We start from the raw sequence: 113940 nt of genomic DNA, 5'->3' as shown, positions 1-113940 counted from the left end.
ACTGAATGCGGTTGGTTTAAGAGAATGTCAGGCTTTGGCCATCATTCTCCCGCAGAGACTGATTTGTAAACGAGTTATGCCGGGGTCTGTTGTGGTTCCTCCCCGGCGGCGTGAGGGATGAAGGTCAAAAGCTTCCGGCCCGCGCATGATGAGCTACTATAAGGAGACGGAGCGGAGGCTCCGGATTAGGTTATGGCAAGGCAAGAACAAGCCAATGACGTTTTCGCCCTTACCTCGTTTCTCTATGGCGGCAATGCCGACTATATTGAGGAGCTCTATGCCAAATACGAGGATGATCCCACATCGGTTGATCAGGAATGGCGCGATTTCTTTGCAGAGCTGAAAGACGATGCCGACGATGTGCGTAAGAACGCACAGGGCGCATCCTGGACGCGCAAGAATTGGCCAATTCCTGCCAATGGCGAGCTGATTTCCGCACTTGACGGCAACTGGGCCGAAGTCGAAAAGCATGTCACGGACAAGCTTAAGGGCAAGGCTGCAAAGGGCGATGCCAAGGCTTCTGCTGCAACATTGACATCAGAAGAGATTGCACAGGCTGCACGCGATAGCGTTCGCGCCATCATGATGATCCGCGCCTATCGTATGCGTGGTCATCTGCATGCTAATCTCGATCCGCTTGGTCTTGCTGAAAAGCCAAATGATTTTAGCGAACTCGATGCATCGACCTATGGCTTCACGCCTGCCGATTATGATCGCAAGATCTTCATCGACAATGTTCTGGGTCTTGAATACGCGACTGTTCCGCAGATGCTTGAAATTCTCAAGCGCACTTATTGCGGCAATGTTGGCGTTGAATTCATGCATATTTCCGATCCGATCGAAAAGGCATGGATTCAGGAACGCATCGAAGGCCCAGATAAAGCCTATGCTTTCACTGCTGAAGGCAAGAAAGCTATTCTATCGAAGCTGATCGAAGCCGAAGGCTTTGAGCAGTTCATCGATGTGAAGTACAAGGGCACCAAGCGTTTCGGTCTTGATGGCGGTGAATCGCTGATCCCGGCGCTGGAGCAGATCGTCAAGCGTGGCGGTCAGATGGGCCTCAAGGAAGTCGTGCTCGGCATGGCGCACCGTGGTCGTCTGAACGTGCTTTCACAGGTTATGGGCAAGCCGCATCGCGCGATCTTCCACGAGTTCAAGGGCGGCTCTTATGCGCCTGACGATGTGGAAGGTTCGGGCGACGTGAAGTACCATCTTGGTGCATCGTCGGACCGCGAGTTCGATGGCAACAAGGTTCACCTTTCGCTGACCGCAAACCCGTCGCATCTTGAAATCGTCAATCCGGTTGTCATGGGCAAGGCACGCGCCAAGCAGGATCTGCTTGTGGGCCGTACCCGCGACGACATGGTGCCACTGACTGAACGCGCGAAAGTTCTGCCGCTGTTGTTGCACGGCGATGCAGCTTTCGCAGGTCAGGGTGTTGTTGCCGAGTGTCTTGGTCTCTCGGGTCTGAAAGGCCACCGGGTCGGCGGTACCCTGCACTTCATCATCAACAACCAGATCGGTTTCACCACCAATCCGGCCTTCTCACGTTCATCGCCTTATCCATCGGATGTGGCGAAGATGATCGAAGCGCCGATCTTCCACGTCAATGGTGACGATCCGGAAGCGGTTGTTTTTGCGGCTAAGGTTGCGATGGAATTCCGTATGATCTTCCACAAGCCTGTGGTGATCGACATGTTCTGCTATCGCCGCTTCGGCCATAATGAAGGTGACGAACCTTCATTTACACAGCCATTGATGTACAAGGAAATCCGCGCGCACAAGACCACTGTTCAGCTCTACAGCGACAAGCTGATGGCTGAAGGTCTGCTTGCACAGGCTGACATCGACAAGATGAAGGCTGACTGGCGCGAAAAGCTTGAGCAGGAATTTGAAGCTGGTCAGAGCTACAAGCCGAACAAGGCTGACTGGTTTGACGGTGCGTGGAGCGGTTTGCGTACGGCGGACAATGCCGACGAACAGCGTCGCGGCAAGACCGGCGTTCCGATCAAGACGCTCAAGGAAATCGGCAAGAAGCTTGTTGAAGTGCCGAAGGATTTCAACGTCCATCGCACGATCCAGCGCTTCCTCGATAACCGCGCCAAGATGATGGAGACTGGCGAAGGCATCGATTGGGCAACTGCTGAATCGCTGGCATTCGGATCGCTGGTTTCCGAAGGCAGCCCGATCCGTCTGTCCGGTCAAGACGTGGAACGCGGCACCTTCTCGCAGCGCCACACGGTTCTCTATGATCAGGAAACCCAGAACCGCTATATCCCGCTGAACAATATTCAGAAGGGGCAGGCAATCTACGAAGCTATCAACTCGATGCTTTCGGAAGAAGCTGTGCTCGGCTACGAATATGGGTATTCGCTGTCCGATCCACGCGCTCTGGTTCTCTGGGAAGCCCAGTTCGGCGATTTCGCCAACGGTGCGCAGGTCGTATTCGATCAGTTCATCTCTTCGGGTGAACGCAAGTGGCTGCGTATGTCGGGTCTCGTCTGCCTTCTGCCGCATGGCTATGAAGGCCAGGGTCCTGAGCATTCGTCTGCTCGTCTGGAACGCTGGTTGCAGATGTGTGCTGAAGATAACATGCAGGTCGCAAACGTTACCACGCCGGCTAACTACTTCCACATTCTACGCCGTCAGATGAAGCGTGACTTCCGTAAGCCGCTGATCATGATGACGCCAAAGTCGCTGCTGCGCCACAAGCGTGCTGTGTCGAGCCTCAACGAACTGTCGGGCGATTCATCGTTCCACCGTCTGCTTTGGGATGACGCACAGTACAACAAGGGCGAAGCTGGCATTAAGCTTCAGAAGGATGGCAAGATCCGTCGCGTGGTTCTTTGCTCGGGTAAGGTCTATTACGATCTTTACGAAGAGCGCGAAAAGCGTGGCATCGACGATGTCTACCTTCTGCGTGTCGAACAGCTTTATCCGTTCCCGGCAAAGGCGCTCATCAATGAGCTGTCGCGCTTCCGTCAGGCAGAAATTGTCTGGTGTCAGGAAGAGCCGAAGAACATGGGTGCGTGGTCGTTCATCGATCCGTATCTCGAATGGGTACTTGCACATATCGACGCCAAGCATCAGCGCGTTCGCTACACCGGTCGTCCGGCAGCGGCGTCGCCTGCAACAGGTCTGATGTCGAAGCACCTTGCGCAGCTTGAGGCTTTCCTCGAGGATGCACTCGGAAACTAATTGAATTGTCAGTAAGAAGCGGTTTGGAAAAGCCGCTTCTTACTGAATTGAACATAAATCTAAAGATCGAAGATCACGGAAGAAGAAACCATGGCCACCGAAATTCGCGTTCCCACGCTTGGGGAGTCCGTTACTGAGGCAACCATCGGAAAGTGGTTCAAGAAGGTTGGCGACACAATCGCTGCTGACGAACCGCTGGTGGAACTGGAAACCGACAAGGTGACAATTGAAGTTCCGGCTGCGGCTGCGGGCGTTCTCGCTGAAATCGTGGCGCAGGAAGGCGACACTGTTGAAGTGAACGCACTGCTCGGCCAGATTTCCGGCGCGGGTTCTGCACCTGCTCCGAAAAAGGAAGAAGCCAAGCCAGCAGCAGCTGCTGCTCCGGCGGCGGCGCCTGCTGCTTCGACATCCGGTCCGGCAATGCAGCCAGCACCGGCTGCTTCCAAGCTTCTCGCTGAAAAAGGCCTGTCAGCTGATCAGGTTGATGGTTCGGGCAAGCGCGGTCAGGTTCTCAAGGGCGACGTTCTCGACGCAATCGCTAAGGGTGTGTCGGCTGCTCCGGTCGCTCAGGCTCCTGCGGCCGCGGCACGTCCTGCTTCATCGGCTGATGATGCACCACGCGAAGAACGCGTGAAGATGACCCGTCTGCGTCAGACCATTGCACGTCGTCTGAAAGACGCGCAGAACACCGCTGCAATGCTCACGACTTACAACGAAGTCGATATGTCTGCTGTGATGGAGCTTCGCGCTCGTTACAAGGACATTTTTGAAAAGAAGCACGGCGTTAAGCTCGGCTTCATGGGCTTCTTCACGAAGGCTGTGACACATGCGCTGAAGGAAATCCCGGCTGTTAACGCCGAGATTGACGGCAACGACATCATCTACAAGAACTTTGCCCATGTCGGCATGGCTGTTGGCACCGATAAGGGTCTTGTTGTTCCAGTTATCCGCGATGCCGATCAGCGTTCAATCGCTGGCGTTGAAAAGGAACTTGGTCGTCTTGCGAAAGCTGCGCGCGATGGTTCGCTTTCGATGGCTGACATGCAGGGCGGCACCTTCACCATCACCAATGGTGGCGTGTACGGCTCGCTGATGTCTTCGCCGATCCTCAACTCGCCGCAGTCGGGTATTCTCGGCATGCACAAGATTCAGGATCGTCCGGTTGTTGTTGGCGGCCAGATCGTCATCCGTCCGATGATGTATCTCGCGCTCTCCTACGATCACCGTATCGTTGACGGCAAGGAAGCAGTGACCTTCCTCGTTCGCGTTAAGGAAAGCCTGGAAGATCCAGAACGTCTGGTTCTCGATCTTTAATCGCAACGCATTATCCTACGCAAAACCGCTTCGCGCTTTTGCTGGAAATGCTCTGAGGTAAAAAATAATGGAGCCGGGTATCCTTTCCGCGTCGTCTTTTCTTCCGCTGATTGGCTGGAGTGTCGTTCTGCTGGTGGTTCATATCCTCCTGCAGGGCTGGACGGTGACGAGGGAGCTCGGCTCCAAATGGAATGCGGGTCCGCGCGATAATGGCTTGAAAGCCTCTGGTCATCTGGCCGGTCGTGCGGAACGCGCTTCCAATAATTTCCGCGAGACTTATCCTGCATTTGTTGCGCTCGCTTTGGGCCTTGTGTTTAAAGGCGATGCGGCAACTCTCGGGCTTTATGGTGCATGGATATGGTTTATCTGCCGCATCGTCTATGTGCCGCTTTATCTGGCGGGTATCCCGTATATCCGCTCGCTGGTCTGGGTTGGTTCGCTGGCCGGGCTTGCACTCATGTTTTTCAATCTGGTTTTTTGATGCTTGCCTGCATCGTGACGATGCGGGGCGAAGGATAAGTGATGCATCCCTATCTGTTTGAACTTGCATCCCTGATGGCGATCTTTGTTTTCGCTATCGTTTCGCCGGGCGCTGATCTGGCGATGGTTATTCGTCAGTCGCTGATGCATGGCCGTCGCGAGGCAATCATTACCAGCTTTGGTATTGGTGCAGCACTCATGATGCATGTCACTTATACGGTGCTTGGTCTGGGGCTGATCATTTCGCAGTCGATCTATTTGTTCAACATCGTCAAATGGTGTGGTGTGGCCTATCTGGTCTATATCGGCATTAAAGCGTTGCGCGCAGGCACAACCAAGATCGATGTGGATATGAGCAAACAGGAACCACGCGCCGCGCAGAGCGCAGTTCGGGCGTTCAGCCTTGGTTTCGCTGCCAATGCGCTGAACCCAAAAGCCGTGTTCTTCTTCCTTTCGATTTTCTCGACCGTTGTCAGCCTTCACACCCCCAATGAAGTGAAGCTAGGCTATGGTGTTGTGATGGCCTCGGCATTGATTTCGTGGTTCATCGGTGTCAGCCTTTTCATGACGACGCCAAAAATGCGTGCCGTGTTCTCGCGTGCTTCAAAATGGATCGACAGAACAAGCGGCGTGGTTTTCATTGCGCTTGGTCTCAAACTTGCCATCGCTAAAGCGCAGTAATCGCTGCCGGACGATTGAGGAGAACCGACAGATGCATGACGTTAAGAAGCTTTTCAAAGTGGTGGCTGCATCAGCGCTTGCTGTGACGGTTTTCTCGAGCGCCGTTCAGGCCGCCTGTACACAGAACCGCGCGACTTATCGCGATCAGGGCGATGCTTACACCCTCACCTTCCATGAGGCGCAGTCGAATGCGCTCAAGATGAGCCCAGCACCCACCAATGAATTCACAATCACTGCTGATGACAAGCCGGAGTTTAAGCTGACGGGTCTTGTGATCTGGCCGGAAGAGGGGATTGCGCGCCCGTATGCGCTGATCACCTATAATTGCAAGAATGGCGGCACGGAGCCGGAAGATCTCGATGATTGCAGTCTCTGGCAGAGCGTTGTTTATGCGCTGAAAGAAGGTGCGGAAGCCGATGTGTTGCCCAAGGCCGACGAGCCAGCAGCGCAGGCAATTCTGTTTCCTGATCTTGTGACAGCGCTTGATGGATATGATTTTGGTGCAGCGAAGCCGGAAAAGCCGCTTCAGTTTGAAAGCTTCCGCTTTAAATCCTGCACACCTGAGGAATGACCGGATTTCCGGTTGAAAATAATTGACGAGCCGGGAGTGGCTCAGACGTAAGAAGGATAGTTCAATGTCTTATGATGTGGTTGTCATTGGTACCGGCCCCGGCGGCTATGTTGCTGCAATCAAGGCCGCACAGCTCGGCCTATCGGTCGCTGTGGTGGAAAAGCGCAAGACCTTTGGCGGCACCTGTCTCAATGTTGGCTGCATTCCTTCCAAGGCGCTGTTGCATGCGTCTGAAGTCTTTGCCGAAGCCGGTCATTCATTCGACACGCTCGGCGTTGAAATCAGCAAGCCGAAGCTCAATCTTGAAAAGATGATGGCGCATAAGGATGCGACCGTTAAGTCGAATACCTCGGGCGTCGAATTCTTGTTCAAGAAGAACAAGATCACCGCTTTCATAGGCACCGGCAAGGTCATTGCCAAGGGCAAGGTTTCTGTGACTGCCGAAGACGGCAGTGTTCAGGAAATTGAAGCCAAGAACATCATCATTGCAACCGGTTCGGACGTCGCTGGCATTCCGGGCGTTAAGGTCGATATTGACGAGAAGGTCATTCTGTCTTCGACGGGCGCAATTGCGCTCGACAAGGTTCCAGAGCATCTCGTTGTTGTTGGCGGTGGCGTGATTGGTCTTGAGCTTGGTTCGGTCTGGGCGCGTCTCGGCGCGAAAGTGACTGTCGTTGAATATCTCGACAAGGTGCTTGGTGCGATGGATGGCGAAGTGTCGAAGCAGTTCCAGCGTCTGCTGGAGAAGCAGGGCATTGCTTTCAAGCTTAGCGCGAAAGTAACTGGCGTTGAAAAGTCGGCTAAGGGTGCAAAAGTGACCTTTGAGCCGGTTAAGGGTGGCGATGCAGAAACCATCGAAGCCGATGCAGTTCTGATTTCGACTGGCCGTCGTCCTTACACGGATGGTCTGGGTCTTCAGGAAGCTGGCGTGAATGTCGATGATCGCGGTCGCGTTGCGATTGACGGTCACTGGCGCACCAATGTCGAAGGCATTTATGCCATCGGTGACGTGGTTCAGGGCCCGATGCTGGCGCACAAGGCTGAGGATGAAGGCATTGCAGTTGCCGAAATCATCGCTGGTCAGGCTGGACATGTAAACTTCGACGTTATTCCAAGCGTTGTTTACACGCAGCCGGAAGTCGCTTCTGTCGGCAAAACCGAAGAAGAACTGAAAGCCGCTGGCGTTGAATACAAAATTGGCAAGTTCCCGTTCACTGCCAACGGTCGCGCACGCGCTATGCAGCACACGGATGGCTTTGTGAAGATCCTTGCTGACAAGTCAACAGATCGCGTTCTTGGCGCGCATATCCTCGGCTATAATGCCGGTGAAATGATCCACGAACTGGCGGTTCTGATGGAATTTGGTGGTTCGTCCGAAGATCTGGCACGCACTTGCCACGCTCACCCAACCATGTCGGAAGCCGTTCGTGAATCGGCGCTGGCGACTTTCGCCAAGCCAATTCATATGTAATTGCTGGTTTCAGTTCCATAATAAAAGGCCCGCGCAAGCGGGCCTTTTTCGTATGATTAGTTCTGTGCCGGTGGTGCAGGCGGCGGCGGTGTTGTTGGTTCAACTGGTGCCGGTGCTGCTGCAGGTGGCGTTGCTGGCGGTGCCGCAGGTGGCATCGTGGTTTCGCCCTGCGCCGCTGGCGGCGGTGGCGCTGCCGTATCTGTTGTCCCGCTTCTGTAGAAGAAAAAGCCCAGAATGAGGATTGCGGCGAGCAGAATAACTGCAAGCATCATACCGCTGCCACCTTTCGGCTGCGGTGGCCGTCCGACCGGGTTTGCAAGCGGGTCCGTCTGACGCGGATTGTTTAAAGGATCATTACGGGGATCGAGTGGGTCAACCATTTGCTCTCCTCCGGTTGGTTGCAACCATTGGAAGACTTAACGCGAGCGCGCCGCAATTGTTCCAGTTTACTGTGCGGTGATGGTGTAGCCCTGCGCACGCAGGAGTTCTATCAGTCCTTCTTGTCCGGGAAGGTGCAATGCGCCAACGGCAACAAAAGCCCCGCCGTTCCTCAAAATAGGTGCTGCACGCTTTGCCATGATATGATTGCGGTCTGTCAGCAACACTTTTTGGAAAAGCTCGTAATCGTCTTCTGAAAGCCCATCGGGCACAATCTTGCGCAATGCTGGCATGACCATTCCGGTTTCGCCTTGAAGATAAAGCGCAATCGTGGTTTCCATGGCGTCTTCAATCGTATCGCCAAATTGGGCGCTAGAAATCAGATTGCGGATGTGAAAATCAAGCGGAAGCCTGTTCATCGCCTCAAGCTGCTCGACCGCGTTTTCAAGGCCGAGGACCGTCCGGCCCTGATCCTGAGCTTCTGTGATCAGGTATCCGTCGAGGAAGTCCGCGCCTTCGAGTTTTCTCTGTCTTTCGCATTTGGGAAGTGCAAGCAGGCTTGTGATGATCCATGGTTTCATCTTGCCAACGGCACCAAGAATGATGCCGCGCGCTTCCAGTTTCTTATCGATTTCTTCGAGCTGGTCCTGTGGCAGATGCGATTGTAGCGTTGAGCCATCTGTGAACTGGATCAGTTCCGGCTGCTCAAGTTTAACCCGCAGAAAGGCTTTTGGGTCGGTAATATCGGTTGCTTCGACGACAATCGCATCTGCATCATCATAGGCCTTTGCTACCGCATCGGGCAGGGCCATCACGCGCGGATCGCTTAGGTGAATGGTTCCGAACAAATAGGATGGCTTGAGTCCATCCTTCTCGATTTTCCAGAAGATGCCCTTGTGATTGGGCATTTCGCTCGCTTCTTTCTGAAGCTCGGCCCAGAGTTTTGGGTCTTTTTTGTCCAGACCGTCAATAAGATTGACGCCGTGTGGAGTACAGGTGGCTTGCCTGCTTTCAGCGCTGGCATGTGCGGAACTGACGACAAGAGCACAGGCAAAAACAAAGAACAGCTTTTTCATAAGGTGAATATAGGATGGTGAGCGCAAGATGGCACCCTAGATTAAGCGCGGGGATGCGCTTTGTCATAAACATCAAGAAGCCTTGCGCTATCGACGCCGGTATAGACCTGCGTGGTTGAGAGACTCGCATGTCCGAGCAGTTCCTGAATGGTGCGAAGATCGCCGCCACGGCCCAGCAGATGCGTGGCAAAGGAATGACGCAGCGCATGGGGCGTTGCGGTGTCAGGAAGGCCGAGACCTGCGCGCAGCTTTTGCATTTCGCGCTGGATGATGGCTGCATGAAGCTCGCCGCCTTTGGCTCCCCGAAACAAAGGCTTGTCAGCAGACAGATCAAACGGACAGAGTTCGCGATATTGCGCTATAGCGCGATGGACTGCGGGAAGCAGTGGCACCATGCGGGATTTGCCGCCTTTACCCGTGATCGTGATGGATAGCGCAGACGCGTCGCTCAATGCATCACCTGCAAGGCCCAGTGCTTCGGAAATGCGAAGGCCGCAGCCGTAAAGCAATGTCAGAACGGCAGCATTGCGGGCGGCAATCCAAGGCTCTTCTGCCATCTGACCATCGGCGGCGACAACCTTGCGGGCATCCTCTGCGGTCAGCGGTTTTGGCAGTGATTTTGGCTGGCGCGGTGCGCGTATGGCGGTGGCACCAGCGGCATTCACCAGACCGCGCTTTTCCAGGTGCTTAAGCAGGGAGCGGACACCAGCAAGGCCACGCCCCAATGTGCGCGCACCAGCCCCATCGCTGCGGCGGTTTGCGAGATAGGAGCGCAGATCAGCGACGCGCAGACTGCCGATGTCCTTAATCGAAGGCGGTTCACCGAGGTGTCCGGTCATGAATTGCAGAAACTGGCGCGTGTCGCGCTCATAGGCTTCCAGCGTATTTTCCGAAAGACGACGCATATCTTTGAGCGTTTTCAGCCATTCCTCGCGTGCAGCTGCAAGATCTGCGCGGGCAGGGATAAGGAATTCGCTTTTGCGCGTCATGGTCGGGATTCGCTACTTGAGTTGGGCTGCGTACACTTTGCCAGCGATAGGTTGCCGGGCGGTAAACTTACCGCTTTTCGTTTTTCTTGGCGTTTTCATGGGAAATTGAGTAAGCGATGGAAAATAGTCCTTCAATTACGGAAATATTCATGTCGCGCCTAGAAAACCCGATCCAGCTTGCCGTCATCGGAGCCGCTCATGGCATACGTGGCGAAGTTCGGGTCAAGACATTTACCGATGACCCGCTTTCCATTGCTGATTATGGCCATCTTTATGATGCGCAGGGCAAGGCCTATGAAGTGCTTGAAGCACGTTCGGCCAAGACTGTGGTTGTGGTTCGCTTCAAAGGCGTTAATGACCGCAACGCTGCCGAAGCATTGAACGGCACCGAGCTTTTCATCGACCGTTCGCAGCTCCATGATGAAGAACTTGATGAAGACGAGTTTTTCCAGACTGATCTGATTGGTCTTGAAGCCTTTGATGCTGAAGGCAAGTCTTATGGCATTGTCAGTGCCCTTTTTGATTTTGGTGCTGGCGATCTGATCGAGCTGAGTCTCAAGGGAAAGCGCCCGATGCTAATTCCTTTTACGGAAGCCGCAGTGCCGGAAATCGATTTCGATAAGGGTACTATTCGTGTCGATCCGTATGCTGCGGGGCTTATTGCCGACGACGATGACAATCCGGATAATGAGCGCGATAGACCTGAAAAAGAACAGAAGCGGCCAAAGAAGTCATGAACGATCTGCCTGACACAGATAAGCAGGGATTTCATGCCTCGGTGCTAACCCTTTATCCCGAAATGTTTCCGGGACCGCTGGGTGTATCGCTGGCAGGCAAGGCGCTTACTGATAATACATGGTCGCTTGATACGGTGCAGATCCGCGATTTTGCCGAAGGCAAGCATCGCATGGTCGATGACACGCCATCGGGTGGCGGCGCTGGCATGGTTATGAAGGCGGACGTGGTGGCGCGTGCACTCGATTCGGTTGCTGATGACCGCCCTATGCTGCTGATGAGCCCGCGCGGGGCGCCATTGACGCAAAAGCGCGTGCGTGAACTGGCTGACGGTCCGGGAGCCATCATTCTCTGTGGTCGTTTTGAAGGCGTCGATGAGCGAGTGATCGAAGGCCGCCAACTCGAAGAGATTTCGATTGGTGATTATATTCTCTCAGGTGGAGAGACAGCGGCTATTGTATTGCTTGATGCCATTGTGCGGCTTTTGCCTGGTGTGATGGGCAATCAGGAATCGGGTGAGACGGAAAGTTTTGAGACCGGGCTTCTTGAGCATCCGCATTATACACGCCCGCAAGTCTGGGAAGACCGTGCAATCCCGGATGTGCTGACATCCGGCAATCATGGTGCCATTGCGAAATGGCGTCATGCGCAGGCAGAACGCATTACAAAGGAACGGCGTCCGGACCTTTGGGACACTTATCGCGAGGGCAAACGCAAATGAATCTGATCCAGCGGCTCGAAAGTCTTTCACTCGCGCTGCTGGCGCTGGGTGCTTATTGGGTAAGTGGCGTGAGCTGGTGGCTATTTGCGATTCTCATCCTCGCACCGGATCTGTCGTTCTTTGCCTATCTCAAAGGTCCGCGCACGGGTGCGATCATTTATAACATCGCGCATAGCTGGATCGGTGTTGTGCTCGTGGCAGTGCTTGGCTGGGTGATGAGCTGGCCGCTTTGCTTCGCTGTTGCGCTTATCTGGGCGGTTCATATTGGTATTGATCGTGCCCTCGGTTTCGGTCTCAAGTATGGAACCAGTTTTCAGGATACGCATCTCGGACGCATTGGCGGGAAATAGCGAAATCTGAGCCGTGATATTGATTCAATGCGCGCAATGGTGTATTGCCGCGCCAGTTCGGGAAAACCCGACGTCTTTTAACTAATAAATGGTGCACCGCTCCTGCCTGATTTTTCAGGCATAACCACAAGGCCAAAGATGCTTGGTGGTAAGTGCAGAGCGCTCTGGCTGTTTGAGAATAATTCGTAGAGGAATCAGACGATGGTCGATATTATTCGTCAGCTTGAAGCCGAACAGGCAGCAAAGATTGAAGAAAAGCGCAAGCTTCCAGATTTTAAGCCAGGCGACAACGTTCGCGTTCAGGTTCGCGTTACCGAAGGTACGCGTACTCGTGTCCAGGCCTATGAAGGCGTTTGCATTGCGCGTTCCGGCGCTGGCATCAATGAAAGCTTCACGGTTCGTAAGATTTCTTACGGCGAAGGCGTAGAGCGCGTATTCCCAGTTTACTCGCCAATCGTAGAAGGTGTTGAACTCGTTCGCCGCGGTAAGGTCCGTCGCGCGAAGCTTTACTACCTTCGTGGCCTCACCGGTAAGGCTGCACGTATTGCTGAGAAAAAAGACAACCGCACCAAGGCAGAACGCGAAGCCGATAAGGCCGCTGCTGCTAAGGCAGAAGCTGCAAAGACTGCTGCTGAATAAGCCAGTTTTCGCATGAATCTGAAAAAGGCGGTCTTTGGACCGCCTTTTTTATTTGCAAAATTCAAAAGCCTGCGTAACATATTGCATAATTCCGCCAATATTGCGCAAGATTGTTACTGCGACACCCTGTTGCGGTTGCGCTTTCTTGACGAAATGCTGCGGCGGGTGCATATGACAGCCAATTAAGAACTATTCAAAGGAACTCTCGCAATGAGCGCGCCGCGTACACTTTATGACAAGATCTGGGACGACCATGTAGTGGATCAGCAGGACGATGGTACCTGCCTCCTTTATATTGATCGCCATCTTGTGCACGAAGTGACAAGCCCGCAGGCTTTTGAAGGTCTGCGCATGGCTGGACGTCAGGTGCGTCATCCTGAGAGAACACTGGCCGTTGTCGATCATAACGTTCCAACGTCGCCTGACCGCGTAAACGGCATCAAGAACGAAGAAAGCCGTATTCAGGTTGAAGCGCTTGCTAAAAATGCAGCCGACTTCGGCGTTGAATATTATTCTGAACGCGATAAGCGTCAGGGTGTTGTGCACATCGTTGGTCCGGAACAGGGCTTTACGCTGCCCGGCATGACGATTGTTTGCGGTGATAGCCACACATCGACCCACGGCGCTTTCGGATCGCTTGCGCACGGTATCGGCACATCGGAAGTCGAGCACGTTTTGGCAACCCAGACGCTGATTCAGAAAAAAGCCAAGAACATGCTGGTGCGTGTTGAGGGTGAACTGGCCGCAGGCGTTACCGCCAAGGACATCACACTTGCGATCATCGGTGAAATCGGTACCGCAGGCGGAACCGGTTACGTGATTGAATATGCAGGCAGCGCCATTCGTTCGCTGTCGATGGAAGGTCGCATGACCGTCTGCAACATGTCGATTGAAGGCGGCGCGCGCGCTGGTCTTATCGCGCCGGACGAAACAACTTTTGCTTATGTCGCTGACAAGCCACGCGCGCCAAAGGGCGAAGCGCTGGAACAGGCCATTGGTTATTGGAAGACGTTGCATTCGGATGAAGGCGCGCATTTCGACAACATCGTTGAACTGGATGCCGCCAAGATTTCGCCGGTTGTATCCTGGGGTTCTTCGCCGGAAGACGTGGTCTTTGTAACTGACATCGTTCCGAACCCGGACGAGATCAAGGACGAAACCAAGCGTGCATCGAAGTGGCGTGCGCTTGATTACATGGGTTTGAAGCCGGGCACCAAGATGACCGACATCAAGATCGACCGTGTTTTCATCGGTTCTTGCACCAATGGTCGTATTGAAGATCTGCGCGATGCGGCACGTATGGCTGCTGGCAAGACAGTTGCCGCGGGCGTCAGTGCCATGATCGTTCCAGGTTCCGGTCTTGTGAAGGAGCAGGCGGAAGCTGAAGGTCTCGACAAGATTTTCATCGAAGCAGGCTTTGATTGGCGTGAGCCGGGCTGCTCGATGTGTCTTGCTATGAATGACGATCGTTTGAAGCCGGGCGAACGTTGCGCTTCGACCTCAAACCGTAACTTCGAAGGCCGTCAGGGCTTCAAAGGTCGCACGCATCTCGTGTCGCCAGCTATGGCAGCTGCTGCGGCAATTGCCGGTCATTTTGTCGATATTCGCGACTGGAACTAATTTTTCTATTCCATGAATACCAAAGCCGTCGGAGTAATCCGGCGGCTTTTTTGTTTATGGTATTGCTGGTGAGACTCTAAATTAGCTCCTTTTTCATGCTTTCAGTGTATTATGTTTTATTGCAATGGGCTTATATTGTGATGTGCTGGCAGGCATATATGCGGGAAAATATGAATGGACGGCGCTGAGTTCATACTGCTGATAAACATGACGGTTTCCGGCCTGTTTGCGCTTACCTTTTTCGGTATTGCGGCCTATGCGCGTGACAACAGTGCGGCGCCGGTTTTTGGCATCGGCTTCATTTTCGCGATGCTTTATTTTCTCACCGAACTGCTGATGCCTTCAATTCCAAGTCAGAAACTTGGCTATATGCTGGCATTTATTGTGTACTTCGTGACGATGTCATTTCTCGTTGTCGGCGTTGCACGCATGTATTCTGTGCCTGTTCCCTGGTGGCCGCTGGGGATTCTTACAATAGGTTCAGTGGTACTAATCTACGGTATTTACGATATTGCCCGCAGTGAAATGCTGGGTCGTATTCTCTATCAATTGCCGTATTTTTTGATTCTTATGCTTGCAGCCTGGATTGTGATCCATAGCCGAACAAGCAGTCGAACCCGTACAAGACCTTTTGGCCGCGCCTGGGGGGCTCTTGATGGCCTGATGGCGGGCTTGTTTACGGTGAGCGCAATTCATTTTCTGATTAAGCCTGTGCTGGCTAATCTGGTTGGTGGTGTTGGTGCATCGCCGGATGATTACATTCGCACGGACTATGCGCTTTTGGTCCAGTCGATTGGTGCCGGACTTTCGGTCGCTGGTGGTTTACTTTTGCTTTTGAGCCTCATGGGTGAGCTGATTTCCGACGTGACGCTGCGTTCGGAGACCGATCAGCTTTCCGGACTTCTTAACCGGCGCGGCTTTGAGTTCAGAGCGGAAGCTGCGATTGAAAAGTCCAAGCGTATGCGGCAGGCACTGTCTCTGATCGTCTGCGACATTGATTACTTTAAACTCATTAACGACACCCATGGACATGCTTTGGGTGATCGTGTGATTGCTGTATTTGCCGATGAATTGCGTCGCTCGGCAGCGGCGAAGGGTGGCATTGCAGCCCGTATGGGGGGAGAAGAATTTGCAGTTCTGTTGCCCGGTCATACGATCCAGTCAGCATGGCGTTTTGCGGAGCGCGCGCGGCTGGCTTGTGCCGATATTTCTCTGCCAGCTTCTGTTGGTGAAGTTAACTTCACGGTTAGTTTCGGTGTGACGGAGATGGAGTTTGATGACTTTTTCTCTGATGTCTACAAGCGCGCTGACGCAGCACTTTATGAAGCCAAGAAAAATGGTCGCAATTGCGTTCGCACGGCCTTGCCGATGATGCTTGATGACAATGTCGTCGAAATGCGTGGTGCAAACAGAGCCCGATAAAACACGTTGAATTATGCTGACATGCTTTACCTTTGGACGAGCTGTTGTCTACAATCGCCCCACTCCCTTCTTGGGGATGTACTTGGAGGAAAAGACCGAAATGACCACAGATCATGCCGTCGATATTGCGCTGCTGCATTTGCGAGATGCGCATGAGTTCTCGCCTTTGCTTGCAAGCTATGCGCAGGCATTGAAGCGTGGTGCTCCACGCCGCCCAGATGATTTTTATGCCGAGCATCTGTTGCAGGATCGTGCGACCGAAATTCTTGGTGCGCGTGTTGACGGCGATCTCGTTGGCTTTGTCATTTTCTTCGATCTGCCAGAACCGGTCTCTGGTTCGCGTGCAGGACAGGTGGATCACATTTACGTCCATCATGATCATCGCGGCAAAGGCATAGCAAAGGCGTTGATTGACGTGCTGGCTGACAAAGCCGAAGAGCGCAGTTGGTCGAAGCTTGTGCTCAATGCGCCGCGCGTGCCGGAAGATGGCCGCAAGCTCTACGAACAAGTCGCCACGGCTGCTGACTGGTCCAGCTATGTGATTCGCTTCGGGAACTGAGTTTCATCTGTAAAAGTGGATGAAATTACACATGTTTTGCCAAACACGGGACTTCAATCGTTTGAATTCCTAAATCACGCGAAAGTGTCGTCCGGGTGCGACCAATTGTTAGTCTTTTCGTGAAAAAGCTTCTTTGACGTGGTGGTGAAAGCGCAGTAGAAAGCGCCACATAGGGTCGTGCGACACGATCTAGACACATTTTCTGGGTCGTGCTGGCGCAGGATCGAACAGTTCCGTTTCCTTGCGCTGTGAACGACATCGAACCGGGCTCCGAATGAGCCCGCATCTGCTTCATCATGCCAGACAAAACCGGCACATGGAGAAGCGGGTGGAAACGTCAGGGAAGCCCACGAAAGCCATGACACAACCGACCGTTACGCGTCAGCGTCCTTTGTCGCCACATCTGTCGATTTATCGACCGAAGATCACGATGACGATGTCGATCATCCATCGTATCACGGGTGTTGCGCTTTATTTCGGAACCATTCTTCTCGCTGCTTGGCTGATTGCCGCTGCAATCGGTGAAGACGCTTTCAATACTGTGAGCTGGGTCTACAATTCGTGGATCGGCTATATTGTACTGTTTGGCTATACGTGGGCGCTGTTGCACCATCTGGCTGGCGGCGTGCGCCATTTCATCTGGGACATGGGTGCCGGACTGGAAAAGCACACAGCCAGTAAGATCGCTTGGCTGACACTGGCCTTCTCACTGCCTGCAACGATCCTTGTCTGGGTTGTTGCTTTCGTAGTGCGCTGAAAGGAGTTCTGACATGAGCGATATGCGTACACCTCTCGGCAAAGTTCGCGGTTTGGGGTCTGCCAAGGAAGGCACCGGCCATTTCTGGTTTCAGCGTATGAGTGCCGTAGCGCTCGTTCCGCTGGTTTTGTTTTTCGTCGGTCTGGTCATTTCGCTGCATGGCGCAAGCTATGCGGAAGTGAAAGCCGTTCTGGCGCATCCCTTCACCGCTCTGGTGATGGCGCTGTTCGTGCTGACCGGTGTTTACCACATGCGTCTTGGCATGCAGGTTGTTATTGAAGATTACATTCACGGCGAAGGCCTGAAGGTCCTGCTGGTTATGCTCAACACCTTCTTCACGGTGGTTGTGGGCGTGGCTTGCGTTTACGCGATCCTCAAGCTGAGCTTCGGAGGTTGATAGCCCGATGGCTAGTGCACAAAATAATGCAGCTGGTGCTGCGGGCGAAAAGAACTACACATTCGTTGATCACAAGTTTGATGTTGTCGTGGTGGGGGCCGGTGGCGCCGGCCTGCGCGCAACGCTTGGCATGGCCGAACAGGGCCTGAAAACTGCCTGCATCACCAAGGTTTTCCCAACGCGCTCCCATACGGTTGCAGCGCAGGGCGGTATTGCAGCATCGCTGAAAAACATGGGCCCGGACAGCTGGCAGTGGCATATGTACGATACCGTTAAGGGATCGGACTGGCTGGGTGACACGGACGCGATGGAATATCTGGCGCGTGAGGCTCCTGCTGCGGTTTACGAGCTTGAACATTACGGTGTGCCGTTCTCGCGTACCGAAGAAGGTAAGATTTATCAGCGTCCATTCGGCGGCCACATGCAGAACTTTGGTGATGGTCCGCCAGTTCAGCGTACTTGTGCCGCTGCTGACCGTACCGGCCATGCGATCCTGCACACGCTTTATGGTCAGTCACTGAAAAACAATGCGCAGTTCTTCATCGAATATTTCGCGCTTGATCTGATCATGACCGATGGCGTCTGCACGGGCGTTGTTGCATGGAACCTTGATGACGGCACAATTCATCGCTTCTCCGCCAAAATGGTGGTTATGGCGACGGGTGGTTATGGTCGTTCGTATTTCTCGGCAACATCCGCGCATACCTGCACTGGCGACGGTGGCGGCATGGCTGCTCGCGCAGGCCTTCCGCTTCAGGATATGGAATTCGTTCAGTTCCATCCCACCGGCATTTACGGCGCAGGCTGCTTGATTACTGAAGGCGCACGCGGTGAAGGCGGGTATCTCGTCAATTCCGAAGGCGAGCGTTTTATGGAGCGTTATGCACCGTCCGCCAAGGATCTGGCTTCGCGTGACGTTGTTTCGCGTTGCATGACCATGGAAATCCGCGCTGGTCGCGGCGTTGGCAAAAACAAAGATCATATTTATCTGCATCTCGACCATCTTGATCCGGCTGTTCTGCATGAACGTCTGCCGGGGATTTCCGAGTCGGCCAAGATTTTCGCAGGCGTGGATTTGACCAAGGAACCGATCCCGGTTCTGCCAACGGTTCACTACAATATGGGCGGCATTCCAACCAATTATTGGGGCGAAGTGCTTAACCCAACCAAGGAAGACCCAGATCGCGTTCAGCCGGGCCTGATGGCCGTGGGTGAAGCTGGTTGCGCATCGGTGCATGGTGCAAACCGTCTTGGCTCCAACTCGCTGATCGATCTGGTGGTATTTGGCCGTGCGGCTGCAATCCGCGCTGGCGAAGTCATCGATCGCGCTGCAAAAATTCCGGATATTGACGAGGCTGCGTGCGACAAGATTATGGATCGTTTCCATCGTCTTCGCTATGCGAACGGCAATACGCCAACCGCAGAACTGCGCGAAAAGATGCAGCGCACGATGCAGGAAGATGCTGCCGTGTTCCGTACGGATGAATCGCTCAAGCAGGGCGTGGCACGTATGGCCGAAATCTGGAAAGAACTGCCGGACATTAAGGTTTCTGACCGCTCAATGATCTGGAATTCTGATCTGGTTGAAACGTTGGAACTGGAAAACCTGATGGCAAACGCCATGGTAACCGTTGTTTCGGCTGAAGCACGCAAGGAAAGCCGTGGCGCACATGCGCATGAGGATTTCCCGGACCGTAATGATGCCGAATGGCGTAAACACACCCTTTCCTGGCTGTCGCCAAATGGCGACGTGAAGCTTGATTACCGCCCTGTTCATCTCGATCCGCTGACGACCGAGGAAGAAGGCGGCATCAATCTGGCCAAAATCGCGCCGAAAAAGCGCGTTTACTGATCGAGGGAATGAGCAATGGTTGAACTCGCACTTCCCAAAAACTCCCGTATGCAGGAAGGCAAGACCTGGCCGCGTCCAGATGGTGCCAAGAATGTAACGGAGTTCCGCATTTATCGCTGGTCGCCGGATGACGACGCAAATCCAAGCATCGATACTTATTATATCGATCGCGATGATTGCGGCCCGATGGTGCTCGACGGTCTTCTCTACATCAAGAACAAGATCGATCCGACGCTGACGCTGCGCCGTTCGTGCCGTGAAGGCATTTGCGGTTCTTGCGCGATGAACATCGATGGCGCTAACACGCTTGCCTGTACCAAGGGCATGGACGAGATCAAGGGTTCCATCAAGGTCTACCCGCTGCCGCATATGCCGGTTGTGAAGGATCTGGTGCCTGATCTCAGCAACTTCTACGCTCAGCACCGTTCGATTGAGCCATGGCTCAAGACGGTTTCGCCAGAGCCGCAGAAGGAATGGTTGCAGAGCCACGAAGATCGTCAGAAGCTCGATGGTCTTTACGAGTGCATTCTCTGCGCTTGCTGCTCGACCTCGTGCCCAAGCTATTGGTGGAATGGCGATCGTTATCTCGGACCAGCTGTTCTGCTTCAGGCCTATCGCTGGCTGATCGACAGCCGCGACGAAGCCAAGGGCGAACGTCTCGATAATCTCGAAGATCCGTTCCGTCTCTATCGCTGCCATACGATTATGAACTGCGCGCAAACCTGCCCGAAGGGTCTTAACCCTGCCAAGGCGATTGCCGAAATCAAGAAAATGATGGTCGAGCGCCGCGTGTAATCGCGGCAATCGCCTTTTTGTTTCCCTTTCGGCCTGTGGCCTCAACGCCTCCTGTGCCGAAATCAAGAAAATGATGGTTGAGCGCCGCGTATAATCGCGGCGATCGCCTTTTTGTTTCCCTTTCGGCCTGTGGCCTCAACGCCTCTTGTGCCGAAATCAAGAAGATGATGGTTGAACGCCCCGTGTAATCGCGGCAGTCAAATACTGTATTAAAGGGAGGTTTTGCCTCCCTTTTCTTTTGCGGAAGATCTGGCTGATACTTGATTTTTTCGTGTTGCCCATATCTGATCAGAAAGCAGAAGTTTACTCCTCGTTTGAAGGTTTCATCATGCTTGATCATATCGGCTTCAATATTTCCAGCATGCCAAAGTCCAGTGCATTCTATGATGCCGCGCTCAAACCGCTCGGTATTTCGCGTGCTATGGAATTCGGTGACTGGGTCGGCTATGGCCGCAATGGCAAGCCAGAGTTCTGGATCGGCAAACAGAAGGGTGCAAAACTCGAGGGTGTTCTGCATGTGGCCTTTTCAGCGGGAACACGGTCTGAAGTGGACCGCTTCTATGAAGCGGCGCTTGCCGCAGGCGGAAAAGATAATGGCAAGCCGGGAATACGCGAACATTACCACCCCGATTATTACGCGGCTTTCGTGACCGATCCTGACGGCCATAACATCGAAGCAGTCTGTCATCTGCCGGAATGAAAAAAGCGGGCAATGCCCGCTTTTATTTTATCACACCAGTTTGGCGTCCAGCGTTACTTCGATAGCACCAAGCGCCTTAGAAAGTGGGCAGGTCTTTTCTGCTGTTTCAGCGAGCTTCTGAAAATCGTCGTTTGATATGCCGGGAATGGTTGCATTAAGCGTCAAAGCACTGCGCGTAATCTCAAAACCGCCACCGGATGCCGGAACCACTGTGACCGCCGCTGTTGCTTCCAGCTTTTCTGCCGGAGTGCCATTTTGCGTCAGATGTGCTGAGAGATTCATCGCAAAGCAACCTGCATGGGCTGCACCCAGCAGTTCTTCTGGATTGGTACCAGCGCGACCGCTTTCATCCTCGAAGCGCGCTTTGAAGTCATAAGGCAGATCTTTCAAAGCACCGCTCTGTGTATTGAGCGTGCCTTTGCCTTCTTTGAGCGTGCCTTTCCAGACGGCTGTTGCTTTTCTATCCATGATGAAACTCCTCTGTTGGGTTTAAAAACCACATAGGGCGTATTCAGATGCGTTCCAGTGTCAGCTATGGACAATCTTACGGGTTGTATCGTCTGCCCATGCCAGTGAAAGCATGAGAACCATGATAATAATCATGTTGAAGAAGAAGCGATCGTAGGGCATCGGGAAATAAGCAAATTTTCCGAGAATACCGATGACCATGGCGAAGATAACGCCATTCAATCGCGGTATATTGGTCTTGATCCCAGCTCTCGCCATCGCGATCCATGCGACCAGTGCTATCAGAAGTATGGAGGGCCAGCTTTCGAGATAAAGTGCGAGTATGATGCCTCGAATATAGGCTTTGATCAGAAGGACGAGCGAAAAGTCCGGGTTAAAACCCGTCATGGAGTTTGGCATATTAATGCAGGTGAAATAGAGGTGTGCCCACCAGCCGGGATGCCCCGCAGTTTTCTCCATCATTAAGCCAGCCACGATGCACACGGCGAAGGCGATCAGCAATGGAAGTTTTCGCCAGCCGAACAGGAATGCTGTGATCAGCAGAGCGAATATCATGATAATATTGTCTGGACGGATTGTGAAGGAAAGCACGAGTAGCATCGCACCCAGCCAGTCACGCTTACGCAGAATGGCAAAAATGGCAGCGAAGGAAAGCGCTGCCATGGTGATATCGGGAAATACAGCTGACGATATTGGTCCATACCCGGCCAGCAAAAGAACGGGGCCAACGATGAGGCCAGCCTGAAGCGATTGATAGCTGGCGAGCAACCAAAGCATGAGCAGCCCAATCGCAAGTGAGGCCGCAATGCTGATGAGGTGGCCACCACGAGCCAGGCCGGTGTAAGGCTCAAGCCAGCGCAGCAGTTGAATATAGCCGGCCTTGACGCGATACATGACCAATAGTGACTTGAAGCTATCCGGGCTCTCCCACTGAGCGCTTCGAAAGTCTCCATCTTGTTTCAAAGCGAGCAGTTCGCCCTCTGATGCAACTTCGGCGACTTGCCGCCATGTTTCCGTATGTAGCGCGTTTGCATCGGGATAGCGGTTTTCCAGTGCTGTCGCGATATAGGGGATCATATCCCAATTATTGTCAGGCTTAACGGCTGAATAAATGACGGCTGCTGCCATAGCGGTAATAATGGCAAGCGCGCCCGCAATTTTAGACAGTTTGTGAACACGTGCCGTTGTCCATAAGCCTGCCTGTGCCTGCAGGATCACATCGATCAACCGCTTATTGGTATGCATGCCCCAAGGCCCCCACGCCTATATTCTATTTTGCTTTTTTAGCAGACGTGGAAGCTTTTTCCAGTGGTCGTGAGAAGCTTAAATCGCTTCTCCTTGCAGCAGACGCGGGGTATCCCCCGAAAGACCTGCGGCTTGTTTTATGAAGAACGATTTGAGGCTTGGCACGCGATCCACGAGACCTAGCCCAATGTCGCGAATGGTGCGCACAGCCGGATTGTCGTTGGAGAAGAGCTTGGTCAGCACATCAGTGGTGACACCCATCTGAACCGTGTCGAACCGACGCCATGCTTGATAGCGCTCGAGTGCCGCAAAGGAGCCGATGTCGAGGCCAAGGCGGTCTGTCTCGACAATTACTTCTGCAATGGCTGCGGCATCGCGGAAACCGAGGTTGAGACCTTGACCGGCGATTGGATGAATACGATGGGCTGCATCGCCCACAAGCGCGAAACGTGGTTTTACAAATTCGCGCGCCAGCGTGAGGCCGAGTGGGAAGGCGCGGCGCGGGCCTTCAACCGTCAGTGCGCCAAGGCGATGGCCGAAACGCTGCTCGAGTTCTGTTTCAAAGATGAAGTCATCCTCCCGGATGAGACGCTCGGCGTCCGCTGTGCGTTCTGTCCAGACGAGCGAACTGCGATTGCCTTTCAGCGGCAGGATAGCGAATGGGCCAGCAGGCAGAAAATGTTCGTCGGCACGGCCTCCATGGGGGCGTTCATGGGCGACGTTGCAGACGATGCCCGATTGATCGTAGTCCCAGTTAACGGTCTTGATGCCTGCAATATCACGCAGGCGCGACTTCGCGCCATCAGCGGCAATCAGCAGGCGCGTGGAGATTGTTTCGCCATTGGCCAAAGTGACGGTGACGGATTCGGGTAGCGTTTCAAAATTCTCTACACTCATGCCTTCAATGAACGTGATGCCGAGTTTATCCGCTTGTCTGTGAAGGGCGGTGTTAAGAACGCGGTTTTCGACCATATGCGCAAAGGGCTCGCCGGGATTAACATCGCCAGCGAATGTCAGAAATACCGGACGCACGGGATCAGAGGTGCGGGAATCTGTTACGACCATCTCAGTGATTGGCTGAGCATCTGTGACAATCTCCTGCCAGCAGCCAAGCTTATCAAGCATGCGTGAGGCGGCAGCGGCAATGGAAGACGCACGCGGGTCATTTTTCCATGCGCCTGCGGGTGCGCCATCAATGACGGTTACGGAAAGATGCGGGGCTGCGGATTTGACAGCAACAGCAGTCACAAGGCCGACGTAGCCGCCACCTGCAATAACAAGATCGCGTTTGTTGGCTGCATTTTGCGTGGCTTCGGCGGACATTGCTCTTCCTTTCAGATCGCTCTTCGATGAAGCAGATAAGGCTGCGACAGTTTTGGGGAACTTGACAGTTTCCCTTGTGCAAGCCCAAACAGTTCATCAAGAATATGTTCTCTATATAAGGTTTCAGGAGACAGGCTGTCCATGTCGAATAATGAAAAGACCGATCTATCGCAGGCCGAGCAAACGGCTGCCATGCAACAGCTTCTAGAGACGCTTGATCTTGAAACGCTGGAAGTGGATCTTTTCCGTGGTAACAGCCCGCAGGTGGGTTGGCAGCGCGTTTTTGGCGGACAGGTGATCGGCCAGGCGCTGATTGCAGCGCAGCGCACTGTGGAGCCGGAAAGGCAGGTTCATTCTCTGCATGGCTATTTTGTGCGTCCGGGTGATCCGGCAATTCCGATTATTTATGAAGTCGACCGCATTCGCGACGGTTCGAGTTTCAATACGCGCCGTGTTCTGGCAAAGCAGCACGGTAAGGCGATCTTCACGCTGTCGGCCTCATTTCAGATTGATGAGCCGGGTCTCGATCATCAGATCGAAATGCCGGAAGGTCTGCCGATGCCGGAACAGCTGGTCGGCGATCATGATCTAAAAGACGAGTATCTGCATCTTGCCCCGTCGGGCGTGCGTAAATATTGGGAGCAGGAGCGCCCGATCGAGATCAAGCCGGTGTCGCTCAAGCATTATTTCTCGCGCGAAAAACTGGCTCCGAGCCAACATGTCTGGGTGCGCGCGCGCGGCATCGTGCCGGATGATCGCGCACTTCAAGCAGCCATTCTTGCCTATCTCTCCGATATGACATTGCTTGATACATCGCTGCACCCGCATGGACGCACGATTTTTGATCGTGATCTGCAAGTGGCGAGCCTTGATCATGCGATGTGGTTTCACCGCCCGTGCAGGCTCGATGATTGGCTTTTATACACGCAGGATACCCCGAGCGCTTCCGGCGCACGTGGATTTAACCGTGGCGCACTTTATACCCGCGATGGGTTGTTAATCGCGTCGGTTGCGCAGGAAGGTCTTATTCGTGTGCATGAAAAAGCCAAATGATGATATTTTAATCACCGATAATACGTGTGTTTAATTTTTATGCAGTGGCTATCTACGCTAACTGAGCGCCAGGTTTAAAAACTGAATCCGATGAATCACTTAAAGCGGTTTTGCCCATCGGGGTAAGACCGCTTTTTTCTGTCATAGAAAGATTTTTTCGGCATTTGCATCGCTTGTCTGGTTTGCCGAAAAGCCCGCATTTTGGGCGAAAATACAGCGTCTATCTGACAGTTCTGAGAAATCAGCGAGCATCAAACATCAGAAAAATTGCATTTTTATGGTGTGGTGGTCCGTAACTGGCACGATTTTTGTTTCTCTTAGTTCGAACCGGTCTTTTCAGCGCAGACGCGTTTGAAGCCGCCATTCGACGGAGATACTCGATGCTCATAACTGAAAGATTTAAGCAGACGGCATTTGCCACCCTTCCTGCGCTGCTCGTATTAGCGGGAACAGCCTTTGCACAGGATGCAGCCGAAGCTACCCCGACCCTTGATACGGGCGATACCGCCTGGATGCTGACTTCAACCGCGCTTGTGCTGATGATGACCATTCCTGGTCTCGCACTTTTCTACGGCGGTATGGTTCGCAAGAAGAATGTGCTTTCCACTGTAATGCAGAGCTTCGCAATCACCTGCCTTATGTCGGTCTTGTGGATGTTCTTCGGCTATTCGCTCGCATTCACCGATGGTGGTTCGATGAACGCCTATATCGGCGGCTTTGATAAGGCGTTTCTGTCGGGTGTGACGATGGACTCGCTCACTGGAACAATTCCCGAATATCTCTTCATCGTGTTCCAGATGACTTTTGCGGTTATCACGCCTGCGCTGATTGCGGGTTCGTTCGCTGAACGCATGAAATTCTCCTCCATGCTTGTTTTCATGGTTCTGTGGCTGTTCATCGTTTATGTGCCGGTAGCACATTGGGTATGGGGCGGCGGCTTCCTCGGTTCTGACGGCGTTCTCGACTTTGCTGGTGGTACTGTCGTTCACATCAATGCTGGTGTTGCTGGTCTTGTTGCAGCCCTTATCATTGGCAAGCGTGATGGTTACGGCCACGTCAATATGGCTCCACACAACCTCGTTCTCTCGGTCATTGGTGCAGCTCTTCTGTGGGTGGGCTGGTTCGGCTTCAACGCTGGTTCGGCTGCTGGTGCCAATTCGCTCGCTGCTGTCGCTATGCTCAACACGCAGGTTGCGACCGCTGGTGCAGCTCTCGCCTGGATGTTTGCTGAATGGGCAATTGCCGGTAAGCCAAGTGTTCTTGGAATCATCTCAGGTGCGGTTGCAGGTCTCGTTGCCGTTACGCCTGCCGCTGGTTTCGTCAATCCAACGGGCGCGCTGATTATCGGTATCATCGCAGGCCTTATCTGCTACGTGGCAGCGGTTAAGCTCAAGCACGCACTTGGCTATGACGACTCGCTCGATGCCTTCGGTGTTCACGGTGTTGGCGGTTTTGTTGGCGCGATCCTCACTGGCTTTTTTGCTGATGTTGCAATCAATGCTGCTGGCGAAGGCGCAACCATGGGCAAGCAGTTCTTCGGTGCGGCAGTTACGATTGTCTACACCGCAGTTGCGACAGCCATCATCCTTTATGTGATCAAGGCCATCATGGGTCTGCGCCCGACAAAGCAGGAAGAAATGGAAGGTCTCGACATCGCGTTGCACGGCGAGTCTGTTCAGTAGAACAGGGTTGTCTCAAGAAGGAAAAGGCGCGGGAAACCGCGCCTTTTTCACATTCAGCATTATTTGCCTGTGTATGATACTGCATGGTTAATGAGGAATTAACCATCGCAAGGCTAGGATCATCCCGATTCATTGCGCCCAGGGCTATCCAAGCCCGAGGGCAACAAACCATAGTTCGGGACAGGCTTTATGCGGCAAGGATATTCGCCCTCATACCCGCTGCGTGACGAGCGGATTTCGGATGATAGACTGCGACTGGTCAATATCTTCCGCAGGCAATTCTATATCCTATTTGGGTTGGCGTTGCTTTCGCTGGCAGCGATGGCTGTTGGCGCGCTCGCCACATGGAACGTGGCTGATCCCAGCCTCAGTCATGCGACGGACAATCCTGTCACCAACGCGCTTGGCTATCCGGGTGCCGTCTTTTCCGACATTGCTATGCAGTTTTTCGGCCTTGCCAGTGTTCCAGCACTTCTGCCGCTTGCAGTCTGGTCGCTGCTGATGATGACGCGCGGTGGTATTGGCCGGATCGCAAAGCGTAGCATCGCATGGTTTGGCGCGGCTTTGTTGTTTGCAGCCATTGCGAGCTGCTTTGCGGTTCCCGAAAGCTGGCCGATGCCGATTGGTCTTGGCGGTGTTTTCGGTGATCTGGTTCTGCGCATTCCCGGCATCTTTTTAGGTTCCTTCCCGCAAGGTGCAATTGCTTCAGGCATTGCACTGGTTCTGGCTTTCCCGGCACTTTGGCTGTGCCTGTTTGCAAGCGGAATCATTGGTCGCGGCAACGCGGCGACTGATGGCGCGAGCGAACGCGGTGCATCGGCTGAAGATGATTATTCGGATTATGAAGATGCAGACGATGAAGCATCTTCTGGTGGCCTCTCTGCGTTCGTTGGTTCTCTTACCCACACGATTTATAGCGCGACCGCAACATTCAAACGTCTGACCGGAATGAACCGTCGCAAGCCGCGCGACGACGAATATGGCGATATGCGCCAAGTGCGCCGCAGTGCAGAAGCGCGGGGCAGTACTCGTCATGAGCCGGGCTTTGGTGGTGCAGCATCGGAAGAACCGCCATTCGATATGGATGGTGATGGTGAAGATATGCCTTTGGCGGGTGAAGAGTGGCACGACGCACCGCCGCAGCGCTCGAAAGCGCGGGTTGGCGAACGTGCGCCGGCACCAAAGAGCGGTGGACGTATTCAGCGTGAGGCGCAGTCGTCGTTCCTGAAAGATGGCGGCGCTTTTGAAATGCCATCGCTGCATTTCCTTGCTGAACCAAAGCTTGTGCAGCGCGATTCATCGCTTTCCAAAGATGCGCTCGAACAGAATGCACGTCTGCTGGAAGGTGTGCTGGAAGATTTCGGCGTGCGTGGCGAGATCATCAATGTGAAGCCGGGTCCGGTCGTCACGCTTTACGAGCTTGAACCTGCTCCAGGCATTAAGTCGTCTCGCGTCATTGGACTGGCTGACGATATTGCACGCTCGATGAGCGCGATTGCCGCCCGTGTTGCTGTTGTTCCAGGCCGCAATGTGATCGGCATCGAACTGCCGAACCAGAAGCGCGAAATGGTTTATCTGCGCGAAATGCTGGCAAGCCGTGATTTTGAGCAAACAAAGGCAAAGCTTGCGCTGGCACTCGGCAAGACGATTAATGGTGAGCCGGTCATCGCCGATATTGCAAAAATGCCCCATGTTCTGGTGGCAGGCACGACGGGTTCCGGTAAATCGGTTGCTATCAACACGATGATCCTGTCGCTGGTCTATCGCATGACGCCAAAAGAATGCCGCCTGATCATGATTGATCCAAAGATGCTGGAGCTTTCGATCTATGACGGTATTCCGCATCTTCTGACGCCCGTTGTGACCGATCCGAAGAAGGCGGTGGTTGCGCTCAAATGGACCGTGCGGGAAATGGAAGACCGCTATCGCAAGATGTCCAAGGTCGGCGTGCGCAACATTGACGGTTTCAATCAGCGCGTTGGCGAAGCCCAGAAAAAAGGTGAGAATATCGCGCGCACTGTGCAGACCGGCTTTGACCGGAACACAGGTGAAGCGATCTACGAAACCGAACAGCTTGATCTCGAACCAATGCCATATATCGTCGTGATCATCGACGAAATGGCCGATTTGATGATGGTCGCAGGCAAGGATATTGAAGGCACCGTACAGCGTCTGGCACAGATGGCGCGTGCGGCAGGTATTCATGTGATTATGGCAACGCAGCGTCCATCGGTCGATGTGATTACCGGTACGATCAAGGCGAACTTCCCGACGCGTATTTCGTTCCAGGTTACTTCCAAGATTGATAGCCGCACTATTCTGGGTGAGCAGGGCGCCGAGCAGTTGCTTGGTCAGGGTGATATGCTGTTCATGGCCGGTGGCGGTCGCATTCAGCGCGTGCACGGTCCATTCGTGGGCGATGACGAGGTTGAGCGTATTGTTCAGCATCTCAAGCTTCAGGGTGTGCCGGAATATCTCGACGCGATCACCGAGGATGAGGAAGAAGACGAAGGTGGCGGTCCGGCTGGAACGTCCAACCTTGAAAACTCCGACGATCCTTATGATCAGGCTGTTGCCGTGGTGCTGCGTGATAAAAAGGCTTCGACTTCCTATATCCAGCGTCGCCTAGGCATTGGCTATAATCGTGCCGCTTCAATCATTGAGCGCATGGAAGAAGAAGGTATTGTCGGTCCTGCTAATCACGCGGGTAAGCGCGAGATATTGGTGCCGACTGAAGACGACTATTAATTCTCAGGATCTCATCGGCTTTTGTGCTGCCATACTGGCGCCTAACTGCCGATTTATTCTGAGACAACGATGAAAAAAGAGAGTTTGCCCATGATGATCTCCCGTATTTCGAGCTTTATGAAAGCCAGCCGCTTTGTGGCCGTCCTCGGATTGGGAGCATTGAGCCTTGGTGTTGTGGCTCCGGCTTTTGTGCCGGTTGCAGCGCAGGCACAGGGCGCAAGTGGTGCTGCGGCTGCACAGCAGATCGCCGATCACTTCTCATCGTTGCGGACGCTCACTGGCGAATTTGTACAGTTCGGCCCTAAGGGTGAACAGACCGGCGGCACATTCTATCTGGAACGTCCGGGCAAGATTCGCTTCAACTATGATAAGTCACCGATCCGCGTGATCTCCGATGGTAATCAGGTTGTCATCAACAATCGCAAGCTCGACACATGGGATATGTATGCGCTCGGCACCACGCCGTTGAAGATGCTGCTCGCTGACCGGATTGATCTCGGCGGCGGACGCCTTCAGAGTGTTAAGCAAGACCCGGATATGACCACGCTGGTCGTGGGTGATAAAACGGCTTTTGGTAATTCGAAGATCACCATGATGTTTGAACCAAAGACCATGGATCTCAAGCAGTGGACCATCACCGATGCGCAGGGCCTCGACACCACAATCATGGTGTTCAATCTTCGCAGTGGCGTTCGCTTTACCGATGACATGTTCAAGATCGACTATCAGCGCATCGCGATGAAGCGTAAGGGCCAGTAAAACTTCACGCTCGATATTTGCATTTGCCGGATAAATCGTTACGTTCGCGGCCATCTTTTGATGGCTGTGAGTCTTATTCCCATGACATTTTCTGTTGCTACCTGGAACATCAATTCCGTTCGCTTGCGTATGCCGCTGGTCGAGCAGTTTTTAAGCGATTATCAGCCGGATGTTCTCTGCCTTCAGGAAACCAAATGTCCCGACGATCAGTTCCCTTCCAAGGGCTTTCGCGCACTCGGCTATGAGCATATCGCGATCAGTGGTCAGAAGGGTTACCACGGCGTTGCAACCATCTCGAAACGTCCGCTGAGCGACGTTGAAAAGGTCGGTTTTTGCGAGATGGGCGATTGCCGTCATTTAAGCGCAGTGGTTGAAGCGGGTGGCAAAAAGCTCCGTATCCATAATTTTTATGTGCCTGCGGGTGGCGATGAGCCAGACCCGGAAATCAATCCAAAATTTGCGCACAAGCTTGGTTTCCTTGAGGAAATGCGGGCGATTGTTGCTGACAGGCAGGATGGAAACTGGTCGATCCTTGTTGGTGATCTCAACATTGCGCCGCTGGAAAACGATGTCTGGTCGCATAAGCAGTTGCTGAAAATCGTCAGCCACACGCCGATTGAAACCACCACGCTTGAAGATCTTCGCGTCAAAGGCGGCTGGAGCGATCTCATGCGTCATGTCATCCCGGCAGACCAGAAAATTTATACATGGTGGAGTTATCGCGCCAAGGATTGGGATGCAGCTGACCGTGGCCGCAGGCTCGATCACATCTGGGGTTCGGCTGATCTGGAAGCGCATATGCAAGGTTTGCAAATCCTGCGCGAAGCGCGTGGCTGGGATCGTCCATCCGATCACGTACCAGTAATTGCGACATTCGATCTGGATTAAACGCACACGCAAGCGTATATAGAGCGAAGTTCAGAAGAGGAGAAAAGAGCAATGGATCGTTCAGCACTGTTTTCAATGACCAGTGTTTTCAACGTTTCCGGGGTTCTTCATGTCTTCTCTTCTCACTCTTCAGGGTATTTCCGCGCTCACGGCTGATGGCCGTACACTCTTTTCCGGCATCAATTTCAGCGTAACCGAAGGCCGTATTGGGCTTGTCGGGCGCAATGGTATTGGCAAATCCACCCTTCTGAAAATCATGAGCGGGGCGTCGCTGCCTGCTAGTGGCACTGTTACGCGCACTGGCCGAATTGGTGTACTTGCCCAGAATATCGGTAGTGATGGTCAGCAGACTGTAGCCGATCTGTTTGAGGCGGGTGCTGTCTTTGACATGCTTGCGCGTATCCAAGCAGGTGAGGGCACTGACGTTGATTTTGAGCAGGCCGACTGGCTGTTGCCGCAGCATTTTGATGAAGCCTTGCAGATGTTCGGGCTTTCGCTTGCTCCACAAACCCTGGTTTCAGCATTAAGTGGAGGGCAACAGACACGGGCAGCACTCGCAGCTCTACTGTTTCAGAAGCCTGATCTTATTCTGCTCGATGAACCCACCAACAATCTTGATCGCGATGGTCGTCAGGCTGTCGCTGACATGCTTGCGAAATGGCAGGGGGCAGCTGTTGTCGTCAGCCATGATCGTGAATTGTTGCGGGGAATGGATGCGATAGCCGAGCTTTCGCAAGGCGCGTTGACGCTTTATGGCGGCAACTGGGATTTCTATTACGAGCGTAAGGAAGCAGAGCGGGAAGGGGCGCAGCGTGATCTTGAGCTTGCGCAGCGCGATGTGAAACAGGTCAGGCTCAAAGCGCAGGAAGCCGCTGAACGGCAGGCAAAAAGCGATGCGCGTGGGAAAAAATCGCGAGCCGATGCGGGCATGAGCAAGCTTCTGCTGGATGCGCGTGCCGATAAAGCGCAAAAGACTGGCGGTCGTGGTGAATTGCTTGCTGAGCGCAATGCAGAGCGCGCACAAAACCAGTTGCGTGATGCGGAAGCAAAGGTCGAACGCAATAAGCCAATGCGTTTTAATATTGAGGCGGCGCTTTCGCCTTCGGGGCGTGTGATGCTCGAAATGCTCAATGTTTCTGGCGGGCCAGTACCGGAACGCCCGGTTATCCGGGACTTCTCGCTGAAAATTGTCGGGCCAGAACGCATTGTTATTCGCGGTGCAAATGGTGCTGGCAAAACCTCGCTTTTACGGTTGATTTCCGGCGATTTGCAGCCTGTTTCGGGTGAGATCAAGTGCTTTGTGTCTATTGCCATGTTTGATCAGCAGATGAGCCTGATGGACCGAAATGCGACGCTCTACGAGAATTTCCGCAGGTTGAACAAAGGTTCCAGCGATAATGATGCTCATTCGGCTCTGGCGCGTTTCTCATTTCGTGGTGAGAGTGCGTCACGTCTGGCAGGTAGCTTAAGCGGTGGTGAATTGCTGCGCGCAGCATTGGCTTGTGTGCTCGCAGGAACGCTCAGACCTGAACTGCTTATTCTGGACGAGCCGACAAATCATCTCGATCTTGATTCAATTCAGGCACTGGAAACAGCACTGAATGATTATGAGGGTGGCCTGCTGCTTGTGAGCCATGATCAAGCATTTCTGGATGCTATAGGGATCGAGCGGATCATTGAATTATGATTTAGTCGCTGCCGCCAAATTGAGGTGCTACTTTTTCAATATCAGCAATCAGTTGCAGCAGGTTTCTGCTGATATGCGCGTGCAGCGAGGCTGCGGCTTCCGGATATTCTTCCAGAATGCGCCGGAACACCGAACGGCTGATGCGGATAACTTCGGTTTCTTCCTCAGCCAACGCACCGGTCATGCGGGAGGTTTGGGCAATCAGCGCCATTTCGCCAAGCATTGCACCGGGGCCGACGGGGCGGATTGTGACCCGCCCTTCGTCGGCATCATGAAACAGGCTGATATTGCCCGATACGACGATATAGCCGCAATCAGCGCTCTGGCCTTCGCGGAATAGTTCACGACCAGCGCGCAGCACAAGACGTTCTGCGCCGAAGGCGAGCAGACGCAACTGTTCAGGTGAGAAAGACTCGAACAGGCCTACTGAGCTGAGAATGCGGATATCGTCATCGAGCGCCATAGCTTGTCATGACACCCGTATCATGCGCTGTCCATCATGGGACAAGTTTGTATCCCCCGCTTTCTGTAACCAGAAGCGATGCATTGGATGGATCCTTTTCAATTTTCTGGCGCAGACGGTAAACGTGGGTTTCCAGCGTGTGTGTCGTGACGCCCGAATTATACCCCCACACTTCCTCAAGCAGCACATCTCTGCCAATGACCTTGTCGCCGGCGCGATAAAGATACTTAATGATCGCGGCTTCCTTTTCGGTCAGGCGAATCTTTCCGCCCTTCTCATCGAGAAGCAGCTTCTGGCCCGGTTTGAACGTATAAGGACCAACGATGAATGTCGCGTCTTCACTCTGCTCATGCTGGCGCAACTGCGCGCGAATGCGCGCAAGCAGAACGGCAAACTTGAATGGCTTGGTGACGTAATCATTCGCACCTGATTCGAGACCGAGAATCGTGTCCGATTCGGTGTCGTGACCGGTCAGCATAATGATAGGAGCCTTAAACCCGCCTTTGCGCAGCAGCTTGACTGCTTCGCGACCGTCCATATCCGGCAGGCCAACGTCCATGATCAACAGATCAACAATGCCGTTGCGCGCCGTCTGAATGCCCTTGGTGGCATTGTCTTCCTGAAGAATCTGGAACTCTTCGCATAGTTCCAGCTGTTCGACGAGGATGGAGCGGAGATCTTCGTCATCGTCCACGAGCAGTATTGTACGACCTGTCATGCCTGTCCTCGTTACTCTTTGATTCAAATAGTGGTTCGTGTTTTATGACATTTAATGGCGATAAGTTGAAGCCGTGAAAAAACAGAGCAGATTTTCAGGCGATCACCCAAACTTTACCAGCAGGCAGAAAACGGAGGCAGGCTTGTCCAGAAATCACAATAACCGCGGAATTGGCATCATAGATGTACGGGCAAAGCCCGGCCATAAAACGCGCGGCCTGCTTGCTGCTGGCAATTTGGTGCTCGAATGTGCGCTTGGCAAGGGGGGAATCAGCGCTTTCAAGCGCGAAGGCGACGGTGCGACGCCACTTTCTTCAATGCGGTTGCTTTATGGCTATCGTCGCGGCGATGCGCGGCAATGGCCTCTCACGCCTTTTCCGTTGAAGCGTGTTCGCAAGCTTGATGGCTGGTGCGATGCACCCAACGACGCCAATTACAATCACCCGGTTAGTCTTCCATTCAAATCAAGCCACGAGAAGATGTGGCGCAACGACGATGTTTACGATGCCTGTATTGTGATGGACTGGAATATCAGCCCGCGCAAACGTGGCTGTGGCAGCGCGATTTTCTTTCATCTTGCGCGTCCAGGTTATACGCCGACAGAGGGCTGCATAGCGTTGAAGCGCGCCGACATGGCGCGCCTCTTACCGCATTTGACGAATAGGACGATTATCCGTGTGCTTCGGTAATCAGAGCGCTATGCGCTCTGATTTTTTTTTACGCACTGTCCTACGCAAAACCGCTTCGCACTTTTGCTGGAAGTGCTTTTAATGTGCCCCTGCCGGAACGATTTTCACTTCATTTCCTTCCACATCGTAGAGTTTACCGTTCTGGATATAATCGCCATCGTGCAGTTCTGCGATCTGGTGGTGGCGAATGATGCGCTCAGTGCCTTCGGCAAAGACTGACATCTGGTTTGAGTTGCCAGCTTTGAACTCGTTGAACATGAGGTTAAGCACGATGGCCATCAATGCAGCCGAGCTGATGCCCGAATGAAAGATCGTCTCAAACCACGTTGGAAAGTGGTGATAGAATTCCGGTGCTGCGATCGGGATCATCCCGAAGCCAATCGAGGTTGCTACGATGATCAGATTGATATTGTTCTGATAATCGACTTTTGACAGCGTGCGGATGCCGCTTGCGGCCACGGTTCCAAACAGAACAATGCCCGCACCGCCGAGCACGGCTGGCGGTACACAGGCAATTACGCGGCCCATCACTGGCAGAAGCCCGAGCGTGATGAGAATAAGTCCGCCCGTGGCAACCACATAGCGGCTCTTCACACCCGTTACGGCCACCAGACCCACATTCTGCGCGAAGGCACTTTGCGTGAAAGAGCCGACGACAGGTGCGAGAATGCTTGATGCCATATCGGCGCGCAGACCATCGCCGAGCCGTCGGGAGTTGACTTTCGTTCCTAGAATTTCACCGACTGCCAGAATATCGGCAGAGGTTTCGACCAATGTCACGATAATCACGATGAACATCGATAGTGTTGCTGCAATGCTGAATATCGGCCAGCCAAAATGGAATATTTCGGGCAAGGCCATCACTGGACCTTCTGCTACACGCGAAAAATCCGTCATGCCGAGCGCCCATGCAACGCCTGTTCCGATCACCATTGCAAGCAGGATCGAGAGGCGTGAAATCGTGGCGTTGCCGATTTTGCTGAGTAAGAGCACAATCAGAAGTGTGAGGCCTGCGAGACCAATATTGCCCATACTGCCAAAATCAGGTGCCTTGCTGTTGCCGCCCATGGCCCAGCGCGCAGCAACGGGCATCAGGGTAAGACCGATGGTGGTAATCACAATGCCGGTGACAAGTGGCGGAAAAAAGCGCGTAACGCGCGAAAAGATTGGCGTGATGAGAAAGCCGATTAATGATGCAGCCATAACCGCACCCAGCACGACCTGAATGCCTGCCTCGCCGGTTTCGGCAGAAGTTACAATGGCAACCATTGTGGCAACACCAGCGAATGATACGCCCTGCACCAGCGGAAGCTGGCAGCCAAAAAATGGAATGCCGATGGTTTGCAAAACGGTTGCAACGCCGCCTGCAAAAAGCGAAGCGGTGATCAGCAGGCCAATTTCGCTGGCGCTCAAGCCTGCCGCCTGACCGATAATCAACGGCACGGCGACAATGCCGCCATACATTGTTAGAACATGCTGAAATCCATAGGCAAGATTGGCGGCGACGGATAGTTTTTCGTCTTCAGGACGCGGACTGGCCATCATCCCTGTTGGGTGTGCATTCACGATTATTCCTCCCGATGTCTCTCCTCAAAGACAGGGGGCGAGTATATCCCTCATGCGCAGACTGACTGCATTGCTTTTGCTTGAAGTTGTTTTCGGCTTTAGCGGCCTAATGCTTTTGCCCTACGCGCACCTTTGTCCGAAAACCGTTTCACACTTTTCGGGATGCGCTCACACCGACGCTTCGCGCATGGCATCACTGAGAACGGTATAGATATATGGCTCTATCGATTGCGCAACGTTGAAACGAAGATAGCGCGTGGCACTGCGCGATGGGCTGAATACGTCGCCGGGCGCGAGAAGAACATTTTTCTCAAGCGCATAGGCTGCGATGCGGCCTGAATCCATGCCTTCGGGTAATCGCGCCCAGAGAAATATCCCGCCTTGTGGCTCGGTCCATATTTCAAGTCCGGTAGCCTTCAGTCGCTTAGCGACCAGCGTCATAGCATCGGCGAGCTTGGCGCGCAGGCTGTCGATGTGGCGGCGATAGGTGCCGTCAGTTAGCAGTGAATGCACGATTTGTGCCGAGACAGTATTGCCCGCAAATGTGCTTGCAAGCTTGAGATCGGTCAATCCATCGATCCAGTCGCGACGACCGGCAATATAGCCAACGCGAGCCGCAGCCGAGAGCGTCTTTGAAAAACTGCCCATATGCAGCACGCGATCAAAGCCGTCGAGTTCGGCAAGAAGTGGTGTTGGCGATGGATGAAAGTCGCCAAAAATATTATCTTCAACCAGTGTTATGTTATGGATTTCCGCAAGCTTCAGCAAACGGTGTGCAATGGCAGGTGTCATCGTGCCACCTGTGGGATTATGCAGTCCTGCATTGGAAATATAGAGCTTCGGCGCGTGTTCCTCAGCAGCCTTTGCAAAGGCCTCCAGATCGGGGCCAGTATGCGCATAAGGGATGCCAATAAGCTTTACGCGATGTGAGAGAAGCGCTGCCTGAAAATTAAAATAGCAGGGATCGTCGACCAGCACGGTATCGCCAGGCTGCAACAGAAAGCGGAAGATGAGATCAATTGCGTGGGTGCCTGAATCGGTCAGCAAGATATCGCCGCCGGACATATCGATGCCCTGTTCAGACAGTTTGCGCGCCAGATGGTTGCGCAAAGGGCGGAAGCCAAGAGGTTCGCCATAAGTCGTAAGATTGCTGTTCTCATCGCGGGCGATTGCGCGCATGGCACGACGAATGCCTTCAAGCGGCAGCCATTCATCGGGTAGCCAGCCACAACCGGGCTTATAAGTCTCGATATCAGCTTCAAGAGATTGGCGCATGACCCAGAAAGGGTCAATCTGCCGGTCTTTGTGGGGCGTGGTTGCGGCAACGGTAAATGGTTGGCGTCCGCGCTCAGACACATAAAAACCTGCACCCCGGCGTGACTGAATAACACCTTCAGCCACCAACCGGTCATAGGCTTCAACCACAGTGGATTTAGAGACATTCATGGTTTCGGCCAAGCGGCGGATCGATGGCAGACGCGCTCCGGGCGCGAGGCTCATGGCAGCAATGCGGTCACGAATGATGGTCATGACTTTGTCAACGAGCGAGATTTTTTCAGCGTTCGTTTTCTCTTCGCTGTTTCCGCCAAGATAGGCTGCTTCCACTGCTTCAAGACTGCGCAACAGGCCCGTTGAAATCATCTGTACCATCCTTCGTATCAGTACAGTTTAGCAAAATTGTACGGAAACTGTCTCTGCTTATTTTGCCGAATTCACGACACTTTGCCAGAATCATCTACATGAAACTGCAACAGATCGAAAAGACATATGAACAAGACTGCGGGTTGGATTAACGGATTTATTGGCGTTCTTATTTTCAGCGGGTCACTGACAGCCACGCGTTTGGCCGTCATTGATATAGACCCGACTTTTTTAACTATGGCACGAGCTTCGATTGCGGGCCTGTTGGGGCTCGCGCTACTGCTCGTTTTCCGCGCGCCATTTCCGAGCCGAAATGACGTTGTTTCGCTGATTGTAGTGGCGCTTGGTGTGGTGGTGGGCTTTCCATTGCTAACAGGCATTGCGCTGCAACACATGACCTCGGCCCATGCGATTGTCTTTATCGGCCTGCTGCCTTTGGCGACAGCTGTGTTTGCCGTACTGCGCGGCGGCGAAAACCCACGGCCGCTGTTCTGGCTGTTCTCGGTTGTGGGTAGCGCTATTGTTGCGTCTTATGCTTACGGGCAGGGGAGCCAGTCAACATTGCTGGGCGATGTGCTGATGCTCGGCGCGATCATTGTCTGCGGGCTGGGTTATGCAGAAGGCGCGAGCCTTTCTCGCAGACTGGGTGGCTGGCAGGTGATTTGCTGGGCGCTGGTGTTTTCGTTGCCAGTGATGCTGCCGCTCAGCATTCTAACCCGTCCAGAAACATGGGCTGGAATCGGCGTTATGGCATGGGGCGGGCTTGCCTATGTAACGCTGTTTTCCATGCTGATTGGCTTTTTCTTTTGGTATCGCGGCCTTGCGCAAGGCGGTGCGGCAGCCGTCGGACAGCTGCAATTGTTACAGCCATTCTTCGGCCTGATGCTGGCTGCATCGATTGCCGGTGAACCGGTCAGCATGGGCATGGTTTTGACAGCTGGTGTGGTGGTGCTTTGTGTGGCTGGTGCGAAGAAATTCGCCTAGGTAACGTTAAAAAAACGTCCAGACAGTCGTACGTTTGACTTCTGCATCCTCAAGCGCACGGGTGACGGGCACTGTGTAAACGGCAAGCTGCTCAAGCCGGTCTTTGGGCAGATAGGAACGGCCCGGATCACCAACAATGATGCGGGCACCGCGTTCTGCCAATTTTGAAAACCAAGGGATCAGACGATCCGCGAGCGGCTTCTCGTAAAACACATCACCCGCAAGCACGACTTCCCAGCCATGATCCTGATCGATCAGGTCGGTGAGTGTCGGGGTGATAGTAACGTTGTTTGCAGCCGCGTTGATTTCGATAGCTGGCAGCGCAAATGGATCAATATCGGAAGCCTTAACGCTTTTTGCGCCCGCTTTCATGGCTGCAATGGCAACCAGACCTGAGCCGGAAGCGAAATCCAGTACAGTTTTGCCGAAGACCGTTTCCGGGTGATCAAGAATATGGCGCGCAACGCCCTGACCACCCGCCCAGGCAAAGGCCCAGAAAGGCGGCGGCAGGCCGATGGTTGCCAGTTCTTCCTCGGTCTTATGCCAAAGGTCATGCGCTTCATCGGCCAGATGGAGATTGATTTCCGGCACGTGCGGCGGCGCTTGCAGGCCAGTATTGGCCAATATGAAATCACGCGTCGCCTTATGTGCCGGATCAAGCATTAAATATCTTTAGCGTCCAGTCCGCCCATGCGGCAGACTTCAATCCATTCATCTTCCGTCACTGGTTGCACCGAAAGACGCATGGATGTAACGAGCGCCATCTTTTCGAGCTTTGGATTGGCTTTCACGTCTTTCAATGTGACAGGCTTTGGCACATCGCGCACAGCTTTGATGTCCACGCAATCCCAACGCGGATCGTCGGTGGTGCTGTCGGGGTGCGAAAGGGCGCAAATCTCGACAATGCCGACTACTTCCAGACCTTCGTTAGAATGGTAGAAAAAGCCTTTATCGCCGATCTTCATGGCGCGCATGTTGTTGCGTGCCAGATAGTTGCGCACGCCGTCCCACTGTTCGCCTTGTTCGCCACGGGCTTTTTGCATTTCCCATGACCATTTGAATGGTTCAGACTTGAACAGCCAGTAAGCCATGATCTGCCCTTATGCGTTTGCTGGATTGTTAATCGCCCAGTTCCATGGGCGCACGGTTACATCAGCAAAAAGTCCAGCCAGTGCGTAAGGATCATTCGCGCCGATCTTTTCAGCTTCGGCTTTGTCGGCTGCTTCTACGACAACGAGGCTGCCATTTGGCTTGCCGTCTTCACCAAGGAATGGGCCTGCAAATTTTAGCACGTCACCAAGGCCTTTAAGATAGTCGAGATGGGCCGGGCGCGTATCAAGGCGCACTTGCAGATGATCGGGCTTGTCGTTGCACAGAAGAGCAAAAAGCATGTTATTCTAACCTTCTTGTTTGGGCATGATCTGGTCCGAAATGGGCTTCCCACTTTTCGGGATCATGCCTTAATCCTCAGTCTTGAGTGGTCGGTTAAGAAGCGCTGTTACGGCTTCATCAATCGTGATTTTTCCTGCAAGAAGTGCCGCAACTGCCGAAATGATCGGCGCAGGCACATCATGTTGTCTGCAAAGCTCAGCAGCAATCGGAGCGGTTGCCACGCCTTCTGCCAGCGGGCGGTTGGTGAGGTCTTCACCACGGCCGATTGCCAACCCGTAGGAATAATTGCGCGATTGCGATGACGAGCAGGTCAGCATCAAATCGCCAAGGCCTGAAAGACCCATGATGGTTTCTGGCTTTGCGCCCATGGCCTGCGCAACACGGCGGAGTTCGGCAAATCCGCGCGTAACAAGGGCTGCTTGTGCGCTGGCACCATAACCGCGCCCGATGGCAGCACCTGCTGCAAGCGCCAGCACGTTTTTAAGCGCTCCGCCGATTTCAACACCTTTGAGATCAGTGGTTGAATAGCAGCGGAAGGCGGGACCAGAGAGCATCGCCGCCAGTTGATCGGCAATGGCTGCATCTTCGCAAGCAATCGTCACCGCTGTTGGCAGGCCACGCGCCACGTCCGTTGCGAAACTAGGACCGGAGAGTGCGCCTATTGTGTGGTGTGGCAGAACTTCCGCCACCACTTCCGACATCAGTCGTCCGGTGTCGCGCTCAATGCCCTTGGCGCAGAGAATAACAGGAGCTGATTGTGGAATAAGTGCGCTTAATTCCAATAGCCCTTTGCGCATCGCCTGTGCGGGCAGGACAACAAGAACTGCGTTGGCATTTTCAAGTACTGCTTTGGCGTCCGTGCTGGCGTGAATGCCTTCGGGCAATTCGATCTCGCCAAGATAAGCAGGATTGCGGCGCTGGTCGTTCACATGGGCGACGGTTTGCGCATCGCGAGCATAAAGCCATGCGTCGTGACCGCTGATGGCTGCCATGGCTGCAAGAGCGGTTCCCCATGCGCCGCCGCCTAGCACCGCAATTTTAGCTCGCTCGCTCATGCTTTTGCTCCGCGTCGCCCGGTGCCGAACATGGGTGTCGATTTTTCATCAAGCGGCCAGCGTGAGCGCGGTGCGATGTTAAGCGAATCAGGAGCTTTGGTTGCAGCGCGCTCGGCGCCTGCCCATGCGATCATTGCTGCATTATCGGTGCAGAGATTGAGCGGCGGTGCGATGAAGCTGAAACCGTGCTTTTCGCAAAGCTTTTCCAGAGATGCGCGTAAGGTCTTGTTGGCCGCAACGCCCCCCGCAACGATTAGCGAGGGGGTAGCACAATCCGGGAACTCTTGCTTGAACCGCTCTAGCGAGCGCTTCACACGATCTGACAAAGTGTCGGCAACAGCATCCTGAAACGATGCGCAGATGTCGGCTACATCCTGATCAGAAAGCGGGCTAAGTTCCGTTGCAGTCTGCCGCACGGCTGTCTTGAGGCCTGAAAATGAGAAGTCGAGCCGTGCTTCACCCTTGAGTGGCCTTGGCAGCGGGAAACGTTTCGGGTCGCCCTGCATTGCCATGCGCTCAACCGCTGGACCACCGGGATAAGGCAGCCCCATCAGCTTGGCGGTTTTGTCGAAAGCTTCGCCCAGAGCATCATCGATTGTTGTGCCAAGGCGTTCATAATCGCCAAGACCACGCACAAGAACCATCTGCGTGTGACCGCCGGAAACCAGCAGCAACAGATAAGGAAACGGGAGGTTGTCAGTCAGTCGAGCAGTGAGCGCGTGGCCTTCTAGATGATTGACCGCATAAAACGGCTTGTTCGCTGCCATGGCCATGGCCTTGGCAGTCATCAGGCCAACAATCAGCCCGCCGATAAGACCTGGACCGGCAGTCGCGGCAATTGCATCCACGTCTTCGAGCTTCACATTGGCGTCTTTGAGCGCACGTTTCACGAGCTGGTCGAGCGCTTCAACATGGGCGCGGGCGGCAATTTCCGGCACCACACCACCATAAGGTTCGTGTTCGGCGATCTGGCTGAGCACCACATTGGACAAAATATGCCCTTTGCCGCTATCGTCACGTTCAACGATGGCGGCGGCTGTTTCGTCGCAACTTGTTTCTATTCCAAGAACGCGCATTTGCGGTTAGACCCTGCTTGTCTCGTAATCTTACGTAAATATTTTAGAAACCCGGTATCATGGACGGCGCGATATGCAAACAGCATCCTTGAAGATTGGCACTAGAGGCAGCAAGCTTGCGCTCGCGCAGGCCTATGAAACCCGTTCCCGTCTGATTGCCGCGCACGGCCTGAGCGAAGATGCGATTGAAATCGTGCCGATGTCCACTGCCGGAGACCGCATTCAGGATCGCCCGCTGTCGCAGGTTGGCGGCAAGGGGCTGTTCACCGAAGAGATCGAAGCAGCGCTGAAAGATGGCCGTATTGATCTGGCTGTGCATTCCACCAAGGATATGCCGACAGTTTTGCCGGAAGGTCTTCATCTTTCCGCATTCCTTGAGCGCGAAGATCCTCGCGATGCTTTTGTTGGCCGCACGTCTAAGCGTTTTCTTGATCTGCCGAAGGGTGCAGTGGTCGGTTCGTCTTCGTTGCGCCGTCAGGCGATGATCAAGCGGCTTCGTCCCGACCTTCAGGTGGTGATGTTTCGCGGCAATGTCCAGACGCGTCTGCGCAAGCTTGAAGAAGGCGAAGTGGATGGGACATTCCTCGCCTGTGCTGGTTTGCGGCGGCTTGATTTGGCAGATGTGATTACCGACTTGCTTGAGCCATCGGTGTTTCTGCCTGCGCCCGGACAGGGTGCAATCGGGATTGAAACCCGTATTGGTGATGAAAAAATCGACGCATTGTTAAAGCCGCTGGCGCATCATGATACGCATGTGGCGCTGGCCTGTGAGCGCGCATTTTTGGCGACGCTTGACGGCTCCTGCCGCACGCCAATTGCCGGTCTTGCGATTGTGAATGGTGACACGATTTCATTCCGTGGCATGATTCTCACACCGGATGGTCGTGAGGCGCATGAAGTCACAGCAGAGGGTTTGGCATCGGATGCAGCTGAGCTTGGGTCAGATGCCGCCAAGCGCGTGCGGGCGCAAGCGGGTGCCGATTTCTTTGAGGGCTGGGAGTAACATTGACAGCAGAGCACAAGACCGGAACGCGCGGTTCAGTTCTGATAACAAGGCCTGAACCATCGGCATCCGTGACGGCAGCAAAGCTTGCCGCACTCGGCTTTTCGCCGGTTTTGATGCCTTTAAGCCGTACTGTTACTCTGGAATTTTCTGTCGAGAATCAATCCTTCGACGCGCTTACTGTAACCAGCGCCAATGCCTTCCGGCACGTGAAGGATGAGTTTCTGAAGCCTTATAAATCGCTGCCGCTGTTTGCTGTCGGTGAAGGCACGGCGCGCGCTGCGCGTTATGCGGGCTTTGAGAGGGTTATCGAGGGCGGCGGCGATGCCGTTCGTCTGGCGTCGTGTATGGCAGAGCATTTGCCGGAAGGCGCAAAGGTTTTGTATCTCGCGGGGCGGATACGTCAGCCGATCTTTGAAGAGCGAGTATTGCAGGCTGGCCTCAAAATGCAGGTCTGCGATGTTTATGACGTTGAGCAGATTGGCTATTCCGAAGAAGAAGTCAGAGCGCTTTTGCCCAAAAGTCTATTTGTCGCGGTTCTGCTTTATTCGGGCGTTGCGGCCCAATATTTTGCCCGGATAATGCCGCAGATTGAGGCTGCATTTGGCTCGGATACGCGGTTTTTGTGTATTTCTGGCCGCGTTGCTGAGCAATTACCAGAGACATGCAAGGCGCAGGCGCTCATAGCAGACCATCCTGACGAGCAAGGAATTTTTCGTTTGTTTTCCAAACTTTGACTCTTTTGAGCGCAACCTTCCTTCATCTCGCGATTTTATCTGATAAGCTTTAGAAACATTATTTCTACACCGAGAGGACCCATGGCGAAATCTGGCACTCCGCGGCATTCCAAACCGGCCAATAAGCCCGTGACGATCAATCTTGATCCGTCGGATGTTCAACGCGTTGACGAAGCAGCAACGCCGAAAGCGATACCTGCCGCTGAGCCAGTTGGGGATGCGGCGATGAAAACCGAACCCAAGCCAGAAGAAAAGCCAGCGTTTAAGCCAGAAACGAAGACAGAAAAGCCGCCCTTTACGGCGGGAGTGAAGCCGGAGGCACCACGTGCTAGTGCAGCTACTTCCGTACCAGCACAGAAATCGGGTTCAGGTGGCTCTCATCTGCTGGCGGGTGTTGCAGGCGGTGTGATTGCACTGGCGGGCCTTTTTGCGCTGCAATGGGGCAATGTTGTGCCATCGCCGGGCGCTAGGGTGACAGCTGAACAGCTGGCCCATATGGAACAGCAGATTGCGGACTTGCGCTCCAATCCCGCGCCCGCGTCGCTCGACGATGCCAGCAAGGCGCAGCTTGCTGATTTGCAGAAAAACGTCCAGGCGGCTGAAATCAAGGCGGAGGCCGTGGCTGGGACTTTGACGGAAGTTCAGCAGCAATTTGCGTCGCTTCCAAAAGCGGATGCCGCGCCTGTTGATGTTTCGGCGTTAACCGAGCGCCTCAGTGCGCTTGAAACGCAGTTAAGTGATGCGAAGAATCAGGCTGATCAGGCCGCAGCTGGTGTTTCCGGCAATAGTGGCACGATTTCTAACCTTGAACAGAAGCTGGTTTCGCTTGAGGGTAAGGTCAGTGAGAGTGCGCGCCAGCCTGATGCGTCTGTATTGATTGCAGCCAATGCGCTAAAGACTGCGATTGATCGCGGTGGTTCTTATAAGGCTGAGCTTGATACATATGCCTCCGTTGCTCCGCAGGATAAGACAATTGAAGGTCTAAATGCCTTTGCGCATTCAGGTGTGCCGACAGTTGCTGATCTGAATGCATGGTTTGGGCCTGTCGCTAACAAAATCATTGCTACTGAAAATAAGCTGCCCGCTGATGCTGGCGTTTGGGATCAGCTCCTTGCGAGCGCAAAGGGGCTTGTGAGTGTGCGTCCGGTTGCGGGCAATGTCAGCGGAACCGGTGCGGGTCCAACGACTGCCCGAATGGAAGCAGCGCTTCATGCCGGTGATCTGGAGCGTGCCATTTCCGAATGGGAGCAGCTCACGCCTGATGCAAAAGCTGTTTCGGCAGAGTTTGCGAGCCAGCTAAAAGCGCGTCACGACGCTGATGCGCTTATCCAGCGCGTCGTAACCGAAAGCATTAAGCCAAAAACCGCAACAGACGCCACGGCGCCAAACTAAGGAGGCGTCTATGCTGCGTGTGATTTTTTACTTCGCTATTGTCGTTGTTCTGGGATTTGGCTTCTCATGGCTTGCGGATCGTCCGGGCGAGCTTGATGTCACCTTTGCTGGCAATCATTACAACGTCCCACTGATTACCGCTGCCGCAGGTGTAGTGGCAATTGTGGCTGCAATTCTGATCATCTGGTGGGTAATCAAAAGCACCATTCAGTCGCCTTACACGTTGCGTCGTCATTTTCGTTCGCGCAAACGCGACCGGGGATATCAGTCGCTTTCAACAGGCTTGATTGCTGCAGGTGCAGGGGATGCGGAAGCCGCGCGCCGTATGGCAAAGCAGGCAGGCACGTTGCTTGATCCTGATCTTGAACCGATGATCAAGTTGTTGGAAGTTCAAACGGCCATGCTTGAAGGCCGGTCGGATGATGCGCGCAAGGCATTTGAGGCCATGGTTGAGGACCCCGAAACCCGACTTCTTGGCTTGCGCGGACTTTATATCGAGGCGCAGCGCATGGGTGCACGAGAAGCCGCACGTCACTATGCGACAGAAGCCGCAAAACATGCACCACAGCTCGAATGGGCATCCTCAGCCGTGATGGGGCAGTTCTGCTCGGAAGGCGATTGGGATGGTGCGCTCAAACTGGTTGATGCACGTAAACAGGCGCTCTCGCATAGCAAGGATGTTGTGAAGAAGGAGCGTGCTGCACTTCTGACGGCGAAAGCAATCGCAACGGTTGATGTCGATCACGCAAATGCCAAGGCGATTGCTCTTGAAGCCAACAAACTTGCGCCTGATCTGGTGCCAGCAGCTGTCGTTGCAGCGCGAGCATTGTTTGCCGATGGCGAAGTGCGCAAGGGGTCGAAGATTCTTGAGGCTGCGTGGAAGCGCGCGCCGCATCCAGATATTGCATCGACCTATATTTATGGCCGTTCTGGCGACACCGTGCAGGATCGTCTCAAGCGGGCAAAGCACTTGGTGACGCTGAGATCAAACAATGCCGAAGGCAGTTTGGCACTTGCTCGGGCTGCTTATGATGCGGGTGATTATCGTCTGGCGCGAGAAAATGCCGATAAGGTGTTGCGCGGCTCGCCACGCGAAAGTGCCTATCTGCTGCTTGCCGATATTGAAGAGGCAGAGACCGGCGATCAGGGCAAGGTGCGTCAGTTGCTTGCGCAGGCGGTTAAAGCACCGCGCGATCCGGCATGGACGGCTGATGGCTATGTGTCTGAACAGTGGTCGCCTGTATCGCCAGTGACCGGACGCCTGAACAGCTTTGAATGGAAAGTACCTGTCGAGCAGCTTTCACCGGTGATTGAAGTGGAAAAGCCTGAGATTGCTGCGGCTGTTTCCGAACCTGTTGTAAAAAACAATGCAATTATTCCAGCTGAAAAAATTAAGCCCAAGCCGCAGATTGACGACGTTATCGAAGCGGAAGTGGTCCTGCCTAAGCCGAAGCCTGTTGAGGTAAAGCCACAGCCAGAAAAGCCTGAAATTCAGCAGGTAGAGAAGCCAGCAATTATTGATGCAGCTGGGCCGGATATTGACGAGACAGACAAAAAACGGACGGCCCATATCATTGTGGATGATCCCGGCGTTGATGAACGTAAGACGTCGCAAAAGTCGCAAAACGGGCTTCGCCTGTTCTGATCTGGCCTTTGTAGCGGGTAAATTGTTGCTTAAAGACCACGACGATGCCGTCTTTCGCTGTTGAAAGGCGGCATCGTCGCTTTACAGTCTTGTCTCATATTTTCATCTCGCTAGTTTTAAAGCTTCTAAAGAAGAGCAGACCGAGTTGGTCTTTTGCGGTTTGAGACTTGGCGAGGGTGAATGTTCGAGCGGTTGCTGGATTTTCTGAAAGAGTTGCCCGGAAATGGTTTGCGTGAGCGGGGCGAAAAGTTTTCCGACGATGATCCGAGACTGGCTGCGGCAGCATTGATGTTTCACATCATGGATGCTGACGGTGATGCGCGTGAGGTAGAGCGTGCTAAGCTTTCGGCCATGCTTGCGCAGAAATATGGACTGAAGGGCGATGCCCTTAAGCAGCTTATTCGCGCCGCCGAAGAGGCTGATCAGGAATCAATCAGCCTTTCGGATTTTACCTCTGTTCTCAAACGGCATCTTGATTATCAAGCCCGGCTCGATTTTATCGCGTTGATGTGGAACATCGTCTATGCCGATGGTGTTGCAAGCGAAGTCGAGGTTGATGTGATGTGGCGTGTGGCCGATCTTATTGGCATCAAAGCTGAAGATCGGGATCAGATCGAAACGCGTGTTCAGGCCGGAAATATCACCGCGCCAGAAGCCTGACGCAGTGATCGGGAGCTAGGTGCGCCCTTGCAGATTGCGCGCTTTGCGCAGTTGCGGGAACATCGCAGCCCATGCAGCTGCAACAGCAATAGAGCCTATTCCGCCAATAACAACCGCAGGCACTGCACCAATAGCCGCAGCCATAAGCCCTGCACGGAATTCGCCCAGCTCATTCGATGCGCCGACAAACACCATATTGACCGCATTTACGCGTCCGCGCACGTGGTCTGGTGTCCAGAGCTGCATCAGCGTTTCGCGGATGTAGACGCTGATCATATCGGCAGCACCCGCTAAGGCCAGTGCTACAATCGACAGCCAGACGATTGTCGAGACGCCAAAGATGATATTGAACAGGCCGAACATGCCGACGAAGAAGAACATTACGCGGCCTGCATGATCGCGGATTGGATGACCAGCAAGCCAGATCGCGGTGAGAACCGCACCAATCCCCGGCGCTGAACGCAGCAGGCCTAGACCCCAAGGTCCGAGATCGAGAATATCGCGCGCATATATCGGTAAAAGCGCAACTGTTCCACCAAGCAGAACGGCGAAAAGATCAAGCGAGATAGCACCCAGAACGATCTTTTCTTTCCAGATATAGCGGAAACCAGCAAGCATGGAGGTGAGCGAGCGCTCCTCCATCGTCGTGTGCTGTTTCGGTTTCGGGATAGAAAAAATCAGCACTGAGCCTGCAACGAGAAAGACCGTTGCAATGCCATAAGCAGCGACATGCGAAATTCCGTAGAGCAGCCCACCGGCAACCGGACCAACAATCGTTGCGACCTGCCATGCCGAAGAATTCCACGAAACTGCATTCGCAAAATCTTCTGTCGGGACGAGGTTCACAACAAGAGAAGCCGAGGACGGTCCGAGGAACGCACGGGCAATGCCGAACACCAGCAGCGCCGCAAAGACGATCATCGGTTCGAAATCACTGAAAAGCGTGAGCAGCAGCAGAAATGCTGTGACACCGGCTTCCAATATGAGCGACAAGCCCATGACAAGGCGACGGCCAAAGCGGTCGGCTGCAGCGCCTGTAAAGAGCACCAGCAGCAGGGCAGGCAGAAACTGCACAAGCCCGACCATACCAAGATTGAATGCATCGCGGGTCTGATCATAAATTTGCCAGCCGACAGCGACGCTGACGATCTGAACGGCAAAGGCACTTAGAAAGCGCGCGGCCCAGTATTTTTTGAACGACGTATGGCGGAATGCGGCGTAGCGATCCGCGTGGGTGGCATCAGTGCTGGGGGACATTGCTCAGAACATCTGTGAAAGGGAGTTCTTTCTTACAGTAATTTATTGCGAGCAATGATCACTTTTTCTTGGAGAATCGAAATTTTATGAAAGAGTTGGTGTAGTTTGCTTCCAAGTCTCAGTTTTCGAGCAAAGAGACCGGCCTAAGCCGGTCTTTTCGATGATTCCGCATTTGTATTGTTGGTCAGTCCTTACCGAGAAGGCCTTTCCAGATGATTGCGCCGATGGCCGCGCCAACCAGCGGAGCTGCCCAGAATAACCACAACTGGCCGAGCGCGTTGGTTTCGGCAAAGAGAGCCGCAGCTGCTGAACGTGCTGGATTAACTGAGGTGTTACTGATCGGGATGGCCACCAGGTGGATCAGCGTAAGGGAAAGACCAATAGCGATTGGTGCAAAGCCCTTTGGCGCAGAAGACGATGTTGAGCCGAGGATCACGATGAGGAAGAAGGCTGTCAGCACGATTTCTGCAATCAGTGCAGAGGTGAGGCTATAGCCGCCGGGTGAAAGTTCGCCATAACCATTGGATGCGAAACCGCCCACCGTAAAGCCAGCTTTGCCTGTGGCGATGAGATAGAGAATCGCCGCTGCAGCAATGCCGCCCAAAACTTGCGCAACCCAGTAAGGGATGAGATTTTTGGCCTCAAAACGGCCGGCGACCAGAAGGCCAAGCGAGACGGCTGGGTTAAAATGACCACCCGAAATTCCACCTACGGCATAAGCCATTGTAAGGACGGTCAGGCCGAAAGCGAGAGCGACACCGGCAAAGCCGATACCGAGTTCAGGATAAGCAGCAGCAAAGATTGCGCTGCCGCAGCCGCCAAAAACAAGCCAGAATGTTCCGAAAAATTCCGCAGACAATTTATTCAACATGGAAGTCCCCAGTGTTGGTGTCGTGATAATGCCAATGCGAATCAATTTCTCAAATATATATCTAGCTATTTTTAGCTTCAATTACATTTTATCGTTGGTTTGTTTTATGAATATTTCTAATATTTAATACTACGATCAAGTTTTGATTTATCTCGTCATTAGTTATTTAAAGTTTTGCTAATTTATCAAATATACTTGATAAATCCGTAATTTAGCCGCTTTTGCGCCTTAATTTAAATCATGCTTGTTTTCGTCGAGTATATTGCGGTGATGGGTGAGCGCGGGCTATAAGAAGCTTGTTCATGCAGATAATTGCGATGAAATCGATCTTGGTAAGCGGGTGTTTCGTGGGGCGTTTTAGGGAGTTGCCAGTCTTGAATATTCAATTTCAGGCACGAACATGCAGACTGGTTCTACAATCCGCCATGGTAATTGGCATCAGCGCGGCTGTTTCCGGCTGCACCGCGACGACATGGTCAGAAACTGTCAGGATCGATAGCAGGCCGCCAATGCCAACGGAATGTGCAGGTTGGCAGAGGATTGATCTTAAACAGCGCACGACGATGATTTTGTTGCGGGAAGACGCGCGCCTCGTCACTGACATTGATTCCCATAATCTCAAAGGCCGTAACCTGGGCTGCTGGGAATAACCCGTATCCGTTTTGGTTATTAATTTGCATCGTTTATGCCGCAATTATTTTTTGCGGAGTGTTTTGGTGTGTCCGCCCCAAGATTTGCCCAATTTTTCTGCGTTATAGAAAATCAAGTCTCTCGTAATTTTTACGAGCGATTTCGACATAATTAACCTCACATTAACCATGGAGGTTAAAGGTCATTTTAAATTAGATTTCATCCGCAGCACCGATTGGTGTGCGGACAATTCAGAGAAGCGCAGCGGTGATACGTTTTGAGAATGTTGGCCTGAGATATGGCATGGGGCCTGAGATCCTGAAGGATGTCAGCTTCCATATTCCGCCGCGTTCATTTCAGTTTCTGACTGGTCCGTCAGGCGCGGGGAAGACCTCGCTGCTTCGGCTGCTGTTCATGGCACTGAAGCCAACGCGTGGACTTATCAACATTTTTGGTAAAGATGTCGCGCGTCTCGACCATAAGGACGTGCCGTTACTTCGGCGCCGCATTGGAATTGTGTTTCAGGATTTTCGTCTGCTCGATCATATGACGACCTATGAAAATGTTGCACTTCCTTTGCGTGTACGCGGCAAGGAAGAAGCCACTTATCGTCACGAAGTTGAAGAGCTGCTGCATTGGGTTGGACTTGGTGATCGCATGAACGTGCTACCGCCAGTACTTTCTGGTGGTGAAAAGCAGCGTGCAGCGATTGCGCGTGCGCTGATCGATCAGCCGGAACTGCTTTTGGCTGATGAACCGACAGGCAATGTCGATCCGCTACTTGCAAAACGTTTGTTACGGCTTTTTGCTGAGCTTAATCGTTCGGGCACTGCAGTTATTATTGCGACACATGATTTGTCTTTGATGGATCAGGTCAATGCACGCCGTATGATCATAGAACATGGGCGGCTCGATATTTATGAATAATGCGAGCAGAAACAGGCAGAACGCTTTCGCCAAGATCATGGACGATCTGCGCATACGCTTTGAAGACCTCAAAGATATGCTGCTGGTGCGCATTGGTAAACGCAGAAAGCGTCAGGGGCCAAATCCCATTGTTCCTGATGGAAGTGTGACCGGGACGGCTTTGGTCACTGTGATTGCGATCATGACCTTTCTTGCCTGCCTCACGCTTGGTGGCGTTACACTTGTGCGAACATCGGCTGCGCAATGGCAAAGCCAGATTGCTCGTGAGGCGACCATCCAGATCAGGCCTGTTGACGGGTTGGACATGGAAAAGGCTCTGTCGGATGCCAGCGGTATTGCACGCGGCTTTTCCGGGGTCAAAGACACCAATATTATCGACAAGGACGCAACTGCACGGCTGCTTGAGCCATGGCTCGGCAGTGGTCTGAATATCGACGAACTGCCTGTGCCGCGTCTCGTCGTTGTCACCATCGATGAAAACGCACCGCCTGACTTTGAAACCATGCGTGCGGAGATTTCGCGGGCTATTCCAAGTGCGAGTTTTGATGATCATCGCACATGGGTCGACAGGCTCGTTTCAATGGCCAATACGACGGTGCTTATAGGTACTGGAGTTCTGTCACTCGTGATCGCTGCAACAGTTTTGACGGTGATTTTCGCTACGCGCGGGGCGATGTCAGGCAACGGCCATATTATCGAGGTTCTGCATTTTATTGGCGCAGAATCAAAGTTTGTTGCGCGTGAATTTGAATGGCACTTCTTCCGGACAGCGCTCAAAGGGGCCTTGTTTGGCGGCGGGGCAGCTATGTTCGTTTTCCTATGCTTCTCCTGGTGGGCGTCCCGACGTATGGGAACGCCTGCTGGCGATCAGGCCGCAGCGATGTTTGGCAATTTCGCGATTGGCCGTGAGGGTTATTTCGGTGCTGCTGCAATCATCATTCTTGTGAGCTTTCTGACGATGCTGACAAGTCGGCTGACGGTTGTCCGTCAACTCGCGACGATGGATGGGCCGGGAGTGCGTGCTGAATGACGTCTTTTTTTGCTAATACCGATCGCAAATCGCGAGTTTCTGGCAGCTTTCCGACATATCGCCGCAATGGTAGCTATGATGGTAGGTCGAACGAACACGCAGTTGAGTATCGGGAAAGCAATGATGCAGCGGCAGACAAGGAAGCCGGGGGGCGTATGGGCGCTGTGGTATGGCGCCGCAGTAGCACTATCGACGCGCCTTCTGGCCTTGCACTGGCGGGCGCTAAATTTCTATGGTCGCTTTTAATGCGTGTATTCCGTCGACTTCAGCCTGTTTCCATTTTTCTGTTTTTGGTGATTGTCGCCTTTCTGATCGGCTTTGTTGCGTTCAGTGAGAAAGTGACAAGCATGCAATCGCCTGCATTGGACACGCCTGCTGATGCAATTGTGGTTTTGACAGGCGGTCAGTCGCGTATTCAGGCGGCGCTTGATCTTTTGAAAGATAAGCAGGGCAAGCGGCTATTGATCAGTGGTGTGCATCCTTCGACCAATGAAAAAGATTTGCAGCGCGCCACACACACGGATGCGAGCCTGTTTAACTGTTGCGTCGATCTTGATCGTTCTGCGCTTAATACGGTGGGGAATGCAACTGAAAGCGAACGCTGGATACGCGCCAACAAGTATCATCGGGTGATTGTCGTTACGAACAATTACCACATCCCACGCAGTATTCTTGAGATGTCATCGCGGATGCAGGATGTGGAATTTGTGCCTTATCCGGTGGTTAATGGTGAGAAGCGTGCTCATAGCTGGGTGGCTGAAAGCGATACGCTCCGCGTGCTGTTTATCGAATACATCAAATATATCGGCGCAGCCATTCGCGTGGGCGGAGCGAAGATTTTCGGCGAAGCCGCCTAATCCTTTCGAGACCGTGCGCAATTGATCGTCTTGCAAAACGATTTCCTTATGGAAAATTCTCTGCTTCCTGATATATCGAGTGCCGCTGCTTTCTCGGAAAAGCTCTCCGTTTCTTTGCTTGATCGGTTCACACGCTGAAATGTGGAGCGATGGGCATAACCAAGGTTATCGCCGATACGATGCTTCTCTATCTGCGCTCCATTTTGTTTAATCTCGCCTTCTACATCGGCACATTTGTGCAGATGGTCCTTTACACACCGTTTTACTTTTTGCTTCCGCGCAAAAAGGCATGGATCGTGCCGAAAACATGGGCGCGCGTTAATTTGTGGCTGCAAAAATATATTGCAGGCACCGACTACGTGATTGAAGGCCTCGAAAATATTCCTGAAGGCGCTTATATCGTCGCGCCAAAGCATCAGTCGGCATGGGACACTTATGCATTCCTGCCGCAGCTGGATGATCCGGTTCTGATCCTCAAACGTGAGTTGATGCGGATACCTCTGTTTGGCTGGTATGTCGCGAAAATGGAAATGATCCCGGTTGACCGTGGATCGCGCGTGAAGGCACTGCATTCGATCACAGTTGGTGCGCAGAAGGCGATTTCTGAAGGACGCCAGATTCTGATTTATCCTGAAGGAACACGTCGTTCACCGGGAGCGCCGCCGGAGTACAAATATGGTATCGTGCATCTTTATGATGCGCTCAAACTTCCAGTTTTACCGATTGCACACAATGCCGGGCTTTACTGGCCGCGACGCAAGTTCTTTCGTTTTCCCGGCACAATTCGTTGCAGGGTTTTGCCGCTTATTCCAGCAGGACTTGAGAAAGAAGAGTTTTTGCGTCGTTTGATCGAAACGACAGAGACGGCTTGTGATGAACTGCTCGTTGCAGCAAGTCGTGATGTGAATGCACCCCCAATGCCACCGACAGCCGTGCAACGGTTGAAGGAACTCAGTGAAATAACCGAAACCTCCCAATAACTCGAATGCGCTTTGTTACGTCAGAGGGAACGACAATTCGTCACGTTTTGTTGAAACTTCGTTTTTCTTGCACGCAAACATGAAACCCGTTATCAGAGCGCGATACGAAAGGACCCATCATGAATATTGATGCTATCTCGATTGGTAACAATCCTCCAGAAGACATCAACGTAATTATCGAAGTGCCAGTTGGCGGACAGCCGATCAAGTACGAGATGGACAAAGAAGCTGGTGCCCTGATTGTGGACCGCTTTCTTTATACGCCGATGACCTATCCGGGCAATTACGGCTTTGTTCCGCATACGCTTTCAGAAGATGGCGATCCAATTGACGTTCTGGTGTGCAATACCCGTCCGCTGATCCCGGGTTGCGTGATTAACTGCCGTCCAATCGGCGTTCTGGTCATGGAAGACAATTCCGGTAAGGACGAGAAGATCATTGCAGTTCCTTCGCCTAAGCTGACTCAGCGCTATGAAAAAGTGCATGATTATTCCGATCTTCCGGAAATCACACTCAAGCAGATTGCGCATTTCTTTGAGCACTACAAAGATCTGGAACCAGGTAAGTGGGTTAAGATCGGCGACTGGGGTGATGAAGATTACGCGCGCAAGTTCATCGTTGAAGCGATTGAACGCGCTAAGAACAAGTAATCGATCTTATATGGTTTAAAAAAATGCCCGGATGAAAATCCGGGCGTTTTTGTTTGTCGTGTTGCTTTTTCTTCTTACAAAAGTGCTGGAAGCAGCGTCGTCCACATGAACTGACGGATGAAGAAGATAATCAGCAGCAGGACGATCGGCGAAAGATCGATGCCGCCAAGATTGGGCAAAATATTGCGGATTGGGCGCAGAACCGGCTCTGTAACCTTGTAAAGAAATTCACCGATTGAAGCCACGAAGCGGTTGGAAGAATTGACGACGTTGAACGCATAGAGCCATGAGAAAATGGCACTTGCGATGATGATCCACGTATAGATATCGAGCGCCAGATCAATGGTGCGGAACAATGCGATCATAAAAACTTCTCCTTGAGAACTTGCCGAGATGTAGCGGTTGCATCGGGCAAGAACAAGGGTTGGGGCATCGCGTAATTAGAATTTTTAACGCGCTGGCGATGTTTGGGCCGCGAGGAAAATTGCATTAGCGAAGAAATTTATAATGAGTGTCGATTGAGTTCGATGTTTTTACGCACGAGGTCCGTCACATGCTCAAGCGTATGATCACGAACCCGCATATTGTGCAGATGTTCGAGTGTGTTGGCAACGTAATCGACATTTGCGCCAGATTCGCCATGTGCAGAAGCTACAATTGCAGCAGCATCTTCAGGCTTAAGCGACCCCGCATATTGCTCATGGCGGCGGTCTGCCACGTAAGTCACGGCTTCAACGTCGCGACCATCTGCCAAACGCAGACGCAGTCGCTTTTCATGATAAACCTGATGCGACATTTCTCGCTCACGCAAATAGACCATCACTTCATCGGTCATATCGCCCGGAACGCGGAAGGCAATTCCAAGGCATGATCCACCGGCATCCAGTCCCAATACAAGGCCGGGATGGTCGGGGGTGCCACGATGAACATGCGAATAGATGCAAAGGCTGCGGCGATAGCCATGCAGACGTGCGCGCACGGTCTCCACATGAGCGAAGCCCGGTTTCCACATCAGCGAACCGTATCCGAATACCCAGAAGTCATTCAATGGACTGTTATTTGCGCGCATTTCCATAATCTAATATCTATAATTGCGAATATGGCAGCTTTTTATCTGCGGTCCCAAGATATCCCGTATTTTTTAATTGGCGCAACTTCACAAGACTCAATCTTGCCATAATATAGCCACGTGTTGAAGACAGCAGATTATCTCGTGTTTTTAAATGGGCAGAGTCACTTATGCGTTGCCCGGCTGATAAAGCAGCTTAATAAACAAAGGCTTTTTCTATGGCGCATGCTGGTATTGGAACCAAAAAATCCAGAAAGCGTCCGATCACAATTGCGATTATCGTTCTTGTGCTGATAGCCGCCTATACGGCTGGCTGGTTTTATGCTGCCGATAAGATCGAAGTACGCGCTAAGGCTGACATAGCCAAGCTGGCATCGCAGGGCGTTGGTGTTCAGTGTGAAAACCTCCATATGGGCGGTTATCCGCTTCGCGTGAATGTGGTTTGTGCCAGTATCTCATGGCAGAAGCCTTCTGAGGGAATGGCGCTGCGTGCCGGGCGCTTCACGTCTGGTTCTCCCGTCTATGCGCCACGATCATTGAGCAATGAGTTGACAGGCCCAGCTTTTGTCGAGTTTCCGGGTGTGCAGCCGCTCGAAATCAACTGGGAAAAATTTACCTCCAACACGCGTCTAGCACGACCTTTTCCAACCGAGATTGAGCTAACCGCACGTGACGTCATGGTCGGGTTGCGAACCGAAACCACGACCACGGAGCAGATCAGCAAGCTAGAGCAGATGAATTTCCGTATGAGCAATGAGGAAGGTCAGCTCAAGATCAACGGTCGTTTCGCCGGTCTAAAGCTTGAACCATACGTCATTGGTAATGCCAAAAGCCCAGAAATTGATGGACTGGTCGATATAGCTGTTGCTGATGCCGCGACTTTCCTTGCTCCAAGTTCTGCACCATTTAACGAACGGATGCGCGGTCATAGTGGCGTTATCAATCAAGCATTTCTGTCAATGCCGAATGGCGCAATGTTGACGGTTGCAGGGCCTTTTTCAGTTGGCCAGCAAGGTGAAATCGATGCTGACCTGAAAGTCACCATGGTCAACTCGCAATCATTCGCGCAGGCCGGACAGACGGTATTTCCAGAGCAGGGCGGCAATATAGCCACCGCTCTTTTTGCTCTCTCCGCCATGCCGAAAGACGAAAATGGCAACCCTGTTATTGATATTACCATTCGTAAGGGGAAAGCCAGCGCTGGCTTTATCCCACTAGGGCGTTTGCCCAACCTATAAAGAAAAGGGCAGTATCACATACTGCCCTTTTTTTATTTCTTGTCGCTTGTTTGGGAAGCCGCCTGTCGCCCGAAGTTCGGTGCGTCAACTTCCTGCCCGGCATCGATGATGCTGCGCCGTACCGCTCGCGTGCGGGTGAATAGATCAAACAGTGCATCGCCATCGCCCCAACGGATCGAGCGCTGCAAGGACGCCAAATCCTCCGAGAAGCGCGCCAGCATCTCGAGGATCGCATCTTTGTTATGCAGGCAGACGTCGCGCCACATGGTTGGGTCGGACGCAGCCAGACGTGTGAAATCGCGGAAACCTGAAGCCGAATATTTGATGACTTCTGATTTTGTCACCTGTTCAAGATCGCTGGCAGTACCGACGATGTTGTAGGCGATGATATGCGGAAGATGCGAGACGATCGCCAGCACCAGATCATGATGCTGCGGGTCCATCTGATCAAGGCGTGAACCGCAAGCTGTCCAGAAGGCTGAAAGCTTGTCTATCGCTGCCTGATCCGTGTCTGGCAGTGGCGTGAGAATGCACCAGCGATTGTTGAACAGCTCGGCAAAACCCGCATCCGGACCGGAATATTCCGTACCTGCAAGCGGGTGGCCGGGAATGAAATGCACATTCTCAGGCAATTCCGGCTGCATTTGTGCAATCACCGAAGCTTTCGTCGAGCCGACATCGGTAACGATTGCTCCGGGTTTCAGATGTGCAGCAATCTGCCTGGCAACTGTGCCCGACGAGCCGACAGGAACCGAAACGATAACGAGATCGGCATCTTTGACGGCTAGAGCACTATCGGTTGAGTAGCTGTCGCCGAGGTTGAGTTCCTCGGCGCGCTTTAATGTTTCGGCACTGCGTGTTGCAATGGCGATATGATTGGCAAGGCCTTCACGGCGAACGACACGCGCCAGCGATGAGCCGATGAGACCAATGCCAATGAGCGCGATTTTCTCGAAATGGATCGTGGACATCGTCTTACTTCAAAAACTCGGTCAGAGCTGCCACAACGCCGCGATTAGCCTCTTCCGTGCCGACCGTCATACGCAATGCATTGGGGAAGCCATAGCCGCCCACACGACGCAGGATATAGCCATGCTTGCAGAGCCACTCATCCGCCTTATCTGCCGAATGTGCGGAATTTTCCGGGAAATGGAACAACAGGAAGTTTGTGACCGATGGAGTGACGCGAAGGCCAAGCTTCGTGAATTCGTCTGTGAGCCACGACAGCCATTTTTCATTATATTCGACTGACTTTACAACGTGAGCGCGGTCGCGGATCGCGGCAGCACCGGCAGCAATTGCTGCCGAATTCATGTTGAAAGGCCCACGGATACGATTGACCGCATCGATGATGTGCAATGGCGCATACATCCAGCCAATGCGAAGACCTGGCAGGCCATGAATCTTCGAGAAGGTGCGTGTCATAACGACATTTTCGTTCGACGATACCAGTTCAAGACCGGACTCATAATCATTGCGACGAACATATTCTGCATAGGCAGCATCCAGCACTAGCAGAACGTTCTTCGGCAAGCCTGCATGAAGACGACGCACTTCCTCAAACGGCAGATAGGTGCCGGTCGGATTGGCTGGATTGGCAATGAAAACGATCTTTGTGCGTGGTGTTACGCCGGCCAGAATTGCATCGACGTCGATGCGCTCGTTCTTTTCCTTTACCGTCACAGGCGTTGCGCCAGCGCCAAGCGTCTGGATTTTGTAAACCGCAAAACCATGTTCGGTGATGATGGCTTCATCGCCCGGAGCCAGATAGGTCTGACAGATCAGGCCGAGCAATTCATCCGAGCCATTGCCGCAGATGATGTTACCGATGTTAAGCCCCTGAGATTCAGCGATTGCCTCGCGCAATGCCTGCGCCTGACCGTCCGGATAAATCGCAAGCGTATCAGCCAAATGTCGATAGGCCTCGATTGCATGAGGGCTGGGGCCGATTGGCGTCTCATTGGAGGAGAGCTTATAGACCTTTGCAACGCCTTCGACGTGTTCCTTGCCTGGTACATAGGCTGCGATATCTAGCAGGCCGGTTTTAGGCTGGGGACGGGAAAGGTCTTGCGTATTGGTCATGATTTTGGCTCCGCCAAAAGGACTGATGTTAAGGTTGCGTAGCGGGCATAAACCTCTGCCGCGTTCAAGTCGAGAAAAACCTTACTGTGAAAGGTTGCAGCGCTATTTTTTGGGTTCTTTTGACGCGGTTTTTCTCAACCCGCTAACTGGTGTTCCCTGTGGGGCCAGAACCGGCACAAAGACACGACGCGATGAGCGTTGTGCGACAGGCAGGCCTTGATAAAGGCGTTTCTGCGCTTCGACGACCAGAACACCGGAAAACAGTGGCCAGAGCTTGCGACCAATACCTTCAATTGCCATGCAAGGACGCATCATCCAGCGACGTTTCACGGGCGGAAAATGCAATGCATTGCTGACTGTGTTGACGCTGAAATTGGCTTCGCGCAGCAGGGCAGTCAACTGTGTGCGGCTATAGGGCCGGCCACTGCCGAATGGCGTGCGGTCGAGACGAGCCCAGACACCACGTCGGTTCGGAACCACAATGACGAGCCGTCCATTGGGAGCCAGCACACGCCACATTTCTTTCAGCGTTTCTGAGGCGTTTTCGGCATATTCGAGCGCATGAACCATCAGCACACGATCAATCGAAGAATCAGGCAGCGGCAGTTCTTCGTCGAAGACAAGAGCGGTGCTTGATTTGCCCGATGACGGCCATGCAACGGCACCCTGTCCTGCAGGCATGAATGCGAAGCTTCGTTCGGTATCTGCGCTGAAACGGTCGAGATAGGGGAGGCTATATCCAAGCCCCACAAGTCGCTCACCTGGAACATGCCCCCACAGTGCCGCAAGCGCCATGCGAATGGACCGCTCGGCGAGATGGCCAAGGGTGGTTTCATAAAAGGAGCGGAGTTCGATAATGTCCGGATGCATGGCAGGCACGCTACATCAAACCAATGAAATGGCAAATGATTATGCTTACTTTAGATGTTCTCAAACTCGTGCTCTTCAAGAGGGTGCATTTTTCTGAAAGCGTGCTATAGAGCGTGCCTTTCAGAGCGAAGTTATGCTTATAAATCAGGAGACGCAGCAGATGCCTCAGGTTGGCGGAAAAACCATCGACGTGCTTTTCAGCCCGGAGGAAATCGCTGCGCGTAATCTCGCGCTGGCAAAAGAAATAGCAGGACGCGATTTTCACAATCTGCTGACTATTTCGATCCTCAAAGGCTCATTTATCTTCGCAGCCGATCTTATTCGCGCCATGCACGATGCGGGTGTTGAACCGGACGTCGAGTTCATCACGGTTTCAAGCTATGGCAAGGGTACGACCAGCACCGAAGTGCGTCTGTTGCGCGACATCGACAGCGATGTGAAAGACCGTGACGTTCTTCTGATCGATGACATTCTCGAATCAGGCAAGACGCTTAAATTTGTGCGTGAACTGATGATCGAACGTGGTGCGCGCAGCGTCAGCATTGCCGTTCTTCTCGACAAGAGCGTGCGGCGCAAGGTTGATCTGGATGCAGATTTTGTTGCTTTCGAATGCCCGGACTATTTCGTCGTCGGCTATGGCATGGACGTCGCACACTCGTTCCGGCAGCTACCTTACGTCGGTCACGTCCGGGACTAACCCAGAGATTTCGGCTCTAACGGCCTGCAAATGGCGCTTTTCTGCGCTTCCGGTGCTCACGTACTTTAAGTACGCTGCGCGCCGGTTCTCAAAAACCACCATTTTCGGCACGTTATAACCAAAATCTCCCGCGGCTAGTGGCGTGCGTTTCGGAAAGACTGATCGCGCTTTGATCAGTCGAATTGCAGCAGTCGCTGGAGATATTCCTTTTCGATTTGTGGCGTCAGCGCGTCGCCGAGCTTTCGACGAATTTCATCGAGAATCTCGCGGGCGCGCTGAATATCAATTTCGCCCGGAATCTTGACGCCATTCTCATTTGACATGCCATTGCTGCCCTGCTGACGCCCGAGCGGGTCACGGCCATTCTGTCCTTGTTGCCCGTTCTGGCCTTCACCCTGCTGTCCCATGGCCTGCTGCATTTGCTGCATCATATCGCGGCCACCGCGGCGCAGAGCCTCCAGCGCATTGCCTTGCTGGTCTCCGGCTTCTGAACCTTCACTGCGACCCAAAGCATCTCCGGCATTACCCATGGATTTGTCGGCGTCGGAGAAATCCTTATTTGGATTTATACCCATGCCTTTCAGGTCTTCGCCGAACTTCTTCAGTTCTTGTTGAAGTGCTTGCTGCTGTTGTTGCAGCTTGCGCATAGCTTCAGCCATTTCCGAAGATGTTTCACCGGACTGGCCGCCTTGCTGCGATTCGCCTTGCCCCATGGTTCCATCATCACCCGGCAACACATCTTCATCGCCGAACTCGCCGCTGCCATATTGTTGCTGCTGCATTTGCTGATCGAGCTTGAAAGTCTCGTTCATCATCTGCTGTTGGCGGCGCATCAAATCTCCCAGCTTGTTCATCTGCTGTTGCATCTGATTGGCTTGGCCCTGACCTTGCCCTTGTTGACCGGGCTGCGACGGTTGCCCCATCTGCAGATTGTTCATCAGGTCTTGTAGCTGCGAAAGAAGTTGCTCAGCCTGATCACGTGACCCCTGACGCGCCAGATTTTCAATCTGGTCCATCATGCGCTGCAAATCCTTGTCGGTGAGCATGCGCGCATTCGGGTCCATCGGTTGGTTTTTTGCATTCGGGTTTTGCTGCTGACGCTGTGCAAATTCACGCAGGAATTGCTGCATGGCTTCACGCAGTTCCGCAGTCAGCTTTTCAATTTCTTCCTGTGAGGCACCATTTTGCAAGGCATTGCGCAGCGCTTCCTGCGCCTGACGCAGACGCTTCTCTGCTGCCGAAAGATTGCCGTCTTCAATGCCCAGAGCCACTTGCCACATATAATCTGCTGTATCGCGCAGTGCATCATCGCCTGTTGCCAGGCGCAGACGCGTACGGATAGTCACGAGGCCCAGATAATGCGCTTTGTCCTTGATCGTCTCTTCCGGGCGGATCATCAGTGCTGAAAGCATATCGCGCACATGATCACGCTGCGTTGCATCAAGCGCGAGAATCCGGCGCTGTTCGGCGACGGCTTTCGCGAGCGGATTGGAAAAAGGACGTTCTGGAAGCGTGATGATTTTCGTCTCACTGCGTCCGAATTTTCCGGCTGCATCAGTTGCAACAAGCGTCAGCGCCACTTTCTGACCAGCCCATGGATGTTGGGTCAGGTCTTTGGAAGTTGTCGCTTCTTTGGTTCCGCGACGCGGTAGCGCAAGCGGCAGGTCCGGCGCGTCATAGAGTGGCGCCGTTTCTTCGTCTTCATGGTCAATGTCGAGCGGAACGATCTCGCCATAGGCTTTGACTGCGCCGTAATCGTCGGAAATTTCATAGCTGAGCTGCAAAGTGCCGTTTAGCGCATGGCCCGGCTCTTTGCTGAAACGAATAGTCGGCGGATTGTCGGGCGTGACAGCAAATGACCAGCGGGCATCTATGCCTGAAAGATTGAGCGTCTGGTCCTGTTGCAAATCGTAACGGAAGTTGCGGCTATCATCGACGCTTGTTTGCTGCTCTTCTTCGCCCTGTTTGGGTGCAACGGGTTTTATCTCTGCGCGATGGCCCGTGGCATCCGTTGTGGTTAGCCTTTCGGAACTCCCGCCAATGACACGGATATTGACGATGCTGCCTTGTGGCACTGTTATTGGCTTTTCGGCACTTGCATCATCCAGCGCCGTGCTGAGGAATATCGGCGCACGACCGGTATAAGATGGAGGCGTTACCCAGGCATCAATGCGCGCAACGGCACTTGCCGAGCCTGCGCGGATGTTAAACGCATCAGCAATCTGACCGCTATTCGGGCTGAGGCTATAGGCGGCGGCGGTCACAAACAGCAAGGCCACGACAGCGCGCAGTGCATAGGGGTCGCGTTCAGGAATATGCGGACGTGGAACGCCGGATTGCAGGTTTTTCAACCGCTCAGCCATGCGGCGCTGATGTTCCTGCCAGAGTGCAATGGCAAATGGATCGTTGGCGCCTGTCGCCATCTGGCCAGTCTGGACGGCCAATGGCTCGTGAATCAGTCCGTTTACGTCTTCAATGCGAGCGGTAATGGCTTCGTCATCCGGCAGGCGGAAACGGAAAGGCAGATAAAGCGCTACAATTCCAGCAAGACCAAAAAGCCCGAGCACGCCAAGATGCAGCCAGCGCGGCATTAGCGCGAAAAGTCCGAGCCAGCTTAGGCTTGCAAAAAGGGCAATCAAAAGAATCAGCGGCAAAACGAGCGGCCATACCCGTTCAAAGCTGATTGTCAGAAAACTTTGCAGACGCAGGCGCCGAAGGGCCGCACCCTCGCCGGAAAACAGGCGGAAAAACGCATCGCGCTTGCGGATTGGCAAGTCTTTGCTGTCTTTTGTCTGTTGTGTCATCGGGTCTTTCTGATGCGTGTAACGCCTATGGTTGTTTCATAGAATAACACGCATCATGGCAAAGGCGAGGCTTTCGACCCAATTAGAGCGCGTTTCGATCTGATTAAATCAGATCGGCGCTCTAATCATTGTTTCAATGCGCATCTTATCCGAAAACCGCTTCACACTTTTCGGGATGCGATTATAGCCATTCCGGTACAGAATCGAGTGCCAGAAGCTCTTCATAGGTCCGGCGCGGACGAATGACATGATAACGATCACCGTCTACCAGCACTTCCGGGATCAGAAGACGACTGTTGTAGGTGCTGGACAGAACCGCGCCATAAGCGCCGGTGGTGCAAACTGCGATCAGATCACCGGGAGCGGGCTTTGCCACTTCACGGTCAACACCCAGATAATCACCCGTTTCACAGACCGGGCCGACAAAATCGGCCCGAATGCGTGGCGCATTATCTTTGGTTTCCAGAACAGGCTTGATGTCGTGGAACGCCTCATAAAGCGTCGGCCGAATGAGATCGTTCATCGCCGCATCGACGATGACAAAATTCTTCGCATCGCCTTCTTTGACAAAAATCACTTCCGTTACCAACAATCCGGCATTGCCGACGATCAGACGACCCGGCTCAAAGACGGTCTTGAGGCCCAGCGGTTTGATGTGCTTGGCAACGATTTCAGCATAGGCGACAGGCAGCGGTGGCGGATTATTATCAGTGCGATAAGGAATGCCCAAACCTCCGCCGACATCAACGTGACGGATATTGTGGCCATCGGCTTGCAATTCTTTCACAAGCTGAGCCATCAACGCAAAAGCATTGTCAAAAGGCTCAAGATCGATGATCTGGCTGCCGATATGCATGTCGATGCCGACAACGTCGAGACCGGGCAGACTTGCCGCGCGCGCATAGGCCTGACGGGCTTTTACGCGTGGAATGCCGAATTTGTTCTCGGACTTGCCGGTCGAGATTTTGGCATGAGTTTTCGCATCGACATCAGGATTGATGCGCAGAGAGACGGACGCAACCTTGCCGGCTTTAACCGCACGAGCTGACAGGATTTCAAGCTCTGGTTCGGATTCGACGTTAAAGCAGTAAATGCCTGCTTCTAGCGCAAAATCCATTTCATGCGGTGTTTTGCCAACGCCGGAAAATACGATTTTGTTTGCCGGAATACCAGCGGCCAGCGCACGGCGAATTTCGCCTTCTGAAACCGTGTCAGCACCTGCGCCAAGTTTGGCAAGCGTCTTGAGTACAGCCAGATTGGAATTGGCCTTGAGCGCATAGGTCACTAGCGTATTCATGTCGGCGAAAGCTTCGCTGAAAACGCGGAAATGACGCTCAATCGTTGCGCGGGAATAGACGTAAAACGGCGTGCCAACCTGTTTTGCAATCTCGGGCAGGCTTACATTTTCGGCATGAAGAACGCCGTCGCGATATTCAAAATGATTCACGGGAAACAATCCGAATGGGGGAGGAATTACAAGATTTTGTCGAGGATGAAGGGCTTGTCTTCCTTCGGTTTTTCGACTGTACGACCCTGTTCATTGGTGATGAGCTGCGCTGGCGGTGGCTCAAGTGGGCCTTTACGTCCGCAAGCGGCAAGAGTGGCAGCAAGGGCTGCGATCAGAAGCACGGAAGAAATGGCGGAGCGGCCTGTCATCAGCTTTGGTTCCCGGAATTTGTCGATGGGTCAGGTCTAACCCAAAATATCAGAAAGTGAAATCACTCCTTTAAGAGTGAGTTCACCAGGATGGTCAGCTTACGCTTTTGCGATACGATTTTTCCAGTAAGCAATCTGCTTACGCACCTGCTGCGGTGCGGTGCCGCCGAATGACTGACGGCTTTCAACCGACTGCTCAACGGTCAGATAGCCAAAGATTGCATCCGTAATGCCCGGGTTAATCGACTGAAGATCTTCAAGTGTGAGAGCTGCGAGATCGACCTGCTTGCTTTCAGCAAGAGCCACAGCGCGACCAGTCACATGATGGGCATCACGGAAAGGAAGACCCAATTCACGCACCAGCCAGTCAGCAAGATCGGTTGCGGTTGAATAGCCGGAACCGGCAGCTTTTTTCATGCTGGCGACATTGATGGTCATGTCACGCACCATGCCGGACATGGCAGCGATTGCGAGTTCGAGATTTTCGGCAGAGTCGAAAACCTGTTCCTTGTCTTCCTGCATATCCTTGGAATAGGCGAGTGGCAGACCCTTCATGATGGTCAGCAGTGCCACGAGTGAACCATTGATGCGGCCGGTCTTGGCGCGAACAAGTTCGGCAGCGTCTGGGTTCTTCTTCTGCGGCATAATCGAGGAGCCGGTCGAGAAGGCATCAGACAAGCGCACGAAATTGAACTGCGGTGTTGACCAGATGACGATTTCTTCAGCCAGACGTGACAGATGACCGGCACAGATTGCGGCTAGTGACAGGAATTCCAGCGCGTAGTCGCGGTCGGAAACACTATCCAGAGAATTGCGGGTTGGCTCACGGAAACCAAGCGCTGCCGCTGTCATATGACGATCAATCGGGAAGCCGGTTCCAGCAAGTGCTGCGGCACCGAGAGGTGATTCGTCCATGCGTTCAATCGCATCGCGGACGCGGGAAAGATCGCGGCCAAACATTTCCACATAGGCCATGCAATGATGACCAAAAGTGACCGGCTGGGCTGTTTGCAGATGCGTGAAGCCCGGCATGACGGTTGCCGCATGCTCTTCGGCGCGTTCAAGAAACGCGTTGATGAGGCCTTCTAGCGCGACCGCAGTTTTCTGCATTTCGCGCTTAACCCAGAGGCGGAAATCAACCGCCACCTGATCATTACGCGAACGGGCCGTGTGCAGACGTCCAGCAGATGCGCCGATAAGGTCGGCCAGACGCGCTTCGATATTCATGTGAATGTCTTCGAGCTTGCGCGAGAAGGTGAATTTGCCGTCTTCGATTTCTTTCAGGATGGTTTTCAGACCGTCTTCGATCTTTTTATGATCATCTGCCGCAATGATGCCAGTCTTTGCAAGCATGGCTGCATGGGCGAGCGATCCCTGAATATCCTGCGCATAGAGTTTGCGGTCGAAGCCAATCGATGCATTGATCTCTTCCATGATCGCATCGGGTCCTGAGGCAAAACGGCCGCCCCACATCTGATTGCTTGATTTTTGTTCGCTCATGCTCGTATGCCTCGAATGCAAGACTAGGAAAGAAGTGACGCGAGATGGCAAAAGACAACGATAAGGCTAAGTCAGGAAATCGCAGGATCGTCTATCTTGCCGCTCTGGCCGGTGTCATTGCCGGTATAGGCGCGGTATACGTGATGGAACGGCCTTCTGGCAATGCTACAGCCAGCAATGTTTCTGCGAAATCGGATGAAGCTTCTGCACAATGTGCACTGAAAGCGGATAGTCTGAAGAGCCTAGATCAAGCTGCAACCGGAAGCGTTGCTGCCATGCGTGCAGCTGAAAAGCCGATTTCGGTGGCGCATATCGCTTTCGCCGGACCTGACGGCAAGCAGATGACGCTAGGCGATTACAAGGGCAAGACGCTGCTTGTGAACCTCTGGGCGACATGGTGCGCGCCTTGCCGTGAAGAAATGCCGGAGCTTGATAATTTGCAGGCGGCAAAGGGTGGCAGTGATTTTGATGTGGTTGCCATCAATATTGATACCGGCTCCGACGAGAAGCCGAAGAAATTTCTCGAAGAGATTGGTATCAAAAGCCTGAGCCTCAATCGTGATGCTACTATGTCAAGCTTCAATGAATTAAAGCGCAAAAATCTCGCATTCGGCCTGCCTGTGACATTGCTGGTCGATAAGGATGGTTGCCAGATTGCATCGATGAATGGTCCCGCACCGTGGGATGGCCCAGACGCTATCAAGTTGATTGAAGCTGCGCAGAAACTTTAGATAGACAAACATTCGGTTCAGTGGCTTCCTCTTGTTAAGAGAGGAAGTTTCCCATGAGCATTGAAGTCTGGCTGGCATTTTCTGCGGCATCCATTGTGCTTTTGATTATTCCGGGGCCAACGGTTTTGCTTGTCGTTTCCTATGCGCTCGGGCAGGGCTGGAAAGCGGCGCTCCCTATGGCAATTGGCGTGGCACTCGGTGACTTTACCGCTATGACGCTTTCGATGCTGGGTGTCGGTGCGCTTCTCGCCGCGTCAGCGACGGTCTTTACTGCGGTTAAGTGGCTTGGTGCCGCCTATCTCATCTGGTTGGGTATAAAGTTGTTTCGTGCCGGTGGCACAATGGACGCCAAGGCGCGGCACGATGAGGTTAAGCCGGTCAAAATGTTGTTGCACGCTTGGCTGGTGACAGCGCTCAACCCCAAAAGTATCACATTTTTCGTGGCTTTCCTGCCGCAGTTCTTAAGCCCGCATCGCGATTTTCTCACACAGATGCTGGTTTTTGAGAGTACATTTCTTGTTCTGGCATTTCTCAATGCCTTCGCTTATGCGCTGATTGCCACGCGCGCCCGTCGTTTCTTTGCCAATGAACGTGCCTTGCGTATTTTCAATCGTGCTGGCGGGACAATGTTGATCGGCGCGGGCATTGCCACCGCTTCAATACGATCAAGCTGATTTGAAACCAGCACGCTTGAGCTGAACAATTGCCAGTTCGAGTGCGGATAAAAAAGCCGAGCGGTCTTTTGCCGAAAACGGCGCTGGTCCGCGCGTCGTTTCGCCTGCCGAACGCAACGAATCCATCAGATTGCGCGTAGCAAGTGTGTTGCCGATGGTGCTTGCCGTATGCACTTTGCCATTGGGGCCGATAACTGATGCGCCCATCTCTATCGACCGGCTTACGAGCGGAATATCCGCTGTAATCACAATGGTGCCGGGGCGGGAGTTTTCAGCGATCCAGTCATCTGCTGCATCCAGCTTGTCAGAAACGATGACGCGCTCAACCCGCTCTGCATCGCGCGGAATGGCAATATAGCTATTGGCGACCAGCACAACAGGCAGATTGTGCCGTTCGGCGACGCGATAGACTTCGGCCTTTACCGGGCAGGCGTCGGCATCAACAAAAATGCGAATTGTGTCATTCTGATTATCCATGCCGTTTCATAGGCAGAAGCGAGGCATTTGGCAAATTGATCGCAACAATCAGATTTATGCGATAGCGCAAAGCATGGAACGGGATTAGAGGGAAGCAAACAGGAACGTCTGCATCATGTCTACCCGCTTTTTCCCGATTATGTTCGTGTTGCTCTGGGCCACTGGCTTTATCGGGGCAGGGCTTTCCATGCCTTATGCGGAGCCGTTCAGCTTTATGGCGGTACGGTTTTCGATTGCAGCAGCCATTATGATCCTGTGGGCTTTGGCAAGTCATAGTGTGTGGCCAAGAGGCAAAACGCTGCTCAATGCAGCCATTGTTGGCTGTCTCATCCATGGTGGTTATCTTTCAGCACTTTTCTGGGCGGTGCATCACGGTCTGCCAGCTGGTATGTCGGGGCTGGTTGCTGGTCTTCAACCCATGTTGACCACCTTGATTGCAGCACTTCTTCTTGGAGAGCGCGCCAGTGGGCGGCAATGGCTGGGGCTGCTGATTGGTTTTCTTGGTGTTGCGATGGTGGTTTGGCCGAAGTTTTCGGGGCATAGCGGTGTAGATCCGCAAAGCCTGTTTGCGGCTTTTGTGGCTGTTCTGGCGATCAGCACTGGCACCGTGTGGCAAAAACGTTTCGGCACGGCGGCGGATTTGAAGACCGGGACTGCGGTGCAATATATCGCGGCAGCAGGAATGACCGCGATATGCGCTTTTGCGTTTGAAACCCGCGTCATGATCTGGTCGCCACAGCTTATTTTTGCGCTGGTCTGGCTGACGCTTGCAATTTCCATCGGCGCTATTCTGGCGCTTCTGGTGATGATCCGCGAAGGCGCTATGTCGAAGGTTGCGTCACTTTTCTATCTGGTTCCGGGGACTGCCGCGATCATGGCCTATCTGATTTTTGGTGAAACGCTGGGGCCGATTCAGATCGCAGGCATGGTTGTGACAACGCTCGGTGTGGCGCTGACTACTTTGCGTCGATAAGTTCGGGCTGTTGTTCGCGTTTGCGGAAAATCATGATCGCCGCGTTGATTTCTGCGCCAATGATGAAGATCGCGGATAACATATAAAGAAACACGATGGCCACCATGATCGAGGCAAGGCCCGCATAGGTGGTGACGTAGTTTGCAAATGTTTCGAGATATTTTGCAAAAGCGGTTGCGGCAGCAAGCCATGCAACGAGCGTGATGCCGATGCCGGGAAGAATGTCGCTCATGCGGCGTTTTCCGGCAGGCAGCCAGATATGCACGATGAAAAGTGCCAGCACCAGAACGCTCACAGCAATCGTATAGCGCCATATGGCGATTGTGCCGGTGAAGGGAGCGATATCGGGAAACCATTGTTCGGCAAGACGCACTGCAAGCGGTGCCAGAACCAGCAGAAAGCTGATGGCCATCAGACTGATTGTGCCAATCAGCACGAAGCCAAGGCTTTGCAGGCGACAGAAGATGATCGAGCGCTGGTCACTGACGCGATAGGCGCGGTTGAGCGACATGCGCAAGGCTTCCACCCCATTGGAGGCAAAATAGGCGGCCGCGATCACACTCAATGTCAGAAGCCCGCTGCGTTGAACGGTCAGAACATTCATCACTTCATTAGCGATCGGACCTGCGATATTAGAAGGCCACATATCAAAAATGACATGCACGGCATTATTAGCGAATTCCTTGGTGCCAAGAAAACCAGCGAGTGTTGTTGCGAAAATCAGGAATGGAAATAGTGCCATCAGCCCGGAAAGGGCGATGTGCGAAGCAAAAGCCCAACCGTCGTCAGTGCTGAAATGCCAGTAAACGTCGTAAGTGACCTGACGGAGAAAACGTTTAACTTTTCGCATCCGTAGATTTTTTCCTTCGGTCGACCGACATTCATTCCAAGCGTTTAAATCTAGTATTAGATTCAATATTGCAAGGGGATAGCGGTTTTAAACTTAGTGTGGTGGGTTTGAAGTTCCTATCATTTGTGTTGCATTCACGTTTAGGAACTTCAAATCCGTAAACCACACTAGATTCAAAAGTTTACTCGTATGGCTTCGAACCCGAAATCTGCTTCGAGAGCTGCTTCAAGGTGAAACGAATTTCGGGTTCGCCATACTAGGACGAATCAAGCACTGTGAGCCAAAACAGGAGCGGAACCGATCCATGGTCTCACAAAATGCAAAGCGCAGCATCCTCATAACCGGCTGTTCTTCTGGTATCGGTGCTTATTGCGCGACAGCTTTGCATGAGGCTGGATGGCGCGTGTTTGCGACTGCACGAAAAGGCGAGGATATTGCAGCCCTCAAAGCCCAAGGCATTGAGGCGTTTTATCTCGATTATACCGAGCCGCAATCAATCGAAGCGCTGATTGATGCAGTTTTGCGCGCAACGGATGGCAAGCTGGACGCGCTTTTTAACAATGGTGCCTATGCGCAACCGGGGGCGATTGAAGATCTTCCGGTTGAAGCTTTGCGTGCGCAATTTGAGGCAAATTTCTTTGGTTGGCATGATCTGACACGACGTATCATTCCCACGATGCGCGCACAGGGGCAGGGCCGGATTGTGCATTGTTCGTCTATTCTCGGGCTTGTGCCTATGAAATGGCGCGGCGCTTATGTAGCTTCGAAATTCGCGCTTGAAGGCTTGATGATGGCGCAACGTATGGAACTGGAAGGTTCGGGTATTGAGGTGTCGATGATCGAGCCGGGGCCAATTGCATCGCGCTTTACCTATACTGCAGCAGCGCATGCGCGGGCTAATATTGACCTTGAAAACTCGGTGCATCGCGAACTCTATCAGCGCCAGATGGCAAAGCTCGAAGGTGGTGGCACGAAATCCAAAAACAAGCTTGGCCCGGAAGCGGTTTACGCGGTACTTGTGCATGCATTGGACGCACCAAAGCCGCGTCCGCATTACGCAGTTACGCGACCGGCGAAACTGGGTATTCTGGCACGACGCCTGCTGCCGTCACGCTGGCTCTACAAAATGCTGTCCGATCAGTCTTGAAACCAACAAAGACGGCGGATTATGGGAGGAATGTAAATGGATTTCGTCTTCAAGGCGGCTGCCATGGTGGCCGTGATTGCTGTGGCAATCGTTTTGATTATCGGCCTGCGCAATATGATGCGGGGTGGTGACGGTAATTTCTCCAACAAGATGATGCAGCTGCGTGTTCTTCTGCAATTTGTTGCAATTCTTCTGGTCGTGGGGGCAATCTATTTTGCACGTCAGGCAAGTGGACAATAGCAAATGGTCAAGCTCAACAAGATTTACACCCGCACAGGTGATGATGGCACCACCGGCCTCACATCTGGTGCGCGCCGGCTGAAATCCGATCTGCGCGTGGAAGCCTATGGCACGGTCGATGAAACCAATGCCTGTATCGGCTTGGTGCGACTGCATACAAGTAGCGCAGATCACGGTCCTATTGATGTGATGCTCATGCGCATCCAGAATGATCTGTTCGATCTCGGTGCTGATCTTTCAACGCCGGATGATGGGGAGCCGCTTGCCTATGAACCGCTGCGCATTGTTGCATCGCAGGTGACGCGACTTGAATCCGACATTGATTATTTGAATGTTTCGATTCCGCCTTTGCGCTCGTTCATTCTGCCGGGTGGTTCGGCTGCATCAGCAGCGCTTCATCTGGCGCGCACGGTTTCGCGCCGTGCCGAACGACTGATGGTGGCGCTCGCAAAGGTGGAAGGCGAAGTTGTCTCAAAAGAGGCGTTGCAATATATCAACCGCCTCTCCGATTTTCTGTTTGTCGCCGCTCGCGCCGTCAATGATAATGGCGCGAGGGATGTTCTTTGGGTGCCGGGCCAAAACCGGTAGGCATCGCCGTGAGGCCGGTCTGCAAATGGCGTTCTGTTTGCGCTTCGGTGCTCACTTACCTCAAGTAAGCTCCGCTCCGATGCTCAACAGACCACCATTTTCGCCACGGCCTGACGACAATGCGCGTTGCGGCTAGCTTTATCTCTTTGTTTTTAAGCATGTCGTTATCGGAAAACCGGTCCCCACTTTTCCGCGACATACTTTAGACGCCGCGCTTATTGCCCCAGATCAGCACATGAAGCTGGGGCAGGACGCGCGCTTCAAACCAGCGGTCGGCCATCACCTTGTCGATCAGCCATTCCATGCGGCTCATGATGCCGTCCATGTCGATGCGGGCATCGTCATCTTCAGGCGGAGGCGGTGTGTGATTTCCCGGCTGAAGATAGACGGCCAAATGCGGATGACGCGCCGATGCAGCCTTTGCAAAGGCATAATCTGCATCATCAAAGACTACGAATTTCAATACGGTCTTCGGTTGTGATCCCGCAGCATTGATGCAGGTGGTGAGCGCCTTCCAGTCTGTTTCCATGCCGCTCGATGGCGGTTTTGGGCTTAACACCAGCGTATCAAGTCGTGAGAACCAGTCTTTCGCTACCGATCCCTGTGTCTCCAGTGCAAAGCGATAACCTTGACCGTGACCATGATCGATTAACGGTCCTAATGGTTGAATAGCCGGGTTTCCGCCAGAAAGTGACACTGTTATTGGCCTTCGACCTGATAATGCCGTCACTTCGCGCCATATGGCATCAATGCTCATCGGTTTCCAGTCATGGCGAAAGCGGCTTTCAACAGCATGCAGACTGTCACACCATGCGCAGCGGTAGTCGCAGCCGCCCGTGCGCACAAAAACAGTCGGCTCGCCGCTTAATACGCCTTCGCCTTGAATGGTTGGACCGAAAATCTCGCTGATGCGGATTTCAGGATGCTTGTTCATTGTTGCAGGAAACAAGGTTGCAGACGTTCTGGCCGATACTCCGCCCATGTTTTCGGCGTTTCACTAACCCGTACCGCCGTAACTTCGTGCCAGCGGGTGTGACACCACTCATAAAGATGACGCGCTAGAAATTCTGCGGTTATGCGATTATGTCCAAGCACGTCGTTCAGATGACGATGATCCAGTTCATCATCGATATAGCGCTTCAGTGGCGCGAGTTCGTGATAGTCGCGGACAAAGCCATGCTGATCAAGATCATTGGCGGACAGTTCTACTTCCACGATGTAGTTGTGTCCATGCAACCGCGCGCACTGGTGATCGGCGGGAAGCTCTGTCAGCTGATGCGAAGCAGAGAAATGAAATTCCTTGGTGATGCGAAACATCAGGCGCTCCTTTTCTCAACAGCGACGCGCCAGAAATCAGCATCTGCGTAATGTGTCGGGTCATTTATACCAGCGAGGTGGAAGGCTTCGCGTCGTTCGACACAGGTGCCGCAACGCCCGCAATGATGCTCGCCGCCTTTGTAGCAGGACCATGTCGCTTCAAATGGCGTTTGGTATTTTGCACCGTCTGAAACGATGTCGCTTTTTGACTTGTGTACATAGGGTGCAAGTAACTGGACATCAGCATAGCCTTCCAGTGCATGGTTTTGCATGGTCTGGAAAGCGCCGATAAAGCCAGGACGACAATCGGGGTATATAAAGTGATCGCCACCGTGGACGGCGAGCGCCACTGCATCGGCTTGCTGTGCTGCGGCGACACCGAAAGCAATCGTCATCATGATAGCATTGCGGTTGGGAACGACGGTAATTTTCATCGTTTCCTCGGCATAATGACCATCGGGAACATCGACGTCGTCTGTGAGCGCTGAGCCGGTCAGGCTGGCACCAATAGATCGAATATCGATGATTTGATGAGGAACGTTAAGTCGCTTTGCGCAGGCTTCCGCAAAGCTCAGTTCCTTTTTGTGTCTCTGGCCGTAATCGAAAGAAATAAGGCCAGTGAGTTGATGTTCCGCTGCGATTTTATGCGCAAGCGAAACGGAGTCCAATCCGCCGGAGCAGATGACAAGCGTCTTCATAGTTTGAGTCCTTGTTTTGACCGGGTAGGCTGCGACCGGATGTTTACGCTGCACTCCTAGCGCATGAGGTATGGCTTGTAAACGCCACGAAAATGGGAGGGCGCGGCATGAAGAAACTAAGCGTATCGAATAGTGCCAAGTCGTTAGGTAACTCTACGATAGACGTTAGTGCGAAAACGGAATGACTATCTGTCAGAATATATTCATTTAAATCGATATTGCCGCCCAACCACGATTGACGCGCACGTCAACCGTCTTTAGGTTTCGTGCCGGTTCCTGATGTTGCGGGGAAAGGCTGGCTTTTACGGCGTTTCTGTCAGCAGCGTTGTCATGTCGGATTCTGACATGCGGGCAAAGATTCATGGCGGCATAGTCAGGCCGCAAAAAGTCATTGAAGAGGTAATCGCGGATGAAAGTCCTTGTCGCAGTAAAGCGGGTTGTAGATTACAACGTAAAGATCCGTGTTAAGGGTGATGGTTCGGGCGTTGAGCTTGCAAACGTCAAGATGTCGATGAACCCTTTTGACGAGATCGCGGTTGAAGAAGCGATCCGTTTGAAGGAAGCTGGCAAGGTTACGGAAATCGTCGTGGTTTCGGTCGGTCCTGCACAGGCGCAGGAAACACTGCGTACCGCGCTCGCCATGGGTGCGGACCGTGCAATCCTCGTGAAAACTGACGAAACCGTTGAGCCGCTTGGCGTTGCCAAGGTTCTGAAGGGCGTCGTCGAAGCTGAACAGCCAGACCTCGTGTTCCTCGGAAAACAGGCGATTGATGACGATGCCAACCAGACGGGCCAGATGCTTTCGGCACTACTCAACTGGAGCCAGGCAACGTTTGCATCGAAAGTTGAGCTGGGTGAAGGTTCTGCCAAGGTAACCCGTGAAGTCGATGGTGGCCTTCAGACCATTGATGTGAAGTTGCCTGCGATTGTCACCGTTGATCTGCGTTTGAACCAGCCGCGCTATGCTTCGCTGCCAAACATCATGAAAGCTAAGAAGAAGCCGCTTGATGAAAAGTCGCCAGCCGATTTTGGTGCCGACATTGCTCCGCGTCTCAAGGTTTTGAAGACCGAAGAACCGGGCGGTCGCAAGGCTGGCGTGAAGGTTGGCTCCGTAAGTGAGCTGGTTGAGAAGCTTAAAGCTGACGGCGTACTGTAAGAGATCGGAAGGGACAAATTTATGGCTATTCTTCTTATTGCCGAACACGACAATGCAAGCCTTTCTGATCAGACTGCAAAGGCACTAACTGCCGCTGCCCAGATCGGCGGCGACGTTGACATTCTGGTTGCAGGCAAGGGCGCGAAAGCTGCCGCTGATGCCGCAGCAAAGCTTTCGGGCGTGCGCAAGGTTCTGCTTGCTGAAAGCGATGCACTGGAAAACCGTCTGGCTGAGCCACTCGCAGCAGCTATAGTTGACTTAGCGAGCAATTACGACACGATCATTGCACCAGCCACCACTTCGGCCAAGAACGTGCTGCCGCGCGTAGCAGCTCTGCTCGATGTGATGCAGCTTTCGGAAATCATGGAAGTCGTGTCCGCTGACACTTTCAAGCGTCCGATCTATGCCGGCAACGCGATCCAGACCGTTCAGTCGACAGATGCCAAGAAGGTCATCACGGTTCGTACGGCTTCTTTCTCGGCAACGGCTGAGGGCGGTTCAGCTTCGGTTGAAAGCATCAATGCTGCCGCTGATCCTGCTCTTTCTAGCTTTGTTGAAAACGCTCTGTCGGATTCCGATCGTCCGGAACTGACCTCGGCCAAGATCATCATCTCAGGTGGCCGTGCGCTTGGTTCGTCTGAGAAGTTTGAGGAAGTGATCCTACCAGTTGCCGACAAGCTCGGTGCAGCAGTTGGTGCCAGCCGTGCAGCAGTTGATGCGGGCTATGCACCAAATGACTGGCAGGTTGGCCAGACGGGTAAGGTGGTTGCGCCTGATCTTTATATCGCAGTTGGTATCTCCGGTGCGATCCAGCATCTGGCGGGTATGAAAGATAGCCGCGTGATCGTGGCAATCAACAAGGACGAAGAAGCGCCGATCTTCCAGGTGGCCGATTACGGCCTAGTCGGTGATCTCTTTACCATTCTGCCAGAGCTGCAAAAAGCTCTCTAATTCTCTGAAAAGGCGGCAGGTCATCCTCGCCGCCTTTTTTATTGAGCCAAATCGCGTGGTTTGCACGATGACCTTGCATTTCTTGCCTTTAACTGGCTTGTTAGGCGAGCTTTTTGATAAGCATGAATGCGTAGCATGAAGGAGTCGATACTGTGGCAATCAAAACGGTAGGTATTGTTGGTGCGGGTCAGATGGGCAGTGGCATTGCCCATGTGTGCGCTTTGGCAGGTTACGACGTGCTGTTGCATGATGCGGCTGCAGATCGGCTGGAAAAAGGCATCGCCACGATCAACGGCAATATGGCGCGGCAAGTTTCTTCGGGTAAGCTGGAAGAACAGCAACGCGCCGATGCGATGAAGCTTATCCGTGCAGCGAACACGATGCAGGATCTTGCTGGCGTTGATCTGGCTATTGAAGCGGCGACCGAAGACGAAACCGTCAAGCGCAAGATTTTTGCTCAGCTTTGCCCTGTGCTCAATCCTGAAGCCATTGTAGCGACCAACACGTCGTCAATTTCGATCACGCGTCTTGCATCCACGACTGATCGTCCAGAGCGCTTTATCGGCATTCACTTTATGAATCCGGTTCCGATCATGAAGCTGGTGGAATTGGTACGCGGTATTGCGACTGACGAGGAAACATTCCGCAAGTCCAAGGATTTTGTGACCGCACTCGGCAAGACAGTCACTGTTGCCGAAGATTTTCCGGCCTTTATCGTCAATCGAATTCTGCTGCCGATGATCAATGAAGCGATCTATACGCTCTATGAAGGCGTGGGCAGCGTGGAAGCCATTGATACGGCCATGAAGCTCGGCGCCAACCATCCAATGGGGCCGTTGCAGCTCGCTGATTTCATCGGGCTTGATACGTGTCTGTCGATCATGCAGGTTCTGCATGATGGTCTGGCAGATTCAAAATATCGTCCATGCCCGTTGCTGGTGAAATATGTTGAAGCTGGATGGCTAGGTCGTAAGACGGGTCGTGGCTTTTATGATTATCGCGGCGAACATCCGGTTCCAACGCGCTAGAGCACATCCCGAAAAGTGGGAACCGGTTTTCGGACCAAGATGTGCGTAAAACAAATGATTAGCATTGGAAAAGCCGGTGTATTCACACCGGCTTTTTTATTTGTGGCTAGAGCGCGTTTCGATCTAATCAAATCAGATCGGCGCTCTCATTCTTTATTTTAACGCGCATCCCGAAAACCGTTTTACACTTTTCGGGATGCGCTCTAATTCCCACACTTGTGGAAAACCTAAATATCCTTACCGTTAACTTAACCTTAACCATGCCGGTTCAGGGGTTGTTCATCTTTAATTGTTAAAGTTTTCATTAAGATGTTCGGAAGCGAAAAGCATTGCCTTAACCCTATTCGGGCCGGTGCCGGATATCATTTTAGAAAAGCAATTTGGTGAAGAGGTGAAGACGATGAACATTATAGTTCAGCTGCGTGACAGCGTTAATGTTATTCGTGAATTCGTCGCACCAAGCTACAGGCCCGAGCGCCATTACATGCGCGGTCCTGGTCCGGCTTGCGCGGCACGCACGGTAAACTGAAAATTGAGACTGCCGTAGCAGGGCCAATGAGGTTCAGGCGCGGAGTACATGATTTCAGGCAACAGAAAAGCCAGAGCGGGTGACCGCTCTGGCTTTTTGTTTATTGGCGTTCTTATTCCAGACCTTCAAAGAGCGCCGTCGAAAGATAGCGTTCTGCAAAGGATGGAATGATGATGACGATATTCTTGCCCTTGTTTTCAGGACGTTTGCCGATCTCGATTGCAGCGGTGAGTGCTGCACCGGAGGAGATGCCGACCGGAATGCCTTCCAGACGTGCAATAAGACGCGAGTTCGCGAAGGAATCTTCGTTTGAAACAGTCACGATCTCATCATAAACGCCGGTATCCAGCGTCTTTGGTGCAAAGCCAGCGCCGATGCCCTGAATTTTGTGCGGGCCGGGTGTTCCACCCGAAAGAATTGGTGAATCCTTAGGCTCAACCGCTACCACCTTAAAGGATGGCTTGCGGGCCTTGATCACCTGACCAACGCCGGTGATCGTGCCGCCGGTGCCAATGCCGGAAATTAGAATATCGGCTTCGCCATTGGTGTCGTTCCAGATTTCCTCAGCGGTGGTGAGGCGATGAATTTCTGGATTGGCCGGATTTTCGAACTGCTGCGGAATGATCGCATTCGGATTGCCTTCAGCGATTTCTTCGGCCTTGGCGATTGCGCCCTTCATGCCTTTTGCGCCTTCGGTGAGAACAAGTTCTGCTCCCAACAGCTTGAGCAACTTGCGGCGTTCAACCGACATGGTTTCTGGCATGGTGAGCACGAGGCGATAGCCTTTGGCAGCTGCTGCAAAAGCAAGCGCAATGCCGGTATTGCCGGAGGTCGGCTCCACAAATACGGTTTTACCCGGAACAGCCTTGCCTTGTGCTTCCAGTGCTTCAATCAAAGCAACGCCGATACGGTCCTTGACGCTTGCCAGTGGATTGAAGAACTCAAGCTTTACAAGAAGATTGGCTTCGACGCCGTTTTCCTTGGCGAATTTATCGATACGCACCAGCGGCGTATTGCCGATGGTGTCGAGGATGGAATCATAAATGCGCCCGCGTCCCGCAGCTGCGCCGCCTTTTTCGCCAAGTGGCTTGCTCATGGAAAAATCTCCTTGTGTTTGGAACGGAGTTTAAGAGGAAATAACGCAAAAGCATAGCTGGCTCTGTGCTTCGGATTGCTAAAATTTGGAATTTTATTCTTTAAAGTCGATGCGTGTAGAATTTATTTTTAATCCATTGTGCGCGGATAGTGCGCACGATGATTTGTTTGAAAAAGACAATTCATGGTTCTCAAACCACTCGCTCCCTCTTTCGGTAAGCTCTTCATGCCTATAAGCTTTTTCCTGTCTGATTGATCCGCATCAATGCCCTTATTCATAGCGGCGCGCATGGTTGGATCTTGATCACAAACTGGAGGCTTGGGCTGTGTATAAGAAAATTCTGATTGCTACTGATGGTTCTGAACTTGCAGATAAAGGCGTCGAACAGGGCGTGGCGCTGGCAAAGCAGTTTGGTTCGAAAGTGTCGCTGGTTTCCGTGACGGAGCTTTTGCCATCCTATGGCATCGTGGTTGCCGCAGAATGGGCTTCCAGTCCTGCTGCTTTTCAGGAATATCGCGAGGCGATTACCAAAGCGGCGTCTGAGCTTCTCGCAAAAGCGAAAGCCAAGGCTGAAGCTGCAGGCGTTGAGGCTGAAACTCTGCACATTGAAAACCAATCTCCGGCACAAGGCATTATCGAGGCGGCACAAAAGACTGGTAGCGATTTGATCGTTATCGCATCGCATGGTCGCCGTGGCGTCAATAAATTGCTGCTCGGCAGTCAGGCGGCTGAGGTGCTTTCGTTCAGCTCGGTGCCTGTTTTGGTGATCAAGTAAGCAGGTATTCTGCAATGGCGAGCATGTGACCTGTTCACTCCTAGTCGCTTAAGCATCTAACAACGCAAGAAGATTGCGGTCCATCTCTGTTAAACTCCTCCCAGCCTGAGGGCCGGAGGAGTTTTGAGGAGATTAGCATGACCGCACCGCGTCAGTCGAAAACCCATATTGGCAATCATCTGGTGCATCCAGAAACGCAGATGATGAATTATGGCTACGATCCTGAATTATCCGAAGGTGCGGTTAAACCGCCCGTTTTTCTCACATCGACCTTCGTTTTTAAAACTGCCGAAGATGGCAGAGATTTTTTCGATTTCGTTTCCGGACGTAAGGAGCCGCCAGTCGGTGTCGGCGCTGGCCTCGTCTATTCGCGGTTTAACCATCCCAACAGTGAGATCGTTGAAGATCGGCTGGCTGTCTATGAAGGCGCGGAAAGCTGTGCGCTGTTTTCCTCAGGCATGTCGGCAATTGCAACAACGCTTTTCGCATTTGCGCGGCCAGGCGATGTCATTCTTCATTCGCAGCCGCTTTATGGCGGAACAGAAACATTGCTCGCCAAGACATTTCAAAACTTCAATGTGGAAGCTGTCGCATTCGCGGACGGTGTTCATGAAGCTGCAATTGAAAAAGCTGCGGCGGTTGCGCTCGAAAAAGGCCGCGTCTCAGTTATTCTGATTGAAACGCCTGCCAATCCCACCAATAGTATTGTTGATATTGCTGCGATCCGACGTGTTGCCGAAACGATTGCAGACAAGCAAAATGGACTACGTCCAGTGATCGTTTGCGATAATACGCTGCTTGGTCCGGTTTTTCAGAAACCGCTCGATCATGGTGCTGATATTTCTCTTTACTCACTGACGAAATATGTCGGTGGTCATTCTGATCTGATTGCCGGCGCCGTTCTGGGTGCCAAATCAGTCGTTAAGCAGGTCAAAGCGCTGCGTGGTGCTATCGGTACACAGCTTGACCCGCATTCTTGCTGGATGCTTGGACGTTCGCTTGAAACGCTCGGCATTCGTATGGAGCGCGCCGACAAAAATGCACGCGCGATAGCCACGTTTTTGCGAGAGCATCCCAAGGTTGGAAAACTGCATTATCTGCCGTTTGAAGATGAAAAATCCGATATTTGCCAATTGTTCAAGCGCCAATGCACGGGGGCTGGATCGACCTTCTCATTTGATATCAAAGGCGGTCAGGCGGCTGCTTTCCGCTTCCTGAATGCACTACAGATTTTGAAATTGGCTGTCAGCCTTGGCGGGACAGAATCGCTTGCGAGCCATCCGGCAGCAATGACCCATTCCGGGGTTCCTGTGGATGTGCGCGAACGGATAGGCGTGCTGGAATCAACAATTCGCCTGTCCATTGGTATCGAGCATCCGGATGATCTGATTGCCGATCTCGCTCAAGCACTGGAGGCTGCCTGATCAAAGAGAGCTTTGTGCATCAAGTGGATGCACAAAGCATAAAGTTGTGCGTTGGCTACTTACTGACGGGCAACCCGTTCGCGGTCCACGCTTCGAGCCCGCCGCGATACCAGAATGTTGTCCAGCCGAGTGTAGCGGCACGCAGGGCAGCATTATATGACGAGCGATCACGCATGCCTTTGCCGAAGAACACCAAACCGACGCTGCGATCGCCACCAGCTTTTTCGTTAAGCCATTCGTCGAGCGCCTGTTGCAGACCATCCGTCACGCTGCCATCACGCCCCGCATCAGTGAGCGAGTAAGCATTCTGCAAGGATTCTTGCAAACCGCTGGTATCGACGAAAAGCGTTTTACGGCCGTTCGCGATAATTTTTACAACTTCAACCGTTGTGATGATTGTTGCTCTTGCATGTTTGTTAGGCGTTGGTCCCGTGTAGGGAGCCTGAAACAGAACCATGCTGGCGGCAATGCCTTCATCACGCAATTCATCAATGGCTGTGCCGCCGCCGCTTGCATTTCCAGCGGCTGGCGCTGACGTTGTGGTGGTTTCTGTGGCTGGTTCACCCCTTACAGTTCCACTTTCAACATCAGAAATCATCACTGCGAGGTGCTCAAACAGGTCATAGCACATGGTGATTGAACCCTCTTTGGGATCGTACCATGCATTTAACTGATCGCAGTCGCGGAAAGTAACAGTGATTGGGCGCGGTAGCACGTAAGTCTGAGACAGGTTGTTGAAATAGCCGGTCAAAGCTTTTGACAGCATGGCATAATAATAATCACCGACGCGACTTTTTGATGGCTCGAAAACGGTTTTAATGACGGCACCCGGCGCATCGGCTGGTTGCTCACCCTCGGGGTGCCATTCTCCTGATCGTGTATGTGGCGCGAGAATTTTCCGCCATGCACGGTTCTGTTTGTTGAACTCGTCTGAGCAGCGGGCGCGTGTGCGCTCATCAAGGTTCACGCTATCAGCCAGATTGCTGAAAACCTTAGGGTTACCGCCATACATGATACACATCATGTTTCGAAACCGCTTCAGATCAGCGGTATGCTCGTCCTGCCATGGCGATGGCGCGCTGCCTTTCATCTCGTTGATTTTGCCGCTGTAATACCACTGCAGCGCGGCATAGGTTGCAGAGCCGACTGCCATATCGTCCACCTGCTTATCCCCCGACGGGTACATTGTCGGTTCAACGATCTGCAATGCGGAATAAATATCAACCGCGTCTTCTTCCGGGCCGGTTGAAGGCAGTTGCAATTCGCCAATTAGCGCATGTCCGAATTCATGTGCAAAGATGCTGCGCATAAGGCCAAAATAGACAGATGCGATTTTGTTGGTGTCTCCCTCAAAATCGGGAAGCGGTCCTGAGAGGTTTCCCGATCCTGCCTGTGTTGGCGCACCAGTTTGCGGTTGTTGCTGTGTACCTGTGTCAGCCGTTTGTGGTGTTTCACTGCGCGGCGTGGTAGACACGAATGGCTGTGTTGGCACATTCTGGCCGTCAGATGTTATACTGAAATTCGCTATCGCAAACATACCAACATCATAGGCCATAACGCCAATTTGTGCGCCGAGCGCGCGAGAGGCCTGCACATCTCCAATGGTTTTACCATTGAGCAGAAAGCGCGATACGCCCGGCACATCGACCATTTCGATGACATCGCTGCCGTCTAGTTTCGCTGCATTTGGTACATTGGCAATATCAAGCCGCTTGCCATTGTCCATGCAGAATAGTTTGGCAGATTTGTCTGCCATGATCTCCATCAGACAAATCGCGTTTTCAGCAGGATTGGTCGCAAATAATCCAATGGAAGCGCTTGGCTTTGATGAGGTAACTGCAACAGCGACACGCGTTGCCCGACCTTGATCTGGCGCAGGACCAGCAGTTAGCATCAAGGTTTGCTCGGAGCCACTTGCTTGCTGGTTGTTGAGAACAAACCAGCCGTCTCGTGTGGTTGCGGTCCAACCCGGTAAAATTTGTGATGTTGCTGCGGAAGCAAGGGGGCCAAGTTCTTTTTCATATTGTGCAAAAGCTGGCGCACTGGACACAAGAAGGCCCACAAGAAAAGCCGCACTGACTATACGCATCTCAGAGTCCTCGCTCCGCTTTAATCATCAAAGTGGAGCGAACACACTCCGACAAGCAATTATTTTGCCCGCCCTAAAACTGATCTGTTCCTATCTGTTTAATGGATAAAACAGATAGACGAAACGTATAATGTCCGACATCCCGGAAATGAAATTTCAAACGAGACGTCCATCAAAACAAACAGTTAGGTGCTGATTAATCAGTGCGAAAATGATCTGAATGTCAACGAATAATTTAAATCTAGCTTTTTCATATACCTCTTAATAGTGAGGTAAACGCTTTGCATAATGCTGCGATGGCATGTTTTCTGGAAGTATGAGCCGTTTAACTGCTCTCAGACCTTCTTCGTCGTCATCATGGCAAACAGATTTTGACGGTTTGTCGGAGACATAATAAGAAGTGTGTCGAGATAAAGCATTCGTGCATAAAACTGGCATAAGGAGGCGTCATGCGCTCATCGATCTTGTCTGCAATACTGCTGTTCATGACGCTCGGAATAGCATCTGCGGCTGAAAAGCCGATCGATTCCTATTATGCCCGATTGAGTGAGCAAGACCATTTCAGTTCATCGGGACAACGCCTGACCAAGGTTGCCGGGATTATCCGTCAGGATCGTGCAAACGTACATCAGTTTGGCAAGGTCGATGCGGAAGACGTTAAAGACCGCTTTTTTAGCGATAAGAATAATCGCGCCAAGCTTGAGAACATGCTGGCAAATGTGCAGATATCGCCCATTGATCAGGCAACTATCATAAATGCAACGCCACTGATTTTTGTTGAAGTCTATCCAAGTTACGTCGTCATAACAATGAAATGACGTTTTGAAGATAAATGGTGCGGGTGGTCGGAATCGAACCGACACTCCTTGCGGAACCGGATTTTGAGTCCGGCGCGTCTACCAGTTCCACCACACCCGCACGTAACTGCCGAAGCAGTTTGATATGGTCCAAAAACGGACAGCGGGGAGGGATATAACGACTAAACGAAACCACGTCAATCGCTCACAAGCGGCTTGACTGATTATACTTCCACACAGCGACGAAAGCGCCTTGGATGGGCGATAAAGCCTGTCGCCTGTGCTCACGTCGCTTTATGAAGCCGCCTTTTTTACAGCGCGACCTCAGCGGCGCAAATTATACTCGACAATGTTCCAACAGACGAGAAAAGCGATCAAGCCCAATACGATAAGATCGAGTGTCTTTAGATAAGTGAGATATTCCAACATAGCGCATCTCCTTCCCAAAGGAGGCGCGTTGGTTTTCGTGAAGCAGCGAAAAAAGGTCCTACTTATATATTTACTTGCTGCAACGTAATTAAATATCAGGGCAACAAGTTCAGACCCTTATTTTTCGCCTGCATTGCTTTAATTCAGGCGCTCTCCCGATAGAAAATATAGCACGTCTTTCCGATTTATCAAATTTTTGTTTCGTTCTGTTTATTGAACTATTCGGCTTTATTTTCGTTCTGTAAAATTGCGGATACGGTTGCGAATGATCCGGGTCAGGTTGCGAGTACGCTGATAAAGATGAATTTGCGAGGCCGCCTGACGCACTTGTTTGTCGACACCCGGATGAAGCCCGATCACCAGTGTTTCGATGGTTTCCCGTTCCTTAAAGAGACGTGACATTACGGGATGGTCGGGCACTGCACAGGAATCTGTGCGGGTAATGTTGGGATCCTCCAGATGGTTTTTGACCACCTCTATCATCAGTAACATGCCCGGTGAGTAAGCCGCTAACGTCTCATCATAAGCCGTTTTCCATGTCCATGCTTCGCCTGACACGGTGAAAACGATCAAGATAGCGATCACACGTCCATCCAATTCAAGCGTATGAATGCGGACACAATCGCGTTCAGCCAAATTGTTGACCGCTTCCCGAGCAAACGCCGCACGAAAGCGATCAACAGCCATAGCGGTGCCACGGCGACCTTTCCAGCCACTCGCTTCCAAGGTCAGAAAGTGCTCGAATGCAAAGCGGACTTCATCGGGTGTGCGGGCGATGCGATGTGCGAGTTCGCCCTTCTCAGCGAGGCGACGCCAAAGGCGGCTGTAATTGCGACGGTGGTGTGCTCCGAGAGCTTCCCTGAAATAGCTTTCACCATCCAAATTGCTTTCGAGGAATGGCCGGGCTTTTTGTTCAATCGAAACGACGGGCAGCTGTCTGCCGACCACAACAGAACGGATTAATTTCGCAACAGCGCCATCGGCGCGCATTTCCGGAAGTACGAGAACTTCCGGCATTTTGATATGATCGCGTGCCAGAATATCGAACAAGTCCTCAACGACGCCCACTGGATCATCGTGATCGATAAGCGGGGTGCCTTGCGGGCCAAATGGTGTCGCCCATGCACGAATGACGGGTGACGACAGGGGCAGGCCGGGGCGCTCTACAGTGTAAGGCATAACGAAGCGCAGGCGGCTGCGGATTTCATTTTCATCACGCATCACCATGAAGCGCACTTCTCGATCTTCAAGGCGTGGCATGGCTGGTGCCAGAAAGCGTGCATTGAAGAAGATATTGGGCTCGATTGTGCGGCTGCTTAAGTGGTCAAGTTCATCGCGCAGTTCAAAGCCTGCGGAGGCACCATAAATTGCAAGCTTACGTGGGATGTCTCGATGAAGCAGGCTTTCTTCCAGTCGCTTGGCTGTATCCTTCCCCGCGACATTATCGGACAGCTGAGAGATGATGCGGGCCGTATGTCCACCTGCGGATTCCTCAAGTAAAGGTTTTGCGGCCATTACAAAGCCTCCTCAAGGTTTTTAGTGAATCCGAGGAGAATTTGGCTTGTCAAATCAACACCGGAACGGACGCTTGTCACATTGGGACCTGAAACCTGCTTGGTTGCCTGACATTTGGCGCTTTGCCCAGAACTATCGCGTGCTTTTTTTGACACGCAAAGTTCATCAGAAAATGATTGTCGCAGCACGTCAGCGGCGGAAATATGCATTCGTTGCCAATCCTGTTTATTGCGACTTTTGATCAAAGTTCTGCTTGTCCCGCTGCGATATCTCGAGGTCGATCTATCCAGCGTATTTTAATCGTTGCTGAACAAGATTGGCCAAACATTAGATGGGAGTTCTTTAAAAAGGTAAAAACAAATCGCCCACTTCTGACCAAGCGAAGCCAAATTCGCATTAATGGTAATTACTTTCTGAACATATCAGTTTCTGTGAAATTACTAAAATATGGAGTTGCCAAGCACTTTGGCAAATAAAAACCCGGCGATTGCGCGCCGGGTTTTCATGTAAGCTAGATTGCTGTCAGCGCTTATTCGAACGCGCCGTGGCAATGCTTGTATTTCTTGCCAGAACCGCAAGGGCAGGATTCGTTGCGGCTCACCTTGCCCCATGTTTTAGGGTCAGCGGCGTCACGTTCAGAAGCGGGGATGATGCGCTCATCCTGCTGATGATCGGCCCAAGCATTTTCATCAAAGTCATTTTCGCCGGTGGTGCCGTCGATATGAACACCCGTCATCTGCGGAAGCTCTGGCTCAACGGGTGCTTCGCGAACGATTTCAACACGCATCAGCTGTGTAATAACCACTTCGCGCAAGTTGGCGAGCAGCGCCTGAAACAGTTCAAAGCCTTCGGTCTTATATTCGTTCAGCGGATCGCGTTGTGCATAGCCACGGAAACCAACGACCGAACGCAGGTGGTCAAGATTGACCAGATGCTCGCGCCAGAGATTGTCGAGCGACTGCATGATCACCGACTTTTCGATATAAGTCATGATCTGTGGGCCGAAGCGTTCTGCCTTCTCAGCAGCGGCCTTGTCGGCGGCTTCCTTGATGCGGGCTTCAAATTCTTCTTCGGCGATGCCTTCTTCCTTAGCCCATTCATCAACTGGCAAGGCGAGGTTGAGCTTGGTGAGAATGTCGTCCTTGAGGGCGGCAATTTCCCACTTTTCAGCGTAAGCGTCTTTTGGAATACGCAGTCGCACCATGTCTTCAATGACTTCGTGACGCATCTCGGTCACGGTGTCAGTGAGGTCTTCGTCGTCCATAATTTCAAGACGCTGCTCGAAGATCACCTTACGCTGATCGTTCATGACGTCGTCATATTTGAGCAGGTTTTTACGGATTTCGAAGTTACGTGCTTCAACCTTGGTCTGGGCCTTTTCAAGCGCCTTGTTGATCCATGGATGAACGATAGCTTCGTCTTCCTTGAGGCCCAGCTTCTGCAACATGCCGTCCATACGGTCGGAGCCGAAGATGCGCATCAGATCATCCTGAAGCGACAGGAAGAATTTCGAACGACCCGGATCGCCCTGACGACCCGAACGACCGCGCAGCTGGTTATCGATGCGGCGGCTTTCATGACGTTCGGTTGCGAGAACGTAAAGGCCACCCGCAGCAAGTGCCTTTTCTTTCAGCTTCGCAATATCGGCTTTGATCTCAGCAATCTTTGCAGTCCGCTCTGGACCTTCCGGCACTTCCGAAAGCTCGTTATGAACGCGCATATCAAGATTGCCGCCCAGCTGAATGTCCGTACCGCGACCCGCCATATTGGTGGCGATGGTCACTGCACCTGGAACACCGGCCTGCGCAATAATGAAAGCTTCCTGCTCATGATAACGGGCGTTAAGGACCTGAAAGCCCTTGATGCCTTCTTTGCGCAGACGCTCTGCAAGCTGTTCCGATTTTTCGATCGATGTCGTGCCGACGAGGACTGGCTGGCCCTTTTCGTGCGAAGCCTGAATATCGCGGACGATGGCTTTGTATTTTTCTTCGACGGTACGATAAACTTCATCGTCTTCGTCGAGACGCTTGACCGGCAGGTTGGTCGGAATTTCAAGAACATTCAGACCATAAATATTGCCGAATTCTTCCGCTTCCGTTGAAGCTGTACCGGTCATGCCGGAAAGCTTGGTGTACATGCGGAAGTAGTTCTGGAAAGTGATCGATGCCAGCGTCTGGTTTTCAGGCTGGATGGTCACTTGCTCTTTAGCTTCAAGCGCCTGATGCAGGCCTTCCGAGAAGCGGCGACCCGGCATCATACGTCCGGTGAATTCGTCGATGATGACGATTTCATCGTTGCGGACGATGTAATCCTTATCACGCTGGAACAGCTTATGCGCACGAAGAGCGTTGTTCAGGTGATGGACGACAGCAACATTTTCGATGTCGTAGAGGCTTTCGCCTTTAAGATGTCCAGCAGCTTCAAGAAGCTGCTCAACTTTTTCGGTGCCGACTTCGGTGAAGATTGCAGTCTTCTGCTTTTCATCGATTTCAAAATCTTCCGGCTCAAGCGCTGGAATGAATGTGTCGATGAGGTTGTAGAAGTCAGAGCGATCTTCCAACGGGCCGGAGATAATCAGCGGTGTACGCGCTTCGTCGATGAGGATCGAATCAACTTCGTCGACGATTGCGTAGTTGTGACCGCGCTGAACCATCTGGCTGCGCTCATACTTCATATTATCACGCAGATAATCGAAGCCGAGTTCGTTGTTGGTCGCATAGGTAATGTCACAGGCATAATTTGCCTGACGCTCACCATCATCAAGGCCATGCTTGATCACGCCCACGGTCAGACCGAGGAAGTTGTAAAGCTTGCCCATTGTTTCGGCGTCGCGGGTAGCGAGGTAATCATTGACCGTCACCACATGCACGCCCTTGCCTTCAAGTGCGTTGAGGTAAACAGGCAATGTCGCCATCAGCGTCTTGCCTTCACCGGTACGCATTTCAGCAATGCCCCGTTCATGCAGGACCATGCCGCCGATCAGCTGCACATCGAAGGGGCGCATGCCAAGCACGCGCTTTGCCGCTTCACGCGCGGTTGCAAAAGCATCCGGAAGCAATGCGTCGAGCTTCTTGCCCTGAGCGAGTTCTGCGCGAAATTCCGCAGTCTTTGCCTGAAGCTGTTCGTCGGTAAGGGATTCGTAATTCTTCTCAAGCGCAGTAATCTGTTCCGCACGAACGCGCAGTGTTTTCACATGGCGGTCGTTGGACGAACCGAATATCTTGCGGGCGAGGCCGCCAAAGCTGACCATTCCTGGTCCTTTCCTGTGCGTTCAGCCGGAAGCGCTTCCGGCGCCATTGCCTTTTTTCGGTTTCATCGAAACTCTAAAAAGGCTCTAACTCTTTAAATCTTTCGCATTTTCGAACTCAAAACCGCATTGCAATTTTGCCGATAATGCTTTGTCGAATGCTTTATTCACGCGTATTGAAACAAATGCAAGAAAACTGCGCGTCGAAAGCTGCCAGATACGGCGCATTTTCAACGCAATTCCCCAGCCGCTTACTGGACGCCAAGCTGAAGGACAGATAAGAGGGGCTTCAAGCGATGTCAATGTTGCTCGAAAGGCCGGAAAGCTCGTATTTTCTAAAGGATAATCGGGGTTTCGGGCCAAATTCCGCCGCATTCATGGGGCCGGTAGGCGGTCTCGAAGGAGAGAATCTCATATGAAAGCCTTTTTCAAAGCCCCATCCCGCAAAGCTCTTGCCGTTCTCGCAACATCCGTTGCGCTTGCTGGTTTTAGCAGCTCGGCTGTTTTTGCACAGGATGCAGCTAAACCCGCTGAAGCCGCAACGTCTGCTGCCGCTTCCGAAGATCCGGCAAAGGTTCTTGCTACCGTCAACGGCAACGACATCACTGTTGGTGAAGTCGATCAGGCCGCTGGCGATCTTGATCCGCAGTTTGCTCGCCTTCCAGCTGAACAGCGCCGTCTGGCCGCTCTTGCAGCCCTCATCGACATTAAGGCGATGGCTGGCGAAGCAACCAAGGAAAAGCTCGATCAGAGCGACGATTTCAAGAAGCGTATGGAGTTCCTGCGTGAACGCGCGCTTCACAACGAATATTTCAAGGATGCCGTTGTCGACAAGATTTCGGACGCTGATGTTCGTACCCGTTACGACAAGGAAATCGCGGCTATCCCTCCACAGAATGAAGTGCGCGCGCGTCACATTCTCGTGAAGACCAAGGAAGAAGCTGAAGCCATCATCAAGAAGCTTGAAGGTGGCGCGAAGTTTGAAGATCTCGCCAAGGAAAGCTCGACCGATGGCACTGCTGCCAATGGTGGCGATCTCGGTTACTTCTCCGAAGGTCAGATGGTTCCTGAATTTGAAAAGGCCGCTTTCGCATTGAAGCCGGGTGAATACACGAAGGAGCCTGTGCAGTCGCAGTTTGGTTTCCACGTTATTCAGCTGGAAGATCGCCGCACCAAGCAGCCACCGGCATTCGATCAGGTATCTGAGCAGATTCGTTCGATCATCATGCGTGAGCGTTATGTCGATATGGTCAAGAAGCTGCGCGATGGCATGAAGATCGAGTATAAGGATCCAGCCGTCGATAAGGCGATGAAGGAAGCCGCAGCGGCGCAGGAACAGGGTGATGCACCTGACGCCGCTCCGCAGCAGTAAGATTTGAATACATGAAAACGCCCCGCAATGCGGGGCGTTTTTTTATCTCCATTTTACTTATAGCTTGATTTTATGCTGCAAACCTTTCCAATGCGCCAGAATCAAATCGCATCTCTTCAGAGGCAATCATGTCTGCGACCGTATCCCCGCTTGCTCCAAAACATTACCCATCCATGCCGGTCATTCACGGCGTCCGCATTGCAACTGCTGCTGCCGGTATCAAGTATAAGGGCCGCACGGATGTCATGCTGATGGTGTTTGACAAGCCAGCAGAAGCAGCAGGTGTTTTCACCCGTTCGCTCTGCCCGTCAGCTCCGGTGGATTTCTGCCGCCAGAACCTCGTTCACGGCAAAGCGCGTGCTGTCGTGGTCAATTCGGGCAATGCCAATGCTTTCACTGGCCTTAAAGGTCGTGAAGCCACAGAGGCAACAGCTAAAGCGGCTGCTAAAGCCGTTGGCTGCAATACGACAGACGTGTTTCTTGCTTCTACCGGCGTGATTGGCGAACCGCTTGATGCATCGAAGTTCTCCGGTCTTCTGGATGATATGGCAAATACTGCCAGCGATGATTTCTGGACAGAAGCCGCTAAAGCCATCATGACCACCGATACCTACCCGAAAGTGGCGACTGAAACGGTGCTGCTCGGACAGGTTCCGGTGACGATCAATGGCATCTCGAAGGGTGCTGGCATGATTGCGCCTGATATGGCGACGATGCTTTCCTTTGTTGTTACAGATGCGCCGATCAAGGCTGATGTGCTACAAAGCCTGCTTTCCAAGGGCGTTGGTTCGACATTCAATGCTGTGACTGTTGATAGCGACACGTCGACATCTGACACGCTAATGCTGTTTGCAACCGGATCGGCAACAGAGCGCGGAGCGCTTGAAGTCACCGATGCTTCCGATAAACGACTTGGCGATTTTAAAAAGGCACTGGGCCGTGTTCTGAAATCACTGGCTCTTCAGGTCGTGCGCGACGGCGAAGGTGCGCGCAAGATGGTTGAAGTCGAAGTGACGGGTGCTAAATCTGCTGCGTCTGCCAAGAAAATCGCGCTTTCGATTGCCAATTCACCGTTGGTTAAGACTGCTGTGGCCGGCGAAGACGCAAACTGGGGCCGTGTTGTGATGGCTGTCGGTAAGGCGGGTGAACCGGCGGATCGCGATCTTCTCGCCATCTGGTTTGGCGATATTCGCGTGGCCTATCAGGGACAGCGCGATCCGGCTTATTCGGAAGAAGCGACATCGAGCTACATGCAGGGCGAAGATATTCTGATCCGCCTTGATCTCGGCCTTGGCAAGGGTAAGGCAACCGTTTGGACCTGCGATCTGACAAAGGAATATGTCGCGATCAACGGCGACTACCGAAGCTAAACGTTTCGGGCTCCATTGGCCTGCAAATAGCAATCTTCTGCGCTCCGGTTCTCGAAGATCACTATTTTCGGCGCAATTGATCTCCGAAACCTGCATCAGCAGAGTTGTGAAAGAGTTTGAATATGTCCAATCTTGCTATCGTTCGTCAGCTTGAAGCCGTAGGCTTCCGTGCATGGCCAGCCACGTCCGTTCATTATGACGGGACATGGGCGATACGCATGACTGCGGCACATCCCTCCAAGCGTCTCAACTCGGTTAATCCACTTGATCCGGGCGACACGCGCGATATTCCGGCGCGTGTCGAACAAGCATCGCAGCGCTTTCGTACTTATGGCCGGGTTCCATGTTTCAGACTTTCGCCGCTGGCGCCGGTTGAGCTGGAGAATTATCTCGAAGGACTTGGCTGGAAGCGTCACGACGAAACTATCGTTATGACAGCTAATCTGAGTGCGCTTGATCTTTCGGCTGAACGTGATGAAGCGCCTTTGAAAGACATTGGCCGCTATGTGGATGCATCGATTGCCATTCATGGTCGCCCGACAGAATTGCGTCCGGGCTTCTCGGAATTGCTGGATGGCATTCGTCCGAATAAAGGCATGTTTGTTTTGGAAGAGGGCGGTCGGGCGGTATCCAATGTGCTTTGTGTGCAGGATGGTGCCATGGCTGGTCTTTTTGACGTGGGAACTTTGCCAGAAGCGCGTCAGAAGGGGCATGGTAAAGCTTTGATCGGTGCGACGCTCAAATGGGCAAAATCACTGGGTGCAAAAACCGCATGGCTGCAAATCGAAGCTGATAATGTCGCGGGTTTGGCACTTTATAAGCGTTTCGGCTTTCAGGAAGCCTATCGCTATGCCTATCGGGAAAGCAATGAACAATGACTGAAGTGAAATCGCGACGTATTGTGTTGGTTGCGGCCTGTGCGCTGGTTGATGCGGATGGGCGTGTGCTGTTGGCGCAGCGCCCGGAAGGTAAGTCGCTTGCTGGTCTGTGGGAGTTTCCCGGTGGCAAGGTTGAGGCAGGCGAAACGCCGGAAGAAACCCTGATCCGTGAGCTTCAGGAAGAGGTTGGTATTACGACGAAAGTGGCCTGTCTCGCGCCGCTGACTTTTGCCAGTCACACCTATCATGACTTCCATTTGTTAATGCCGCTTTATGTCTGCCGTCGCTTTGAAGGTGTGGCGCAGGGGCTGGAGGGTCAGGCACTGAAATGGGTGCGTCCGAAGGATATGCGTGATTATCCGATGCCGCCAGCAGACGAGCCGCTGATCCCATTTTTAATCGATCTGCTCTGAGCCTGTGGAAAGCTACGAAATAGTACCCAAATCCTTACCCGTTAACCTTCCGCGTTAATCGATGATTCACTCCACTGCGGCATTCTCTGGGATAAGTGTTCCGGAGTTAGCCTCATGAGTTTTGATAATAATTATTTCAGTGCAGATCATAATGAATACACCCCGGGACCACTCACGAAAGCGGGACGCGGTATCCTGCGCGTCGTACTGCTTTTTGGTTCTGCCGCAGTCGCTCTTGCACTGATTATTGTGCCGATTTTAAACGATCAGGCGAACAAGCTCGCTGCACAATCGGTTCTGCCAGCTGGCATTGATCGCACGATGACCGGATCGATTAAGCGGGACATTCATATGGAGCGCAAGGCACCCGTCAGGCCAATCTGTGTCATCGAAGTTGACGGCACCCAGACAGGCGACTGTTAAGCCTTTTTGAGTTGCGTATTTTTGTACGCAAAACTGTTTCACACGTTTGCTGGAAACACTTTATTCCACATTCTTAAGCGCATCAGCCAGTGAAGCCTTGGCAGAGCCGGGCTTCAATGGCTTTTGCTGTGATTCGTGCGGCGCCCAGCCAGACAGCCAGATAGTCGAGAAACTTGCGCGAATGCGTCCATCTGGATCGCTGAAACGTTCTGCATAGATTTCTGCTGCGCGTAAAAATAGCTTTCTCGAAACAGGCTTACGGGATCGATCACGCAAAATGTTCTGCATACCCATGGCACGCAGATCAGCCATCAGATTGAATATGCTGTCATAACGAACGGTGACATTTTCCACATCCGTTACTGGAAGCGCAAAACCGGCGCGCTGCAAGAGGCCGCCAACATCACGGACATCTGCAAATGGGAAGATACGCGGAGAGGCGCCACCGGTTAGCTCGATTTCTGCCTGCAAAAGACTTTCGCGCAACTCGCCCAGAGTTCCGTTACCGCTGAGTGCTGCCAGAAACAAACCATCTGGTTTCAATGCGCGGGCAATCTGGATCATCGCGCCCGGAGTATCATTGGTTGAATGCAGTGCCAGCAGCGAAACGATGAGATCAACGCTCTGCGGCTTTAACGGTAAAGCTTCGTCATCGGCAACGACTGCCGGGAAGGGGCCATTGAGAAAGGCTGCATCGCGCTCGATGCGCAAAATCATATCTGCTTTGCCGGAACGGGCAATTGCGCTCGCCACAAGGCCATTATGTCCCGCGAGGTCAACAGCAACCGGGAAACGGCGTGTCACTGCATCCAATCGGTCTTCAAGGTCTTCTGCTGCACGCTGCAAAATAAAGTCTGCTCCAGGGATCGCGTGTTTAAAAGCACGGCGGCGAAACGCCAGCTGGAGATCGCGATCAAAGATCGCGTTTTCAGACAATTGGGCAGGTGAAGGAGCGGCCATTGCGATTCCGTCTTCTCTTTCGGATATGCGTCGGTAATATAGATATAGGCGTAAATGCATTCGAACGGGGGCGAATGCAATGGTTGATGACGACAGGTCGCATCAAAGCTTGTTGTACAGGCTGAAAGCGCGCGAGCTCAGCTTGGCACGCAAGGGCTTGCGCTATTCATCTGATATTCTTTATCCGGCCAGTTGTATCGGATGTCGCATTCAGGTTTCCGAGCCGGAGACGCTATGTCCGCAATGCTGGTCGCAACTGCGCTTTATTGAAAAGCCCTATTGTCCGGTGCTTGGCATTCCGTTCAATCACGACTTTGGCGAGAATTTTATGAGTGCCGAGGCTATCGCCGATCCTCCTCCGTTTCGACGTTTACGTTCAGCAGTGCTGCATCGTGGAGCCGCACAACGCATGGCGGTGGCGCTGAAATTTCATGATCGCACCGATCTTGCACCATGGATGGCACGTTGGATGCAACGTGCGGGGCGTGAATTGCTCGACGAATGCGACGTTATTCTGCCGGTGCCTTTGCACAAATGGCGGTTCTGGTCGCGTCGATTTAATCAGTCTGCGGAGCTGGCACGTGCGTTGGCGCAATTAAATGGTAAGCCTTTTGAACCACAGGCGGTTAGGCGTATTCGGAGGACTGATCAGCAAATCGGGCTAGGCCTGAAAGAGCGCAAACGAAATGTCGATGGCGCATTTCGTGTGCCGAAAGAGCATGAAATTCATGTGCGTGGGCGGCGGGTGCTTTTGATCGATGATGTTTATACGACGGGATCGACGGTAAAGGCCGCGACACGCGCGCTGTTGCGTGGCGGTGCAAAAAGCGTTGATGTACTCACATTCAGCCGGGTTCTGCCTGACACCTGAATACAGCTTTGTGAAGAGATAAGGGGCTTCCAGATCGTGGTTTTGCTACTTATATAGTGGGCAACGAATGGAGTTTTTCATGACCGATATTACCATCTACACTCGTCCTGGCTGCCCTTATTGCACGCGTGCTGTCAGCCTTCTCAAAAACAAGGGCGTTGAGTTTAACGAAATCAATGCAGCAGCGACCCCAGAATTGCGTGCAGAAATGCAGGAACGTTCTGGCCGTAATACCTTCCCGCAGATTTTTGTTGGCGCTGTGCATGTCGGCGGTTGCGATGATCTCGTAGCACTCGACAATGCTGGCAAGCTTGATGGCCTGCTTGCAACTGGCGAACTGAACTAAGATCAGGATGGGGGAGATTTTTATGAGCACTTTTCGCGCTGCCGCCGTTCAGATGCGTTCTGGCACTGACATTGCCCGTAACGTTGAGGATTTGGAAAAATTCGTAACTGACGCTGCGGCAAAGGGTGCTCATTATGTGCAAACCCCTGAGATGACGGGCGCGCTGATGCGCGACCGTGCAGCGCTTTTTGCAAGTCTGCGTGACGAAAATGAAGACCTTGTTTTCAAAGCCGCATCAGCACTTGCAAAGAAGCACGGCATTTTCCTGCATATTGGATCGACAGCCATTGCAGCCGGTGACGGTAAAATTGCCAATCGCGGCGGCATATTTGCGCCATCGGGTGAGAAGATTGCGACTTATGACAAGGTGCATATGTTCGATGTCGATCTCGACAATGGCGAAAGCTGGCGCGAATCGGCAACCTATGAATCGGGCAAGGAAACGGTGATTGCGGAATTGCCTTTTGCCAAAGTTGGTATGGCGGTCTGCTACGATATTCGCTTCCCGCAGCTTTTCCGTGCGCAGGCACTGGCGGGAGCCAATGTGATCACCGGACCTGCCGCTTTCACCCGTCAGACGGGTGAAGCACACTGGCATGTTTTGCAGCGTGCGCGTGCCATTGAAAATGGTGCATTCCTGATTTCAGCAGCCCAAGGCGGTATTCACGAAGATGGTCGCGAGACCTATGGTCATTCGCTAATTGTTTCGCCATGGGGCAAGGTTCTGGCAGAAGCGGCCCATGATGAGCCGGGCGTGATCATCGCTGATATTGATGTTGCGGAAAGTGTGGCTGCACGTGCCAAGGTTCCGAACCTTAAGAATGCGCGGGAATTTTCCGTGAAAGTTTCGCATGAGAAAAAGGACGCATAATCCATGATCCGCTTTTCGCTTCATTGCGATCACGGCCATGAATTTGAAGGCTGGTTTCGCGACAATGCCGATTTTGACCGGCAGTCGGAGCGGAAGCTGGTCTCTTGTCCTGTTTGCAACTCCCCGGAAATCCAAAAGTCGTTGATGGCACCTGCCGTCTCCACCAGTCGCTCAAAAGAGCAGGTGGCGATTGCTATGGATCAGGCGCAGAAACAGGTACTTGAGCAGATGCGAGAACTAAGCCGCAAGGTCCGTGAAAATGCGGACTATGTCGGCGATCAGTTTGCCGAGGAAGCGCGTAAAATTCATTTTGGTGAAACTGAAGCGCGCGGTATTTACGGCGAAGCGTCCAAAGAGGATGTGCATTCTCTTATCGAGGATGGTGTCGAAGTGATGCCATTGCCTGTTTTTCCGGAAGATAAGAATTAGCTGGTAATTGCAATGCGTAGGAGATCAGGCGCATGAAACTCATGGATTCTGCGCCTTTTTTGTTGCTTACGACCGGCACGCTTCTCGGCCTTATTCTCCCCCTAGGTAAGATTGCTGCAGAAGCAGGCATTCCGCCCGCGATCTGGACATTTCTGTTTTCGGCAAGTGCAGGGATCATCCTGCTGCTGGTCATGCTTTTGAATAAAAAGCGTGTCGGCTTTTCAGGTGGCAGACTGCGCTATTATATCTGCACGGCGGCAATTTCCTATGCGCTGCCAAACCTTCTGATCCTGTCAGCCATTCCGCGTCTTGGTGCGGGCTTCACAGGAATCATGTACACGCTGTCGCCCGTGATTACGCTTTTGATTTCGATGGGCTTTGGTCTGCGCCGTCCGAATGCGCTTGGGATTGCCGGGATTGTTGTTGGTTTTATCGGCGCGATTATGGTGGCGATGACACGCGGCGAAGTGGGCAAACCAGCCGATCCGCTCTGGATCGGCTTAGCGCTTCTTATTCCGGTATTTCTGGCGATGGGAAATGTCTATCGCACGCTCGACTGGCCGAAAAATGCTGATCCGACTGAGCTTGCTGCTGGTAGCCATTTGGCTGCGGCCGTGATGCTGTTTATCGGGATTTTGCTGTTCAGCGGTAATTTCCCAATTGAAACACTGGCTCTTGCGCCAGCGACTGCTGTAGCACAAGGCATTGCGGCGGCGGGCATGTTTGCCCTGTTCTTCCGGTTGCAGGCGGTGGGTGGACCGGTTTATCTGAGCCAGATTGGCTATGTGGCGGCAGCGCTCGGGCTGATTTCAGGAACGCTGTTTCTGGGCGAAAACTATCCGCCGCTCACATGGATAGGTGCTGTCGTCATCGCTATTGGAGTGGCGCTGACGACAAAAGCCCAGAAAAGGTAGTTATTGAGGACGTTCTGCAAGAACCATGTAGTTTACATCGGTATCGCGTGAGCGGCTCCAGCTGTCGGCAAGCGGATTATAGGTCACGCCCAGCTTGTCGATAAGGGTGAGGCCAGCTTTTGAAAAGGCTGCTTCCAGCTCTTCCGGGCGCACCAGTTTTTCATATTGATGGGTGCCGCGTGGCAGCCAGCGCAGCACATATTCGGCACCAATAATAGCAAGGCCATAGGCTTTGAGTGTGCGATTGATGGTAGCGACGAACATCAGCCCACCCGGCTTTACCATTTCGCTGGTCGCGGACATGAACAGATCAACGTCGGAAACGTGTTCAACCACTTCCATGTTCAGCACGACGTCGAATTTCTCGCCCGCTTCAGCCAGTGCCTCCGCCGTGGTTGCACGATAATCAACGTCTACACCGCTTTGGGACGCGTGAATCTTTGCGACTTCGATATTGGTTTCGGATGCATCGGCACCGATCACCGTTGCACCGAGACGCGACATCGGTTCGCACAACAGACCACCGCCGCAACCAATATCGAGAAAGCGCAGGCCTTCAAAAGGCCGGGGGCTGTTCGGGTCGCGATTGAATTTTTCGCAGACCTTTTCTTTGATATAGGTCAGACGTGTCGGATTGAATTTATGCAGCGGACGAAACTTGCCCTGCGGGTCCCACCATTGCGCAGCAATGCGCGAAAAATGCTCGATTTCAGAAGCATCGATCGTGGTGCGGGCGGTCTCAGTCATATCATTCTCCTGCGGAAGCGCGTGCAATCCTGCTCTCAAGGTAGCGTGTTAAAGTCAAGGATCAAATCAAATTCCCGAATTGGAAGCGTTGATTATTGTTTCACGGGAATCACACTCTTGCGGAAGCGCGACATTTTAGCTATGTGACCCCGGGTTTGTCTGTCGCAAGAAAATAATGTTTCGGCAGGCGTTAGTGTAATTTTGCAAAAGACGGGACGTATCCTTAAATGGCGCGCATCGTGATGAAATTCGGCGGCACTTCTGTGGCCGATCTGGAACGCATCTCCATTGTGGCGCGCCACGTCAAACGTGAAGTCGATGCTGGCAATCAGGTTGCTGTTGTTGTCTCCGCCATGTCGGGCAAGACCAACGAGCTGGTCAACTGGGTACAGAACATGCCCAAGGTTGCCGGTGGTACTTCGCCTTTTTACGACGCGCGCGAATACGATGCGATTGTCGCCTCTGGCGAACAGGTAACAAGCGGCCTCTTGGCGATTGCGTTGCAGTCGATTGGTATTGATGCGCGTTCGTGGCATGGCTGGCAGATTCCGATCAAGACAGACAATGCGCATGGCGCTGCCCGTATTCAGGAAATTGACGGTTCAGAAATTATCCGTCGTATGGAAATGGGTCAGGTTGCCGTTGTTGCTGGTTTCCAGGGTATCGGCCCGGATAACCGCATTGCGACGCTGGGTCGTGGTGGCTCTGACACTTCGGCTGTGGCGATAGCTGCGGGCGTAAAAGCTGACCGATGCGACATCTATACCGATGTTGATGGCGTTTACACGACTGATCCACGTATTGAACCCAAGGCAAAGCGCCTTTCCCGCATTACATTTGAAGAAATGCTGGAAATGGCTTCGCTCGGCGCCAAGGTTTTGCAGGTGCGTTCGGTCGAACTCGCTATGGTACATAAAGTGCGTACCTTCGTGCGCTCAAGTTTTACGGACCCCAATGCACCGGGCATGGATGATCCGATCAATCCGCCCGGAACGCTCATTTGCGACGAGGAAGAAATCGTGGAACAGCAGGTCGTCACTGGTATCGCTTATGCGAAGGATGAAGCTCAGATTTCGCTCCGGCGCGTGGCTGACCGGCCAGGCATTTCGGCTGCGATTTTCGGACCTCTGGCCGAAGAGCACATCAATGTCGATATGATCGTCCAGAACGTGTCGGAAGACGGTTCAAAAACCGACATGACATTCACGATCCCGACCGGCGATATCGACAAGGCACTGCGTGTTCTCGATAAAGTGAAAGCCGAAATTGGCTCCGATCATATCCAGTCGGAAACTGGTCTTGCCAAGGTTTCGGTCATCGGCATCGGTATGCGCAGCCATGCGGGTGTAGCGGCGACAGCTTTCAAGGCATTGGCTGAAAAAGGCATCAATATCCGTGCTATAACCACGTCTGAGATCAAAATTTCGATCCTGATTGACGGTCCTTATGCCGAACTCGCAGTTCGCACACTGCACGGCGTTTACGGCCTCGATAAGTAATTGGAGCGCATCCCGAAAAGTGTGAAACGGTTTTCGGAACAAGATGCGCGCAAAAACAAAAAGATAGAGCATTTCCAAAGATTCAAAAGAAACTGGAAATGCTCTAGCCAGCTGTGTCTGGTTCGTTTTGAAACAATGCCACTCCCTATAATAAGGGGGTGGCATTTTCTTATTATATGAGTTGTCAGATTTTCTGACGATTAGACTAGACGCGCGTGTCAAAAATGCTCACAAAGGATTCGGCGTAACGCTTCGCAGGCGGGTAAAGGGAACTGGCTTTGCGGAAGAGCTGAGCCTGTACCAAATGAGGAGCCCCCGACGATCATGCGTGATCTGACAACTGGTCCCCGCGTGCTGCTGAAGCGGTTGCGCGAATTGATGGCTGAATCACTAGAGCCACAGGAACGCCTTGACCGGATCGTCCGTGAAATCGCGCAAAATATGGTCGCGGAAGTTTGCTCTTTTTATATTCTTCGTGCCGATGGCGTGCTTGAGCTTTATGCGACTGAGGGTCTAAACCCACAGTCGGTTCATCTTGCGCAGCTGCGTCTGGGGCAGGGCCTTGTGGGTACAATTGCTGCCAGCGCACGCCCGCTGAACCTGACCGATGCGCAGAGCCATCCAGCCTTTGCTTATCTGCCGGAAACCGGCGAAGAAGCCTATAATTCATTCCTCGGTGTTCCTGTTCTTCGTGCTGGCCGCACTTTGGGCGTTCTTGTCGTCCAGAATCAGACAAAGCGGGCCTATCGCGAAGACGAGGTTGAAGCACTTGAGACGACAGCAATGGTTCTTGCTGAAATTATTGCCACGGGAGACGGGCTTCGTTTTGCACGTCCCGGCATTGAGCTGGATCTTGGCCGTTCAATGAGCGTGAATGGTAATGGGCTTAATGATGGAATCGGCCTTGGTCATGTCGTGCTGCACGAGCCGCGTATCGTTGTAACGAACCTGTTTAACGAGGACAGTCAGGCGGAGCTCGTCAGGCTGGAAACTGCGCTCGGTTCTCTGCGTATTTCGATTGATGACATGCTTTCGCGTCGTGATGTGGCCGCTGAAGGCGAACATCGTGAAGTGCTCGAAGCCTATCGTATGTTTGCTCATGATCGCGGCTGGGTACGCCGTCTTGAAGAAGCCATTCACAATGGTCTGACAGCAGAAGCCGCAGTTGAGAAGGTGCAGAGCGACACGCGTGCGCGCATGGTGCATCTGACCGATCCTTATATGCGTGAGCGTCTATCGGATTTTGACGATCTGGCCAACCGCCTGTTGCGTCAGCTGATGGGTCGCGACATTAAGACTATGGCCGAATCACTCGCCAAGGACGCGATCATTGTCGCGCGCACGATGGGCGCTGCCGAGCTTCTTGATTATCCGCGCGAGCGTTTACGTGGCGTTGTGCTCGAAGATGGTGCTGCCACCAGCCATGTGGTGATTGTTGCCCGCGCAATGGGTATTCCCGTGGTCGGACAGGCCAAGGGCGCTGTGTCCATGGCTGAAAACAACGATGCGGCCATTGTCGATGGCGATGAGGGCATCCTGCATCTGCGTCCACAAACCGACGTTGAAACTGCTTATGTAGAAAAAGTTCGTTTCCGCGCGCGTCGTCAGGCGCTCTATCGCGAATCACGCGACAAGCCTGCGGTGACGAAAGACGGCGTCGATATCTCGCTTTTGATGAATGCAGGTCTGCTGGTGGATTTGCCACAGCTTTCAGCGTCGGGCGCCGCGGGTATAGGTCTGTTTCGCACAGAACTTCAGTTCATGGTGGCGTCGACTTTCCCGCGTGCAGAACAACAAGAACGGCTGTACCGCTCGGTGATTGAAGCAGCGGGCAATAAGCCTGTTACCTTCCGCTCACTTGATATTGGTGGCGATAAGGTTCTTCCTTATTTCCGCGCAACCGCACAGGAAGAAAATCCGGCGCTTGGCTGGCGTGCGATCCGCCTGACGCTGGATCGTCCGGGTTTGATGCGCACACAGTTGCGTGCGCTGCTGAAAGCTGCTGGTGGGCGTGAACTCAAAATTATGTTGCCGATGGTGACAGAAGTAAGCGAAGTGAAAGCCGCACGCGAGATCATTGATCGCGAAGTTCGTCACCTTTCGCGCTTTGCCCACACGCTGCCGAATAATCTCAAGCTTGGTGCTATGATCGAAGTGCCTGCACTTCTATGGCAGCTCGACGAATTGATGGCGATTGTGGATTTCGTCTCCGTTGGTTCCAACGATCTGTTCCAGTTTTTAATGGCAGTGGATCGTGGCAACTCGCTGATTTCAAGCCGTTTTGATCAGTTGTCGCCAGCTTTCCTGCGTACACTTCGTCATATTGTTGACGCCGGTAATCGTCATGGAAAGCCGGTTACTTTATGTGGCGAAATGGCCGGACGTCCGCTAACTGCAATGGCATTGCTGGGGCTTGGTTTCCGCTCGATTTCGATGTCCGCTGCCAATATTGGCCCGGTCAAAGCAATGCTCGGTGCGCTTGATGTGAGCAAGCTGAATGCGCTGCTCAATGACAAGCTCGATAAGCCAAATGGTGCGCATTCGCTGCGTGAACTGCTGCTTCAGTTTGCAGAAGACAACGATATTCCGCTATAGCGTAGAAAATTGCATTTCATCATTGGGTATAGCACCGTTTGTGCTGTGCCCAATTTTGCTTATTCTCACTTTGAGAAACCTTAGGACATACCCATGATCGCATTGCCACAGGACCGGATGGACCAGCTTTTGAAGCGGTTCTCGATGATTGAAAGCCAGATGGCGAACAATCCTGATTCTGTCACCTATGTGAAGCTGGCCTCTGAATATTCAGAGCTTCAGGACGTTGTTGGTAAAATTCGCGAGCTGACCGATGCGCGTAGCGAGGCGCAAGATCTGACTGCGATGCGGGATGATGCATCCACTGATGCTGAAATGCGTGCGCTGGCGGTCGAAGAACTGCCAGAGGTCGAAAAGCGCATAGAGACGCTTGAGCAGGAAGTGCAGATTTTGCTGCTGCCAAAAGATGCAGCTGACGAGAAGAACGCGATTTTGGAAATCCGCGCTGGTACGGGTGGGCTGGAGGCAGCACTTTTTGCTGGCGATCTGTTCCGCATGTATGAGCGGTTTGCTGCCGAAAAAGGCTGGCGCGTCGAACTGGTTTCGGCAAGCGACGGTGACGCGGGCGGCTTTAAGGAAATCATTGCAACCGTTTCCGGCAAGGGCGTGTTCTCGAAACTAAAATTCGAATCAGGTGTGCACCGTGTGCAGCGCGTGCCTGAAACTGAAGCGGGTGGCCGTATTCATACCTCTGCTGCAACGGTCGCCGTGCTGCCCGAAGCTGAAGAAATCGACATCGAAGTGCGCAATGAAGATATTCGTATCGATACGATGCGCGCTTCTGGTGCCGGTGGTCAGCACGTCAACACGACTGACTCGGCTGTGCGTATTACGCATATTCCGACGGGCATCATGGTTGTGCAGGCGGAAAAATCGCAGCACCAGAACCGTGCCCGCGCCATGCAGATTCTACGTGCGCGTCTTTATGACATGGAGCGCCAGAAGGCTGACAATGAACGCTCTGAATCGCGCCGCAGTCAGGTGGGATCAGGTGATCGTTCTGAGCGTATCCGTACCTATAATTTCCCGCAAGGCCGGGTAACCGATCATCGTATTAACCTAACGCTCTATAAGCTGGATCGCGTGATGATGGGCGAACTGGACGAACTGGTTGATGCGCTGATTTCCGATCATCAGACGGCATTGTTGATGGAATTGGGCGAAAACGCGTGAGCGGCGAACGCTTGGATCTGCTGATGGCGTCGAGCCGAGCGCGGTTGCGCGAGGCCGGTATTGATACGCCTGATCTTGATGCGCAGTTGCTCGTCGAATGGACGACCGGGGCAACGCGGCTCGATCTGATTTCATGGCCGGAAAAGCTCATTGATGAAGATAAGGTCGCGCAGTTAAGCAAAGCGCTGGAGCGCCGGATCGCTGGTGAACCTGTACATCGCATCATCGGTATGCGCGAGTTTTACGGCCTGCAGTTCCGGCTTTCGCCTGAAACGCTTGAGCCGCGCCCTGATACAGAAGCTCTGGTGGAGCTTGTTTCACCTTACATCGAAAAGCTGATTGAACAGCATGGCCGGGCAATGATGCTCGACATGGGCACAGGCACAGGCGCCATTGTGATTTCGCTTCTGCATCAGTTTGAAAAACTCAATGGTATTGGGCTGGATGTTGCCGATGGTGCGCTTGCCATGGCGCGGATAAATGCTGCAGCAAATGGTGTGAGCGCGAGATTTGCGGCGCTTAAAAGCGACTGGCTTTCAAATGTCAGTGGCAGGTTTCATCTCATTGTCTCAAACCCGCCCTATATTCCGAGCAAAGACATTGATGATCTGTCGCGCGAAGTGCGTGAGCATGATCCAATGGCGGCTCTGGATGGCGGCGATGACGGACTTGATTTCTATCGCTCCCTTGCAAGTGAGGCTCGTGGATACCTATATAAAGGTGGAATTATTGCCGTTGAGATTGGCGCAGGCCAGTTCGACGATGTGAGCGCCATTTTTGAAAGCGCTGATTTTCATTTGACTAATGAAGCGATTGATCTCGGTGGTCATAGAAGGGCCATGGTTTTCATAGACCAAGACGGTGTGAGCGTTTGATAGACCGCGTGTTAAAAAACGCGCTATGACATCAAAAAAGCGCTTGGAATTTGCGGCGAAGCCGTTTAGTTTCCAGCCACCGTATATAGCCAGAATGGTTTTGCCCGCTTGAGGGCGGTGGCGGAAATACTCCATGACGAATAAGGTCATGCTCCCGTGAGGGTTTTTCTCAAGGGATGGTTTGTACGGAAGTGCACGGCTTTCAAAAATAGTTCCGGAGAGTTTTTCTTTTCGGAGGGTCTTGCAAATGCCAAGCCGGAAAGTTCGCGTTGTCTTTGGTGGGCGATGCGGAACTCTTAACAATTCGATGTGTGGGAAGTTTTAGGGTGTGCTTCCTCCATGGCTCGATAATGCGAAGCCGGTGGCTTTAAGCCACAGGAATTTGACGCCCTTTAATCTGAAAAGAGAAGACGATGAGGCCAGTACAGCAGAACAGGCGTATGCGCGGACGGGGGAATAATAACAATAATAATAACAACAATAACAACCGCAAGGGCCCCAATCCTCTGTCGCGTAATTATGAAAGCAATGGTCCGGATGTAAAAATCCGCGGCAATGCTCAGCATGTTGCAGAAAAATATACGACACTGGCCCGCGACGCGCAGGCGTCTGGTGACCGTGTTATGGCTGAAAATTATCTTCAGCACGCAGAACATTATAATCGCATCATTATGGCTGCTATGGCAGCGCAGAATATTCCATATCAGCGCGAAGAAAACTTCGACAATGATGGTGGCGATGAGGATGAAGGCGGCTTCGTGCCAGCCGCTCCTGTGCACCAGCCAGTCAATGGTTCTGGCCCGCAGCCTGTTATTGAAGGCACTCCAGCTGAAGTTGTTTACGGCGAAGATGGTAGTGAAAGTCGTTCGGAAGGCCGTTCGGATAATCGTTCCGACAATCGATCTGATGGCCGCCCTGACAACCGTTCGCAGCCACGCGAAGGTCGTGATGCCCGCGAAGGCCGTGACGGACGTGATCAGCGCCGTCTTGGTCGTGGTCGTCGCCCACAGCGCGAACGCTTCAATGCGGATGAGCAGTCCGATCAGCCAGTCATAGATGCACCAGTTGCTGCTGCGGTTTCGGATGAACAGCCAGTTCCAGCACCAGTTGTTGAGAAGCCAGTTGTTGAAGCGCGGGTAGTTGAAACGCCGGTTGCAGAAAAGCCAGTGGTTGAAAAGCCTAAGCGCGCTGAAAGGCCTGCAAAAGTTGCGGAAGAAGCAGCACCGGTTGTTGAAAAGCCTGCACCTGCTGCCGAAGCATCTGTTGAAGCGTCGGCTAAGGAAGAAGCTCCAGCCCGTGTTACACGTCGTCCGGGTCGCCCGCGTCGCGTTCCTAAGGATGAAGTTCCTGAAACAGCGGATTCTGATGCATAAAGCCTGATTGGCAATATGTTTGATTTCAAAAAGATGGCGCGGTTTTCCGCGCCATTTTTATTTGCACGCTTTTGGCTTTTGTGGCCTTGCCGAACTTCAATGATCTTCCCATATTTCTCCTTGGATAGTGAGCCAGCCGAATTCGGTGGCTCCGTCACCAAAAGTCTTCCGATGCCAGAATGGGTCGGAAGGAAAAGGAGACATTATGAATATTGAGAAATACACCGAACGGGTTCGCGGTTTTATTCAGTCAGCCCAGACTTTCGCCCTTTCCTCGGGCAATCAGCAGTTTACCCCGGAACATCTTCTGAAAGTGCTCGTCGATGATGACGAGGGCCTTGTTGCGTCGCTCATTGAGCGTGCGGGTGGCCGTATCACTGATGTGCGTATGGGTTTGCAGATAGCGCTCGAAAAACTGCCAAAAGTAAGCGGCGGTAACGATCAGCTTTATTTGGCTCAGCCATTGGCAAAGGTTTTTACCCTTGCTGAAGAGCTGGCAAGCAAGGCTGGCGACAGTTTTGTCACGGTTGAGCGTTTGCTCACAGCACTTGCTATCGAAAAGTCTGCAAAAACGTCTGAAATTCTGGCTGCTGCCGGTGTGACACCGACCGCGCTCAACAAGGTTATCAATGACATGCGTAAAGGCCGCACAGCCGATTCCGCTTCTGCTGAAAGCAATTACGATGCGCTGAAAAAATATGCGCGCGATCTGACGGAAGATGCACGTGCGGGCAAGCTTGATCCGGTGATTGGCCGTGATGAAGAAATTCGTCGCACCATTCAGGTTTTGTCGCGTCGCACCAAAAACAATCCGGTGCTGATTGGTGAACCTGGCGTTGGTAAAACAGCAATTGCCGAAGGTCTTGCCCTGCGCATCGTCAATGGTGACGTGCCGGAATCACTGAAAGACAAGCAGTTGATGGCGCTCGATATGGGTGCGTTGATCGCTGGCGCGAAATATCGTGGTGAGTTTGAAGAGCGTCTGAAGGCCGTGCTTTCGGAAACGCAGACTGCTGCGGGCCAGATCATCCTGTTCATTGATGAAATGCACACGCTTGTGGGTGCAGGCAAGTCTGACGGTGCGATGGATGCATCGAACCTGCTTAAGCCTGCATTGGCTCGTGGTGAGTTGCACTGCGTAGGTGCTACCACACTCGAGGAATATCGCAAATATGTTGAGAAGGACGCGGCGCTTGCGCGTCGTTTCCAGCCAGTATTTGTTGATGAGCCGACTGTTGAAGATACGATCTCGATCCTTCGTGGTTTGAAGGAAAAGTATGAACAGCACCATAAGGTTCGTATTTCCGACTCGGCACTTGTTGCGGCAGCAACGCTTTCGAACCGCTATATTACGGATCGTTTCCTGCCAGATAAGGCTATTGATCTTGTCGATGAAGCTGCATCGCGTCTGCGTATGCAGGTTGATTCAAAGCCGGAAGAGTTGGACGAGATCGATCGTCGTGCGATGCAGCTCAAGATTGAGCGCGAAGCACTGAAGGTCGAAACCGATACGGCTTCTATTGATCGTTTGCAGCGTCTCGAAAAAGAACTGACTGATCTGGAAGAGGAATCAGCGGAACTGACAGCGAAATGGCAGGCGGAAAAGCAGAAGCTTGGGCTTGCGGCAGATTTGAAGCGTCAGCTTGAAGAAGCACGCAATGCTTTGGCGACTGCTCAGCGCAGCGGTGAATTCCAGAAGGCTGGTGAATTGGCCTATGGCACAATTCCGCAGCTTGAAAAACAACTTGTCGATGCTGAAAGCAGCGAGAACAAAGGCTCGCTGCTTGAGGAAACCGTGACGCCGGAACATGTCGGGCAGATCGTTGCGCGCTGGACAGGTATTCCTGTTGAACGGATGCTGGAAGGCGAACGCGAAAAGCTTTTGCGCATGGAAGACGAAATCGGCAAACGCGTTGTCGGACAGGGTGAAGCGGTTCAGGCTGTTTCAAAAGCTGTTCGCCGTGCACGCGCAGGTCTTCAGGATCCGAACCGGCCAATCGGCTCGTTCATTTTCCTTGGACCAACCGGTGTGGGCAAAACTGAGTTGACCAAGGCTTTGGCTTCGTTCCTGTTTCAGGACGACACGGCTATGGTGCGTATTGATATGTCGGAATTCATGGAAAAGCATTCTGTGAGCCGGCTGATTGGCGCACCTCCCGGCTATGTCGGCTATGAAGAAGGCGGTGTTCTGACGGAATCTGTGCGGCGCAGGCCATATCAGGTGATCCTGTTCGATGAGATCGAAAAGGCGCATCCTGATGTGTTCAACGTGTTGCTTCAGGTTCTTGATGATGGTCGTCTGACGGATGGTCAGGGTCGAACGGTTGATTTCCGCAATACGCTGATCATCATGACCTCGAACCTTGGCGCTGAATATCTCGTCAATCTTGGCGAGAATGAAGACGTTGAAAGTGTTCGTGATGAAGTGATGGGTGTCGTGCGGGCTTCGTTCCGTCCGGAATTCCTCAATCGTGTGGATGAAATCATCCTGTTCCATCGGTTGCGTCGTGAGGATATGGGTTCGATTGTCGACATTCAGATGAAGCGTTTGCAGGCTCTGTTGCATGATCGCAAGATCACGCTGGAACTTGAAGACGATTCCCGTGAATGGTTGGCTAACAAGGGTTATGATCCGGCTTATGGTGCGCGCCCGTTGAAGCGCGTTATCCAGAAGGAAGTTCAAGACCCTCTGGCCGAACGCATTCTGCTGGGGGATATTCTTGATGGTTCGATTGTCAAGATTTTGCCCGGCTCGGATCGGCTTAACTTCCGTCCCATCCGCGTGATGGGTGAAGGCGAGCCTGTGAAAGAGGACGAAAAGGCATAAGGCCTTATCAATATTATCCATTAAGCGCCGCAATCATTCGATTGCGGCGCTTTTTTTATAAAGCATCGCTTTAGAAGGCCATCTTCATGTCCAGTTCATCTGGCATTTGCTGTTATTGAGTAATTAATTGTTAACCATATAGTTGCATCCCTTATGTAAGGTAATTCAGGGTTTCTTGTATGTCGCATCTCTTAAACATGCTTCGCTTCGGTTTGTTCGGTTCTGCAATCATTCTTGCAGCAGGTGGTTCAGCCTTTGCGGATGAGCGCGATGCGACCCCCCACGTTTCGCAACCCGTGCAACTGGCACAGCTCTTCGATTGGGGACATGATCGAAATAATGATCGTGGTCGCGATCGCGGTGTGCGTGTTTATACGGACGAATATGGTCGGCAGGTCACGATTGATCGTCGCGGACGCGTTCTCAATATTGAAGACCCGCGCGATTCTGGCCGTTATGCTGGTGGTAATCAGCAAGATGATGGCTGGTCTGGCGGTCCGGTAGGCGGCGGTGCGCCTTCTGATGGGTTCGGCAATGTGCCAGAAGATCCGAATTATTACCCGGAAGCACCATCAGCGCCTGCTTATGACTATAATCGCGACGGACAGGTTCAGCGCTCCGAGCTGCCACCGGCGGGTACGGAATATCCAGATACGGAATCACCGACTGCAAGCATCAATCGCGATCCGGGCTATCAACAGCCATCGACACAGCCACATGCTGTGCCCAATGCCGATGATATGACGCCCGCCATTGAAATGCCGAAAGGGCAGGGTGCAAAACAGAAGATTGCTGCCTATCAGGTTTTGCTTGATCGGGCAGGTGCTTCGCCGGGCGTGATTGATGGTCGTTCAGGCTCTAATGTCGATAAGGCTGCTGCGGCCTATAGCGAAATGACGGGCAAGTTCCTCAACCCAACCGATGAAGCTTCAATTGAGGCCGAGTTGCAGGCAACAGGCGGTCCGGCTTTCACAGAATATACCATCACCAATGAAGATGTCGGCCGTCAATATGTGGCTTCGATCCCGGATGATTATGCTCATAAGGCGCAGCTACCGGCTATGGCCTATACGTCGGTAACCGAAATGCTTGGTGAAAAGTTTCATATCGATGAGGCCTATCTCAAAGAGATCAATCCCGGTGTAAATTTTAATCAGCCGGGCTCCATTGTGAGGGTGCCAAGCCTTGGCAAGCCTGTCCGTGCAAAGGTTGCACGCATCATCGCCGATAAAGGTCGCAAGCAGGTCCGGGGCTATGATGAAAATGGCAAGCTCGTGGTCGCTTACCCTTCAACAATTGGTTCTTCTGATACGCCATCGCCTTCGGGGATCGTGCAGGTGCAGCGCATCGCGATTAACCCGAATTACACATACAATCCGAAAATCAATTTCAAGCAGGGTGCTAATGATAAGGTGCTGACTATTCCACCGGGTCCAAACGGACCGGTTGGCACAGTCTGGATAGCACTGTCAAAGCCGACTTACGGGATTCACGGAACTCCCGAACCTTCACGCATTGGCAAGACATCAAGTCATGGTTGTGTGCGTTTGACGAATTGGGATGCGGAAGAATTAGCGAAGCTCGTCAAAGCGGGCGTAACTGTTGAGTTTACGGAATAAGCACGGTTGAAGATCATCTGCTAAAAAGAAAAACACCCGGAAATCAGTAGCGATTTCCGGGTGTTTTATATTGATCTTGTTAAACGGGCTGACTAATTAGCTCTTCGTGGTTCCTGTCGATGCAAGCTTAGTGCCGGCATCATCTGTGTTCAGCAGCGTATCAATGCGCTCGCGCTCCTGATTAAAGGCCTCAAGTTCTTTGCCTTTCAGCGCTTTATTATCCGGCAAACGAATGCGAAGCGGGTCAACCTTGGTGCCATTGACGATGAGCTCGTAGTGCAAGTGTGGTCCGGTTGAGAGACCAGTCGATCCAACGTAACCGATAACTTGCCCTTGGCGCACGCGTGAGCCAGCGGTTACGCCGCGCGCAATTGCATTCTGGTGACTATAGCTGCTGACATAACCATTCGCATGACGAAGCAAGGTTTGGTTGCCATAGCCGTTTGTCCAACCAGCTTTTTCAACGACACCGTTACCGGATGCGATGATTGGGGTCCCGCGAGGGGCAGCCCAGTCAACGCCGGTGTGCATACGGCTATAACCGAGAATTGGATGGCGGCGCATTCCAAATGGTGAGCGGAACACGCCATTTGGCACTGGATTGCGCAGCAGGAATTGCTTCGCGCTTTTTCCATCTTCGTTGAAATAATCAACGCTGCCATCCGGGGCCTGATAGCGATAGAACTTTCGCGTCGTCCCGCTGAAATTGGCGGCTACATAAAGAAGCTGTGAATCGCCGTCCGGTTTTTCGGGGTCATCAGGCAGCGAGAAGAAAGCATCGATCTTGTCGCTCTGCGAGAGGCGTGCTTGTAGATCAACATCGGACGCCAGCATCTTTACGAGCTGCTCGCGCATGGTTTCCGTCATGCCATAAGCAAGTGCTGCACGGCTGATCCCATCATAGACACTCGGAAGATTGCCGCGAATCGCAGTTGGCGGAGCATCGCCATCAAATGCAGAAGCAAGAAGCGGCGTTTCTTCGGGCTGATCGGATGGCACATACTGATTACGGTCGTTGAGTGAAACCGTTACCAGGTGTGTCGTGCGGTGATATACACTCGCTCGAACGACTTTATCTTCGCCATTATGCGTCTCGGTGCCGACACGCAGCACGCTTCCTTCTTTCAGACGAGGCGAATTGAGCAGCTTCGTAATAGCGTCAGCCATATTCGAAGCATCGTCGTCCGTGTAACCGGCACTCTGCAAAGCCTGATTGATATCCATCGTTTGGCGGAAGGGAATTAGCTCTTCAGAAAATCCGTCAGTGGCTTCTTCGTCGTCAGCGCGCTGGGCGACAGTCACATTTTCCTGCGTGATTTTCACGCCAAGGGCTGGACTCAGTGCGAAAGAGGAGTCAACGCCTCCAAAACGTGCCGGATCGACATAGTGTAGAGAAGCAACTTGAACATCGCCGTCGGTGAGCAAAACACCGGTATCACGAACGACCTTTTCCACTTCATCAACCGTCAGATCATTCGAAGGGTCAAAGCTCGCACTATTAAGTGGGAAATCTGCTACGCGCAGGCTAACCTCGCTCTCAACCTTTGCACCATAAATCTGGCCGGTATCCGTCGGCTGCGGTGCTGCGGGCCCTTCGGAGAAAACGGTCATCGCATTGAAAGCGGGATATTTCCGGTTTGTGGGATGATCGACGGCGAGTGACATGCTCACGAGTTCAAAAGGCCGCGTGCGGATGACTTCGCGTTCACCCACCTTTTGCATAGTTGAAAGTTCAAAGTGGCGGCGGTCATTCGCCTTCTGTTTGGAAATCGTACTTACAAGACGCGAACCCTTGGTGGCATTCGTATCATTGGTAACGCCAGGCATATCGGCGCGTGCTAGGATTTCTGGCGGCGTGGCCAATTGTTCACGACCGTCGAGCGCTGCAAACAATGCGACGCCGATAAGCATACAAGATGTGACACCTGTCAGAAATGTACCTACGAGCCAGCGCGCTGATACCTCACGCCGATCAGGCGGGCGACGTCGACCGCCCACTGTAAGCGGAGGTTCGTCACCCGGATTCACATTGTGTGGCCCCAAATCTTTCATGCTGCGGGTGCAGGTCCTTCTTCAAATCTGGATGCACGCATATATAAGTGCATGAACATCATTTCCAGAAAGCAGCATTGCTGCAATCCGACACATGGCGTCTTCCCTTATTATGGAAGTCCCTCAAGCAGGCTGTTGAGTTTTGTCAGCCGCAACACAGTAAGTCAACGATAAGTGGGCTCATATACGTTATTCACAGCAGTTCGAGCTGCGCTTTATAATGTGCGCCGACGCTAATGGGATAATGAGGCCGGTTTGTGGCTCTTGCCGGCGTTATTCAATTGGTTTTGCCCTTGCTTATATAAGCGGAGATAGTGGAAAACCTGTCAAACAAGGAAAATTGTCAAAAAAGATTCAAAAAACGAACGAATACGCGTTGACAGAATTGTTTGTTGGGGTCTATATGGCTTCCAACGAGGGCGGCGACGCTGCTAGCGGCAGGTTGCCTCGTCCTTGTAGTTCAGCGAGAGCGATTGACAGAGATGTTGAGAGTGGTTAGTTGGGCGGCATTGGTAAGATGGAAGTCTTGTTGATGTGTTGAGGAAGGAACGGTTTGTAAGGCTGTGAATTTCTTGAAAAAAATGGGTTGACACGGTTTACGATGTAGACTAGATACCCGGCACCGCAGCGACGGAGCGAGACGAGATTGAGAGTTGGGCCGAATGGTTCTGATGATTGAGATTGTTGAGCGGAGTTAAGCGGGTTTAGTTTTCGACGGTTTTAAACTGTCTGTTCTTTGATAATTTTATACAGAAGAAAGAGAAACGTGGGCGGCATTGTCTGCTGAATGTTTCGGGTCTTGAAAGAGATTTGGAATATTCGAACAGAACTTTGGCGGACACGTTTCTTGATAGAATATGTTACCTGGCTTTGATCTTAGGCTTCGGCCTTTGAGATTAAAGTTGG

110 protein-coding genes and 1 tRNA gene are annotated in these 113940 nt (G+C 52.8%); 69 read left to right on the top strand and 42 right to left on the bottom strand.

The annotated features are described in order from the left end of the window. The first annotated feature begins 192 nt into the window (after nt 1-192). The 6 genes from WH356_RS04645 to lpdA all read left to right on the top strand — a co-directional run bounded on the left by WH356_RS04645 (nt 193) and on the right by lpdA (nt 7715). The gene (locus tag WH356_RS04645; protein WP_339509031.1) at nt 193-3198 is read left to right on the top strand and encodes a 2-oxoglutarate dehydrogenase E1 component; all 3006 of its coding nucleotides are present in this window, start codon (nt 193-195) and stop codon (nt 3196-3198) included. Nucleotides 3199-3288: 90 nt separating this feature from the next. Continuing rightward, the gene (gene odhB / locus WH356_RS04640) at nt 3289-4512 is read left to right on the top strand and encodes a 2-oxoglutarate dehydrogenase complex dihydrolipoyllysine-residue succinyltransferase (RefSeq protein WP_339509030.1); all 1224 of its coding nucleotides are present in this window, start codon (nt 3289-3291) and stop codon (nt 4510-4512) included. A gap of 67 nt (nt 4513-4579) precedes the next feature. Further along, nucleotides 4580-4993, top strand: a complete 414-nt coding sequence (locus tag WH356_RS04635; RefSeq protein ID WP_339509029.1) for an MAPEG family protein — start codon at nt 4580-4582, stop codon at nt 4991-4993. A 41-nt stretch (nt 4994-5034) separates the two neighbouring features. Next, a complete protein-coding gene (locus WH356_RS04630; protein WP_339509028.1) occupies nt 5035-5673 on the top strand; it encodes a LysE family translocator in 639 nt (212 codons plus the stop codon). Between the two features lie 31 nt (nt 5674-5704). Beyond that, nucleotides 5705-6244, top strand: a complete 540-nt coding sequence (locus tag WH356_RS04625; RefSeq protein ID WP_339509027.1) for a hypothetical protein — start codon at nt 5705-5707, stop codon at nt 6242-6244. A 64-nt stretch (nt 6245-6308) separates the two neighbouring features. After that, the gene (gene lpdA / locus WH356_RS04620; RefSeq protein ID WP_339509026.1) at nt 6309-7715 is read left to right on the top strand and encodes a dihydrolipoyl dehydrogenase; all 1407 of its coding nucleotides are present in this window, start codon (nt 6309-6311) and stop codon (nt 7713-7715) included. 56 nt (nt 7716-7771) lie between these two features. Here the strand turns inward: lpdA and WH356_RS04615 are convergent, their stop codons facing one another. From WH356_RS04615 to WH356_RS04605, 3 genes are all read right to left on the bottom strand, one after another. Then, nucleotides 7772-8095: a hypothetical protein gene (locus WH356_RS04615; RefSeq protein WP_339509025.1), complete on the bottom strand. Its 324-nt coding sequence runs from the start codon at nt 8093-8095 to the stop codon at nt 7772-7774. Between the two features lie 66 nt (nt 8096-8161). Further along, the gene (locus WH356_RS04610; protein ID WP_339509504.1) at nt 8162-9169 is read right to left on the bottom strand and encodes a TraB/GumN family protein; all 1008 of its coding nucleotides are present in this window, start codon (nt 9167-9169) and stop codon (nt 8162-8164) included. A 41-nt stretch (nt 9170-9210) separates the two neighbouring features. Then, nucleotides 9211-10158 carry a tyrosine recombinase XerC gene (locus WH356_RS04605; RefSeq protein ID WP_339509024.1) on the bottom strand — a complete coding sequence of 316 codons (948 nt, stop codon included), beginning with the start codon at nt 10156-10158 and terminating at the stop codon, nt 9211-9213. A gap of 149 nt (nt 10159-10307) precedes the next feature. Between WH356_RS04605 and rimM the strand changes: the two genes are divergently transcribed. The 11 genes from rimM (at nt 10308) to WH356_RS04550 (ending at nt 20005) form a co-directional block, all read left to right on the top strand. After that, nucleotides 10308-10895, top strand: a complete 588-nt coding sequence (gene rimM / locus WH356_RS04600) for a ribosome maturation factor RimM (protein WP_339509023.1) — start codon at nt 10308-10310, stop codon at nt 10893-10895. Then, a complete protein-coding gene (gene trmD, locus WH356_RS04595; protein ID WP_339509022.1) occupies nt 10892-11614 on the top strand; it encodes a tRNA (guanosine(37)-N1)-methyltransferase TrmD in 723 nt (240 codons plus the stop codon). The genes rimM and trmD overlap by 4 nt, the downstream gene beginning before the upstream one ends. Further along, nucleotides 11611-11964: a DUF4260 domain-containing protein gene (locus tag WH356_RS04590; protein ID WP_339509021.1), complete on the top strand. Its 354-nt coding sequence runs from the start codon at nt 11611-11613 to the stop codon at nt 11962-11964. The genes trmD and WH356_RS04590 overlap by 4 nt, the downstream gene beginning before the upstream one ends. Nucleotides 11965-12165: 201 nt before the next feature. Beyond that, nucleotides 12166-12603, top strand: a complete 438-nt coding sequence (rplS, locus tag WH356_RS04585) for a 50S ribosomal protein L19 (RefSeq protein ID WP_339509020.1) — start codon at nt 12166-12168, stop codon at nt 12601-12603. Nucleotides 12604-12813: 210 nt separating this feature from the next. Continuing rightward, on the top strand, nt 12814-14223 hold the full coding sequence (leuC, locus tag WH356_RS04580) for a 3-isopropylmalate dehydratase large subunit (protein ID WP_339509019.1): 1410 nt from the start codon (nt 12814-12816) through the stop codon (nt 14221-14223). 174 nt (nt 14224-14397) lie between these two features. Continuing rightward, nucleotides 14398-15645, top strand: a complete 1248-nt coding sequence (locus WH356_RS04575) for a GGDEF domain-containing protein (RefSeq protein ID WP_339509018.1) — start codon at nt 14398-14400, stop codon at nt 15643-15645. 100 nt (nt 15646-15745) lie between these two features. Beyond that, a complete protein-coding gene (locus WH356_RS04570; protein WP_339509017.1) occupies nt 15746-16204 on the top strand; it encodes a GNAT family N-acetyltransferase in 459 nt (152 codons plus the stop codon). 358 nt (nt 16205-16562) lie between these two features. Continuing rightward, complete coding sequence (gene sdhC / locus WH356_RS04565; protein WP_339509016.1) at nt 16563-16961, top strand: succinate dehydrogenase, cytochrome b556 subunit; 399 nt, start codon at nt 16563-16565, stop codon at nt 16959-16961. Nucleotides 16962-16974: 13 nt separating this feature from the next. Beyond that, nucleotides 16975-17358, top strand: coding sequence for a succinate dehydrogenase, hydrophobic membrane anchor protein (gene sdhD / locus WH356_RS04560; protein WP_339509015.1), 384 nt, complete (start codon nt 16975-16977; stop codon nt 17356-17358). Between the two features lie 7 nt (nt 17359-17365). Next, nucleotides 17366-19210, top strand: a complete 1845-nt coding sequence (gene sdhA / locus WH356_RS04555; RefSeq protein ID WP_339509014.1) for a succinate dehydrogenase flavoprotein subunit — start codon at nt 17366-17368, stop codon at nt 19208-19210. A 15-nt stretch (nt 19211-19225) separates the two neighbouring features. Then, nucleotides 19226-20005 (top strand): succinate dehydrogenase iron-sulfur subunit, encoded by a 780-nt coding sequence (locus tag WH356_RS04550; RefSeq protein ID WP_007872174.1) that lies wholly within the window; start codon nt 19226-19228, stop codon nt 20003-20005. Here WH356_RS04550 and WH356_RS04545 read toward each other — a convergent pair. Beyond that, nucleotides 19974-20345, bottom strand: coding sequence for a hypothetical protein (locus tag WH356_RS04545; protein ID WP_339509013.1), 372 nt, complete (start codon nt 20343-20345; stop codon nt 19974-19976). The two genes, WH356_RS04550 and WH356_RS04545, sit on opposite strands and share 32 nt — an antisense overlap. Between WH356_RS04545 and WH356_RS04540 the strand changes: the two genes are divergently transcribed. Continuing rightward, entirely contained in the window at nt 20334-20705 is a 372-nt protein-coding gene (locus tag WH356_RS04540) for a VOC family protein (protein WP_339509012.1), read from the top strand. The two genes, WH356_RS04545 and WH356_RS04540, sit on opposite strands and share 12 nt — an antisense overlap. 30 nt (nt 20706-20735) lie before the next feature. Here WH356_RS04540 and WH356_RS04535 read toward each other — a convergent pair whose 3' ends face one another. The 3 genes from WH356_RS04535 to WH356_RS04525 all read right to left on the bottom strand — a co-directional run bounded on the left by WH356_RS04535 (nt 20736) and on the right by WH356_RS04525 (nt 23741). Further along, nucleotides 20736-21173: an OsmC family protein gene (locus WH356_RS04535; protein ID WP_339509011.1), complete on the bottom strand. Its 438-nt coding sequence runs from the start codon at nt 21171-21173 to the stop codon at nt 20736-20738. A gap of 60 nt (nt 21174-21233) precedes the next feature. Continuing rightward, a complete protein-coding gene (locus WH356_RS04530; RefSeq protein ID WP_339509010.1) occupies nt 21234-22418 on the bottom strand; it encodes a hypothetical protein in 1185 nt (394 codons plus the stop codon). A 78-nt stretch (nt 22419-22496) separates the two neighbouring features. Further along, complete coding sequence (locus WH356_RS04525) at nt 22497-23741, bottom strand: ubiquinone biosynthesis hydroxylase (protein WP_339509009.1); 1245 nt, start codon at nt 23739-23741, stop codon at nt 22497-22499. A 141-nt stretch (nt 23742-23882) separates the two neighbouring features. Between WH356_RS04525 and tesB the strand changes: the two genes are divergently transcribed. The 6 genes from tesB (at nt 23883) to WH356_RS04495 (ending at nt 32558) form a co-directional block, all read left to right on the top strand. Next, entirely contained in the window at nt 23883-24794 is a 912-nt protein-coding gene (tesB, locus tag WH356_RS04520; RefSeq protein WP_339509008.1) for an acyl-CoA thioesterase II, read from the top strand. Between the two features lie 380 nt (nt 24795-25174). Continuing rightward, a complete protein-coding gene (locus WH356_RS04515) occupies nt 25175-26476 on the top strand; it encodes an ammonium transporter (protein ID WP_339509007.1) in 1302 nt (433 codons plus the stop codon). A 189-nt stretch (nt 26477-26665) separates the two neighbouring features. After that, entirely contained in the window at nt 26666-29224 is a 2559-nt protein-coding gene (locus tag WH356_RS04510) for a DNA translocase FtsK (protein WP_339509006.1), read from the top strand. Between the two features lie 90 nt (nt 29225-29314). Then, the gene (locus WH356_RS04505) at nt 29315-29983 is read left to right on the top strand and encodes an outer membrane lipoprotein carrier protein LolA (RefSeq protein ID WP_339509005.1); all 669 of its coding nucleotides are present in this window, start codon (nt 29315-29317) and stop codon (nt 29981-29983) included. Nucleotides 29984-30064: 81 nt separating this feature from the next. After that, entirely contained in the window at nt 30065-30871 is an 807-nt protein-coding gene (locus tag WH356_RS04500; protein ID WP_339509004.1) for an exodeoxyribonuclease III, read from the top strand. Between the two features lie 109 nt (nt 30872-30980). After that, on the top strand, nt 30981-32558 hold the full coding sequence (locus WH356_RS04495; RefSeq protein ID WP_339509003.1) for an ABC-F family ATP-binding cassette domain-containing protein: 1578 nt from the start codon (nt 30981-30983) through the stop codon (nt 32556-32558). A 1-nt stretch (nt 32559) separates the two neighbouring features. On the opposite strand, the gene WH356_RS04490 is transcribed toward WH356_RS04495, so the two are convergent. Both WH356_RS04490 and WH356_RS04485 read right to left on the bottom strand, forming a co-directional pair. After that, on the bottom strand, nt 32560-33021 hold the full coding sequence (locus WH356_RS04490; protein ID WP_339509002.1) for a Crp/Fnr family transcriptional regulator: 462 nt from the start codon (nt 33019-33021) through the stop codon (nt 32560-32562). A 34-nt stretch (nt 33022-33055) separates the two neighbouring features. Further along, nucleotides 33056-33739: a response regulator transcription factor gene (locus WH356_RS04485; RefSeq protein WP_339509001.1), complete on the bottom strand. Its 684-nt coding sequence runs from the start codon at nt 33737-33739 to the stop codon at nt 33056-33058. 142 nt (nt 33740-33881) lie between these two features. On the opposite strand from WH356_RS04485, the gene WH356_RS04480 reads away from it, so the two are divergent. Further along, nucleotides 33882-34427, top strand: a complete 546-nt coding sequence (locus tag WH356_RS04480) for a L,D-transpeptidase family protein (RefSeq protein ID WP_339509000.1) — start codon at nt 33882-33884, stop codon at nt 34425-34427. Nucleotides 34428-34505: 78 nt separating this feature from the next. Here WH356_RS04480 and WH356_RS04475 read toward each other — a convergent pair whose 3' ends face one another. Together WH356_RS04475 and WH356_RS04470 are read right to left on the bottom strand one after the other, a co-directional pair. Further along, nucleotides 34506-35972, bottom strand: a complete 1467-nt coding sequence (locus WH356_RS04475; protein WP_339509503.1) for a nucleobase:cation symporter-2 family protein — start codon at nt 35970-35972, stop codon at nt 34506-34508. A gap of 189 nt (nt 35973-36161) precedes the next feature. Continuing rightward, a complete protein-coding gene (locus WH356_RS04470; protein ID WP_339508999.1) occupies nt 36162-37634 on the bottom strand; it encodes an aminotransferase-like domain-containing protein in 1473 nt (490 codons plus the stop codon). Nucleotides 37635-37760: 126 nt separating this feature from the next. Between WH356_RS04470 and WH356_RS04465 the strand changes: the two genes are divergently transcribed. Beyond that, entirely contained in the window at nt 37761-38618 is an 858-nt protein-coding gene (locus WH356_RS04465) for a DMT family transporter (RefSeq protein WP_339508998.1), read from the top strand. 6 nt (nt 38619-38624) lie between these two features. Here the strand turns inward: WH356_RS04465 and WH356_RS04460 are convergent, their stop codons facing one another. The 5 genes from WH356_RS04460 to tsaD form a co-directional block, all read right to left on the bottom strand. Beyond that, nucleotides 38625-39281, bottom strand: a complete 657-nt coding sequence (locus tag WH356_RS04460) for a class I SAM-dependent methyltransferase (protein ID WP_339508997.1) — start codon at nt 39279-39281, stop codon at nt 38625-38627. After that, a complete protein-coding gene (locus WH356_RS04455) occupies nt 39281-39709 on the bottom strand; it encodes an EVE domain-containing protein (RefSeq protein ID WP_339508996.1) in 429 nt (142 codons plus the stop codon). Before WH356_RS04455 ends, WH356_RS04460 begins: the two co-directional genes overlap by 1 nt. A gap of 9 nt (nt 39710-39718) precedes the next feature. Further along, complete coding sequence (locus WH356_RS04450; RefSeq protein ID WP_112814527.1) at nt 39719-40009, bottom strand: YciI-like protein; 291 nt, start codon at nt 40007-40009, stop codon at nt 39719-39721. A gap of 69 nt (nt 40010-40078) precedes the next feature. Continuing rightward, nucleotides 40079-41065: an NAD(P)H-dependent glycerol-3-phosphate dehydrogenase gene (locus WH356_RS04445; RefSeq protein WP_339508995.1), complete on the bottom strand. Its 987-nt coding sequence runs from the start codon at nt 41063-41065 to the stop codon at nt 40079-40081. After that, nucleotides 41062-42141, bottom strand: coding sequence for a tRNA (adenosine(37)-N6)-threonylcarbamoyltransferase complex transferase subunit TsaD (gene tsaD / locus WH356_RS04440; RefSeq protein WP_339508994.1), 1080 nt, complete (start codon nt 42139-42141; stop codon nt 41062-41064). Before tsaD ends, WH356_RS04445 begins: the two co-directional genes overlap by 4 nt. 73 nt (nt 42142-42214) lie before the next feature. Here tsaD and hemC point away from each other — a divergent pair, with 73 nt between their 5' ends. The 5 genes from hemC to WH356_RS04415 all read left to right on the top strand — a co-directional run bounded on the left by hemC (nt 42215) and on the right by WH356_RS04415 (nt 47578). After that, a complete protein-coding gene (gene hemC, locus WH356_RS04435) occupies nt 42215-43144 on the top strand; it encodes a hydroxymethylbilane synthase (protein ID WP_339508993.1) in 930 nt (309 codons plus the stop codon). 2 nt (nt 43145-43146) lie between these two features. Further along, entirely contained in the window at nt 43147-43881 is a 735-nt protein-coding gene (locus WH356_RS04430; RefSeq protein WP_339508992.1) for a uroporphyrinogen-III synthase, read from the top strand. Between the two features lie 81 nt (nt 43882-43962). Beyond that, nucleotides 43963-45273, top strand: coding sequence for a COG4223 family protein (locus WH356_RS04425; protein ID WP_339508991.1), 1311 nt, complete (start codon nt 43963-43965; stop codon nt 45271-45273). A 10-nt stretch (nt 45274-45283) separates the two neighbouring features. Continuing rightward, nucleotides 45284-46918 carry a heme biosynthesis protein HemY gene (locus WH356_RS04420; RefSeq protein ID WP_339508990.1) on the top strand — a complete coding sequence of 545 codons (1635 nt, stop codon included), beginning with the start codon at nt 45284-45286 and terminating at the stop codon, nt 46916-46918. Nucleotides 46919-47098: 180 nt separating this feature from the next. Then, a complete protein-coding gene (locus tag WH356_RS04415; protein ID WP_339508989.1) occupies nt 47099-47578 on the top strand; it encodes a tellurite resistance TerB family protein in 480 nt (159 codons plus the stop codon). Nucleotides 47579-47593: 15 nt separating this feature from the next. Here the strand turns inward: WH356_RS04415 and WH356_RS04410 are convergent, their stop codons facing one another. Next, the gene (locus WH356_RS04410) at nt 47594-48835 is read right to left on the bottom strand and encodes an MFS transporter (RefSeq protein WP_339508988.1); all 1242 of its coding nucleotides are present in this window, start codon (nt 48833-48835) and stop codon (nt 47594-47596) included. Nucleotides 48836-49019: 184 nt separating this feature from the next. Continuing rightward, a complete protein-coding gene (gene aqpZ / locus WH356_RS04405) occupies nt 49020-49706 on the bottom strand; it encodes an aquaporin Z (RefSeq protein WP_339508987.1) in 687 nt (228 codons plus the stop codon). Between the two features lie 374 nt (nt 49707-50080). Here aqpZ and WH356_RS04400 point away from each other — a divergent pair, with 374 nt between their 5' ends. From WH356_RS04400 to ppa, 6 genes are all read left to right on the top strand, one after another. Then, the gene (locus WH356_RS04400; RefSeq protein ID WP_310013269.1) at nt 50081-50356 is read left to right on the top strand and encodes a hypothetical protein; all 276 of its coding nucleotides are present in this window, start codon (nt 50081-50083) and stop codon (nt 50354-50356) included. A 247-nt stretch (nt 50357-50603) separates the two neighbouring features. Continuing rightward, nucleotides 50604-51263, top strand: coding sequence for a cell division ATP-binding protein FtsE (gene ftsE, locus WH356_RS04395; protein ID WP_339508986.1), 660 nt, complete (start codon nt 50604-50606; stop codon nt 51261-51263). A gap of 37 nt (nt 51264-51300) precedes the next feature. Beyond that, entirely contained in the window at nt 51301-52293 is a 993-nt protein-coding gene (locus tag WH356_RS04390) for a cell division protein FtsX (protein WP_421565400.1), read from the top strand. Beyond that, nucleotides 52290-53150 carry a YdcF family protein gene (locus WH356_RS04385; RefSeq protein WP_339508985.1) on the top strand — a complete coding sequence of 287 codons (861 nt, stop codon included), beginning with the start codon at nt 52290-52292 and terminating at the stop codon, nt 53148-53150. The genes WH356_RS04390 and WH356_RS04385 overlap by 4 nt, the downstream gene beginning before the upstream one ends. Nucleotides 53151-53329: 179 nt before the next feature. Beyond that, nucleotides 53330-54130, top strand: a complete 801-nt coding sequence (locus WH356_RS04380; RefSeq protein ID WP_339509501.1) for a lysophospholipid acyltransferase family protein — start codon at nt 53330-53332, stop codon at nt 54128-54130. A gap of 119 nt (nt 54131-54249) precedes the next feature. Continuing rightward, entirely contained in the window at nt 54250-54780 is a 531-nt protein-coding gene (gene ppa, locus WH356_RS04375; RefSeq protein WP_339508984.1) for an inorganic diphosphatase, read from the top strand. 74 nt (nt 54781-54854) lie between these two features. On the opposite strand, the gene WH356_RS04370 is transcribed toward ppa, so the two are convergent. Together WH356_RS04370 and WH356_RS04365 are read right to left on the bottom strand one after the other, a co-directional pair. After that, on the bottom strand, nt 54855-55145 hold the full coding sequence (locus tag WH356_RS04370; protein WP_250041585.1) for a YggT family protein: 291 nt from the start codon (nt 55143-55145) through the stop codon (nt 54855-54857). Between the two features lie 137 nt (nt 55146-55282). Beyond that, nucleotides 55283-55849: a gamma-glutamylcyclotransferase gene (locus tag WH356_RS04365; RefSeq protein WP_339509500.1), complete on the bottom strand. Its 567-nt coding sequence runs from the start codon at nt 55847-55849 to the stop codon at nt 55283-55285. A gap of 218 nt (nt 55850-56067) precedes the next feature. Between WH356_RS04365 and WH356_RS04360 the strand changes: the two genes are divergently transcribed. Next, the gene (locus tag WH356_RS04360; RefSeq protein ID WP_339508983.1) at nt 56068-57087 is read left to right on the top strand and encodes a DUF2125 domain-containing protein; all 1020 of its coding nucleotides are present in this window, start codon (nt 56068-56070) and stop codon (nt 57085-57087) included. A gap of 32 nt (nt 57088-57119) precedes the next feature. Here the strand turns inward: WH356_RS04360 and WH356_RS04355 are convergent, their stop codons facing one another. The 3 genes from WH356_RS04355 to WH356_RS04345 all read right to left on the bottom strand — a co-directional run bounded on the left by WH356_RS04355 (nt 57120) and on the right by WH356_RS04345 (nt 60039). After that, nucleotides 57120-58058 (bottom strand): prephenate/arogenate dehydrogenase family protein, encoded by a 939-nt coding sequence (locus WH356_RS04355; protein WP_339508982.1) that lies wholly within the window; start codon nt 58056-58058, stop codon nt 57120-57122. 4 nt (nt 58059-58062) lie between these two features. Beyond that, a complete protein-coding gene (hisC, locus tag WH356_RS04350; RefSeq protein WP_339508981.1) occupies nt 58063-59169 on the bottom strand; it encodes a histidinol-phosphate transaminase in 1107 nt (368 codons plus the stop codon). 102 nt (nt 59170-59271) lie between these two features. Then, on the bottom strand, nt 59272-60039 hold the full coding sequence (locus tag WH356_RS04345) for a class I SAM-dependent methyltransferase (RefSeq protein WP_339508980.1): 768 nt from the start codon (nt 60037-60039) through the stop codon (nt 59272-59274). Between the two features lie 160 nt (nt 60040-60199). Between WH356_RS04345 and hpt the strand changes: the two genes are divergently transcribed. Next, nucleotides 60200-60736: a hypoxanthine phosphoribosyltransferase gene (gene hpt, locus WH356_RS04340; protein ID WP_310013294.1), complete on the top strand. Its 537-nt coding sequence runs from the start codon at nt 60200-60202 to the stop codon at nt 60734-60736. A gap of 173 nt (nt 60737-60909) precedes the next feature. On the opposite strand, the gene WH356_RS04335 is transcribed toward hpt, so the two are convergent. The 4 genes from WH356_RS04335 to argH all read right to left on the bottom strand — a co-directional run bounded on the left by WH356_RS04335 (nt 60910) and on the right by argH (nt 66696). Then, complete coding sequence (locus WH356_RS04335) at nt 60910-63540, bottom strand: TIGR02302 family protein (protein WP_339508979.1); 2631 nt, start codon at nt 63538-63540, stop codon at nt 60910-60912. A gap of 181 nt (nt 63541-63721) precedes the next feature. Next, on the bottom strand, nt 63722-64987 hold the full coding sequence (gene lysA / locus WH356_RS04330) for a diaminopimelate decarboxylase (protein ID WP_339508978.1): 1266 nt from the start codon (nt 64985-64987) through the stop codon (nt 63722-63724). A 26-nt stretch (nt 64988-65013) separates the two neighbouring features. Next, nucleotides 65014-65196: an LPS translocon maturation chaperone LptM gene (gene lptM, locus WH356_RS04325; protein WP_007872064.1), complete on the bottom strand. Its 183-nt coding sequence runs from the start codon at nt 65194-65196 to the stop codon at nt 65014-65016. A gap of 99 nt (nt 65197-65295) precedes the next feature. Then, the gene (gene argH, locus WH356_RS04320) at nt 65296-66696 is read right to left on the bottom strand and encodes an argininosuccinate lyase (protein ID WP_339508977.1); all 1401 of its coding nucleotides are present in this window, start codon (nt 66694-66696) and stop codon (nt 65296-65298) included. A 44-nt stretch (nt 66697-66740) separates the two neighbouring features. Between argH and tlpA the strand changes: the two genes are divergently transcribed. Both tlpA and WH356_RS04310 read left to right on the top strand, forming a co-directional pair. Then, on the top strand, nt 66741-67427 hold the full coding sequence (gene tlpA, locus WH356_RS04315; RefSeq protein WP_339508976.1) for a thiol:disulfide interchange protein TlpA: 687 nt from the start codon (nt 66741-66743) through the stop codon (nt 67425-67427). A gap of 53 nt (nt 67428-67480) precedes the next feature. Next, a complete protein-coding gene (locus WH356_RS04310; RefSeq protein WP_339508975.1) occupies nt 67481-68101 on the top strand; it encodes a LysE family translocator in 621 nt (206 codons plus the stop codon). Here the strand turns inward: WH356_RS04310 and WH356_RS04305 are convergent. Then, the gene (locus WH356_RS04305; RefSeq protein ID WP_339508974.1) at nt 68093-68578 is read right to left on the bottom strand and encodes a YaiI/YqxD family protein; all 486 of its coding nucleotides are present in this window, start codon (nt 68576-68578) and stop codon (nt 68093-68095) included. The genes WH356_RS04310 and WH356_RS04305 overlap by 9 nt on opposite strands. Before the next feature lie 115 nt (nt 68579-68693). Between WH356_RS04305 and WH356_RS04300 the strand changes: the two genes are divergently transcribed. After that, complete coding sequence (locus WH356_RS04300) at nt 68694-69551, top strand: DMT family transporter (RefSeq protein WP_339508973.1); 858 nt, start codon at nt 68694-68696, stop codon at nt 69549-69551. Here WH356_RS04300 and WH356_RS04295 read toward each other — a convergent pair. After that, the gene (locus WH356_RS04295; protein WP_339508972.1) at nt 69535-70401 is read right to left on the bottom strand and encodes a YihY/virulence factor BrkB family protein; all 867 of its coding nucleotides are present in this window, start codon (nt 70399-70401) and stop codon (nt 69535-69537) included. The two genes, WH356_RS04300 and WH356_RS04295, sit on opposite strands and share 17 nt — an antisense overlap. 304 nt (nt 70402-70705) lie before the next feature. Between WH356_RS04295 and WH356_RS04290 the strand changes: the two genes are divergently transcribed. Genes WH356_RS04290 through WH356_RS04280 form a run of 3 tightly spaced genes read left to right on the top strand, consistent with a single transcriptional unit; the run spans nt 70706 to nt 72376 of the window. After that, the gene (locus tag WH356_RS04290; protein ID WP_339508971.1) at nt 70706-71548 is read left to right on the top strand and encodes an SDR family oxidoreductase; all 843 of its coding nucleotides are present in this window, start codon (nt 70706-70708) and stop codon (nt 71546-71548) included. A 36-nt stretch (nt 71549-71584) separates the two neighbouring features. After that, the gene (locus WH356_RS04285) at nt 71585-71788 is read left to right on the top strand and encodes a twin transmembrane helix small protein (RefSeq protein WP_250041615.1); all 204 of its coding nucleotides are present in this window, start codon (nt 71585-71587) and stop codon (nt 71786-71788) included. 3 nt (nt 71789-71791) lie between these two features. After that, nucleotides 71792-72376, top strand: a complete 585-nt coding sequence (locus WH356_RS04280) for a cob(I)yrinic acid a,c-diamide adenosyltransferase (protein ID WP_339508970.1) — start codon at nt 71792-71794, stop codon at nt 72374-72376. A 202-nt stretch (nt 72377-72578) separates the two neighbouring features. On the opposite strand, the gene queE is transcribed toward WH356_RS04280, so the two are convergent. From queE to queC, 3 genes are read right to left on the bottom strand one after another with little or no spacing between them, the layout of a single operon-like run. Then, nucleotides 72579-73310 carry a 7-carboxy-7-deazaguanine synthase QueE gene (queE, locus tag WH356_RS04275; RefSeq protein WP_339509499.1) on the bottom strand — a complete coding sequence of 244 codons (732 nt, stop codon included), beginning with the start codon at nt 73308-73310 and terminating at the stop codon, nt 72579-72581. Next, nucleotides 73307-73693 (bottom strand): 6-carboxytetrahydropterin synthase QueD, encoded by a 387-nt coding sequence (gene queD / locus WH356_RS04270; protein WP_339508969.1) that lies wholly within the window; start codon nt 73691-73693, stop codon nt 73307-73309. Before queD ends, queE begins: the two co-directional genes overlap by 4 nt. Then, nucleotides 73693-74391 (bottom strand): 7-cyano-7-deazaguanine synthase QueC, encoded by a 699-nt coding sequence (queC, locus tag WH356_RS04265; protein ID WP_339508968.1) that lies wholly within the window; start codon nt 74389-74391, stop codon nt 73693-73695. The genes queD and queC overlap by 1 nt, the downstream gene beginning before the upstream one ends. A 409-nt stretch (nt 74392-74800) precedes the next feature. Here queC and WH356_RS04260 point away from each other — a divergent pair, with 409 nt between their 5' ends. From WH356_RS04260 to WH356_RS04245, 4 genes are all read left to right on the top strand, one after another. Next, on the top strand, nt 74801-75547 hold the full coding sequence (locus WH356_RS04260; RefSeq protein ID WP_339508967.1) for an electron transfer flavoprotein subunit beta/FixA family protein: 747 nt from the start codon (nt 74801-74803) through the stop codon (nt 75545-75547). A 21-nt stretch (nt 75548-75568) separates the two neighbouring features. Further along, entirely contained in the window at nt 75569-76498 is a 930-nt protein-coding gene (locus WH356_RS04255; RefSeq protein ID WP_339508966.1) for an electron transfer flavoprotein subunit alpha/FixB family protein, read from the top strand. Between the two features lie 152 nt (nt 76499-76650). Further along, on the top strand, nt 76651-77526 hold the full coding sequence (locus WH356_RS04250) for a 3-hydroxybutyryl-CoA dehydrogenase (RefSeq protein WP_339508965.1): 876 nt from the start codon (nt 76651-76653) through the stop codon (nt 77524-77526). A gap of 400 nt (nt 77527-77926) precedes the next feature. Continuing rightward, a complete protein-coding gene (locus WH356_RS04245) occupies nt 77927-78055 on the top strand; it encodes a hypothetical protein (RefSeq protein WP_260525696.1) in 129 nt (42 codons plus the stop codon). Nucleotides 78056-78167: 112 nt separating this feature from the next. Here WH356_RS04245 and cysK read toward each other — a convergent pair whose 3' ends face one another. Continuing rightward, nucleotides 78168-79151, bottom strand: a complete 984-nt coding sequence (gene cysK / locus WH356_RS04240; protein ID WP_339508964.1) for a cysteine synthase A — start codon at nt 79149-79151, stop codon at nt 78168-78170. A 325-nt stretch (nt 79152-79476) separates the two neighbouring features. Between cysK and WH356_RS04235 the strand changes: the two genes are divergently transcribed. Together WH356_RS04235 and WH356_RS04230 are read left to right on the top strand one after the other, a co-directional pair. Further along, a complete protein-coding gene (locus WH356_RS04235) occupies nt 79477-79926 on the top strand; it encodes a universal stress protein (protein WP_339508963.1) in 450 nt (149 codons plus the stop codon). Nucleotides 79927-80063: 137 nt separating this feature from the next. Further along, nucleotides 80064-81350 carry a cystathionine gamma-synthase family protein gene (locus tag WH356_RS04230; RefSeq protein WP_339508962.1) on the top strand — a complete coding sequence of 429 codons (1287 nt, stop codon included), beginning with the start codon at nt 80064-80066 and terminating at the stop codon, nt 81348-81350. A gap of 55 nt (nt 81351-81405) precedes the next feature. Here WH356_RS04230 and WH356_RS04225 read toward each other — a convergent pair whose 3' ends face one another. Then, on the bottom strand, nt 81406-83439 hold the full coding sequence (locus WH356_RS04225) for a DUF4344 domain-containing metallopeptidase (protein ID WP_339508961.1): 2034 nt from the start codon (nt 83437-83439) through the stop codon (nt 81406-81408). A gap of 449 nt (nt 83440-83888) precedes the next feature. Between WH356_RS04225 and WH356_RS04220 the strand changes: the two genes are divergently transcribed. Beyond that, nucleotides 83889-84257, top strand: a complete 369-nt coding sequence (locus WH356_RS04220; RefSeq protein ID WP_339508960.1) for a hypothetical protein — start codon at nt 83889-83891, stop codon at nt 84255-84257. Nucleotides 84258-84272: 15 nt separating this feature from the next. Here the strand turns inward: WH356_RS04220 and WH356_RS04215 are convergent. The 5 genes from WH356_RS04215 to WH356_RS04195 form a co-directional block, all read right to left on the bottom strand. Then, nucleotides 84273-84357, bottom strand: a tRNA-Leu gene (locus tag WH356_RS04215). Nucleotides 84358-84893: 536 nt separating this feature from the next. Beyond that, nucleotides 84894-86180 carry a type IV secretion system effector crotonyl transferase BspF gene (gene bspF / locus WH356_RS04210; protein WP_339508959.1) on the bottom strand — a complete coding sequence of 429 codons (1287 nt, stop codon included), beginning with the start codon at nt 86178-86180 and terminating at the stop codon, nt 84894-84896. Continuing rightward, on the bottom strand, nt 86180-86389 hold the full coding sequence (locus tag WH356_RS04205) for a hypothetical protein (protein WP_339508958.1): 210 nt from the start codon (nt 86387-86389) through the stop codon (nt 86180-86182). Before WH356_RS04205 ends, bspF begins: the two co-directional genes overlap by 1 nt. 320 nt (nt 86390-86709) lie before the next feature. Next, complete coding sequence (gene secA, locus WH356_RS04200; RefSeq protein WP_339508957.1) at nt 86710-89430, bottom strand: preprotein translocase subunit SecA; 2721 nt, start codon at nt 89428-89430, stop codon at nt 86710-86712. Between the two features lie 84 nt (nt 89431-89514). Next, nucleotides 89515-89802: a hypothetical protein gene (locus WH356_RS04195; RefSeq protein WP_339508956.1), complete on the bottom strand. Its 288-nt coding sequence runs from the start codon at nt 89800-89802 to the stop codon at nt 89515-89517. A 40-nt stretch (nt 89803-89842) separates the two neighbouring features. On the opposite strand from WH356_RS04195, the gene WH356_RS04190 reads away from it, so the two are divergent. The 5 genes from WH356_RS04190 to WH356_RS04170 all read left to right on the top strand — a co-directional run bounded on the left by WH356_RS04190 (nt 89843) and on the right by WH356_RS04170 (nt 93883). Then, nucleotides 89843-90799: a peptidylprolyl isomerase gene (locus WH356_RS04190; protein ID WP_339508955.1), complete on the top strand. Its 957-nt coding sequence runs from the start codon at nt 89843-89845 to the stop codon at nt 90797-90799. Nucleotides 90800-90927: 128 nt separating this feature from the next. Then, complete coding sequence (gene argJ / locus WH356_RS04185) at nt 90928-92169, top strand: bifunctional glutamate N-acetyltransferase/amino-acid acetyltransferase ArgJ (protein ID WP_339508954.1); 1242 nt, start codon at nt 90928-90930, stop codon at nt 92167-92169. Between the two features lie 122 nt (nt 92170-92291). Beyond that, a complete protein-coding gene (locus WH356_RS04180; RefSeq protein WP_339508953.1) occupies nt 92292-93047 on the top strand; it encodes a GNAT family N-acetyltransferase in 756 nt (251 codons plus the stop codon). Beyond that, nucleotides 93044-93460, top strand: coding sequence for an 8-oxo-dGTP diphosphatase MutT (gene mutT, locus WH356_RS04175; protein WP_339508952.1), 417 nt, complete (start codon nt 93044-93046; stop codon nt 93458-93460). The genes WH356_RS04180 and mutT overlap by 4 nt, the downstream gene beginning before the upstream one ends. A gap of 114 nt (nt 93461-93574) precedes the next feature. After that, on the top strand, nt 93575-93883 hold the full coding sequence (locus WH356_RS04170) for a hypothetical protein (RefSeq protein WP_339508951.1): 309 nt from the start codon (nt 93575-93577) through the stop codon (nt 93881-93883). A 60-nt stretch (nt 93884-93943) separates the two neighbouring features. Here the strand turns inward: WH356_RS04170 and WH356_RS04165 are convergent, their stop codons facing one another. Beyond that, entirely contained in the window at nt 93944-94843 is a 900-nt protein-coding gene (locus WH356_RS04165) for a methyltransferase domain-containing protein (RefSeq protein WP_339508950.1), read from the bottom strand. A 79-nt stretch (nt 94844-94922) separates the two neighbouring features. Here WH356_RS04165 and WH356_RS04160 point away from each other — a divergent pair, with 79 nt between their 5' ends. The 5 genes from WH356_RS04160 to WH356_RS04140 all read left to right on the top strand — a co-directional run bounded on the left by WH356_RS04160 (nt 94923) and on the right by WH356_RS04140 (nt 98274). Further along, nucleotides 94923-95714 (top strand): ComF family protein, encoded by a 792-nt coding sequence (locus WH356_RS04160; protein WP_339508949.1) that lies wholly within the window; start codon nt 94923-94925, stop codon nt 95712-95714. A 79-nt stretch (nt 95715-95793) separates the two neighbouring features. Beyond that, on the top strand, nt 95794-96060 hold the full coding sequence (grxC, locus tag WH356_RS04155) for a glutaredoxin 3 (RefSeq protein ID WP_339508948.1): 267 nt from the start codon (nt 95794-95796) through the stop codon (nt 96058-96060). A 22-nt stretch (nt 96061-96082) separates the two neighbouring features. Continuing rightward, nucleotides 96083-96931 carry a carbon-nitrogen hydrolase family protein gene (locus tag WH356_RS04150; RefSeq protein WP_339508947.1) on the top strand — a complete coding sequence of 283 codons (849 nt, stop codon included), beginning with the start codon at nt 96083-96085 and terminating at the stop codon, nt 96929-96931. A gap of 3 nt (nt 96932-96934) precedes the next feature. After that, complete coding sequence (locus tag WH356_RS04145) at nt 96935-97360, top strand: DUF1178 family protein (protein WP_339508946.1); 426 nt, start codon at nt 96935-96937, stop codon at nt 97358-97360. Between the two features lie 32 nt (nt 97361-97392). Beyond that, nucleotides 97393-98274, top strand: a complete 882-nt coding sequence (locus tag WH356_RS04140; protein WP_339508945.1) for a DMT family transporter — start codon at nt 97393-97395, stop codon at nt 98272-98274. Here WH356_RS04140 and ubiG read toward each other — a convergent pair whose 3' ends face one another. Continuing rightward, entirely contained in the window at nt 98275-99021 is a 747-nt protein-coding gene (gene ubiG / locus WH356_RS04135; protein ID WP_339508944.1) for a bifunctional 2-polyprenyl-6-hydroxyphenol methylase/3-demethylubiquinol 3-O-methyltransferase UbiG, read from the bottom strand. Nucleotides 99022-99248: 227 nt separating this feature from the next. On the opposite strand from ubiG, the gene WH356_RS04130 reads away from it, so the two are divergent. The 7 genes from WH356_RS04130 (at nt 99249) to WH356_RS04100 (ending at nt 110982) form a co-directional block, all read left to right on the top strand. Then, nucleotides 99249-100520, top strand: a complete 1272-nt coding sequence (locus tag WH356_RS04130) for an aspartate kinase (protein ID WP_339508943.1) — start codon at nt 99249-99251, stop codon at nt 100518-100520. Nucleotides 100521-100844: 324 nt separating this feature from the next. Beyond that, on the top strand, nt 100845-103115 hold the full coding sequence (gene ptsP / locus WH356_RS04125; protein ID WP_339508942.1) for a phosphoenolpyruvate--protein phosphotransferase: 2271 nt from the start codon (nt 100845-100847) through the stop codon (nt 103113-103115). Between the two features lie 93 nt (nt 103116-103208). Further along, entirely contained in the window at nt 103209-104288 is a 1080-nt protein-coding gene (gene prfA, locus WH356_RS04120) for a peptide chain release factor 1 (RefSeq protein ID WP_339508941.1), read from the top strand. A 23-nt stretch (nt 104289-104311) separates the two neighbouring features. Next, entirely contained in the window at nt 104312-105163 is an 852-nt protein-coding gene (gene prmC / locus WH356_RS04115; protein ID WP_339509498.1) for a peptide chain release factor N(5)-glutamine methyltransferase, read from the top strand. 413 nt (nt 105164-105576) lie between these two features. Continuing rightward, nucleotides 105577-106536 (top strand): DUF4167 domain-containing protein, encoded by a 960-nt coding sequence (locus tag WH356_RS04110; protein ID WP_339508940.1) that lies wholly within the window; start codon nt 105577-105579, stop codon nt 106534-106536. A gap of 205 nt (nt 106537-106741) precedes the next feature. Beyond that, nucleotides 106742-109363, top strand: a complete 2622-nt coding sequence (gene clpB / locus WH356_RS04105) for an ATP-dependent chaperone ClpB (protein ID WP_339508939.1) — start codon at nt 106742-106744, stop codon at nt 109361-109363. 179 nt (nt 109364-109542) lie between these two features. Continuing rightward, entirely contained in the window at nt 109543-110982 is a 1440-nt protein-coding gene (locus WH356_RS04100; protein ID WP_339508938.1) for a L,D-transpeptidase, read from the top strand. A 96-nt stretch (nt 110983-111078) separates the two neighbouring features. On the opposite strand, the gene WH356_RS04095 is transcribed toward WH356_RS04100, so the two are convergent. Then, the gene (locus tag WH356_RS04095; RefSeq protein WP_339508937.1) at nt 111079-113034 is read right to left on the bottom strand and encodes a M23 family metallopeptidase; all 1956 of its coding nucleotides are present in this window, start codon (nt 113032-113034) and stop codon (nt 111079-111081) included. Between the last annotated feature and the right edge of the window lie 906 nt (nt 113035-113940).

This window comes from Ochrobactrum sp. MYb379, from assembly GCF_037479515.1.
Classification (GTDB): Bacteria; Pseudomonadota; Alphaproteobacteria; order Rhizobiales; family Rhizobiaceae; genus Brucella.
Note: the sequence above shows the minus strand (reverse complement) of the source record. Positions and strands in the feature narration are given on the sequence as shown.

Excerpts from the sequence above, each read along its gene's own strand:
- WH356_RS04645 (WP_339509031.1), top strand. The coding sequence starts at position 193 with ATGGCAAGGCAAGAACAAGCCAATGACGTTTTCGCCCTTACCTCGTTT.
- odhB (WP_339509030.1), top strand. The coding sequence starts at position 3,289 with ATGGCCACCGAAATTCGCGTTCCCACGCTTGGGGAGTCCGTTACTGAG.
- WH356_RS04635 (WP_339509029.1), top strand. The coding sequence starts at position 4,580 with ATGGAGCCGGGTATCCTTTCCGCGTCGTCTTTTCTTCCGCTGATTGGC.
- WH356_RS04630 (WP_339509028.1), top strand. The coding sequence starts at position 5,035 with ATGCATCCCTATCTGTTTGAACTTGCATCCCTGATGGCGATCTTTGTT.
- WH356_RS04625 (WP_339509027.1), top strand. The coding sequence starts at position 5,705 with ATGCATGACGTTAAGAAGCTTTTCAAAGTGGTGGCTGCATCAGCGCTT.
- lpdA (WP_339509026.1), top strand. The coding sequence starts at position 6,309 with ATGTCTTATGATGTGGTTGTCATTGGTACCGGCCCCGGCGGCTATGTT.
- WH356_RS04615 (WP_339509025.1), bottom strand. The coding sequence starts at position 8,095 with ATGGTTGACCCACTCGATCCCCGTAATGATCCTTTAAACAATCCGCGT.
- WH356_RS04610 (WP_339509504.1), bottom strand. The coding sequence starts at position 9,169 with ATGAAAAAGCTGTTCTTTGTTTTTGCCTGTGCTCTTGTCGTCAGTTCC.
- WH356_RS04605 (WP_339509024.1), bottom strand. The coding sequence starts at position 10,158 with ATGACGCGCAAAAGCGAATTCCTTATCCCTGCCCGCGCAGATCTTGCA.
- rimM (WP_339509023.1), top strand. The coding sequence starts at position 10,308 with ATGTCGCGCCTAGAAAACCCGATCCAGCTTGCCGTCATCGGAGCCGCT.
- trmD (WP_339509022.1), top strand. The coding sequence starts at position 10,892 with ATGAACGATCTGCCTGACACAGATAAGCAGGGATTTCATGCCTCGGTG.
- WH356_RS04590 (WP_339509021.1), top strand. The coding sequence starts at position 11,611 with ATGAATCTGATCCAGCGGCTCGAAAGTCTTTCACTCGCGCTGCTGGCG.
- rplS (WP_339509020.1), top strand. The coding sequence starts at position 12,166 with ATGGTCGATATTATTCGTCAGCTTGAAGCCGAACAGGCAGCAAAGATT.
- leuC (WP_339509019.1), top strand. The coding sequence starts at position 12,814 with ATGAGCGCGCCGCGTACACTTTATGACAAGATCTGGGACGACCATGTA.
- WH356_RS04575 (WP_339509018.1), top strand. The coding sequence starts at position 14,398 with ATGGACGGCGCTGAGTTCATACTGCTGATAAACATGACGGTTTCCGGC.
- WH356_RS04570 (WP_339509017.1), top strand. The coding sequence starts at position 15,746 with ATGACCACAGATCATGCCGTCGATATTGCGCTGCTGCATTTGCGAGAT.
- sdhC (WP_339509016.1), top strand. The coding sequence starts at position 16,563 with ATGACACAACCGACCGTTACGCGTCAGCGTCCTTTGTCGCCACATCTG.
- sdhD (WP_339509015.1), top strand. The coding sequence starts at position 16,975 with ATGAGCGATATGCGTACACCTCTCGGCAAAGTTCGCGGTTTGGGGTCT.
- sdhA (WP_339509014.1), top strand. The coding sequence starts at position 17,366 with ATGGCTAGTGCACAAAATAATGCAGCTGGTGCTGCGGGCGAAAAGAAC.
- WH356_RS04550 (WP_007872174.1), top strand. The coding sequence starts at position 19,226 with ATGGTTGAACTCGCACTTCCCAAAAACTCCCGTATGCAGGAAGGCAAG.
- WH356_RS04540 (WP_339509012.1), top strand. The coding sequence starts at position 20,334 with ATGCTTGATCATATCGGCTTCAATATTTCCAGCATGCCAAAGTCCAGT.
- WH356_RS04545 (WP_339509013.1), bottom strand. The coding sequence starts at position 20,345 with ATGATCAAGCATGATGAAACCTTCAAACGAGGAGTAAACTTCTGCTTT.
- WH356_RS04535 (WP_339509011.1), bottom strand. The coding sequence starts at position 21,173 with ATGGATAGAAAAGCAACAGCCGTCTGGAAAGGCACGCTCAAAGAAGGC.
- WH356_RS04530 (WP_339509010.1), bottom strand. The coding sequence starts at position 22,418 with ATGCATACCAATAAGCGGTTGATCGATGTGATCCTGCAGGCACAGGCA.
- WH356_RS04525 (WP_339509009.1), bottom strand. The coding sequence starts at position 23,741 with ATGTCCGCCGAAGCCACGCAAAATGCAGCCAACAAACGCGATCTTGTT.
- tesB (WP_339509008.1), top strand. The coding sequence starts at position 23,883 with ATGTCGAATAATGAAAAGACCGATCTATCGCAGGCCGAGCAAACGGCT.
- WH356_RS04515 (WP_339509007.1), top strand. The coding sequence starts at position 25,175 with ATGCTCATAACTGAAAGATTTAAGCAGACGGCATTTGCCACCCTTCCT.
- WH356_RS04510 (WP_339509006.1), top strand. The coding sequence starts at position 26,666 with ATGCGGCAAGGATATTCGCCCTCATACCCGCTGCGTGACGAGCGGATT.
- WH356_RS04505 (WP_339509005.1), top strand. The coding sequence starts at position 29,315 with ATGATGATCTCCCGTATTTCGAGCTTTATGAAAGCCAGCCGCTTTGTG.
- WH356_RS04500 (WP_339509004.1), top strand. The coding sequence starts at position 30,065 with ATGACATTTTCTGTTGCTACCTGGAACATCAATTCCGTTCGCTTGCGT.
- WH356_RS04495 (WP_339509003.1), top strand. The coding sequence starts at position 30,981 with ATGTCTTCTCTTCTCACTCTTCAGGGTATTTCCGCGCTCACGGCTGAT.
- WH356_RS04490 (WP_339509002.1), bottom strand. The coding sequence starts at position 33,021 with ATGGCGCTCGATGACGATATCCGCATTCTCAGCTCAGTAGGCCTGTTC.
- WH356_RS04485 (WP_339509001.1), bottom strand. The coding sequence starts at position 33,739 with ATGACAGGTCGTACAATACTGCTCGTGGACGATGACGAAGATCTCCGC.
- WH356_RS04475 (WP_339509503.1), bottom strand. The coding sequence starts at position 35,972 with ATGATGGCCAGTCCGCGTCCTGAAGACGAAAAACTATCCGTCGCCGCC.
- WH356_RS04470 (WP_339508999.1), bottom strand. The coding sequence starts at position 37,634 with ATGATTTCAACGGGCCTGTTGCGCAGTCTTGAAGCAGTGGAAGCAGCC.
- WH356_RS04465 (WP_339508998.1), top strand. The coding sequence starts at position 37,761 with ATGAACAAGACTGCGGGTTGGATTAACGGATTTATTGGCGTTCTTATT.
- WH356_RS04460 (WP_339508997.1), bottom strand. The coding sequence starts at position 39,281 with ATGCTTGATCCGGCACATAAGGCGACGCGTGATTTCATATTGGCCAAT.
- WH356_RS04455 (WP_339508996.1), bottom strand. The coding sequence starts at position 39,709 with ATGGCTTACTGGCTGTTCAAGTCTGAACCATTCAAATGGTCATGGGAA.
- WH356_RS04450 (WP_112814527.1), bottom strand. The coding sequence starts at position 40,009 with ATGCTTTTTGCTCTTCTGTGCAACGACAAGCCCGATCATCTGCAAGTG.
- WH356_RS04445 (WP_339508995.1), bottom strand. The coding sequence starts at position 41,065 with ATGAGCGAGCGAGCTAAAATTGCGGTGCTAGGCGGCGGCGCATGGGGA.
- tsaD (WP_339508994.1), bottom strand. The coding sequence starts at position 42,141 with ATGCGCGTTCTTGGAATAGAAACAAGTTGCGACGAAACAGCCGCCGCC.
- hemC (WP_339508993.1), top strand. The coding sequence starts at position 42,215 with ATGCAAACAGCATCCTTGAAGATTGGCACTAGAGGCAGCAAGCTTGCG.
- WH356_RS04425 (WP_339508991.1), top strand. The coding sequence starts at position 43,963 with ATGGCGAAATCTGGCACTCCGCGGCATTCCAAACCGGCCAATAAGCCC.
- WH356_RS04420 (WP_339508990.1), top strand. The coding sequence starts at position 45,284 with ATGCTGCGTGTGATTTTTTACTTCGCTATTGTCGTTGTTCTGGGATTT.
- WH356_RS04415 (WP_339508989.1), top strand. The coding sequence starts at position 47,099 with ATGTTCGAGCGGTTGCTGGATTTTCTGAAAGAGTTGCCCGGAAATGGT.
- WH356_RS04410 (WP_339508988.1), bottom strand. The coding sequence starts at position 48,835 with ATGTCCCCCAGCACTGATGCCACCCACGCGGATCGCTACGCCGCATTC.
- aqpZ (WP_339508987.1), bottom strand. The coding sequence starts at position 49,706 with ATGTTGAATAAATTGTCTGCGGAATTTTTCGGAACATTCTGGCTTGTT.
- WH356_RS04390 (WP_421565400.1), top strand. The coding sequence starts at position 51,301 with ATGGACGATCTGCGCATACGCTTTGAAGACCTCAAAGATATGCTGCTG.
- WH356_RS04385 (WP_339508985.1), top strand. The coding sequence starts at position 52,290 with ATGACGTCTTTTTTTGCTAATACCGATCGCAAATCGCGAGTTTCTGGC.
- WH356_RS04380 (WP_339509501.1), top strand. The coding sequence starts at position 53,330 with ATGCTTCTCTATCTGCGCTCCATTTTGTTTAATCTCGCCTTCTACATC.
- ppa (WP_339508984.1), top strand. The coding sequence starts at position 54,250 with ATGAATATTGATGCTATCTCGATTGGTAACAATCCTCCAGAAGACATC.
- WH356_RS04370 (WP_250041585.1), bottom strand. The coding sequence starts at position 55,145 with ATGATCGCATTGTTCCGCACCATTGATCTGGCGCTCGATATCTATACG.
- WH356_RS04365 (WP_339509500.1), bottom strand. The coding sequence starts at position 55,849 with ATGCGCGCAAATAACAGTCCATTGAATGACTTCTGGGTATTCGGATAC.
- WH356_RS04360 (WP_339508983.1), top strand. The coding sequence starts at position 56,068 with ATGGCGCATGCTGGTATTGGAACCAAAAAATCCAGAAAGCGTCCGATC.
- WH356_RS04355 (WP_339508982.1), bottom strand. The coding sequence starts at position 58,058 with ATGTCCACGATCCATTTCGAGAAAATCGCGCTCATTGGCATTGGTCTC.
- hisC (WP_339508981.1), bottom strand. The coding sequence starts at position 59,169 with ATGACCAATACGCAAGACCTTTCCCGTCCCCAGCCTAAAACCGGCCTG.
- WH356_RS04345 (WP_339508980.1), bottom strand. The coding sequence starts at position 60,039 with ATGCATCCGGACATTATCGAACTCCGCTCCTTTTATGAAACCACCCTT.
- hpt (WP_310013294.1), top strand. The coding sequence starts at position 60,200 with ATGCCTCAGGTTGGCGGAAAAACCATCGACGTGCTTTTCAGCCCGGAG.
- WH356_RS04335 (WP_339508979.1), bottom strand. The coding sequence starts at position 63,540 with ATGACACAACAGACAAAAGACAGCAAAGACTTGCCAATCCGCAAGCGC.
- lptM (WP_007872064.1), bottom strand. The coding sequence starts at position 65,196 with ATGACAGGCCGCTCCGCCATTTCTTCCGTGCTTCTGATCGCAGCCCTT.
- argH (WP_339508977.1), bottom strand. The coding sequence starts at position 66,696 with ATGAGCGAACAAAAATCAAGCAATCAGATGTGGGGCGGCCGTTTTGCC.
- tlpA (WP_339508976.1), top strand. The coding sequence starts at position 66,741 with ATGGCAAAAGACAACGATAAGGCTAAGTCAGGAAATCGCAGGATCGTC.
- WH356_RS04310 (WP_339508975.1), top strand. The coding sequence starts at position 67,481 with ATGAGCATTGAAGTCTGGCTGGCATTTTCTGCGGCATCCATTGTGCTT.
- WH356_RS04305 (WP_339508974.1), bottom strand. The coding sequence starts at position 68,578 with ATGGATAATCAGAATGACACAATTCGCATTTTTGTTGATGCCGACGCC.
- WH356_RS04300 (WP_339508973.1), top strand. The coding sequence starts at position 68,694 with ATGTCTACCCGCTTTTTCCCGATTATGTTCGTGTTGCTCTGGGCCACT.
- WH356_RS04295 (WP_339508972.1), bottom strand. The coding sequence starts at position 70,401 with ATGCGAAAAGTTAAACGTTTTCTCCGTCAGGTCACTTACGACGTTTAC.
- WH356_RS04290 (WP_339508971.1), top strand. The coding sequence starts at position 70,706 with ATGGTCTCACAAAATGCAAAGCGCAGCATCCTCATAACCGGCTGTTCT.
- WH356_RS04285 (WP_250041615.1), top strand. The coding sequence starts at position 71,585 with ATGGATTTCGTCTTCAAGGCGGCTGCCATGGTGGCCGTGATTGCTGTG.
- WH356_RS04280 (WP_339508970.1), top strand. The coding sequence starts at position 71,792 with ATGGTCAAGCTCAACAAGATTTACACCCGCACAGGTGATGATGGCACC.
- queE (WP_339509499.1), bottom strand. The coding sequence starts at position 73,310 with ATGAACAAGCATCCTGAAATCCGCATCAGCGAGATTTTCGGTCCAACC.
- queD (WP_339508969.1), bottom strand. The coding sequence starts at position 73,693 with ATGTTTCGCATCACCAAGGAATTTCATTTCTCTGCTTCGCATCAGCTG.
- queC (WP_339508968.1), bottom strand. The coding sequence starts at position 74,391 with ATGAAGACGCTTGTCATCTGCTCCGGCGGATTGGACTCCGTTTCGCTT.
- WH356_RS04260 (WP_339508967.1), top strand. The coding sequence starts at position 74,801 with ATGAAAGTCCTTGTCGCAGTAAAGCGGGTTGTAGATTACAACGTAAAG.
- WH356_RS04255 (WP_339508966.1), top strand. The coding sequence starts at position 75,569 with ATGGCTATTCTTCTTATTGCCGAACACGACAATGCAAGCCTTTCTGAT.
- WH356_RS04245 (WP_260525696.1), top strand. The coding sequence starts at position 77,927 with ATGAACATTATAGTTCAGCTGCGTGACAGCGTTAATGTTATTCGTGAA.
- cysK (WP_339508964.1), bottom strand. The coding sequence starts at position 79,151 with ATGAGCAAGCCACTTGGCGAAAAAGGCGGCGCAGCTGCGGGACGCGGG.
- WH356_RS04230 (WP_339508962.1), top strand. The coding sequence starts at position 80,064 with ATGACCGCACCGCGTCAGTCGAAAACCCATATTGGCAATCATCTGGTG.
- WH356_RS04225 (WP_339508961.1), bottom strand. The coding sequence starts at position 83,439 with ATGCGTATAGTCAGTGCGGCTTTTCTTGTGGGCCTTCTTGTGTCCAGT.
- WH356_RS04220 (WP_339508960.1), top strand. The coding sequence starts at position 83,889 with ATGCGCTCATCGATCTTGTCTGCAATACTGCTGTTCATGACGCTCGGA.
- bspF (WP_339508959.1), bottom strand. The coding sequence starts at position 86,180 with ATGGCCGCAAAACCTTTACTTGAGGAATCCGCAGGTGGACATACGGCC.
- WH356_RS04205 (WP_339508958.1), bottom strand. The coding sequence starts at position 86,389 with ATGCATATTTCCGCCGCTGACGTGCTGCGACAATCATTTTCTGATGAA.
- secA (WP_339508957.1), bottom strand. The coding sequence starts at position 89,430 with ATGGTCAGCTTTGGCGGCCTCGCCCGCAAGATATTCGGTTCGTCCAAC.
- WH356_RS04195 (WP_339508956.1), bottom strand. The coding sequence starts at position 89,802 with ATGCGGCGGAATTTGGCCCGAAACCCCGATTATCCTTTAGAAAATACG.
- WH356_RS04190 (WP_339508955.1), top strand. The coding sequence starts at position 89,843 with ATGAAAGCCTTTTTCAAAGCCCCATCCCGCAAAGCTCTTGCCGTTCTC.
- argJ (WP_339508954.1), top strand. The coding sequence starts at position 90,928 with ATGTCTGCGACCGTATCCCCGCTTGCTCCAAAACATTACCCATCCATG.
- WH356_RS04180 (WP_339508953.1), top strand. The coding sequence starts at position 92,292 with ATGTCCAATCTTGCTATCGTTCGTCAGCTTGAAGCCGTAGGCTTCCGT.
- mutT (WP_339508952.1), top strand. The coding sequence starts at position 93,044 with ATGACTGAAGTGAAATCGCGACGTATTGTGTTGGTTGCGGCCTGTGCG.
- WH356_RS04170 (WP_339508951.1), top strand. The coding sequence starts at position 93,575 with ATGAGTTTTGATAATAATTATTTCAGTGCAGATCATAATGAATACACC.
- WH356_RS04165 (WP_339508950.1), bottom strand. The coding sequence starts at position 94,843 with ATGGCCGCTCCTTCACCTGCCCAATTGTCTGAAAACGCGATCTTTGAT.
- WH356_RS04160 (WP_339508949.1), top strand. The coding sequence starts at position 94,923 with ATGGTTGATGACGACAGGTCGCATCAAAGCTTGTTGTACAGGCTGAAA.
- grxC (WP_339508948.1), top strand. The coding sequence starts at position 95,794 with ATGACCGATATTACCATCTACACTCGTCCTGGCTGCCCTTATTGCACG.
- WH356_RS04150 (WP_339508947.1), top strand. The coding sequence starts at position 96,083 with ATGAGCACTTTTCGCGCTGCCGCCGTTCAGATGCGTTCTGGCACTGAC.
- WH356_RS04145 (WP_339508946.1), top strand. The coding sequence starts at position 96,935 with ATGATCCGCTTTTCGCTTCATTGCGATCACGGCCATGAATTTGAAGGC.
- WH356_RS04140 (WP_339508945.1), top strand. The coding sequence starts at position 97,393 with ATGAAACTCATGGATTCTGCGCCTTTTTTGTTGCTTACGACCGGCACG.
- ubiG (WP_339508944.1), bottom strand. The coding sequence starts at position 99,021 with ATGACTGAGACCGCCCGCACCACGATCGATGCTTCTGAAATCGAGCAT.
- WH356_RS04130 (WP_339508943.1), top strand. The coding sequence starts at position 99,249 with ATGGCGCGCATCGTGATGAAATTCGGCGGCACTTCTGTGGCCGATCTG.
- ptsP (WP_339508942.1), top strand. The coding sequence starts at position 100,845 with ATGCGTGATCTGACAACTGGTCCCCGCGTGCTGCTGAAGCGGTTGCGC.
- prfA (WP_339508941.1), top strand. The coding sequence starts at position 103,209 with ATGATCGCATTGCCACAGGACCGGATGGACCAGCTTTTGAAGCGGTTC.
- prmC (WP_339509498.1), top strand. The coding sequence starts at position 104,312 with ATGGCGTCGAGCCGAGCGCGGTTGCGCGAGGCCGGTATTGATACGCCT.
- WH356_RS04110 (WP_339508940.1), top strand. The coding sequence starts at position 105,577 with ATGAGGCCAGTACAGCAGAACAGGCGTATGCGCGGACGGGGGAATAAT.
- clpB (WP_339508939.1), top strand. The coding sequence starts at position 106,742 with ATGAATATTGAGAAATACACCGAACGGGTTCGCGGTTTTATTCAGTCA.
- WH356_RS04100 (WP_339508938.1), top strand. The coding sequence starts at position 109,543 with ATGTCGCATCTCTTAAACATGCTTCGCTTCGGTTTGTTCGGTTCTGCA.
- WH356_RS04095 (WP_339508937.1), bottom strand. The coding sequence starts at position 113,034 with ATGAAAGATTTGGGGCCACACAATGTGAATCCGGGTGACGAACCTCCG.